An 89705-nucleotide genomic window follows, 5' to 3' on the forward strand; every position below is an offset into this window, starting at 1 on the left:
GCATCTGGCGGGAGCCACGTTCCTCGTTGCCGCCGAGTCCGGCTCGGACGAGGTTACGGCGGGGATGATCCTGTTCTTCTCCACGGTCCCGCTGGCCGTCGGTACTGCCCTGGCAGTGCTCCTGGCCAACTGGTGGACGTGGGTACTCCGGCTCGCCCAGGTCATCGGTGCGGCACTCGCGCTGGCGACGATCGCGGGCATATTCGCGGCGGAAGCCGGTACCGGCACCGCCATCTCGCTCACCGTCATGCACGTCGTCGTCGCCGTCGCCGTGGTACTCATCCTCGAGGTGGTTCGCGGGACACACCGGCACAACCGGCGTGCTGAATGACGCTTTCAGTCCATACGGGTGGTTGAATGACGCTTTCAGTCCCGCTCATGGACTGAAAGCGTCATTCAGCCTGGATTGCCACGCGGTTTGAGCCGGGTCCCGGGCAGCGGAGGCACCGGCAGCCGGGGAGTGCTGCCCGAATACCCCTCCACACGGCCGAACCGCTCGGACTCCTGCTCCCACTCCTCGGCGAAACGGACGATCTCCTCGTGACTGCGGCCGACGAAGTTCCACCACATGACGATCTCCGTACCGAACGGCTCCCCACCGAGCAGGATGGCCCTGGCCGGCTCCGTGGTCCGGTTGGTGACCGTGACCGAACGCGTGCCGGTGCCGAGACAGGCGAGGTCCCCGGCGTCGAGCTCCGTGCCCTCGACGGTGACAGCGCCCGTACAGGCGAGGACCCCGTGTTCGAAAGCGGCGTCGACATCCAGCGTCAGCTCGGCCGACGGGGCCAGCAGCAGCTCCGCACCCAGCAGCGGGGAGAAGGCACGCGCCGGTGAGGACACCCCGGCCAGCTCGCCGAGAAACACCCGCACCGTGGCCCCGTCGAGCTCGACCGGTTCGGGGACGTGATGCTGGAAGTCCCGCGGAGCATCGCGGTGCTCGTCGGGCAGGGCCACCCACAGCTGCACCCCGTGCAGGACGGGGCCGCCCCGCGTAGCCACCTCCGAGTGACAGATACCTCGGCCACCGGTCATCAGGTTCAACTCGCCGGGTCGCACCAGCGCGCGCACACCCGAGCTGTCCCGATGCTCGATCTCGCCCGCGAACAGCCAGGTGACGGTTTGCAGCCCGGTGTGCGGGTGCGGTGGCACGTCGACCCCGCCCGTCTCGGCGATCTCATCGGGTCCGAACTGGTCGGCGAAGCACCACGGGCCGACCATCGAGCGAGCACGCTGCGGCAACGTACGGCGCACGCGCATCGCACGCTGTCCGCCCAGCGGGACCGACCGCGCGCCGAGCACCTCCACCCTGGCAGGCGAGGCCACCCGCGTACGGCACGCCAGCTCCACAGGGTCGGTCTCGGTATTGCTCATCGGCTCACCATCACGCTCCGATCGTATCGGCCCCCGGCGGCGCCCGCGCGCCTGACGGAAGAATTAAACGCATGTTGACTTATTTCCTGTCGGGGGCTAACATCGCTACCCGGTCAACCGACCAGTCGACGGGAGCGAGCGCCGATGCGGACACTTCTCAGCCGGCTCGATGCGGCAGGCACTCGTTATCCCCGTCGGGTGCTCATGTCGCTCGTCGTGGCCACGCTCGGCTTCGCGGTGCTGGCATCCACCAACGAGTTCGAAGTCGACATCACCCAGCTGGGGCGCGACGACGCGGAGGCCGCACAGGCCCTGGACCGCGTCCAGGAGGACTTCGTCGACCCCTCGGCCACCGTGCAGGTGATCCTGGATGCGGGCCCCGGCGCGAACGTCCTCACCACAGCTGGGTTCGACGCCGCGGCGCACGCCGAGGACATCGCCGTCGACGCCCTCGGCCCCGACGCCCGCGACGGTGACCACGGCGGAACGCACGTGACCTCCCTCGGGACCGCGTTGCGGGAGCAGGGGGTGGATCCGGCCGCGGCCGGCGAGGACAGGCTCGGCGCCTCCGCAGCCGAGCTGATCACCTCGAACCCGCGCATGGCGGCCCTGGTCTCCGACGACGTCGATCTCGAGGACGGCAGTGCCCGCGCCATGGTGCTCGTGCTCGGACTCGACCCGGGGCTGTCCAAACCCGAACGCATCGAGGCAGGCGAGCGGGTACAGGCGGCATTCGAGGACGGCGACCCTGCCGCGCTCGGCGACATGCGCGTCACCGTCTTCAGCCTCGGGCTGTTCGACTCCGGGATGCTCGACGCTGTGCAGTCCGAGGCACCGATGCTGTTCGCGATCGCGCTGCTCGTGGTGCTGGCCGTGCTGGCGCTGATGTACCGGTCGGTGTTCGATGTGCTCGTCGGGTTCGCCGGGCTACTGTGCACTGTGGTGTGGACGTTCGGGATCGCCGCGTTGCTCGGCCCCGCACATCTTGGCTGGACCGGACCACTGACCCAGCTGGCCATCGTCGTGCCCGTACTGCTGGTCGGCCTGGGAATCGACTACTCGGTACACCTCACGGCCCGTTACCGGGAGCAGCTCGCGGCGGGTGCGAACCCCGCCGATGCGGCCGGTCGCGCCCTCCACACCGTCGGCATCGCGCTCATTCTGGCCACAGTGGCCACCGCGGCCGGCTTCGCGACCACGGCGACCGCTCCGGTACCCATGATCGCCGATTTCGGCGTCTTCGTCGCGGTCGGCGTGCTCTGCGCGTTCGCGATCATGACACTGCTCGTCCCTGCCGCGCGCGTGCTGCGAGACCGTGACGGAGCCCGGCAGCCGGGCAGGGTGCGGGAGATCGGGTTGGGGCGCCTCGTCGGTGCACCCGTCGCGCTGGCGCGGCGGGCACCGGCGCTGGGCCTCGCGGTGGCCACCCTGCTGACACTCGGATCCGTGCTGGCCGCCACGGATCTGGATACGGAGTTCGACAGGGACGACTTCGTCCCCACCGGCTCGGATATCGAAGCGACGCTGACCCACCAGAAGGAGCTCTTCGGCTCCGGTGTCACCGAGTCGACCTACGCGGTCGTCGACGGCGACTTCACCGACCCGGATCTCACGGCGGCCATCCGGCAGGCGCACGGCGCCCTCGCCGACGTGCCGGACGTGCGCACCGTTGGCGGTGCGCCGCAGGCGACATCGATCGTCTCGCTCGCGGCACGTACCGGTGCGGACGTCACCGGTGGAGGAGACCTCGCTGCGGTCTACGACCGGCTTCGCGGAACCGTCGGCGAGCAACAGGTCGGACAGTTCCTCTCCGCGGACGACCGCGCCGGACTCGTGCACATCCGCACGACCGCGGGCGACTCCGGAGCCGAACGGCTGCGCGCGGAGATCGAGAACGCGTTCACCCCGGTGGCCGACGCCGGGGCGAGCGTCGCCGTCACCAGCGAGCCCATCATCATCAACGGCATGAACGACGACCTCGGCCGGTTCCAGGCCCGGGCCATCGTGCTGACCCTGTCCGTGGTGCTGGGACTGCTGGTCGCGTACTACACGGCGGCGTACCGCAGGCCGGTACTCGGTGTCATCGCGATGACCCCCGCGGTGGCAGGCGCCTCGTGGATCCTCGGCACGATGTGGCTGCTCGGCATCAGCTTCAACGCGCTGACGGCCACGCTCACCGCGATCGCGATCGGCATCGGTGTCCCGTACGGGGTGCACGTCGTGAACCGGTTCACCGAGGACCGAGGTTCCGCGCCCGCAGGGGACGCGATCGCGAGGACACTGCGCAACACCGGCGGCGCGCTGGTGGGCTCGGCCGTGACCACCCTCGGGGCGCTTGTCGTCCTGTCGTTGTCGAACCTGCCGCCTATCCAGTCCCTCGGCGTGCTCGGTGGCGCGGCGATCGCGTTCGCGCTGCTCGCCGCCACGCTGGTCGCTCCGGGCATGCTGGTGCTGTGGGCGCGCAGCCATGACGGCAGCCGCCGCGGCTAGGATGGCTGCACCGTGACCGCACCACACCAGCGGGGACGCTCGGGCAGGCGCCCGGGCAGTCCCGACACCCGCAGCCAGATCCTCGAGGCCGCTCGCACCGAGTTCGCCGAACGCGGCTACGAGAGCGGCTCGATGCGCGGCATCGCCACCAGGGCCGGTGTCAACGCGGCCCTGCTGCACCACTACTTCGGCAACAAGGAGCAGTTGTTCGTCGCGGCGGTGGAGCTGCCGTTCGATCCGGACGACGTCGCCGCCGCGATGGCCTCCGTCCCTCAGGAGCGCCGGGGTGAGCAGTTGGTGCGCACGTTCTTCGGCATATGGGACGAGCCGAGCCGCAGGGAGCCGATGCTCGCGTTGCTGCGCTCCGCGATGGCACACGAGTCCGCAGCGGCACTGCTTCGCCAGTTCGGCACCCGCGTGATGGTGCCCCGCGTCACTCCATCAGTGCAGGGGCCGGATGCCGAGCTGCACGCCGAGGCCGCCGTCTCGCACCTGCTCGGGCTCGCACTGTTGCGTTACGTCCTCCAGGTCGAGCCGCTCGCCTCGACGCCGCTCGACGAGCTGGTGGCCCTGGCCGGACCGGTCGTGCAGCGCTACTTCGACGGCTGAGGCTCGAGCACGACCTTCGAGTAGCCTTCCTCGCGCCGGTCGAAGCGGGCATAGGCCTCCGGGGCCTCGGCGAGCGGCATCCGCTTCGAGACCACGAAGCTCGGCCGCGCACGCCCCGCGACGATCAGGTCACGTAGCTGCCGGTTGTAGGCCTTGGCGTCGGCCTGGCCACTTCCCATCCGTAGGCCCTTCTCGAAGAAGCGGCCCATCTCGATCAGCAGCCTGCCGTGCGCGGCTTCCTCGCTCGGCGCACCCGGGTCCTCGGGCAGGTACAGGCCCACAACGCCGATCGCACCCGTGGGGCGCACCGTAGCGATCAAATCGTTGAGCACGATCGCGGGTTGCTCCTGTCCACTGGAGACCGTCGCCTGGTAGCCAACCGCGTCGACGCCCTTGTCGACACCACCCTTGGTCCGCTCGACGATCTCGCCAGGAGCGTCCTGTGTGGAGAAGTCGACAGGGACGGCACCGACCTGCTCGGCCAACCGCAGCCGGTCGCCGACCTTGTCCACGGCGTAGACCTCGGAGGCACCGCGCAGGATCGCGGAGTACACGGCCATCAGGCCGACCGGCCCCGCGCCGTAGACCGCAACGGTCTCACCGGGAGAGACATCGGCCAGCTCCGTAGCGTGGTAGCCGGTCGGGAAAATGTCGGCGAGCATGGCGAAGTCGTCCTCGTGCTCGTCTCCCTGCGGCAGTGTCAGGCAGTTGAAGTCCGCGAACGGCACCCGAAGGTACTCAGCCTGCCCGCCGCGGTACGGCCCCATGCCTACGTAGCCGTACGCGCCACCCGCGCCGGGCGGGTTGACGGTAAGGCAGAATGCGGTGTCCCCCGCGAAACAGTTGCGGCAGAATCCGCAGGCCACGTTGAACGGCAGGCTCACCCGGTCACCGCGCCGCACACTCGTCACGCCGGATCCGGTGTCCTCGACGATGCCCATGTTCTCGTGACCGAACACGATCCCCGGTTCGGCGACCGTACGCCCCTCGTACATGTGCAGATCGGATCCGCAGATCGCCGTGGAGGTGATCCGGACCAGCGCATCGGTCGGCTGTTCGAGCTCCGGATCCGGCACCTGCTCCACCCGCACATCATGGGCACCCTGGTACACGACTGCCCGCATACTCGACTCCCTCGTCGGTTACAGGTCGGACACGACCCGGCTACCCGCCACAGCGGACCGGTACGCATCGTCCGGGGCCCGGCTGTGGGACACACGGTTGCGTGACATCGCCGTGCGCGAGGCGCCCCGCGACAGGCACGAGCGCTGAGCGGCGCCGCCGCACAGCGGGGACGGTCGGCGCGTCGGCCTGCCAACCACTCCGTGGCCCCGCGTAGCCCCTCGAGCGCGAGCTCGTCACCACCATCGTGCCGGTGCGCGCGCACCCCGGCCGATCGCTCCCGGAACGCCGCCGACCCCGGCCCGGGGACAGCTGGTGCGCCGTCATGCTCGCCCAGCGCCTCCTTCCCGTGCGGCGATGGCCCCGGCCACCTCCGGGTTGTTCTCGTCCGGCAGGTTCAGCGCGGGCAGTGCTGCCTCGATCTGCGCGCGGTTCGGCTCCAGCCACGGCGGCAGCTTGAGGGAACGGCCGAGTTCGAGCAGCGGCTCGTCGGCCGTGAACCCGATGTCCTCGGTCGCCAGCTCCAGGAGGGTGCCTCCCGGCTCGCGGAAGTAGATCGAGTGGAAGTACTGCCTGTCCAGGATCGAGGTCACCTGAACACCCTTCCCGACAAGCTCCGCGCGCCAGGCGCGCTGCGTCGCGTCGTCCGGGACGCGCCACGCGACGTGATGCACTGTCCCCCTGCGACCAGGCCCTGCGGCGCGTCCGGTGTGACGAGAACGTCGACGATGGTTCCCGGGCCGCCCTCTCCTGCTTCGAAGCGGAACCTGTTGCCCTCCTGGTGCGAGAACCGCAGCCCCAGACCGTCGGTGAACATCGCCGCGGTGGACTCCTCGTCGCGCACCGAGAGGGTGACCGAATGCAGCCCGCGGATCGCGCGCTCGGCGGGCACGGCCGGGGTGTCCCACGGCTCACGCGGGTCTCCCTGCGGGTGTGCCACCAGGGAGATGGCCAGCCCGTCAGGGTCCCGGAAGGTCAGTGCCTCCTCGTTGGCCTCCTCGTTGTCCGCGGTGCGCACCCTGCTGGTTTCCACACCGGCCGCCTCCAGGTGCTGCTTCCACCAGCCGATCGAGTCCTCCGGCACGGAGAACGACGTCGTGGTGGCCTGGCCTGCCCCGTGACGGCCACCGGGCACACCCTTCCAGGGGAAGAAGGTGAGCAGGCTGCCCGGTCGTCCCGCCTCGTCCCCGTAGTACAGGTGATACGTGCCGGGGTCATCGAAGTTGACCGTCGTCTTGACCATGCGCAGCCCGAGGGTCCGCAGGTAGAAGTCCACGTTGCGCTGCGGGTCGCCACCGATCGCTGTCACGTGGTGCAGCCCGCTGGTCGCGATCGCCATGATCGCACCACCTCAATCCTTCCGGCAGGCATCGGAGTACGACGTCTCTCCCTCAGTGTCGTATTCCCGCACGGAACCGGCCACACCCGCAATGGGAGACCAGGCCATTCGACTGAACGATCAACGTCATCGTGACAGATATAGATGATATGTCAACAATTTGAGCGGGCTGTCTGCCTATGGCCGGTACCCGATGGCTCCCCGTCGCCTGCTCCGGGCAGGGAGTACTCAGGATGCGCCGGCGCCACGCAGCCCCGACAATGGCTTCCGGGCCGTTCGAAGCCCGGCGTGCGCATACAGCAGCACTGCAGCCACGTGACTCGTACGAGGAGGCGCACATGCCCGAGCACACCTACCGGGTCACCGAGATCGTCGGCAGCTCCGGTGAGAGCCTCGACGAAGCGATCCGCGGCGGGGTCCGGCGCGCGGGCCAGACGCTCCGCGGGCTCGACTGGTTCGAGGTCTCCGAGATTCGAGGCCATATCGAGAACGGCGAGGTCGCGCACTACCAGGTCTGCATGAAAGTCGGCTTCCGGCTGGAAGAACCCGGCTGACCGGCGCGGAGGGGCTAGTCGACGGACTCCTTCGGTGCATATCCGCCCACCCGAGGAGTCCTTCGGCTCGCCACCTCCCGGCCGTCAACGCAACCGCAGTGGGGCGAAGAACCAGACTGCGGTGAACATCAGGGCGACCAGGGTCGCGATCACGATCATCGGGACCAGGCCGAAGATCACTTTGACCATGAGCGCGATCGTCGCGGTGACCGCGAGCGCGATACACACGAGACCGACCAGGACGAGGCGGTTACCGTACCGCAGGATCTCGTACCGGCGGCCGGAGCGGAACAGCACGCGGTGCCAGGCCGCCGGAGCGCTCAGCATCGCCGTGGCGAGCACGGCAAGCAGCACAGCCGCCAGGTGCAGCCCCTGCTCGAAGTCACTGGCCTTGCGGAACAGCGGGGTGAACACCACGGCGAGCAAGAACCCGAACAGGATCTGCACGCCGGTCTGGGCGACCCGCAGCTCGCCGAGCAGCTCGTTGACGTTACGCGCGAGGCGCTGCTTCTCGGTCTCCTCCTCGTAGCGATCCGGCACGGACCAAGGCTAAGCTCCCCGGCCACGGCCCGCTCGGTACGGGCCCCGACGGTCCGCTCACGGCACCGTGCTCAGCGGCCACACCCGGCCGGTCGAGCTGTCGATCAGGGCCGCGCGTTCGACCCGCGCGGTGAGCGGGAGAACCTCGTAGACCGCCGTTGCCACGGTGGGCAGCCAGCCGGCCTGCGCTCGTGGCGCGAGCGAGGCGTGCGGCAACCACCGGCCGCACTCGTAGTGCATGTGCACCAGTGCCCCCGTCGCGCGCGTCGCCTCGACCACCGCCTGCTGGCGCGTCACCAGGTCGGGAGGTACCGCCGGAACCAGGCAGGCCCGTCCACGGCGGAAGGTACCGAGAGCGTCGAACGTGATCTCGAAGGGGCCACCGTCGCCGAGGCCGTCCACCGCCGCGCGCACCGCGTCCAGCTCCCAGCGCAGCAACACGACGTAGGACATGTGCGGCACGTGCAGGCCGTGCGTGTGCGAGCGCAGCGTCGGTATCCCGCGCGCCTCCAACCTGTCCCACAGCCCGCGCAGGGCGCGTTCGGTGGCGTGGTCGAACAGCAGGCACACTCCAAGGGCCATGTCCCGGACCGTACTTGCCGGCACCCTGCTACGCGGGCCACCGCGACCGCCGGCGCGGAGGCCAGAGACAATAGGGGCATGGTTGCTCCATCGGCTCCCCCAGCGACCCTGCGGATCGGCCCGTACCAGGTCGATCCGCCGGTGGTGCTCGCCCCGATGGCCGGCATCACCAACGTCGCCTTCCGCAGGCTGTGCCGCGAGTACGGGGCGGGCCTGTACGTCTGCGAGATGATCACCAACCGGGCACTCGTCGAGCGGCACCCGGGCACGATGCACCTGGTCACCTTCGACCCCGCCGAGTACCCGCGCTCGATGCAGCTCTACGGGGTCGACCCGGAGACCATGTACCGCGCGGCCCGCATGGTCGTCGAGGAGGATCTCGCCGACCACATCGACATGAACTTCGGCTGCCCGGTCCCCAAGGTCACCCGCAAGGGCGGCGGCGCAGCCCTGCCGTTCAAGCGCAAGCTGTTCGGCGACATCGTCGCCGCCGCCGTGCGCGCCGCCGAGCCCGCGGGCATCCCGGTGACGGTGAAGTTCCGCATCGGCATCGACGACGGCCACCACACCCATCTGGACGCGGGCCGGATCGCCGAGGCCGAGGGGGCCGCCGCGGTGGCCCTGCACGCCCGCACCGCGGCACAGCGTTACTCGGGCCAGGCCGACTGGTCGGCGATCGCGGCGCTGAAGGAAGCGGTGACCACCGTTCCGGTACTCGGAAACGGCGACATCTTCGCCGCATCCGACGCCCCGCGCATGATGTCCGAGACCGGATGCGACGGCGTGGTCGTCGGCAGGGGATGCCTCGGGCGGCCATGGCTGTTCGGCGAGCTCGAGGCGGCGTTCGCCGGCAGGCCCGTACCGGAGGGGCCCTCCCTCGGTGAGGTCGCGCGCGTGCTCCGCAGGCACGCCGAACTGCTCGCCGAGCACGACGGTGAGGACAAGGGCATGCGTGACCTGCGCAAGCACATGGCCTGGTACTTCCGTGGTTTCCCCGTCGGGGGTGAGCTGCGCCGGTCGCTCGCCAGGGTGTCCTCGCTCGCGGAGCTGGACGACCTGCTCGGCAAGCTGGACGCCGACGTCCCGTTCCCCGCCGAGGCCGAGGGGCCGCGCGGGCGGCAGGGCACGGCATCCCGGGTGGTGCTGCCGCACGGCTGGCTGGACGACCCGGACGACCGGTGCGTGCCCACCGCTGCTGAGGTCATGCACTCGGGGGGTTGAGCCCGGCTCGCGCCGCTACCCGTGGACAGGCACAGCCGGCCCGGGCTACGGGTGCGCGTGCTGGATGGGCCCGCTCGTTCTCCTCGGCGATCACTCCCGACGTCGTAGAGTAGCGCGGCGCATCCGAATGCACGTGCGAATGATTGTGCACTTACGGTAATCATATTCACCTGACCTGCGAAAGGTTGCCCGTCTTTCGGGTGATATTGGGCCGTTGGACGTCCTCATACCTCAAGCTGCGCCTCCTCCTGGACGAGAACGTTCATGTGAGAGAGGCAGGTACGGTGCCACATCGACCGAGCGCGACCGGGACGGGTGAGGTGCAGGCAGCCACCGAAGTGAGACGCGAGTACGCCGCGCGCGGCCGTGCGACTCCCCCACAGGGGATGGACTACGCGGTCGATACCGGACTACACGGACTCGGAACGCGACCCTCGCTGCCCGCTTACCCCGTCGATCTCATCGAGCTCCACGAGTCGATCGCCAACCTGCTCGCGGCCCAGGAGAACTGGGAAGGGGCCTACGCGCACCTGCAGACCGCGTTGCGGCTGGCACGTGACCACGACTGCACCGCGCTCCGGCTTCCCGAGCAGCACCAGCGCGAGGTCGCCGAGCTGCGCAAAGCGCATGAGCAAGCGCTCGACGCGAGCATGCGGGACGAGCTGACCGCGACCTACAACCGGCGCTACCTGCACAGGCAGCTCGTCGACCTGCTCACCGATCAGGTCGACATCGAGCGTGGTGTCGCGATCGCACTGATCGACCTCGACCATTTCAAGGACGTCAACGACACCTACGGGCACGCGCTCGGGGACAGCGTGCTGCAGCGCGTGGTGTCCCTGCTGCAGGTGGATCTGCCCGACGGTGGATTCTGCGCCCGCTACGGAGGTGAGGAGTTCGTACTCGTACTACCGAACATCAGCGCGCGCCAGGCTGTGACCACTCTGGAGCGCACGCGCGCACGTGTGGCCGACCACCCGTGGTCGGCGCTCGCAGGCGGCCTGCACGTGACCATCAGCGCAGGCCTGGTGCACCACGCGACCCACAGCGGCGTGGGCGCCGTCCTCCCGGAGACCGACGATGCCGAACGCCAGCTCCGGCGCGCCGACGACCTGCTGTACGCGGCCAAACGATCCGGGCGCAACACCGTGGCCTACCGTAAGGACGGGGCGATCCGGCTCGCGGGACTCGACGACAACTGCCGCTGACGACGCTACGCGCTTCTCCGGGGCGCATGCGCATACCTGCCAACCCGATCGGACTGTGACCGTCGAACTGGCCGGCCGAACTCTGAGTAACTCGCAGTGTGCGAATACACCCGATAGTGTCGTCACCGCGGTTCAACAGCAGTACTATTTACCGCGATCCATGCGCGACGTAACGGCGACGTGCAGCGCGTCGCGGACGCATACGGCGAAAGGAGGCTGAGTGCCAGACGACCCGCGAACGTCGGGCACCGGCCCCCAACCGCCCGGCGCGCACCCCCCGAACCAGCAACCACGCCGGCCCGCCGGGCACACGCCACCCTCTGCTCCCCCGCCTCCGCGTGCGGACGGGCGTGGCCGTCGCCGCGCGCAGGACACCAGCGACGGAATCAACGCCGCCGACCTCATTCACCGGCTCACCGGCAGGCGGCCCGACTTCCCACCACCAGCTCCCCCGCAACCGCCGCAGGCCGCGCAGCCTCCACCCCCGCAGGCACGGCCACCGCAGGCACCTGCAGGTGACGCACAACGGAACCGGCACGGGCCGCAAGCGAACCCGCAGGGACCTCCAGGCGGGCGTCAACCACCCGCGGGCCCGCAACCGCCCCAGGGACGGGATCCACGGACCACGCCACAGCCGCCACCGGCAGCACGGCGCCCGCAACCACCGGCCGAACCACCCCCGCCCCGAAGATCGCCGCCTCAGCGAAACCCCGTCCCGCACCATGCCCCGCCCCCGCAGGGACCCCCGGCCCGGCAACGCACCAGACCCGCGTCCCATCCGCCCGCGCCACGCGGAACGGCACCGCAACGGCCCGCGCCGCAGGGTCACACGGGGTCGTTGCTGGGGCCGCTGAACATCTCGCACGAGGAGTCGCCCGCGCGACTGTCCGCACCCGACTCCAGCAGCGTGACACGGCACGTGCTGGCTCCGGCACTGGTGAGGTCGGTCGTCGACAGCGATTCCGGGAACGGCGACGAGCACGGGCAGGACGGCGAGATACCGCGGCACGGCGTCGCCGGGACCACCGACGTACTGCCGACCGTCGATGCCCGTGTACCGCAGGCCGGCGGGCAGGCAGCCGACCAGGGGGCCGTTGCCGCCGAGCCCGAACTCGTCGGCAACGGCGGTGACGACCCGGATCCGCACGAGGACGACGAAGCCGGCGAGGCTGCCACGGAGCCCCCGGACCGGCCGGTACGCACCCGCCTGCAGGAGAAACGCAGGCGCAGGCACCACCGGACGGTGCTCGCCACGCGGGCAGCGGTGTTCGTCCTCGCGATGATGGTCGTGCTCACCGTCGGGGGCGCATGGGGAGGGATCGCCTACTACGACGACCGCTTCGACGAGGTCTCCGCCCTCGACCCCGGCTCCCCGGCGATCCAGGACGCAGCCGCCCAGCAGGGGGACTCGAACTACCTGATCATCGGCTCGGACACCCGCGAGGGGCTCGACGCGGAGGCCGGCCACGGGACCGACGAGGACGTCGTCGGCGCACGGGCCGACACCATCATGCTCGCGCACGTGCCCGCGGGCGAGGACCGCGCGGTATTCGTCTCCTTTCCCCGTGACCTCGAGGTCGATCTGAACGGCTGCGAGCAGTGGGACGACAAGGCGCGCGAGTACTCCGCCGAGACCGTGCACGAGGCCGAGCAGGTCAAGCTCGCGGAAGCGTACTCCATGGGCGGCCCACGCTGCGTCACCGACGTCGTCCAGCGCATCTCCGGACTCCGGGTGAACCATTTCGTCGGCGTCGACTTCCTCGGGTTCACCGGCATGGTCGACGCCGTCGGTGGGGTCCCTGTAACGGTGCAGGAGCCCGTCATCGACGAGGTGCTCGGGGTCGTCATCGACGAGCCGGGCACGCACGTCCTCTCCGGAACCCAAGCACTCGACTTCGTCCGTGCCAGGCACGTACACGGCGACCCCACATCCGACTACGGGCGCATGCAGCGCCAGCAGCAGTTCGTCTCCGCGCTGCTGAACTCGGCGGTGTCCCGGGACGTCGTCCTCGACCCGCGCAGGATGAAGCGTTTCGTCACCGCGTTCACCGACGCCACGTTCGGGGACAACGTGGCGATGGGCGACATGCTCACGCTCGCCCACTCGCTGAAGTCGACCGGGGTCGATTCGATCGATTTCATCACCGTGCCCACAACGGGGTTCGCGAACGCGCGCGGCAACGAGGTCCTCCTCGAAGGCGAAGCCGGTGAGCTCTTCGGGGCGTTGATCGGCAACGAACCGCTCCCCGGTACCGAATCCTGAGCCCCGGGGTCCGGCCGCGACCGCGCCTGGTGGCCCCGCGGGTCCCGCACCGTCACGACCTCCGGGTACTCACACGGCATGCGTGAAGTCCGATGTTTGACATTGACTCACACATGTCTCACTCTCAAGACATGGCAGCAGTCGCGTTTCACGGGTTCGCGGCGCGGTCGGGCGAGTCGTGGCGGGACCCGTTCGGGATGTACGCGTACCTACGCGAGCACGACCCGGTCCATCACGTCGAGCCGGGTGACTTCTGGGTGCTGTCCCGCTACGCCGACGTGTCCGCCGCCGCCAGGGACACCGCCACGTTCTCCTCGGCGCACGGGCTGACCTTCACCTACGGCGACCAGGCAGCGGTCGGGCTGGACGCCGCCACACCCATGGTGTTCCTCGACCCGCCCGAGCACACCGCGTTCCGCAGGCTGATCAGCAAGGGGTTCACGCCGCGCCGGGTGGCGTCGATCGAGCCTGCCGTGCGTTCGTTCGTCACCGAGCGGTTGGAGCGGCTCGCGGGGCGCGACGAGGTGGACATCGTCGCCGAGCTGTTCAAGCCGATGCCCAGCTTCGTCGTGGCGCACTACCTCGGGGTCCCACCGGCCGACCGGGCGAAGTTCGACCACTGGACCGATGACATCGTGGCGGCCAACGCCCACGGCGACCCGCTCACCGCCCGCGAGTCGGTCGGGGAGCTGTTCGACTACTTCCACCACCTCGTCCGGCGCCGCCGCGCCGAACCCGCCGACGACACGATCTCCGATCTGATCCGCGTCTTCGGCGACGAAGAGGAGCACAGCCTGATCCGCATCCTCGGGTTCGCGTTCACCATGGTCGCAGGCGGGAACGACACCACGACCGGCCTGCTCGGCCCCGGCTCCGAGCTGCTGACCGAGCATCCACGACAGCGTGACGCCCTGGCCGAGGACCCTGCGCTCATCCCGGACGCCATCGACGAGCTGCTGCGGCTGACCAGCCCGGTGCAAGGCCTGGCCCGCACCACGACACGAGACGTCGAGCTGCACGGCACAACCATCCCCGCGGGCCGCAAGGTGCTGCTGCTCTATGCCTCGGCCAACCGGGACCCGCAGCAGTACGGCCCGGACGCCGAGAGCCTGGACATCACGCGCAGGCCGCGACACATCCTCTCGTTCAGCGTCGGGCCACACCACTGCATCGGCGCATCCGCCGCCCGCCTGCAGGCCCGCGTCGCGCTGGAGGAGCTACTCGCCCGGTACCCGCGCTTCGAGGTCGACGCCGCCCGCGGTGTATTCGCGGGCGGCCACTACGTGCGGCGGTACCAGAGCCTGCCGTGCTACCTCGGGAACCGGGCATGAGCACGCCGTGGCTGCGCACCGAACGCACCGAGCTGGCAGCCGAGCGGATCCTGGACGCCGCCGAGCAGGTCTTCGCCGAGCGTGGGGTGGCCGCCACCGAGATGAGCCACATCGCCACGGCCGCAGGCTGCTCCCGGGCCACGCTGTACCGCTACTTCGACGGCAGGCACGAGGTGCGCGTCGCCTTCATGCACCGGCAGACACGGCGGCTCGCGCACCGCATCGCCGAGCAGGTCAGCGCGATCACCGACCCCGCTCCGCGCCTGGCCGAGGCGATCCGCGGCGCACTGCGCGAGGTGCGCGACACGCCTGCCCTGGCAGCCTGGTTCACCCACCCGGACAGCGGCGTCACCGGCGAGCTCGCCGGGTCCTCCCCGGTGATCCAGTCCCTGTGCGCCGCCTTCTTCGGCGACCCCACCGACCCGGCCAACCAGGACCGCGCCAACTGGCTGCTGCGTATCATCATCTCCCTGCTCAGCAATCCCGGCCGGGACGAGGCCGAGGAACGCCGCATGATCGAACGATTCGCCGTCCCCGCGCTGCTCGGCGACGGACACGGCGCCCTGCGTGGTGACCGGTGACGGCAGCCGCCGGAACCGTCACCCGGCCCTCGGCCGACGCGCCCCGCCACCGCGCGGGCACGGCGCTGACCAGGGAAGGTCGCGGAAGCGCGCCACGCCCTCAACGAGAATTCCCTCTCCGTTCACCCCGCGGACCAGCGTCATGCCGGGTAGAGCCGTAAAATAGGCACCATGCGCGAGGCTTACCACGTCGAGCTGGACCGGCTCGCAGACAAACTGGCCAGCATGTCCGGGATGGTCGCCAACGCGATGGAGCTGGCGACCAAGGCACTGCTGGAGACCGACTTGCAGCTCGCTGAGCAGGTCATCAGCGACGACGAGCACGTCGACGACACTCGCGCGCAGTGTGAGGAGCAGGCGTACTCGCTGCTTGCCCTGCAGGCTCCGGTGGCGACCGAGCTGCGTAAGGTGCTCGCGGTGATCCACGCCGCCGAGAGCCTCGAACGCATGGGGGACCTGGCGCTGCACGTCGCGCGCACCGCCCGCCGGCGGCACCCCGACCCGGTGTTGCCCCCCGAGGTGACCCCGTACTTCGGGGAGATGGGCAAGGTCGCGGTGCGGCTGGCCCGCCAGACCGAGGAAGTCATCAAGACGACCGACGTGGACGCCGCCCGCGCTCTGGAGTCCGCCGACGACGAGGTCGACAACATCCACCGCCACCTGTTCACCGTCATCATGGACAAGGACTGGCCGCACGGAGTCGCCGCGGCCGTGGACACCACGTTGCTCGGGCGCTTCTACGAGCGCTACGCCGACCACGCGGTCTCGGTCGCCAACCGGATGATCTTCGTCGTCACCGGCAAGATGCCCGGCTACGGCACCGACGAGGACGTCTGACGGGGAGCCCAAGGTGACCTCGGTTCCATAGAAGGAGCCGAACGTGACATTCGGCTCCACCTCCTGGGTGGGGTCGGTCAGCCGAAGCGGCCGGAGATGTAGTCCTCTGTGGCTTGCTCGTCGGGGTTGGAGAAGATCTTCTCGGTGTCGTTGATCTCGACGAGCCTGCCGGACTCACCGACGCCGGGGACGTTGAAGAAGCCCGTCTGGTCGGACACCCGGGCGGCCTGCTGCATGTTGTGCGTGACGATCACGATCGTGTAGTCCTGCTTCAGATCACTGATCAGGTCCTCGATCGCGAGCGTGGAGATCGGGTCCAGCGCCGAGCAGGGCTCATCCATCAGCAGCACGTCCGGCTGTACCGCGATCGCGCGTGCGATGCACAGGCGCTGCTGCTGCCCGCCGGACAGTCCGCCGCCCGGCTTGTTCAACCGGTCCTTGACCTCGTTCCACAGGTTGGCGCCGCGTAGCGCGTGCTCGGCGATCTCGTCGAGTCGCTGCCTGTTCTTCTCCCCGCCGAGCTTCAAGCCCGCGAGCACGTTGTCCTTGATCGACATCGTGGGGAACGGGTTGGGGCTCTGGAAGACCATCCCGATGGTGCGGCGCACCTGGACCGGGTCCACGGAGGGTGCGTAGATGTTCTCCCCGTCCAGCAGGACCTTGCCCTCCACCCGCGCGCCGGGAATCACCTCGTGCATCCGGTTGAGGGTGCGCAACACGGTGGACTTGCCGCAGCCCGACGGCCCGATGAACGCCGTGACATGCTTCGGCGGGACCGACAACGTCACATCACTGACCGCGTGGAACTTGCCGTAGTAGATGTTGACGTCGTTGACGTCGATACGTTTCGCCACTGCTTCCTACCACCCTATTCGGTCTTCACGGCGGACAATCTCGAGATCACCGCCGCCATCAAGTTGAAGAGCATCACCAGCAGGACCAACGTCAGAGCCGCGCCCCACATCCGTGCCACGCCCGCGGGTTCCGGGTTGAGCAGCTCGTTCATCACCGTCAGCGGCAGGGACGCCATGTTGCCCTCGACGACGTTGTAGTTGATCGAACGGCTGTACCCGACAAGTACCAGTACGGGTGCCGTCTCCCCGAGCACCCGGGCCATCGCGAGCATCATTCCGGTGACCATCCCGGAGAATGCGGTGGGCAGGACGATCTTGACGATGGTTTTCCACTTCGGAACGCCGAGCGCGTAGCTGGCCTCGCGCAGCTGGTCGGGCACCAGCCGCAGCATCTCCTCGGTGGAGCGGATCACGATCGGCAACATCAGCAGCACCAGCGCGAGCGACACCGCGAACGCGCTCTTCGGCAGGCCGAACACGCTGATCCACAGCGCGAACACGAACAGCGCGGCCACGATCGACGGCACGCCGGACAGGATGTCCACCATGAACGTCACGGTTCTCGCCAGCCACCCCTGCCCGTACTCGGCGAGGTAGATCGCGGTGAACACGCCGAGCGGCACCGCGATGACCGCGCACAGCACGCCTTGCACGATGCTGCCGTACAGCGCGTGGTAGATCCCGCCCGCGAACTGGTCGGGCATCACGCCGCTGAGCGAGTGGGTGAACCACCGGCTGGAGAGCACGGCCTCGTACCCCCGCGAGATCACGGTGTACAACAGCCAGACGAGCGGGACCAGGGCGACGAGGAACGCAGCCGTCACCAGCACCGTGGCCAGGGTGTCGCGCGCCCTTCGCCCGGCGCTGAGATGCTGGAACGTCGGCGCGCCGTCCGGCCGGTCGACGAAAGTCTCGGTGGTAGTCACCCGCGTTGCACCTTCCCACCGGCGATCGTGCGGGCGATCGCGTTGACGATGAAGGTCAGGACGAACAGCACCAAGCCTGCCGCGATGTAGGCCCCTGTCGGCAACGGGTGGACGAACTCGTTCGCGGCCGAAGCGATCAGCGACGCGAAGGTGTATCCCCCGTCGAACAGGGAGAATGTCGCAGGCTCCGTCGCGATGCGCAGCACGACCAGCACGGCGACCGTCTCGCCGAGAGCGCGCCCGAGACCGAGCATGGACGCACCGATGTAGCCGCTCCGGCCGAACGGCAGCACCGTCATCCGGATCATCTCCCACTTCGTGGCGCCGAGCGCGAGCGCGCCCTCGATGTGCGTGACCGGGGTCTGCCGGAACACCTCCCGTGTCACCGACGTGATGATCGGCAGGATCATGACCGCGAGCACGATCCCCGCCGTGAAGATCGTCCCGCCGCCGGTGATCGAGACGTTCCCCTCCGCGAACAGCGGTATCCAGCCGAGGGTGTCATTGAGCCACAGCGCGACCGGCACGAGCACCGGCCCGAGCACGAACAGGCCCCACAGCCCGTAGACGATGGACGGGACAGCCGCCAGCGTGTCGATGAGGTAACCGAACAACCGCTGCAGGTTCCGCGGCGCGTACTGGGTGAGGAACAGCGCGATACCCAGCGCGAGCGGCATCGCGATCGCCAGCGCGAACGCCGAGGACAGCACCGTCACCACCAGCAGGTCGCGTACCCCGAAACGGAGGTCCTCGACATCGCTGGTCTCGAACTCGGTGCTGAGGAAGAAGTTGGCGCTGTTGGCCATCAACGACGGCCACGCCTGCACGGCGAGGAACAGCCCGATCGCCCCGATGGAGGCGACGACGGTGATCCCGGCGCCGGTCGAGGCCCACCGGAAGAGGTCATCGGCCTTACGCCTGCCGCCGGACGACATCTCGTTCAGCGGTCCGTCTCGCACGTGGGTGTCGCCGGCACCACCAGGCGTGCCGGTGCCGGACGGTCCGGAAGGTGGGGTCGTCATGCCGTCGTCACGCACCATTCGATGTCAGGACAGTGCCTCGATCGAATCGAGCAGCCGTTTCTGGAACACGTCGGGGAGGGGAGTGAAGCCCGCATCGGTGAGCCCCTGCTGGCCGTCGGTGGCGGCGACCCGCAGGAAGGTCTGGATCGCCTCGGACACGTCCGGGTCCGGGTAGGTCGAGCACACGATCTCGTAGGAGACCAGCATCAGCGGGTAGGCCCCGTTCTCCTCGGTGCCGTAGATGGAGTCGAGCTCGATCACGAGATCGTGCCCCTCGCCCGCGACCGTGGCCGCGTCGATCGCCTTGCCCGTGCTCTCGGAGTCGAGCTCGACGGGCTCGCCCCCACCCGAGTTGATGATCCTCGCGATCTGCAGCCCGCGTTGCTCGGCGAAGGACCACTCGTTGTAGGTGATCGAACCGGGGGTCCTGTCCACAGCCGAGGACGTGTTCTCGTTACCGCGCGCACCTTCCCCGACCCCGCCGAGGAACATCTTGCCGGTCCCCTGCCCCCACGCGTCCTCGGACGCCGTCCGGAGATAGTTCTGGAAGTTCTGCGTGGTACCGGACTCGTCGCTGCGGAAGATCACCGTGATCTCCTTGTCCGGCAGGTCGACGCCGTCGTTGAGCTCGGCGATGCGCGGGTCGTTCCACTCGGTGATCGTCCCGTTGAAGATCTTCGCCAGCACGGGGCCGTCCAGCGCGATTCCGTCGAATCCCTCGAGGTTGTAGGTGACCGCGATCGGCCCGAACACCAGGGGCAGGTGCCACGCCTCGTGACCGCCGCAGCGCTGCTTCGCGTCGGACACCTCGTCGAACTCCTCCTGCAGCGGGACGTCGGAGCCCGCGAAGTCGGTCAGTCCGCCGATGAACTCGTTCACCCCCGCGCCCGAACCGCTCGAGTTGTAGTTGACGGTGTACCCGGAGCAGGCGGAGTCGTAGATGTTGATGAACCTGATCATCGCGTTCGACTGCGCGGTCGACCCGCTCGCGTTGATCGTCGGCGCGCCCGAGCAGTCGACATCGGGGATGTCGATACCGGTCTGGGCGGTATTGTCGTCGCTTCCGCAGCCGGCGAGAACGAGGACCATCGTTGCCAGCGCGCAGGCCAGTTTCCCGCGCCGCACTCGGGTCACAGTCGTCCCTTCCACGCACATCTGTCGACGTCCCTGGAGACGGTAAACAGCTCGGGTAGACAGCCACCCCCCGCAAGATGAACACAAGGTGAACAGGGGCCGGGTGTGAGCGGGCTAACCCGGCACGGGAGTCCCCGGAATCACCCCCGCCACCGGGTGTTCCGTCGCCGGCAGGGGACCCTGCAGGGGACGTCGCCCGAGGTTAACCGCAGGCGACCTCCGGGTGTAGGCCGACCGCCGGGTGACAGTGAACATCCCGTGACATTCCCGTTACTCAACGTGCCAGCTCGTACTGCACATCCGTGCTCTCGGTGCCGAAGCCGAGCCGGTTGTACACGGTGATCGCCGCGGGGTTGTCCCCCTCCACGTACAGGATCACCTCGCGCAGCCCCCGCTCGGCGAGGTACCGCAGCCCAGCCAGCGTCAGCGCCGTACCGAGGCCGCGACCGTGCGCCTGAGGGTCCACGCCGACCACGTACACCTCCCCCACCTCGACATCACGCCCGTCCGGGTCCGGCGGGTGCACCTTCGTCCAGTGGAAGCCGAGCAGCCCACCTGCAGGCCCCTCCGGTTCCCCGGCGTTCGCCGAGCCCGCCGAGCGCTCGGCGAGGAAGAACCCGCCGGGGTCGAACCACTCCTGCTGCTCGGTCGCACGCAGCTCGTCGACGGTCAGCGCGCCCTGCTCCGGGTGCCAGGCGAACGCGCGCGCGTTCACATCGATCACCGCGCGCTCATCCTGCCCCGGCACGAAGGTGCGCACCCGCACATCCGCGGGCAGCCGCGGCTCGCCGAGCGCGCACGAGGTGAGGTCGGCACGCATGCGCAGGAGCTCGCGCACCCTGCGCAGCCCGGCGCGGCGGGCGATGCGGGCGGCCGCCGGGTGGTCGCCGTGCGACCAGTAGCGCAGCGTCCGGCTCGCCCGTTCCGTCACCGCCGCGGCCAGCGAGCCCCCGTGGCCTCGCCCCCGAAGTTCGGGGTGCACGAACAGTTCGGCGACCTCCCGGCCGAACGCGTCGCCCCGCTGGTCCAGCTGTGCGAACCCGACCAGCTCGGCGTCCTGGTATGCCAGGGCGTACGGCCCCGTGGACAGGTCCTCCGGAAGGCCACCGCGCGGTCCGGGATCCGGGCGCCCGTCGCTCGCGCGCACCGCCCGCAGCAGCTCGAGAACAGCGGGCTGATGTTCGGCGTTCAGCTCATCCACCCACACGACATGCGGCATCGTGCCAGCCTACTGGTCCGTCCCGAGAGCGTCCGCGCCGTCGGGACGCCGCGCCCGAGCCGGCCGCCCTACTCCGTGCGCCACCATCCGGTGCGCGTCGTCGGCACCGGGCCGGGTGCCTCCACGTGCTCGGCACCGTCCACCTGCTCGGGCGGACGGCTCGTTGCCGACTTGAGGTGGCTGTCGAACTTGTAGCCGACATTGCGCACGGTGCCGATCATCTGCTCGTGCTCGGGGCCGAGCTTGGCGCGCAGCCGCCGCACGTGCACATCGACGGTGCGGGTGCCGCCGAAGAAGTCGTACCCCCACACCTCCTGCAACAGCTGCGAACGGGTGAAGACACGCCCCGCGTGCTGCGCCAGGTACTTGAGCAGTTCGAACTCCTTGTAGGTCAGCTCGAGGGTGCGCTTGCGCAGCCGCGCCGTGTACGTGTTCTCGTCGATGACCAGGTCACCGACGCGCAGTTCCGACTCGGCCTGCGGGCCGCCGGACTGCCGGGTGCTCGCAAGCCGGAGCCTGGCATCGACCTCGGCAGGCCCCGCAGTGGGCAACACGATGTCGTCGATACGCCATTCGGCGTTCACGGCCACCAGTCCGCCCTCGTTGGTGACCACCATGACCGGGGAGACCCCGTCCTCGTTCGCGCCCTTGAGCAGCCTGCACAGGCTCTTCGCCGAGGCGAGGTCGCTACGCGCGTCGACGAGCGTGACATCCCGCCTTCCGGCGTCCAGCAGCGCCGTGACCTCGGGCGGCCGCACGCGCACGTCATGCGGCAGCAACTCGAGTGAGGGGAGGAGCGTCGTTGCTTCCTTCTCCGACGTCAACACCAACAGGTCCATACCCATGGACACACCGCCTTGTTCTCATGGCGTACTACGCACACGGCGCCACGGCCGTTGCCGCCCGAGCATAACCACTGATCTCGCTGGACACATCGGCGATGCAGCTCATGTCACACGCTCACACCGCTGTGCGATGCCTGTGCGGCGCCCCTCGGGCCATATGTCCGGGCGCCTCTCGAGGCGCATCTCCGGGCATGCCCGGACGCGGTCGATGATTGAATGGCGGATGCAACAGCCGCGCGGCACGCGCGCAGGCACCAGACGACCGACCAGCTCCGGGACGCGTGATGAAGAAGACCATCGTCGTTGTCATCGTCCTCGCCGCACTGCTCGTCGGTGCGGACCTCGCCCTCGCGGCCGTCGCCGAGAACCGGCTCGCGCAGGAGGCCAGGGAGCAGTTCGAGCTGTCCGAGGACCCGGCCGTGACGATCCACGGGTTCCCCTTCACGACCCAGGCAGTCGGTGGCACCTACCAGCGGATCTCCATCGACGCGGAGGGCGTGCCCGTCACGGACGTCCTGCGCGAGCTGGAGCTCGCCGCCGAGCTGCGGGACGTGCACGCTCCCCTGCCCGACGTGCTCAGCGGGGACACCGACGCGATCATCATCAGCGAGCTCGAAGGCACCGTGACGATCACTCAGGACGACGTCGGCCGCGCGGTCAAACTGCCCGACCTGCGCATCGACGACGCGACCGACGAGCTGACACGCGACGGGGAATCCACGGACGACACCGGCGGCGGCCCGGATGCGATCGGCTCCACAGCCGGTGTCCGGCTCGCCGCGACCACCGACATCGCGGGTGAGCGGGACGTGGAGGTCGTCGCCTACGGCGTGATCGAGCTCACGGGGGGATCCGTACGTGTCGCGCCGAGGCGGCTCGAGTTCGGCAGGGACAGCGGCACCGTGGAGGTGCCCGACGAGGTACGAAACGCCTTCCTGCCGCAGTTCGAGACCACGATCGACCCGGGAAACCTGCCGTTCGGCGTTACCCCGTCCGGGGTCGCTGTGCGGCGCGGGGCACTGGTCGTCCAGGGGGAGGCCAGCGACGTCCGGTTCGGCCAGGGAGCCTGAGGCGAGCATCCTCCCGGGCGCCGCGCCGCAGCAGCGGACTCGTGGTTCGCGGACCGGTACCGTGGGTGGCACGGGAGCGGTGCCCGAGCCGAACTTCCCGGCAACACGTCAGCACGGAGGGTCTCGCGGCGATGACCGGATTAGTGATCACGCTGGTGATCTTCGCGGTGGGTACCGCCATCGGTCTCGTGCTGCGCGCCCGCGACGGCTCGATCCGGTTGACCCGGCCGGGTTCTGTCCGGTCGTCGGCTGCCGCGGACCTACCCGCGCCTGTCATGCGAGCCATCGACCCGGAGAGCAGGATCACGCTCGTCCAGCTCTCCTCGGCCGCCTGCGCCCCGTGCCGCCAGGCACACGCGCGGCTGTCCGCTGCCGCCGAGCACTCGCCGGAGGTGCACCACGCCGCGATCGACATCACCGAGCGGCCCGACGTCGGATCCGCCCTCGGTGTGCTGCGCACCCCGACGACGGTCGCCTACGACTCCACCGGGACCGAGGTGTTACGTGTCACCGGCGTCCCGGACACCGACTCGCTGGTGCACGCTCTCCGGCCGCACCTGTCCCCTGCCACCGAGCCGTGACGGTGACCACGCATCCTGTCCAGCGTGCCCATGGGGTGTCCACGGTGTGGACACCGCTCCCGGAGTCAGGACGGAGCCGGTAGGCTCGGTGTCGTGATCATGCACCCACAGCGACGAATGCTGACACAGCGGCGCGCGATCGACTTCTGTCGCGTGCGCAGCAGCCTGTGTCTGGTGCTCGTGTAGTTCGCCGCACGAGCACGCCCGTCCGTCCACTGCCGGGAGAGGGTCATGTCACCCACCCAATACATCGACCCACGTGGTCCACGATTCGCAGCGGGGATCACCACCGTGGTCCTCGCGGTCGTCCTGATCACCGGTTGGTGGCCGCTACTGGCCGCGCAAGCCGTGGTGTTCGCCGCAGGCGCTTTCGCCGGGCTGCGCTACTCTCCCTACTCGACGCTGTACCGGGCAGTGGTCGCACCCCGCCTCGGTCCACCGGCCGACCGGGAGGACCCCGCGCCACCGCGGTTCGCACAGGGGGTCGGGTTCGCGTTCGCTGTTGTGGGCACCGTCGGCTACGCCACCGGGCTCACCGTGTTGGGCATCGTCGCCACGGGCCTGGCCCTGCTCGCCGCGTTCCTCAATGCCGCGTTCGGCTACTGCCTCGGCTGCGAGATGTACCCGCTCGTCCGCCGGTTCGTGGTGCGGTCCGGGGAGAACACGGCGTGAGCTCACCGCGCACGAGATGACAAGTAGGCACACGAGAAGGAGAAAGAGAGTACCGCTGACATGAGCCGTGAAGACGTTCTGGTCACCACCGCGTGGGCCGAGGAGAACCTCAGCACACCGGGCGTGGTCTTCGTCGAGGTCGACGAGGACACCACCGCCTACGACGGCGGGCACATCCCTGGCGCGGTGCGTATCGACTGGAAGAACGAGCTGCAGGACCCTGTCCGGCGCGACTTCGTCGACAAGGCAGGTTTCGAGAAGCTGCTGTCCGAGAAGGGCATCAGCAACGACGACCTGGTCATCCTCTACGGGGGGAACAACAACTGGTTCGCGGCCTACGCGTACTGGTACTTCAAGCTCTACGGCCACGACTCGGTCAAGCTGCTCGACGGCGGCCGCAAGAAGTGGGAGCTGGACGGCCGCGAGCTCACCACCGAGGTGCCCACGCGCGAGAAGACGAACTACGTCGCCTCCGAGCAGGACCTGTCCATCCGGGCGTTCCGGGACGAGGTCGTCGACGCGATCAACACCAAGAACCTCATCGACGTCCGTTCGCCCGACGAGTTCACCGGCAAGTTGAACGCGCCCGCGCACCTGCCGCAGGAGTCCGCGCAGCGCAGCGGGCACATCCCCTCGGCGGCGAACGTACCGTGGGCCAAGACGGCCAACGAGGACGGCACGTTCAAGACGGCCGAGGAGCTCGCCGAGCTGTACGCAGAAGCCGGCATCGACACTTCCAAGCCCACCATCGCCTACTGCCGCATCGGCGAGCGCTCCAGCCACACCTGGTTCGCGCTGCGTGAGCTGATGGGGCTGCAGGACGTGAAGAACTACGACGGATCGTGGACCGAGTACGGCTCGCTGGTCGGCGTGCCGATCGAGTTGGGAGAGAAGTAAGCATGAGCGACGGTTGCGGCGCGCCGGCCCAGACGGCCACCCCAGCGGACACCGACACCCAGGGGCAGGTCGTGCTCGCCGGCAAGGTCACGGGGAACGACGGCCCGCTCGGCGGGGCCTATGTACGGCTGCTCAACGACGACGGCGACTTCGTCGGCGAGGTGCAGGCCTCCGCGGACGGGGACTTCCGGTTCTACGCGGCGTCGGGTGAGTGGACGGTCCGCGCGCTGCACGCCAGCGGCAGCGGCGAGGCCTCGGTCCGCACCGGTGAGCCGGGCCTCTACGAGGTCCCGGTCACCGTCAACTGACACCGGCCGACAGCACCACCGTGCGGGTGGCCTCCGCAACGTCGGGGGCCACCCGCACGTCGTCGGCGGGCCGCGCCCGCTACCCTGGTCGGCGTGGAAATCTTCTTTACCGCCCTGATGCTGCTCGTAATGGTGTTGACGACGTGGTTCTCCGGCTACGTCGTCTACAGGCTGTACTCGGACAACCGCTGAGAAGATGACAGAAGGCACCACCCCGCCGACCCCTGGCAGCGGCAACGAGGCCGTCGAAGCGGCGGCAGCGCGCGCCGAGTACACCCGCGGGCGCAACATCCCCGCCTTCGACGAGTTGCCGATCCCCGGTGACACCGCGAACCTGCGGGAGGGCGCCGACCTCAACGACGCCTGCCTGGCCCTGCTCCCGCTCGTCGGCGTGTGGCGCGGCGAGGGCGAGGTGGACTACCCGACCATCGACGGTCCGGTGCGGTTCGCCCAGCAGATCACCATCGCGCACGACGGGCGGCCGTTCCTCTACCACGAGGCGCGCTCCTGGCTGCTCGACGCCGACGGCGCGGTGATCCGGCCGGCCGCCCGCGAGGTCGGCTGGTGGCGCCCGCAGGCAAACGACTCCATCGAGCTGTTGCTGGCCCACATGACCGGCGTCGTCGAGGTGTTCTACGGCGCGCCGCGCAACCAGACCTCCTGGGAGCTGGAGACCGACGCGGTGGTGCGCACGGTCAGCGCGAAGGACGTCTCGGCAGCCAAGCGGCTCTACGGCATCGTCGGCACCGGCGACCTCGCCTACGTCGAGGAACGCGCGATGTCCGGCCAGGAGATGCAGCCACACGTCTCGGCACGCCTGGAGCGCGTGGCAGGCTGAGCGCGGCGAGCCGAAGAACTCCCCGGGTACCTGTGGTGTACCGGAGGAGTTCTTCGGTTCGCCTCCTAGCCGGGGTACTCGGACTCGTAGGCGGCGGCGAGCTCGGCATGCAGCGTGCGGGAGTCCGGTAGCTGCACGCCGTCCAGCGTGTGCACCCGGGTGACCTTGCGAATGGACGACGTCAGGAAGACCCCGTCGGCACCGCGCAGGTCCTCGATACGCAACGGCTCAATCTTCGTACTCCAGCCGGCCCGCTCGGCGGCGCGGAACAGCCCGGCCTGGGTGGTCCCCGGCAGGATGCCGATGCTCGGCGGTGGCGTGTACAGCGTGCCGCCATCGGCCACGACGACGTTCGCGATCGGCCCTTCCAGCACGGTGCCGTCCCCCGCCGTGAAGATCACGTCCTCCGCCCCGCGCCGTTCGGCCTCACGCATCGCGGCCATGTTGATCCCGTAGGACAGCGACTTGGCGCCGAGCAGCAGCCACGGTGCGCGCGCGGCGAGATCGGTGTCGATCCCCCTCTCGAGGGTCACCACTGCGATGCCTTCCGCCCGCGCCCGCAGCAAGCCCTCACTCACCTCGATGCCCAGCGCGAACGCCGTCGGCCCTGCAGAGGGGTCGGAGTCGAGTCCCCTGGTGTAGACGAGCTTGAGCGCCATCTCGGATCCTTCCGGCCAGCGCTCGATCGCCGCCGCCACGGCTCGCTGCCACGCCTGCCGGTCCGGCGTGTCCATGTCGAGCATGCTCGCCGAGCGCTCCAGGCGGTCCAGGTGTTTGTCGAGCTCGCGGGCGTGCCCGCCGGAGACCAGGACCGTCTCGAAGACCCCGTCGCCGCGGAGCAGTCCGAGGTCGTCCACGCGGACCTGCGGGGCGTCCGGGTCGGCCACGGATCCGTCGAGGTGGATGAGTACGCGCATAATGGACAGCGTAGTCCCGTCGCGCTACTCACCCCGGCCGGCGGGAACAGGACCGGCCGCAGCCGCGGCAGCCGGCCCGCCTGCGGCACCCGCCCCACCAGCTAGGAGACACGGTTGACCTCCCCGATCCTCGAGACACACGACGCGATTCCCGCTCCGGAGGGCCATCCCGAGGAAGGGGTGCCCTGGCACTTCGGTGACCCGTTCACCGAGCAGCGGGTGGCGGCCCGGTCGGTCGCGGTCGTCGACCGCTCGCACCGCGCGGTCTACGCCGTCGAGGGCAGCGAGCGCCTGTCCTGGCTGCACCTGGTGATCTCCCAGCACGTGACCGAGCTGGCGGACGGCGCGGGCACCGAGGCACTGGTACTGGACAGCCAGGGACGCATCGAGGCCCACCTGGTGCTCGCCCACCACGACGGCGTCGTCTGGATGGACACCGAGCAGGGCAACGAGGCGACCAGCGCACTGCCGAAGGGCGGCCGGCAGCCGCTGTTGCAGTACCTGGACGCGATGCGTTTCTGGTCCGATGTCACCGTCCGCGACGCCACCGAGGAGCGCGCCGTGCTCAGCCTGCTCGGCCCGGAGTCGGGTTCGGTGCTGTCGGCGCTCGGCATCGAGCTCGGTGACGAGCCCTACGCGGTGGCCGGCGCGGGCGGCGTGATCGCGCGCCGGATGCCATGGCCCCACCCCGGCCGGGTGGACCTGCTCGTGCCGAGGTCCGAGCTGACGGCGTGGTGGCGGCGCTGCACGGACGCCGGGGCGCGCCCGGCAGGCTCGTGGGCCTTCGATGCCCTGCGCGTCGAGTCGGTGCGGCCACGCCACGGTGTGGACACCGACGAGCGCGCCATCCCGCACGAGGTGAACTGGATCGGTTCGGCCGCGCATGTGGCGAAGGGCTGCTACCGCGGGCAGGAAACCGTCGCCAAGGTCTTCAACGTGGGCAGGCCACCCCGCAATTTGCTGTTACTCCATCTGGACGGTTCCCCCGAGATCACACCGGAGACCGGCGACCCGATCCGATCGGGTGAACGCACCGTCGGCAGGCTCGGCACGGTCGTCCAGCACTACGAGCTCGGTCCCGTCGCGCTCGGCCTGGTGAAACGCTCCGTACGCTCCGACGCCGAACTGCTGGTCGGCAACGAGGACAACCCGGTACAGGCCTCGATCGACCCGGACTCTGTTCCCGAGGAGGGAACCGCGCCGGGTCGGGAAGCCGTGTCCAAGCTGAAGGGGTGAGCACGGCGATAACACCGCCATCCGCGTGATACCTACCGAAGTCGCTTGGCAACACGCACCCCGCGGGAGCAGGATAATCACGTGATCGAAGTTCGGCCTGGCGGCCGTCGACGCATCGACCGCGTTCTCGGCGAGGACTACACAAGCGGCATCGAGCAGATGCCGCTTGCCGAGCTGCGCGAGCGGCGCGACGAGGCGGCGCAAGAGGAGACCGACCTGTCCTTCCTGCGGCGCATGCTGCACGCACGCATCGACATCGTGCGGGCCGAGCAGACCCGGCGCGCCAGTGGCGGGCAGCACAGTGTGGTCGACCAGCTCACGGCCATCCTGGCCAAGAACGCGATCCACACCCCTGCGCGTCCCGGCCGGTACCAACCGATGGAGCCGACCAGGACCGGTGAGTGCAGGCGGCAGGTCGAGTCGCTCATCGCCGACGCCGGACTGACCGACGTCGAGTCGCTGTCGGATGACGCCCTCGCCGAAGGGCTGGATGCCTACCTGACCGAGGAGGCTTCGGTCTCCGGGCGGAGGCAGCAGGTCCAGGCCGTCGTCGACCGGCTCAACGCCGAGATCACCACCCGCTACGCCGCAGGCCATGCCTCCGTCGACGAGCTACTGGCCACCGAGCGCGGTGATCAGTTGTAGCGCTCCCGCGCGGCGAGTGCGCCCCAGTACTCCCGCAGCTCCTGGAACAGGTCGGTGAGCTGCTCGATGTCCCCCGAACGCAACGCGGCCACGATCGCGTGCACGTCGTCCGCGGAGGTGTCCGACTCCAGCGTGGCGTCGTCGATCAGCTGCACGAGCCCGCCGTAGTCCAGCTCGACGGCCGAGTTGGGGTGGAAGGCCGTCAGCCACCGCTCGGTGTCGATCAGCACCTGGGTGGGCCCCTCGTCGCCGAGGGTGCGCTCGGCCAGCTCCCTGGCCTCGGCCACCCTCCTGCGCGCGTCCGCCATGGCCGTTCGCCAGGACAGCTCCCGCTCCGGGTCGTGCATCCCCGAGCCGAGCACGAGCTTGCGCTGGGCGGGGTCGATCAGCGTGAACCAGGGCAGCGGGACGGACCAGTTCACCGAAAGCACGTGCATCGCCGAGGTCTCCCGCTCGGACAGCACCGCGTTCGCTCTGGCCCGGACCGACTCCACCGAGCCGTCTGCCCCGCTCACGATCACCGAGCGCAGCGCAGGATGCGCCTCGCCGAGGAAGCTCACAAGGGCCGCGGCCGAGCGGGCGCGCAGCTCGAGCGGGCACACCAGCGGTTCGGGTCCCACACCTGCGTCGGCTCCACCCGGGATCTCCTCCGGCTCGCGCACCAGCATGTCGGTGGCCGTGCCCGGTTCGGGGCGCCCGTCGGTGAGCTCGGCGGGCAGCAGCGTCGGCGTGGAGCCGGCCTGCGAACGCAACCACATCGCCTGCTCGTAACGCTCCGCTTCACCGGAGTCGAGTGCGGATTCGGCGATCGTCGCGGTGTCGACCTGCCCGTTGAACGCGGACAGTGGTTCGTAGACCCGCAAGTACGCGGAGTACGGACGGAGCACGTTCCAATCGTGGCACGTTCCGTGACCGGAGGGACTCCCGGGAGGGCCGTTCCCCGTCGCGTCGGCGGACCGGCACCCGGACGCGTGTCCGGCGTCACACTCCAGGGCAGATCCAGGTCATCACACCGCTGGGCAACGCCCGATTCGGATTCATGCCCCAACCGCGTCGCGTCCGTCCGCGGGGACACGGTACGGTAGGAGCCAGGAAAGAGTTGTCGAGACGAGATGCGGGGCCGCCGTTTCCCGCGGCCGCCCCGCCCCTGTGTGAGGGGGTCGAGCCATGGGGCGCGGCCGAGCTAAGGCCAAGCAGGCGAAAGTGGCCCGGGAGCTCAAGTACCGCACTCCCCCCACAGACTTAAACGCCCTTGAGCGCGAGCTGGCGGGTAAGTCGCCTGGCCAAGGCCACAACGAAGATCAGTACCACGACCCGTACGACCCTTACGACTCGTACGACCCGTACGAGGGTGAGGACGGGCACCGTAGCTGAACACATCACGAGCGCGGGAGTCGTCCCGGTAACGGGGGCGTTCTCTCGCGCTCGTGATGTGTATACGGGTCGCATCCTTTCGGGTGTTCGTTGTGCGCGAAGCAAGCAGGGCAAGCTGTGAAGGAGTGAGCTGTGACCGAGATTGAACGAGTGGGCGTCGTCGGTGCTGGGCTCATGGGCTCGGGGATCGCGGAAGTCAACGCACGGGCCGGTCGCCACGTCACGGTCCGGGAGATGGACGAGTCGGCGCTGGAAGCGGGCCGGGCACGCATCGACAAGTCGCTACAGCGTGCCGTGCGCAGCGGTAAGCTCAACGAGGACGATGCACGGCAGGCGCAGGACCGGCTGAGCTACACCACGGAGCTGCGCGCACTGGCCGATTCCGACTTCGTGGTCGAGGCCATCGTGGAGCAGGAGGCCGCCAAGGTCGACCTGTTCGGCCAACTGGACGCCGTCGTCGACAAGCCCGAGGCCATCCTTGCCTCGAACACGTCGTCCATCCCGATCATGAAACTCGGCATGGCGACGAACCGGGCCGAGCACGTGGTCGGGGTGCACTTCTTCAACCCGGTTCCGGTGCTGCCGCTGGTCGAGCTGGTGCCGTCCCTGCTCACCGACGAGAAGGTGGTCGAGCGCACCCGCAGCTACGTCGCCGACACGCTGAACAAGACCGTGATCCGCTCGAAGGACAGGGCCGGGTTCATCGTCAACGCCCTGCTCGTGCCGTACCTGCTGTCGGCGATCCGGATGTTCGAGTCCGGCTTCGCCTCCGCGGAGGACATCGACAACGGCATGGAGCTCGGCACCGCGCACCCGATGGGCCCGCTGCGGCTGGCCGACCTTGTCGGGCTGGACACGATCAAGTCGATCACCGAGTCGATGTACGACGAGTTCAAGGAGCCGTTGTACTCGGCGCCGCCGCTGCTGCTTCGCATGGTCGACGCGGGCCTGCTCGGCAAGAAGTCCGGCCGCGGCTTCTACGAGTACAGCTGACCCACCGCAGCGCCGGCGGGGAGGAGCCGAAGGTGACCTCGGTTCCATAGAAGGAGCCGAGTGTCACCTTCGGCTCCTCCCCGCTCGCTGCACGGGGTGCGGCAGGATGGGGGCATGGCTGTCCGTGTCGGGCTGATCGGAGCGGGACCGTGGGCGAGCGCGGTACACGCTCCCGGGCTGGCCCGGCATCCGGGGACCTCACTGGCCGCGGTCTGGTCGCGCAGGCCGGACGCGGCGTCCGCGCTCGCCACCGGCACCGGGGCGCGGGTCTGCGACTCCGTCGACGAGCTGCTCGCGCGGTGCGACGCCGTCGCCTTCGCCGTTCCCCCCGATGTGCAGGCGGAGCTGGCCGTCCGCGCCGCCCGCGCAGGCAGGCACCTCATCCTGGAGAAGCCGCTGGCAGCCGATGTCGATGCGGCCGGGCGGCTGGCCGACGCCGCTGCCGGGGTCACCACCGTGCTGGTGCTGACCCTGCGGTACTGGTCGCGCACCAGGAGCTGGCTGGACTCGCTCGCCGCGCACGACGGCTGGGCGGGTGCGAGCCTGCGGTGGCTGTCCGGCGCGTTGCTGAGCGGGCACAGCTCCCCGTGGCGGCACGAGGGGGGTGCGCTCGCGGATATCGGCCCGCACGCGCTCGACCTGCTGGATGCCGGTATCGGCGAGATCACCTCGGTGCTCGCCGCCCGGCACACCACACCCGACCTGTGGAACCTGCTGCTCGGCCACGCCTGCGGGGCCACAAGCACGGCGACACTGTCGCTGTCCCTGCCGATGCGGCCGACGGTGCTGGAATGCGCGGCCTACGGCAGGCACGGCTACCGCACCGTCTCGGGCAAGCCGGAGGATCCCGCGGCAGCGTACGCGGCACTGCTCGACGAGTTCGTCGAGCACGTACGCGCGGGCAAACCCGAACATCCCTGCGACGTCCGGCGCGGCCTGCACCTGCAGCGCATCCTGGCCGCGGCGGGGCAGCGCGCGCACCGGTAACCGGATCGGTGCGCGGAACCGAGCGGTCAGGAGGTCGAGGTGTGGCGATGAACGACGACGGGGCCATGAGACTGGCGATCGAGCAGGCCCGCACCGGCCTGGCGGAGGGCGGCGTACCGGTGGGCGCTGCCCTTGTCGCGGACGGTTCCGTGCTCGGCGTGGGGCGCAACCGGCGCGTGCAGTGGGGCAGCGTGATCCGGCACGGCGAGACCGACTGCCTGGAGAACGCCGGTCGCCTTGCCCCGCCCGTGTACCGGCGGTCCACCCTGTACACCACGCTGTCGCCGTGTCACCTGTGTGCCGGAGCGGTGCTGCTGTACAGGATTCCCCGGGTGGTCATCGGAGAACACCGCACGTTCGAGGCCACAGAGAACCTCCTCGCAGGCAACGGCGTGGACGTACGGGTGCTCGACGACGCCGAGTGCGCGGGCCTGATGCGGGAGTTCATCGACCGGTTCCCCGGTGTCTGGGACGAGGACATCGCGGCAGGCGATGGCTGATCACCGGGATCGTTCCCCCGCGGCACCGGCCTGCCTGATCGCGCGGAACTCCGCCGCGAGCGCGGGCAGCTGGTAGTGCGCGTTGAGACCGCTCGGGTTCGGCAGCGCCCACAGCTCCGCGCCGTCGAGGTCGTGTGGTTGCCTGCCGACCCGCGCCTGCGGCCGGGCGAAGGCCACGCGATACGCGCTGATCCCGACGACGGCGACAGCCAGCGGGCGGTACAGCCCCGCCAGCCGCGCGAGGCGCTCGGCTCCGTCGCGGAGCTCGTCGGTGCCGAGCTCGTCGGCCCGCGCGGTCGTCCGTGCGACGAGGTTGGTGATGCCGACGCCATGGCCGAGCAGCTCGTCCTGCTCACCGGGACGCAGCTGCCGTGGCGTGAAGCCTGCCCGGTGCAACGCAGGCCAGAACCGGTTGCCCGGCCTCGCGAAGTGGAACCCGGTCGCTCCCGAGTACAGGCCGGGGTTGATCCCGCAGAAGAGCACGGCGAGATCGGCCGCGATCACATCGGGAATGGTCTTGTCGCGGGCGGCTTCCAGTTCCTCACGAGTCGGCCGGGCCATGGTCACACGCTAGCCGTGGCGACGACTCCCCGTCCGCCGGGGACGCCTCCCCCGCGCCCGTACGCTCACGCGGCTGCACTGACGTTCAAGGCCAGCGCGGGCGAGGGCCCCATGTCGCCGCCGCGGCGCAGTGGCCGGCGAACTTCACGGTCTCCACGACCTTCCCGGTGCTCAGCGATGTCGGTCTCGCCTACGGGATCTACGCAGCGTGCGCAGGCCTGAGCGTCGTGTTCGTCGCGAGGGCGATATCGGAGACGAAGGGCAAGGAGTTCGAGGAGATGCCGGAGAGCAACACAGCCGAGGCCTCCCGGTAGGCGGCCACCGGCCTCGGAGGCAACCCGCCAGGCACGAAAACAGCTGGCCGCATCACCCGCAACGGCAGATAATGCGCGTGATGTTGTTCAGTGACTTCGACGCGCGCGGGTACCGGACGGTCGACGTGCGCTCCGGCTACGGCGAATGGGTCCGCACCTACGAGCGTTCCGTCGAGGACGTGATGGACATCGGGCTGCTGGACCGGCTCACCGAACCGTCCTGGGACCGGGCCCGGCGCGTGGCCGACCTCGCCTGCGGCACCGGACGCACCGGAGCGTGGCTGCGCGAACGCGGTGCCGCGGCCGTGGACGGGGTGGACCTCACCCCGGAGATGCTCGACCGCGCCCGGGTTCGCGGCGCGCACGACTACCTGGGCGAGGCCGACGTCCGCGACACCGGTCTCGCCGGAGGCGCGTACGACCTCGTCGTCGCGTCCCTTGTCGACGAGCACCTCGCGGATCTGTCCCCGCTGTACCGGGAGGCGTGGCGACTCGCCGCGTCCGGTGGCGTGTTCGTGCTCGTCGGTTACCACCCGCACTTCATCATGCATGCGGGTATGCCGACGCACTACACGCCGCCGGACGGCGAGCCGACCGCCATCAGCACAACGGTGCACCTGATCAGCGATCATGTCACCGCAGCGCTGGCCGCGGGCTGGCAGCTGGCCGAGATGCGCGAGGGCGTCATCGACGAGCAGTGGCTCGCCGTCAAGCCACAGTGGAAGCGGTTCCGGCACCACCCGATCTCGGTCGCCACGGTGTGGCGCAAGCCGTGAGGCACGAACCCCCGGCACGGTAGGCTCGGGACCCTCCGCAGAGTGGAGAGGAGCCCCGGTGTCGGACGAACGCGTCGTCCTGCTCGACGAGCAGGGCAACCGCACGGGCACCGCGGGCAAGGCCGAGGTGCACAGCACGGACACCCCGCTACACCTGGCGTTCTCCTGCTACGTCTTCGACACGCGCGGGCAGTTCCTGCTCACCAGGCGCGCCGACGACAAGCTCACCTGGCCGGGGGTGTGGACCAACAGCTGCTGTGGCCATCCGGAGCCGGGCGAGTCGCTCGGTGGCGCGGTCACCCGGCGACTGCGGCAGGAACTCGGGCTGACCGTCGAACCACCCGAGCTGATCCTGCCCGCGTTCCGCTACCGGGCTGTCATGGCCTCCGGCCTGGTCGAGAACGAGATCTGCCCCGTCTTCCGCGCGCGCACCGGCGCGGTTCCCGAGCCCGACCCGGACGAGGTCGCCGAGTTCGCGTGGGCCGACTGGACCAGCGTCGTCTCCGATGTGCTCGCTGGCAGGCAGGAGGTGTCGCCGTGGTGCCGCCTGCAGGTCGAGGAGCTCACGCGGCTCGGCCTGCACCCGCATCGGTGGCCGCTCGGAAACGAGGGTGACCTGCCGCCTGCCGCCCTGCGGTGACCGCCGGTCGGGACCGCACCGTCACGGTCGTGTTGTCAGACAGTGTTTCTCGACATACGCACCGTTAACAGTTACCCTGTGTATTGTCCAGTTACCCATGGAATAGTGCAGTGTCGCGATCGAGCTTCACCGCTCCCGTACATCTCCCGCCCTGCTGAGGGAGTGATGACATGACGCTGGTCCTCGGCGCGGTCGCCCACGATCCGAAGGTCGTCACCGTCTGGACGGCACTACGCACGTGGCTCAGGGAGCGTGGGCTGCCCGTCGACTTCGTGCTCTACTCGCACTACGAGCTCCAGGTCGAGGAGCTGGTCGCCGGCCGTGTGCACGCCGCGTGGAACTCCCCGCTCGCGTGGATCAGGACCGAGCGGCTCGCCAAGGCCGCGGGCCGCTCGGCGTGGCCACTGGTCATGCGGGACTCGGACCAGGACCTGACCTCGGTGATCCTGGTCAGGCGGGACTCCCCCTACGAGAAGACCACCGACCTGGCCGAGCACACCATCGGGCTGGGTGCCGTCGACTCGCCACAGGCAGGCCTCCTTCCTCGTGCCCTCCTGCGGGACTCCGGGCTGGTTCCCGGGGAGAACATCACGGTACGGCACTTCGACGAGGGGGCCGGCCTGCACGGAAACGACGACACGGCCGAGCGTGCGGCCGCGGCGGCGTTGCTGGCGGGCTCGGTCGACGCCGCCGCCGTGATCGACCTCAACCACCTGATCTTCACGAGGGAGAACACGCTCCCGCCGCGCAGCACACGGGTGCTGACCCGGACCGCGCCCTACGACCTCGGCAACGTCACCGTCGGCACGACGGCACCGGCCGAGCTCGTCGAACGGCTGCGCGGCCTGCTGCTGTCGATGAACTATTCGAACCCCGCGGACAGACACCTGCTCGACCTGCAGGACATGGTGATGTGGCGGCACGGCCGGACCCGCGGGTACCAGCAGCTCGCCGCGTCGGTGGATGCCGAAGGCTTCTACAGCACCGACGGGGCGATTACCGCAGAGGGGTACCGGCCGTGAACGTCACGGCCCACGCTATCCCCCGGTTGGGCGAAGCGGAGGGCTGAACGGTCGGGAATTCCAGTACTCCATGAGAAAGTATCGGTATGGTTGAGGCTTCTGCCGCACGGGAGTCGATCTACCAGCAGTTCGCTCGGGTCGGCAAGGCGCTTGCCAGCTCCAAGCGGCTCGAACTGATCGACGTCCTCGCGCAGGGCGAGCGCACAGTGGAGGCGCTCGCGCAAGCCGCGGCGCTGAAGATCACAACGGCCTCGGCTCACCTGCAGACCATGCACCAGAGCGGGCTGGTCACCAATCGCAAGGTCGGCAACCGGGTGTACTACCGGCTGGCCGGTACGGAAGTACTGGACGCCTTCGCGGCCGTGCAGCGGGTCGCGCACAGCCAGCTTGCCGCAACCGAACGGGCGACACGCGAGTTCCTCGGCGACGACGAGCAGGCACCGGTCGGGCGCGCCGAGCTCGCCGACATCCTGCGCACCGGCCCCGTCGTGGTTGTCGACGTGCGCGGCGAGGAGGAGTTCGATGCCGGACACATCGACGGGGCGCTGTGCCTGCCGTTCGACCGGCTCACCGACCACATCGGTGCCCTCCCGGACGATGTCGAGATCGTCGTGTACGGCCGAAGCGCCTACTGCGCGCGGCCGTACGCGGCGGTGCGGCTGCTGCGCAGCAAGGGCAAGGCGGCACGGCGCCTGGACGGCGGGCTCGTCGAATGGCTGCTCGAGCGCAGACCGACCATCCCCACGCGGGCGTGAGCCTGCGCTGCGGGGCCGTCCCGGCGACCGTCAGCCTGCCCCTGCGCGCCTGACTGCCGCCGCCTCGCTCGTTTCCAACCGCCCACCCTGCACCGCGAGGAACATCTCGAGGCAATGCTCGACGAGCCCCTCCTCGGTGAGGTCGAGCACGCCGTTGAGCCAGGACGTCAATGCCTGGGCCAGACCTCCGACCAGGAACTCGGTCATCAGGTCGAGCGCGGTCGACCCGCCGATACCGTAGTGCTCCCGCACCTGGCCCCCGAGCAGGCGCGCGAACATGCGGGTGGAGTCGACGCGGCGGTGCGCGAGCACCGTCGAGCTCAGCGCAGGCGAGAACAGCAACCGCCCCCGACGCGGATCCTCCGCGACCGTGCGCACGATGGTGGCCAGACCCGCCCGCACCTTCGCGCGCGTGCCGGAAGGGGCGGACTCCACAGCTTCAAGGGTGGCAGTGGCGATGCCGGAGACGACGTGGTCGAACACGGCCACGGCGAGCTCGTCCCGGTCGGCGAAGCTCTCGTAGAAGTAGCGCGCGGTGAGGCCGGAGCGCTTGCACACGCCCCTGACGGTCACGCCCTGCTCACCATCCCCTGTCCCGAGCAGCTCCAGGCCTGCTTCGATGAGTTGCGCACGACGCTCGGCCTTGCGGTCGTTACCGGCCACTCCCCCGTACACGCGCAGCGATGTGCTTCCCATGCGTTCCATCTTGACAGATCCGGCCGTAGAGGCGTCTCATATTTGATAACGACCGTATTCAGATTTCTCCGGATCCCGGGGGTCCCGATGACACATGCGAGCCAAGCTCGCTCGACGGCGATGGACGACATCATCGTCGGAGCGAGCCTGCTGGCCGGAACGGCGAACGTGATCATGCAGCTCGGCAGGCCCGGCGTCGGCTACGGCGTGGTGGAGAGCACAGTGGAGAGCGGGCAGGTGTTCCGGCACCCCGTCAAGCGCACCCGCACCACGCTGACCTACCTCGCGGTAGCCACGCTCGGTACCGACACCGAGCGGGCGCACTACCGCCGTGCCGTGAACGGATCGCACGCGGCCGTGCGCTCCGGTGAGTCCAGCCCGGTGTCCTACAACGCCTTCGACCCCGAGCTGCAGCTCTGGGTGGCTGCCTGCCTGTACAAGGGTGTGGAGGACACCTGCGCCGCGCTTCTCGACGAGCCCGACGAGCACAGCAAGGACGAGATCTACGCACGCGCGGCGGCACTCGGCACGACCCTGCAGGTACCGGCCGAGATGTGGCCCGCCGACCGCGCTGCGTTCGCCGAGTACTGGCAGTGGGGGCTCGAGCAGGTCTCCATCGACGACACCGTGCGCGACTACCTGCACGACCTGGTCATGCTGCGGTTCCTGCCCGGTGCCGTGCGGGTTCCCCTCGCGCCGTTCCACAGGTTCGTGACCACAGGGTTCCTCCCGCAACGCTTCCGCGAGGAGATGGGGCTGACCTGGACCCCGCGCCAGCAACGGCGCTTCGACCGCCTCATGTCGGTGATCGCGGCAGTGGTCAAGCGCCTCCCCCGCCCGCTGCGGCAGTTCCCGTACAACCTGTGCCTCGCCGACCTGCGCCGCCGTATCCGCACCGGCCGCCCGCTGGTCTGACGACTCCGGGCACCGGAAACACCCTTCGAGGAGAGGAGCACTCATCGTGCGACCGACTGACGAGCAGCGCGACTTCGCCGCGGCCATCGGCGAGTTCTGCAGGCGCGAGGCGGGCAGCAAGGAGCAGCGGGACGGGCTGACCGGTAACGGAGAGCACCCGCACAGCGTGGAGCTGTACCGCAAGATGGCCGACCTCGGCTGGCTGGGCGTCGCGGTGGCCGAGGAGTACGGCGGAGCGGGGCAGGGCATGGTGGACCTGCTGATCTTCCTGGAGGAGACCTCCTACTGGCGAGCGCCGATCAGCGGCTTCGCCACCACGATCATCGCCGCGTCCGCCTACGAGAAGTTCGGCTCCGAGCAGCAGAAGAAGCAGATACTTCCTGCCGTCGTCGGCGGCTCTGTACTGGGAATCTCGATGTCCGAGCCCGAGGCAGGCTCCGACGTCGCCGGGGTGACGTGCAAGGCCGAGCGGCGCGGCGACCAGTGGGTGATCAACGGGCAGAAGACCTGGTGCTCCAACGCGCACATCGCGGACAACATCCTGCTCGTCGCCCGCACCGACGCGCAGCAGGACCGGCACGCGGGCCTGACCATGTTCTCGGTACCGACCGACACCGAGGGCCTGGAGATCCGCGGCATCGAGACCATGGGCGGCAAGGAGGTCAACGACCTCTTCCTCACCGACTGCACGCTCCCGGCCGACGCCGTCGTCGGCACCGAGGGGCAGGGCTGGAAGCAGCTCATGGCCGGTTTGAACCTGGAACGCATGATCCTGGCCGGGCTGATGCTCGGCACGGCACGGCGCGCCTTCGACGACACGGTCTCCTACGTCCGCGAGCGTGAGCAGTTCGGCCAGCCCGTCGGCAGTTTCCAGGCCCTGCGGCACCGCATCGCCGACCACGCCACCGAGCTGGAGTGCACCCGGCTGCTCGTGCACGACGTGGCAGCCACGATCGACGCCAATCCCGGCACGATGCTGCCGCGCGAGGCGTCCATGGCCAAGCTCAAGGCGACCGAGTTCGCCAAGCAGATGGCTCTGGACGGCATGCAGATGATGGGTGGCTACGGCTACGCCACCGAGTACGGCATGGAGGCGCTACTACGCTCGACAGTAGTGTCCACTGTATACGGCGGGACCAGCGAGATCCAGCGGGACATCATCGGTAAGACCTTCGGCCTGTGAATCCCGGTGCGGGGCGCTACGCTGGAGCGCGGCGCCCCGCACGGGGCGGTGAGGAGGCACCCGATGCGCCGCATCGCTGTACTGGCGGCAGTGCTCGCGATGACCCTGTCCGGCTGCGGGACCGGGAGCGAGCCTTCCGGGGAACCCGGTAGCACGACCGGGGCAGGCCCGGCAACCGGCGGCACCCCTGCCGAGACGACCGCAACCACCGACGCCGATACCGGCACCCTGGTGACGACGGAGGACAGCGAGTTCGGCGAGATGCTCTTCGACGGGCGCGGACAGGCCATCTACCTGTTCGACCGGGAGACGAGCAGCGAGCCGGAATGCTACGACGCGTGCGCCGCCGCATGGCCGCCTGTACTGACCGACGGGGCTCCCCGCGCAGGCGGGGACGCGGAGGACGACCTGCTCGGCACGACCGAGCGCGCCGACGGCAGCGTCCAGGTCACCTACGCCGGCCGGCCGCTGTACTTCTACGCCGACGAGGACCCCGGCGAGGTGAAGTGCCACAACGTGGACGAGTACGGCGGCCTGTGGCTGGTGGTCACCCCCGGCGGCGAAGCCGCACCGGCCTAGTAGTCCATACGTCTGCGGTGCACCGTGGCCGTTCATCCGCCACCGGCCCGCAGCCCGGCGCCGATACGGTGTGCGCATGGTCATCCGGCGTCGCGGCACGGCGCGCGAGGTATTCACCGTGTTCCTCGGCCTGGGCCTGACATCGTTCGGTGGGCCGGTCGCCCACCTCGGGTACTTCCGGGACACATTCGTGAGCAGGCGGCAGTGGCTCAGCGAGCGCGCCTACGCCGACCTGGTCGCACTCTGCCAGTTCCTTCCGGGGCCTGCGTCGAGCCAGGTGGGTATGGCCATCGGTCTGCACCGAGCAGGCATCGGGGGACTGCTCGCGGCATGGACGGCGTTCACGCTGCCCTCGGCTGTCGCGCTGGTCGCCTTCGCCTACGGCGCGCGGGCGGTGGGCATGGACGCCGGGGCGGGGTGGATCGACGGCCTCAAGGCAGCCGCGGTCGCCGTCGTCGCGCATGCCGTCCTCGGCATGGCCCGGAACCTCACCCCCGATCGGGAACGCGCCGCCATCGCCGTGGCCGGGATGGTCGGTGCCCTGCTGGCCCCCACCGCGATCGCGCAGGCGCTGGTGATCGTGCTCGCCGGCATAGCAGGCCTGCTGTGGCTCGAAACCCCGGACCAGCGGGTGGACGCGCAGGACTCGTTCGCCGTGCGGATCGGGCGCGGGACCGCGGCGGGCTGCCTGGTCGCGTTCGGCGCACTGCTGGCGGCGCTGCCCGTCCTTGCCGCAGTGACCGGTGACGGGATCGTCCGCCTGGTCGACAGCTTCTACCGCGCGGGGTCACTGGTCTTCGGCGGTGGGCACGTCGTACTGCCGCTGCTGCAGGCCGAGACCGTGCGGACCGGGCTGGTGGACAACGAGACGTTCCTGGCCGGTTACGGCGCGGCCCAAGCGGTCCCCGGCCCGCTGTTCACATTCGCCGCATACCTGGGTGCATTCGCCGAGACCGTACCGACCGCGGCGATCGGCGCGGCGATCGCGCTGCTCGCCATCTTCCTGCCCTCTGCGCTGCTGGTCATCGGCGCGCTACCGCTCTGGGAGCAGCTCAGGCGGAACCCGCTCGCTCAGCGGGCGCTGATGGGCGTCAATGCCGGTGTCGTCGGATTGCTCGCCGCCGCGCTCTACACGCCGGTGTTCACTTCCGGCGTGACGTCGACGGTCACCATGTCCGTCGCCGCCGTCTCCTTCGTCGCACTGGCCGCGTGGCGTGTACCGGCCTGGGCCGTGGTCATCTCCGCGGGCGCGGCCGGGGCACTGCTGCTGTGAGGTACGTACGTACCCGGAATAGGTAGGCATCTCCGCAATCCACGCGATGCGCGGCCACGAATCACGGGGGAACGTGGGACACGTCATAAGGCTGTGAGGTGCGCTATGACCGACCACGAACTCCGACTCCTCCGATGCGCGGCCGACGACGAGCTGCTGTTCCACATCGGCTCCTGGGGCGGGCCCGCAGGCTACCGGTGGCAGGGCCCGGACGGGAGCGAGGCAGGCCAGGTCCCGCCCTGGGACGAGCCGGTGCTCGACCAGCTCGCCGACCGCGGCCTGATCACCATCGAGGCCCGGCGCGGCCCGTTCGACCGCCGGGTACTGCTCAGCCGTGCGGGCGCGGAAGCGATGGCCACGCTCTCCGCGGCCGCCTGAGCCGAAGGGATCGACTGCCATGGCCATCGACTCCACCCCGCAACCCTGCCCTCGCTGCGTCCGGCCCACGGTGCTGGTCAGCTACCCGTGGGGCCGCCAGTGGTTACACCTGGGCACGTGGCGGCCGCAATGCGAGGCCCCGCTGGCCGTGCGGCGCAGCGGCACGTGACGCGCTGCCCGCTCACCTGCCCAGCAGGTCGGAGACCGCGCCGCGGTGCGGGCTCGTGGTGAAGCACATGGGCTCGGCGAACTCCTCCATCGCCATCGCCTGCTCCCAGCTCATGTCCGCCGCGGCCCGCAGCATCGGCTTCATCATCGCCGGGACGTGCTCGGGCAGCGCCTCCACCCGATCGCACCATCCGTGCGCGGTGGTCAGCAGCTCATCGTGGGGGGTCGTCGAGTTGACCAGCCCGAGCTCGGCCGCCTCCGCCCCGTCCAGCTCCCGGCCGGAGGCGAACAGCTCGAACGTCCGCTGGTAGCCGAGCCTGCGGGTGAGCAACCAGCTGGTGCCCACCTCCGGCACAAGGCCGATCCGGCCGAACGCCGGGACGATACGCGCCCGTTCCGAGGCGATGACCAGGTCACAGGATAGCGCGAACGCCAGCCCGACGCCTGCCGCCGTTCCGTTCACCGCGGCGACGACCGTCTTGTCCGTACCGGCGAGCAGGCGCGCGATGCCGCCGAACTGGCCCCTGATCCACCGCCACACCGACGTCGCCCCGCCCGCGCCCTCGTCGATCATGGGATGCGCGGTATCGGCCATCAGGTTCAGGTCCCCACCGGCCGAGAACGCGGGGTCGGTACCGGTGAGCACGATGCACCGCAGCTGCTGGTCGGCCGCGAGGTCGCGAAGCGCGTCGTGCAGCTGCACCGTCAGTGGTGCGCTGAGCGCGTTGAGCCGGTCAGGGTCGTCCATCCGCACCACCGCGCGGGCTCCGTGGCGCTCGACCCGCACGTACTCCTGCGTGCTCTGCCGGGCTTGTTCGAGGGCTTCCGGGTACGACGTCGCCATCGTCACTCTCCTTCCAGGGACACAGCGGCCCAGGCCGCCTCGGCCAGGCTGCGCTCGGCTCGCTCGATCGTGCTCTTGGTACGCCCTTCCAACCAGTGCCGCGCGAACTCCTGGCTCGGCCCGATCAGCAGCGCGCTGTACAGGTCGGTCGGCAACGAGCGGACTCGGCCCGCCGCCACGTGCGGTCGCAGCCATTCCGCGATGGCCTCGAACAGCGCCCAGTTCATCTCGCGCAGTTCGCCGTCATTGGCCAGCGCGACCTCGGTCTCGCGGCGCCGCAGCAGGAAACGCGCCAGATCCGGGTGCTCGGCGATCCAGCGCAGGTGGTGACCGACCAGCGCGGTGATCCCGGCCCTGGCCTCCTGGTGCTCGCGCAACACCGCGAGGGTGCCCTCCTGGTAGTCCCGGATCCCCGCGACGTAGAGCGCCGCAGCGATCCGTTCCTTACCGCCGAAGTGGTGGTAGATCGACCCGACGCTCGCCCCGGACCGGATGCGGATGTCGTCGACCGTTGTGGCGGAGAAGCCCTTCGCGGTGAAGCATGCGAGCGCCGCGTCCAGGATCGCGCGCCTGCGCTCCGGTTCCCCATCGTCGACCGACATACCTGCACCCATCTCACGACCAGAAGAATATTCTAGTCCGGTGTCAAGCGGGAACCCGGCTTCGCCCGCCCGGGTCTGCAGGCAGGCCACGCGCCCGCAAATCGGTTCGGCAGCGGGACCTCAGACGAGGTCACGCGGCACCGAGTCGTCCCAGTTGTACGAGACGACGCGCTTCTCGCCCTCGTAGGCGTCGAGCTCGGCGCGCAGGTGGAACTCGTCGGCCGTCGAGGTCAACACCGTGCGGGTGTAGGTGGAGATCTCCCAGTCCCCCCGCTTGAACCCGATCCGCCACTCGGTCTCGCCGCTGACCGAGCCGACGTCGTTACCCACCCAGGAGTAGCGCTCGTAGGCGCGGCGGGTGACGGTGAGGTCGATGTCGTCGAAGCGCACCGCACCGAGGTCCTTGACCACCTCCAGCGCCGAGCGGTACTCCACGAGGTCCCGCGAGACCGTCCAGCGCTCGTCGCCGCCCTCGATCCGGGTCACAGGGATCGGCTCCGCGCCCTCCGGGGGCCCGAACGGTTCCTCCGGCTCCTCCGGCTCCTCGCCGGACTCCGGGGCGGGCCGGATCGGCAGGACGAGGTTGCTGGTGCCGGTGAACACCGACAGCCGCACCGGCTCAGGAGGGGGCCAGGCCAGCGGCCAGTAGGACGTCGAGATCGCCACCCGCAGCCGGTGACCGGGCGGCAAGGCCTGTGCCATCGCGTTGAGGTGCACGGTCACTCGGTAGCGCCTGCCGGGAACAAGCGGCTCCGGGGTGTCGTGGCCGGTACGGTGCGTCAGGTTGAGCAGCCCGTAGCTGATCCGGGTCGCCTGGCCGTCCGGCGCGACGTCGGACAGCCGCACCGCCACCATCGCCACCGGCCTCGTCACCGCGAAGTCCAGCTCCACGGCAGGTGAGCCGAGGATCTCGCACCGCTCGGTCATCTCCCCGGTGTCGAACACCAGCGAGCCGCCGTCCTCCTCGCGCTGGTCATAGGGCAGGTCCGGCGGCGCGTTATAGGAGCACCACTTGCCGGCATACTGGCCGACCGACAGCGGCGACTCGACCGTGAGCTCCTCGGACTCGGTTGCCTCGCCGGGGTGCCCGATGCGGTGCCGTTGCAGCGGGTAGACGACCTGCCGGATGTTCGGGGACGGCCAGCTCGGCTCGCCGACCCAGCGACCGGGCCGCTCCTCGTACGCGGTGAACGGCGGGACGGTCTCCTGCATCCAGATCCACAGCTTCTGCTCGTTCATCACGTCGTTGTCGACGTCCTTGAGCCAGCGGTCCCACCAGCGCACCACCTCCTGGAGGAAGCCGATCGCCGGGCCGGGCTCACCCATGTGCGGGTACTTGTGCCCCCACGGCCCGACCAGCCCCTTGCACGGCGCCGAGAGGTTCTCCAGCATGCGAAACACCGCGTTGGTGTACCCGTCCGCCCAGCCGCTGACCGCGAGCACTGCGCACTGCACGGCCGAGTAGTCCTCACAGATCGAGCCGTGCCGCCAGTACTCGTCCCTGCGCTGGTGCAGCAACCACTCCTCGAGCCACAACCCGCTGCGTTTCAGGCGCTGCAACCACAGGTCCCGCCAGCGCTCCCCGACCACAGCCGGGTCCGGTGGGCAGGAGTTGTAGGCGAACATCGTCGAGGCCCAGGACAGGTTGTCCGACAGCAGGCAGCCGCCCATGTAGTGCACGTCGTCGGTGTAGCGGTCGTCTGTGGAGCTGACCGTCACGATCGCGTCCAGTCCCTGCGGCCTGCGTGCGGCGACCTGCAAGGCGTTGAACCCACCCCAGGAGATGCCCATCATTCCCATCCGCCCGGTGCACCACGGCTGCTTGGCCAGCCAGCCAAGCACGTCCTCGGCGTCGGAGAGCTCCTCCTCCAGGTACTCGTCGGTGAGCACACCCTCGGACTCCCCGCTGCCCCGCAGGTCCACGCGCATGCACGCGTAGCCGTGCCCGGCGATGTAGGGGTGGTGGATCGAGTCCCTGCGGGACGTCAGATCACGCTGCCGGTAGGGGATGATCTCCACGATCCCCGGAACGGCTTCGAGATCGGAATGCACCGGCCGCCAGACACGCGCGGCCAGTCGCGTGCCGTCGGCCATCGGGATCCAGATGTGCTCCTCTTCCCGGACGGCGTAGGGCAACGTGGGCACCGTCAACATGACGCACAGCTCCTCGCGACTCCGTCTACTCGCTAGTCTACGTCGTCGATCTCGATCGGCAGCGCGGCGACGACCTGGTCGAACCGCGTGGTCAGCTCGGCCTCGTCGGAGGCACCGATGTACACATTGGCGAGCTGGTAGGAGTAGTTGTCCTGGCGGTGCAGCTCCGACAGGCGGTCACCCTCGCGCACCGCCAGCTCGATGGTCGTGCCCGGCACGATGTGCTGGATCGCCTCGATCTCCTCGTGGGTCGGGATGCGGCGCACGATCCCGTCGGAGAACCGCCGCACGAACCACTTCGCCGCGACGTCGTAGCGCCCCTCACCCCGGGGGAACCGTGGGTCGCGGTCGAGCGCCAGGCGCAGCATGGCGGCATGGTTGGCCATCCCGTCCACATCGGCGAACAGCTCCGCGTGGGACTGCGAGTGCCGGGAGTTGATCTCCAACAGCGAGATGGCGTCCGTGCCGGGGTCCCAGAAGAACTCGATGTTGAACGTCATCCGCTCCAGCCCGATCTCGGTGACCAGCCGTCGCGAGATGTCCTCCAGCCGCGCGATGACCTCCTCCGGGAGCGAGGAAGGGTACTGGTAGCGCAGGAAGCTCGGGCTGTTGTCGTAGCAGATCGAGTCGACGACCCCGTAGATGACGACCTCGCCCCGGTACCGGTAACCCTCCACGGTCACCTGCCTGCCGACGATCGCCTCCTCGACGAGACACGCCCGCGCACCGGCCGCAGCGACCTCGGCGGGCAGCTCGACATGCTCGAGCAGGGCCTCGAACGGTCTGGCGACCCAGTCCATTCTCGCGAGGATCGTCTCGATCGCCTCGCGGTAGGCATCCTGATCGGCGACACCGATGGCCAGCACCGACGCGAACGACTTCACCGGCTTGATCCACATCGGGTAGCGCAGCTCCTCCGGCGGCTCCCCGTCGTTGTCCGGGTCGATCACCGCGAACGCCGGGTACTCCTCGATCACCCGCTGCTGCACCAACCGGCTCCAGTACTTGTGCTCGCACATCAGCACCTGCTCGATACTCGCCGTCGGCAGGCCGAAACGCCTGCGCAGCAACGGCAACATCGTGCTGACCGGGAAGTCCCAGAACCCGATGATCGCGTCGATGGGGCCTGCGAAGGCATCCAGCTGCCGCTGCGCGGCGGCGAGCACCGAGTTGAAGTCGATCTCCTCGCCGTAGATCTCGTCGAAGGTCAGCAGTGGGTGGAACGTGCACTCGGCGGCATCCGGCATCGCCTCCAGTACCGCGCGGTTGTGCTCATCCATCCCCAGCACGAAAACGTTCTTCGACATCGGCGGGCTCCAGGCGCGGTCGGGGCGGGGCGCCACCCGGTGACAAAGGGCGGACCCAATCCATATGCCGGACCATTCTCGCACCGCATGCACGGCAGGACAGGACGAGACCTCCAACACCCGGGTTACAACGGCCGACACGAGGGGCCGTAGCGCCCGACACGCGGTGTGAGCCTAGCCGACCCCGAGCAGGGTGTGCGCCAACTCGGGCTGGCGCCGGAACGTGCCGGTGTCGGTGGTGTGCGCGACCTCGCCTTTCTCCATCACCGCGACCCGGTTCGCCGTGGCGAACACCAGGCGCAGGTCCTGCTCGACGAGCAGGATGCCGACGCCGGTGGCGGCCATCGAGCCGATCACCTCACCGATCTGCCGGGTCACCGCGGGCGCCAGACCCTCGGACGGCTCGTCCATGAGCACCAGCGCCGGATCCGTCAGCAACGCACGCGCGATCGCCAGCATCTGCTGCTCCCCGCCGGACAGCAGCCCCGCGGGTTGCCGGACGCGCCGGGCCAGGTTCGGGAACAGGTCGAACACACCGTCACGCGACCACCCGCCGGCCTTCGGGCGCCGCCCGGCGACCACATCCACGTGCTCACCGACGGTAAGGCCGGGCCAGATGCGCCGTCCCTGCGGGACCACCGCGATCCCGTGCCTGCTGACCTGGTCGGCACGCAGCCCCACGATCTCGCGACCGTCCAACCGCACCGAGCCCTGCCGGGCCGGGACGAGTCCCAGCATGGTCATCACCAGCGTGCTCTTGCCCGCGCCGTTACGACCGAGCAGTCCGAGTACCTCGCCGCGATCGACCTCGAGGTCCACGCCGTGCAACACCGTGCCCCTGCCATACCCGGAACACAACCCGTTGACCTGGAGAAACATCGCTGTTCCCACCTCCTTCCTAACGCGACGCCGGATCGACCGCGGGTTCGGGCCGGAGGAAGAGATCCGTGTGCTGCCCTTCCGTGCCGAGGTATGCCTCCTGCACCGCATCGCTCGCACGCACCTCATCCGGAGTCCCGGTGATCAGCTCCGCTCCCAGATGCAGCACGGTCACCGTTGTCGCCAGCCGGAACACGAGTTCGAGATCGTGCTCGACGAACAGCACGGTGACCTCGGGTGGTATCAGCTCGATCAGCGCACCCAGACGCTCGACCTCCGCGGGGGACATGCCCGCAGCAGGCTCGTCGAGCAGCAACAGCCGCGGCTCGCAGGCGAGCGTGACGGCGATGTCGAGCTGGCGCCGCTCCCCGTGCGCGAGAGAACCCGCCGGGACCTCGCTACGGTCCGCGAGGCCGACCGTGCCCAGCGCCTGCCCGGCCCGGTCCGCGACCGCGCTGTGCACCCGTCGCCGGGGCCACGGTCGGACACCGTGCCGCCGCGCCACCGCAAGGGCGACGTTCTCCCGGGCGGTCATCGACAGGAACAGCAGTGAATGCTGGAAGGTCTGGCTGAGCCCGAGCCGGCTCCGCCTGCTCACCGACAGCCGGGAAATGTCGCGGCCCTCCAGGGCGACCGCACCGGAGCTGGGTGACAGCACGCCGGAGAGCAGGTGCAGCAGCGTGCTCTTTCCCGCCCCGTTCGGGCCGATCAGCGCGTGCCGAGCGCCCGGTTCGACATCCAGGTCGACATCGTCGACCGCGTGTACCGCACCGAAGCGACGGCTGAGATTTCTGCAACTGAGCACAGCAGTCATGCGGCTCGTTCCTTCCCCCGGATCCCCGCGACACCGGCCACACCACGCGGCATGACGTAGACGACGATCACGAACACGATGCCAAGCAGCAGCGGGCCGTGACCGTCGAGCGCAGGCCCGAAGTAGTCGCGCACCAGCACCACGACCGCGGCACCGATGCACGCACCCCACAGGGTGCCCGCTCCTCCGATCACCACGGCCAGCAGCACAAGGGCGCCCGTGGTGAAGCCGAGGTCATCCGGTGTCACGATGCGTTGCTGGGCGACGAGCAGGCCACCGGCGAGGCCTGCGCCCGCGCCTGCGATCACGAATGCGGCAAGTTTGTATCCGAACACGGGGTACCCCAGCGCGCGCATTCGTGGCTCGTTGTCGTGGATCCCGCGTAACGCGGCACCGAACGAGGAACGCACGACCATCCGGATCAGCAGGTAGCCGACCCCGAACGCGCCGAGCACGTACCAGTAGAGGAAGCCGGGATTGGCGAGGTCGACCCCGCCGACGGTCGTCGCCGGAACCCCGTACATGCCGTCGGACCCTCCGGTCACCGACCGCCAGCTGTGCGCGACCTGATGCAGCACCTCGCCGATCGCCAGCGTCAGCATCAGGAAGAAGATCCCGCCGCTGCGCACCGCGAGCCACCCGGTGGCGGCAGCTACCGAAGCTCCCGCCAGGGTCGCGGCCAGCAACGCGACCGGACCGTCGATTCCGATGTGGATGGACAGCCATCCGGCGGTATAGGCTCCCACCCCGAAGTAGGCCGCGTGTCCCAGCGAGGGCAGGCCGGTCACCCCGACGAGTAGGTCGAGACTCACCGCGAGCAGCGCGAACGCCAGGACGCGGGTTGCTGTCGTGGTGGCGAACGGATCGGCCACGAGCGGGAGCCCAACCAGGCACAGCACCAGCGTCACCAGCAGCACGACCCGGACGATGTCCCGGCGCCCGCGGGGGGTCGCCGCCCCCGCGCTTTCCACCGTCGGAGCCACGGTCGCGTGCGCGTTCATACCTTCACCCCAGTCGGAGCGCCGAACAGGCCACGTGGCCGGGCAATCAGGACCAGGGCCAGCGCACCGAACAGCACGAAAGACGCGAACTCCGGGAACAGGCTGCGCCCGAAAGTCTCGACCTGGCCGATGAGGAGCGCGCCGACCAGCGCTCCCTTGATCGAGCCAAGGCCACCCACCACGACGACGACCAGGGCCAGGATCAAGATCGTCCAGTCCAGCCCCGGCCGGGCGCCGTACACCGGCGCGCCGAACACACCCGCTACGGTCGCCAGTGCGACACCCGCGCCGAACACGGCAATTCTGACCTTGCGGTTGTCCACCCCGACCGCCGAGACCATGTCCCTGTCGGCCACGGTCGCGCGAATCAACGCGCCCACGGTGGTCCGTTCGACCACGAGGTAGACCACCACGGCCAGCGCGAGGCCCACCCCGATGAGGAACAGCCGGTAGATCGGGTACGAACCGCCCGCGACGTCGACGGACCCGGCGAGCGCGGAGGGTGGGCTGACGGAGCGGACGTCGTCACCGAAGGCCATCGAGAGCAGTTCAGCGAGTATGAGCGCCACCCCGAGGGTGAGCAATGCCTGGTCGAGATGCGGCCTGCTGGCAAGTGGCTGGACCAGCAACGACAGCGCCCCTCCGGCCAGCAGCCCCACGACGGCCGCCACGCCGAGCGCAGCGAGGAACACCGTCCATGTCGGATCCGCGCCCATCACGTACCAGCCGATGTAGGCGCCTGCGAGGTAGATCGCGCCGTGCGCGAGATTGAGCACATCCATCATGCCGAACACCAGGGTCAACCCGACGGCGAGTGTGAACAGCAGGAATCCGATGGACAGCCCGTTCAGGAGACTGGTGAGGTTCGACGCCAGGATCGAAGGCACGGTTGCACCCGTCTCAGCTGCTCTGGCCGAACTCGCCGAGCGAGTCGGTCACGGCATTGACGAGCGAACCATCCACGGACTCCACGGTGCGCAGGTACATCTCCTGGTGCGGCGACTGGCCGTCGAACCGCCACTCCCCTCGGGGGCTGGCCAGCACGTCGAGTCCGGACAGCTCCTCCGAGATCGCGTCGCCGTCCAGCGCATCCGCTCCGCGCAACGCCTGATCGAGAACCGCGGCCGCGTCGTAGGTCTGCACCGCGTAGACGGTCGGAGCGGCACTGTAGGCACCTTCGTAAGCTTCGACGAACGTCGAGTTCGCCTCCGAGTCCAGCTCGGTGGAGTAGTGCAGCGCTGTTCGCACATCGACCGCGGCCTGCCCCTGAGCCGAGAGCACCTGCCCTTCGGTGAGGAACCCGGAGCCGTAGAGCGGCACCTCATCGGCCAGCCCGAACTCGTTGTACTGCTGGACGAAGGTCACTGCCTCGGAACCGGCGAAGAAGCTGTACGTCGCCTCGGCCCCCGAGTTGCGGATCCGGCTCAGTACAGGCTGGTAGTCCTGCGTCGTTCCGAACGGCGGCATCGATTGCCCGGCGACGGTCCCGCCTGCATCGGTGAACGCCGCGGTGAACCCGTCGACCGCTTCCTCGCCCGCTGCATAGTCGGGAGCGACGACATACACGCCACCGGAGAGGTCCAACGTCGCCATATGGGCACCCATAGCCCTCGCGACCTGTGCGTTGGTGAACGAGGTACGCCAGATATACGGACTGACCTGCCCAGCGGTGATGTCGCCTGCCCCTGCGTTGGCGACGAGGAGCAGTTTCTGGGCCTCGTTGACCATATCCACGATCCCGAGCGCCACAGCCGAGTTCACGATACCGACGATGACGTCACACCGCTCCTCGTTCAGCAGCCGCCGCGCGGCAGCCACACCCGTCTGCGGTCCTTCACCCTCATCGGCGACGACCGTGTCGACCTCGTACTCGCCGAACGTGCCGCCGTTCTGCTCGAGCCAGAGATCCCAACCTCGCCGCATGTCCTCGCCCAACGGCGAGTACACGCCCGACTGGGGAATCAGCAGGCCGACCTTGACCGATCCCTCACCGCCCGCACTGCCTCCCCCGAACGCCCCGCCGCAGCCGGAGACGGCCACCACCGCACCCGAGAATCCCATCAGTTTCAGCAGCTGCCGCCTGTTCATCCCGTTGCCCTGCACCGTGAGTCACCTCATGATGTTCTACATCTTCATAACGGTCGTCATGAAGTATGAGGAATGACGTGCGTCACTGTCAACTGATCGGGTGACGCTCGAGTCTCAGGCGAGGAAGGTGCCCCCGGCTGCCGTCGCGGGAGGGAAGCGCGCGTCCAGTTCGGCGACCTCATCCGCGGACAGCGGAAGGTTCGCGGCAGCCGGGTTCTCCTCGACATGCCGCGGATCGCACCTTCCCGGTATCGGCACCGCGCCCTTGCTGATCAGTCACGCCAGCGCGGGCCGGCTCGTCGTGCAGCTCGTGGCCACGGCCAGGTCCTGTAGCGGAGCGAACCGGTCGGCGTAGCTCGGCGCGACAACGGGCGCCCGCGTCGACATAGCTGCGAACCGCGAGCTCCATCCACGCGGGTCCACGCGGGCCTCCCGGATCCGGGCGGGCACGCCGAGCGCCATCGTGTACGGCTGCACCTCGAAGTCTTCCGGGACCAGCGCGGACGCTGCGATCACCGCACCCGTGCGCACCGTCGACTCGACACCGAGAACCACCGAACCGATAACCACCGCATCGGGATGCACGAACGCGGTCGGGTGCACGTAGGGCTCGTGCTCCCCGAGAGCGTATCTCGACATCAACAAATTATCTACTTGTTTATTGACTAACGCCAACTATATGTATCATTTATGTGGATCCATTCTCGCCGGTAGAGCCCGTACAGGTACGCTGCATGAGGCGACATGTGACACGAATCGACGACACGAGTGGAGTTGGTGACGCACGATGGCGGGGAGCAACTCGCGTCCGACGGTCAGCAGGCGACGCGAGCTCAGTCACACCAGCGCGCGCTCGTTGCTGATGACGATCCTCGGTGAGTACGTCCTCCCCATGGACGAGCCGGTCTGGACGGCGACGCTGGTGGATGTGCTGGCCCTGTTCGACATCGAGGAGAAGTCCGCGCGCCAGGCGCTGGCCCGCACCGCGGCCGAGGGCTGGTTGACGTCCGAACGCATCGGGCGCCGCGTGCGCTGGTCCTTGACCGCTCCGGGGCGGCGGCTCCTCACCGAAGGTGCGGAGCGGATCTACCAGTTCGGTCGCGACCCGCACGAGTGGGACGGCAACTGGCTGATCCTGCTGGTCTCGGTGCCCGAGTCGAAGCGGGATCTACGCCACCGGCTGCGCACGCAGCTGACCTGGGCGGGTTTCGGCTCCCCGGCTCCTGGCGTGTGGGTGAGCCCGCATGTCGACCGCGAGGCCGAGGCCCACACCATCGTCAACGAGCTCGACGTCGGCTCACCGATGTCGTTCATCGCCTCCTACGGCCAGATCGGGGACGAGGAGTCCATGGTTGCGCGTTCCTGGGACCTCAGCTCCGTGGAGGAACACTACGAGCAGTTCATCGACGAGTTCACCGGGACCAACCCCGCGGCGGGCGAGCCTCTGCTGCACGCGCAGACACGCCTGGTGCACGAGTGGCGCAGGTTTCCTTTCCTGGACCCGCAGCTGCCGTCGCGCCTGCTGCCGTCCAACTGGAGCGGCAAGAAGGCCGCCGACCTCTTCCATACCAAGCACGCCGAATGGCGCGACGGCGCGCAGCGTTACTGGAACGCGCTGGTCACCCGGGAACCGGCGGCCTAGCGTGTTCGTCGAGTAGCGTCATGGCCGGCTCCAGTCGTAGCAGCCCTGTCCCGACTCGGCGCCGGTCACGCCCCGTGCGACCTTGTCGACAGGCAACCGGGGCCGCTCGAACCGCGGTCCGTGGCTGCACGCGACCTCCACTCCATCGCTCCTCGTTGACACACTGACTACTCGCCTGCCGGGATGTCACACGTCCAGACTCGCGAAGACCTTACCGGCGTTGCCCGAGATCACATCCCGCCACACGGCCCGTGGTAGTCCCAGCTCCCGCAGCGCACCGATGTTGCGAGCCGCGCCAGGAACACCCGGCCAGTCGGTGCCGAAGATGAACTTGCCTGCCAGACGGGTGAAGTCGAACCGTGCGTAGTACTCCGGAAGCTTCTTCGGTGGCAGGCCGGCCAGATCCAGCCACACATTCGGTTTGGCCAGCGCCAGGTACGCTGCCGTGTCGTACCACCACCCCCGGCCTCCGTGCGCGAACACGAACGGCAACGACGGGAAGTCCTCGATGATGTCCAGGAACAGTTCAGGGTCGCCGAACTTCGCACGGGAGCCGGGAAAGCTCGAGGTTCCGGAGTGCACGATCACCGGGACCGACCGCTCGGCACAGGTCACGAATACCGCGTGGAGATCGCGCGAGCGCGGGTCGAACGCCCCGTGCACCGGGTGAAGCTTGAGCGCCACCGCACCGAGGCCCAGCTGCCGCTCCACTTCCGCGACTGCCGGGTAGTGCAGGTGCGGGTTGACGCCCGCTACCAGCCGGAAGCGCTCCGGGTTGTACTCGAGCAATGGCAGCAGGTCCTCGATCGCCTGGATCCCGGTCGCCCGCGGGCTGTACTCGCAGAACAGCAACGCCCGGTCCACACCCTCGGACTCCAGTAACGCGTCGACGCGCTCCGGAACCGGGTCGCCACTGTCGTCATAGACCGACCGCCACGGGTGCGTCCCGGAGAACCGGTCGGCCCACTCCAGCCAGTCGGGCTTGACCGTCGCCAGCCGCGGCACGTGCACGTGGGCGTCGACCACCCACTCGCCATCGAACATCGCCTCTCCCGTCTCCCTGATCCGCCGGCGGGCTCAACCACGCGGCACGTAGCCCGCCACCAGCTCGGTGTCCACCCCGATCGGGCCCACCACCATCGCGCCGCCCGGCTCACCGAGGGCCTCGGCGCTACCCCGCAGGGGGTCGGTGAAGAAGCGCTTGTTGTCGGTGACGAACTGCTCCTGGTCGGGTTCGATCTTGCGGTCCTGGGAGATCGCCTCGACCGGGCACGCCGGTTCGCACGCCCCGCAGTCGATGCACTCGGCGAGGTTGATGTAGAGCTTGCGCCCGCCCTCGTAGATACAGTCGACAGGGCACTCCTCGATACAGGACCGGTCCATCACATCGATGCACGGTTCGCCGATGACGTACGGCATGGCCACACTCCTGTGTTGGCTAGGCAGCCGCCCCGTGCGGGAGGGGCGTGTCGGTGGAATGTCCGGGAAACACCGGCCGCTCGGGGTCGATGTGGTGCGCCGCGTTGCTCACTGCGGTGGCGGCCTCCCCGAATCCGACGGCGATCAGCCGCACCTTCCCGGGATAGTCGTTGATGTCGCCCGCGGCGAAGATCCCGTCCACATTGGTTCGCATCGTCGGCGGAACCGGTATGTGCCTGCGACCGTGCACTTCGACTCCCCACTGCAACAAGGGCCCGAGGTTCGCCGTGAATCCCAATGCGGCGATGACACGCTGACACCGCAACGTGCGGGTCCGCTGTTCCGAGTCGACGATGTCGACGGCCTCGATCGAGCCGTTACCCCGGACCGACCCGACCTGGGCGCCGGTGACGATCTCCACCCCGGCCTCGCGTACCGACTCCACGGTGCCCGGATGCGCGCGGAAGGTCGCTCGACGGTGCACCAGCGTGACCGAGCTCGCCAGTGGATGCAACGCTCGGGCCCAATCGAACGCCGAGTCCCCGCCTCCCACGATGACCACGTCGGAGCCGGCATACTCGTCGAGCTCGCGGACGAAGTAGGCCAGGCCCTTGCCCTCGAACTCTGCCGCTGCAGGCAGCGGGCGCGGGGTGAAGTGCCCGATGCCGCCGGTGATGATCACCGATTTCGCGTCCACCCGCGCGCCCCTGTGGGTGGTGACAGTGAACCGTTCCGGACCGCCCTCAACAGGCGTGTAGCGCGCCAGCTCCTCGGCACGGTGACCGAGCAGGTGGATGGGGTCGTAGGGCGCGGCCTGTTCCAGCAGCCGCTCGACCAGATCCCGCCCGCGCACCGAGGGGAAGCCTGCGATGTCGAAGATCTCCTTCTCCGGGTACATCGCGTTGACCTGCCCGCCCGGTTCCGGAAGCGAGTCGACCACCACGACCGACAGGTCCCGGAATCCCGCGTAGTACGCGGCGAACAACCCTGCCGGTCCCGCGCCGACCACGAGGATGTCGGCATCGACCGCCCGGGCGTCGTCATCCGGTACGGACATTCCTCGTCTCCTTGTCGGCTTCGTCCGTTGCGGTCTCTTGCCCGTACGGATCGCCCGAACCCGTCCGGAGCACATCGGCGAAGGTCTCGCGGAGTACGTTGCGGCGGATCTTCCCCGTCGCCGTCTTGGGCAGCTCCGTCAACCCGACGACCTCGCGGGGACGTTTGAAGGCGGCCAGGTCACCCCGGCACCACTCGATGAGTGCCTCGCCGTCCACCGTCCTGTCGGGCATCGGCACCACGCACGCGATGGGCTTGTCGAGCCCGTCCGGGTCAGGCACGGCCACCACGGCCACCTCGGCGACGTCGGGGTGCGCCAGCAGCTGGTTCTCCACCTCACCCGGGCTCACCCAGATGCCACCCGCCTTGAGCATGTCTCCCGCCCGCCCGAGGCAGCTGTAGGTGCCGTCCGCGTTGCGGAGGTAGGTATCGCCTGTCCGCATCCAGTCGCCGAGGAATACCTGGCGCGAGATGTCGGCTCGACACCAGTAACCGGTGGCCGCGCTGCCGCCCCGGACGTAGAGCTCACCGGGGGTGTCCTCGGCGTCGATCACCTCGCCGCTCTCGTCGCGCAGCTGGACCTCGTAGCCGGGTACCACGGTGCCGGAGGAACCGGGATGCACCCGGCCCGGCCGGTTGGATATGAAGATGTGCAGCATCTCCGTGGAACCGATGCCGTCGAGAATCTCCACACCGAAGCGGTCGGCCATGCTGTGGAACATCCGGGCAGGTAACGCCTCGCCTGCCGACACCGCCTGGCGAACCGACGCGAAGGCGTCGTCGGGCACCTCGCTGGCCAGCAGCGGCCCCCAGAAGCTGGGGGTCCCGAACAGTAGGGTCGCCCGGTCCCGGCGCGCACGGTCGGCGAGCAACTCGGGAGCCGGCCGCGCGGGTTCGAGCAACGCGGTCGCCCCGACCGAGAGGGGGAAGAACATCGTGTTGCCGATACCGTAGGCGAAGAAGAGCTTGGCCACCGACAGGCAACGATCCTCAGTGGTGATGCCAAGCACCTGCTGCCCGTAGTTCTCGGCGACCAGCTTGATGTCGACATGACGATGCATCGCGGCTTTCGGCGTACCGGTGGTACCCGAGGTGTACAGCCACAGGGCGGGCGAGTCCTCCCAGGTCCGGAATCGGCGGCCGGCGGTCCCGGAACTGTCGGCTGCCAGCATCTCGGCCCAGGTGTGCCCCCGCACCCCGGCCGGTAGCGGCTCGGGACGCGCCCGCACCATCACGACATCGCCGACCTCGGGGGCCTCCGCGACGGCGTCCCGAACCTGGCAGGCGAACTCGGCCGAGCCGAGCACGACCCGAGCACGCGAGTCGACGACCAGCTTGCCCAGCTCGGCCCCGGTGAGCATGGTCGATGCCGGGACGGCGACGGCGCCCACCGACATCGTGGCCAGGATCGCGGTGAACAGTTCGACCTCGTCGGGCATGCACATCAGCACGCGTTCCTCGGGCCGCACGCCCAGCTCGTGCAAGCCGCTCGCGACCCTGTCGACCTCGACCGCCAGCTCGGAGTAGGTCAGTGTCCGGCTCGGGGCGATCACCGCGGCGCGGCTGCCGTTACCGCGCTCGACCTGCCGGCCTACCAGGTAGTCCGTAGCGTTGAACTCAGCGTACGCGGCGGTGGCAGACGTAGTGGTCATGGCCGCACCTCACGGAAGGTAGACGTACTCGTAGTCGAACGGCTTACCGTTGATGCCGTGGCGGGGTGGAGCCACCCAGCTGGCGATCTTCCCGCGCTCGTAGACCGGCTGCATCAGGGAACGAACGAAGGCGAGGTCCTCGCTGCTCGGTAGCCATTTCTTGCGGTTGGCCTCCCAGGTTCCCTCGTCGACGATGGTGCCTTCCGGCGTGATGTGGTAGCCGGCGTTGATGCCGACATCGCGGTTGAACCCGGGATGCGGGAGCGCGAACCGGAAGTCTATGTCGTGGTCGGCCAGGATCTTGTTCCACCGCTTCAGACCGTTCTGACAGTCCGAGATGTACTCCTCACGAAGGTCGAGGTTCAGCGCGAGGAGGGACTGGACCTCCTCCTGGCTCCACGTGCCATCCGGCTGAGGGACATCGAGCAGCATGCTGTCCTCGGTGAGCTGGTGGTCATCCTTCCGGCGTTCCTCCTGCCAGCGGCCCTTGAGGCCTGCTGTGTAGTAGTTGGCTGCGTTCGTGGAGGTCTCGCCACCGAAAAGGTCCAGCGACACGCTGTAGTGGAAGTTGATGTAGCGCTGGATGATCTCCAGCGGTATACCGCCGAAACCGGCGATGTCGGTGGTGTCGTGCTCGCGGATCAACTCCGCCGAGCGCTGCACCACCCGGTCGACACCGGTGGTGCCGACGAACATGTGGTGTGCCTCTTCCTTGAGCATGAACTCACAGGTCCGCGACAACGGGTCGAACGCCGACTCCTTGAGCGTGCCCAGCTGGTACTTGCCGTCGCGATCGGTGAAGTAGGTGAACATGTAGAAGGCGAGCCAGTCGGCGGTCTCCTCGTTGAACGCGCCGAGGATCCGGGGCTGGTCGGGGCTGCCCGAGTTGCGGTAGAGCAGCGCTTCGGCCTCCTCACGACCTTCCTTGCCGAAATACGCGTGCAGCAGGTACACCATGGCCCACAGGTGCCGCCCCTCCTCGACGTTGACCTGGAACAGGTTGCGCAGGTCGTACAGGCTCGGCGCGGTCAACCCGAGCAGTTTCTGCTGCTCGACCGAGGCGGGTTCGGTGTCACCCTGAATCACGATCAGCCGTTGCAGATCCGCGCGGTACTCACCGGGAACCTGCTGCCACACCGGCTCGCCAGCGTGCTGGCCGAAGGCGATCCGCCGATCCGCGTCGTGCTCGGTCAGGAAGATGCCCCAGCGGTACTCGTGCGGGATCACGTGATCGAAATGCGCCCAGCCGTCCCTGCCGACCGATACCGCCGTGCGCAGGTAGACACCCTGGGTTTCCAGCGCCGGGCCCATCTCGGCCCACCAGTCCATGAACCGCGGCTGCCAGCCTTCCAGCGCTCGCTGCAGCCGCCGATCCGACGACAGGTCGACATTATTGGGAATCTTGCTGTCGTAGTCGACTTTCGTACCCATCGTGTCTCACACCCGCTTCCTGTCGAAGGCTGCTCGCTTACCGGTGCCGTAGCGCCGCAATGCCCCTTCCTCACCCGAGGCGTTCGGACGGTTGAAGATCCAGTTCTGCCACGCGGTCAGCCGGCCGAAGATCTTGGTTTCCATGGTTTCCGGCCCGACGAACCGGTGGTTGGCTTCCATCCCGGTGAGCGCGTCCGGGCTCAAGGCAGCGCGCCCTTCGACCACGATGCGGACCTCGTCCTCCCAGTCGATGTCGTCGGGAGCGTCGGTCACCAGTTCGAGCTCGGCGGCCTCGCTCGCCGAGATGGCACGACCGGCCTCGCGACGCAGCCAGTCCACGTGATCGTCCTCGCGGTAGAAGCGCGACTCGAGGCGGGAGATCCCGTTCGACATGGGGAGAACCCCGAAGTTGGCCTCGGTGAGCATCACCGCGGCCCGCTCGTCGCTGTCCTCGTCCGCGATCGGTGGACCGTCCAGCATGTACTGGAGGTCGCTGGCAAGCATCAGCTCGAAGAGCACACCGGTGAAACAACTTCCCGGCTCGATGAGGGATATCAGGCTCCTGCTGGTGACATCCAGGCGTTTGAGCGTGCGCTTGTAGTAGAGCACGATTTCGTTGCACAGCCAGTCCTCGACCGCACCGTCGAGCACGACCTTCTCGTGCGCCGCGACAGCCTCGGCGTCGCCCTGCGTGCGGATCAGCCACGTGCCCAGTTCCAGCTCGTTGGTGCGCAGACGCAGGATCAGATCGTCCAGCTCCCTGGTCACCGCCAGCAACCAGTTCCGTGCGCCCTGCTCGTGAACCTCGCTCACCCTCTGCGGCGCGGGCTCGCCAGGGCCCCGGACGGTGATATCCACAGTGCCTGCCGCGCGGTCGAACCGCGCGTCGACGTAGCGGTAGGTGATCCCCTCGGCGGTCGCCTCCCGCTCGAGCGGTGTCAGCTCGATGCCTCGCGCATCGGCCGGGCGCGAGCTGTTCTCGGCTACCTCGAGAGCCCGCTGCCGCAACCGCTCGGTGAAGTCGCGGCGGGGCGCGAGCTCATCCACCAGGTTCCACTCCACAGCGGTCTTGCCCTTGATCCCGTCACTACGCGTGGCGAACACATCGGCGCGGTCCTTGCGCACCCGGCGCTTGTCCACCACCCGGGTCAGCCCTCCGGTACCCGGAAGCACTCCGAGCAGCGGCACCTCCGGCAACCCGACGGTCGACGAGTTGTCGTCGATCAACATGATCTCCTCGCACGCGAGCGCCAGTTCGTAGCCACCTCCCGCGCAGACGCCGTTGACGCCTGCCAGGTACGTCTGGCCCGAGTTCTCGGTCGCGTCCTCCATGCTGTTACGGGTCTCGTTGGTGAACTTGCAGAAGTTCACCTTCCACGCGTGCGGCGAGCCGGCAAGCATGCGGATGTTCGCCCCCGCGCAGAAGACGTTCTCCTTCGCGCTGGTGACCACCACGGAACGCACGCCGGGGTACTCGAACCGCAACCGCTGGATCGCGTCGTAGAGCTCGATGTCGACTCCCAGGTCGTAGGAGTTGAGCTTCAGCTCGTAGCCGGGGACCAACCCACCGTTCTCGTCGACGTCCATCTCCAGCCAGGCCACGGTCCCGTCGACGCGCAGGCGCCAGTGCCGGTACGCGTCGGGGTGACGATCGAACGTCACCTCCGGCATGGCCTGCTGCCCGCCCGCCGGGGCGCCGTCCTCGCCGGCCGCTACCTCGACGGACCCGGCTGGTTCGGCCGGCTTCATGGCGACCGTCATGTCCAGCTCCTTCTCGCTGCGGTGACGAATGATGGACTTATTATCTACACTGTTCACAACGAGCGTCAAGGTTATGTAGAAGAAATGTGCATACGTCCGCCGGGAGCGCGGACGGAACCACGCACCGGCTGGAAGCCCCCAGCACGCCCGCGAGCTCGGCCTGCACCGTGGCCGCGCTGCACAAGCGCACGCCGAACCCGATGAACACGACACCGGTGACGCCGTCGAGCCGGCGACGGACCGCAGGGCGGGACAGCTGTGCCGCGACCCGCGACGTGACCATGACCAGCGCGAACAGGAAGACCGCCGTCATCACCAGCGAGGGTCTAGGCGATGCCCGACATCGGGATGTCGAACCGCTGCGGCTCACCGGCGGCCCGGTGTCGGTGTCCTGGCCCTTCAGGTACCTGGCGAACCAGTCGAGGATGGCCGCGTCGAGGAAGGCGCGGTCGTCCGCGTCGGCATAGCTGTCCGGGCAGGAGACGTGCCCGCTGCAGAAGGCGACCAGTCGCGCCGGTGCCCGGTCGCGCACGTGGTCGAAGTTGCCGACCGCCTCGGTGAGGTCGAACAGCGTGTCCACGCTGCCCTGCATGACAAGCGACGGCACCGCAACCGGATTCGCCTCGCCGTAGCGGGCGTTACTGCTGCGCCCGAAGAAGTCCACGGACTCGCCGGACAGCTGGTTGGTGGCCGCGCCCTCCACCTGCGCCTGGTGGATCCGCAGGTGCAGCCCACCGGCCTGGGGGCCTGCCGGGTTGCGGGGGTCGAGCCCTTCACCACGAGCCGCCGGCACCCCGACCACGTAGAGCAACTCCGCCCAGCCGAAGTTGAGCCCCCGGTCATCCCGATCACCGGGTCGGCGCACGTCCCGTCCGCGGCGCGACCGCTCTCGCAGGCGAGGCGTGCGGCGACGCCGGGCTCGGTGGCCAGCCAGTCGATCAACGCGCTGGCGTCCCGGCCTTCCTTGCCTGGCTTGAGCACATGACGCCGACCAGCAGTGCTGTGCGTGGGCGCAACGCAAGCCTCCCGTGCTCCTCGCTACCGGGCCTTGCCCGTGCCTAACGACCCGGCGTCTTCCGGGGCACGGGTCCGTTCCGGATTCCCGGTACCGGTGGTGCGATTGCGCGGCGCCGAACACGCTGGTACTCACCGATGCAGAGCCATCACACGTCACACGCACGCCACCGTCATCGATTCCCGGGAGCCGCCGTGACCACCGCAGCGAACCATTACCGAGACGCAGGCTTCGAGTTCCACAACGCCTACGAGGCACGCGAACGGGGCCACCAGGAGCAGGCCGCGTTCCGCATGCGCATGTCCGAGTGGCACCAGCGGCAGGCCAGGCTACGGATCGACGCCCTGCGGCTGCTTGCCGAGAGCGATACCTCGTATGCCGGCATCCTCCGCACCGAGCAGGACGCGCTTGCCCGGTTGCTGGCGGATGAGCATTCCGGCCTGCCCGACTGAGCCGCGGCCACGCGGACGACAGGTGCCGGTTGGGTAAGGTGTCACGCGTGAGCACGACGACCGTGGGATTCATCGGGCTCGGCATCATGGGCGGGCCCATGGCCGCGAACCTGCTCGCGGCGGGCTTCGACGTGATCGGGTACAACCGGAGCCTGCCCGCGCGGCAGCGGCTCGCCGACCGGGGCGGCCACGCGGCAGCCTCGGTCGCGGAAGTGGCAGGTGTCGCCGACGTCGTCGTCACGATGCTGCCCGATGCCGAGGCTGTCGAGGCTGTCACGCTCGGCGCCGACGGCATCCTCGCCAACGCGCGTCCCGGCACACTGCACATCGACTGCAGCACCATCGCGCCGGAGGCGGCGCGAACCATCTTCGGCCGGGCAGCCGACCGGGAGGTCGGTGCACTCGATGCCCCGGTCAGCGGCGGGGACCAGGGCGCTGCCGAGGCGAGCTTGTCGATCATGGTGGGTGGCAGGGAGACCGACTTCCGCGCGGCAAGGCCGGTGCTCGACGCGATGGGGCGCACGGTCGTGCACGTCGGTCCGGCAGGCACCGGGCAGACGGTCAAGGCCGCCAACCAGCTCGTCGTGGCCGGGATGATCCAGGCAGTGGCGGAGGGGATCGTCTTCCTCGACGCGCACGGGGTAGACACCGAAGCCGCGGTCCGGGTGCTCTCCGGAGGGCTGGCGGGTAACGCCGTGCTGGACCGCAAGGCCGGCGGGATGCTCCGACGCGACTTCACCCCCGGCGGACGCCTCGAGTTGCACCACAAGGATCTCGGTATCGCCCAGGACGCGGCCCGCGAGGTCGGCGCGGCCATCCCGGCGGGAGCGACCGTGGCACAGCTGATGGGGGCCATGGTCGCGCGAGGTGATGGGGCGCTGGATCACTCGGCGCTACTCACCCTCGTCGAGGAGCTCTCCGGTCGCGGCGAGCAGTGACCCTCGCGCGCGCTGCGCGCCGCGCAGGCATCCTCCTCGCGCTCAGCGTGCTGGTCGGCGCCCTCGCCGGCATGGCTGCCACCGCTTTTCTGTCGCTGACCACCATCTTCACCAAGGCACTGACCGGGCAGGGCGACTACGGAACCTCCGGGCAGGCGTCCCACCCGCTCCTGCCGGGGCTCGGCCCCTGGTTCCTCCTGGCGGTGCCCGTGCTGGCCGGTCTCCTCTACGGCCCGCTGATCCCCCTGCTCGCCCCGAACTCGGCAGGCCGGGGCGTCTCCGGGCAGGGGATCTCCGAGGTCATGCACGTCGTGGATACGCGGGCATCCGCCATGTCGACGCGGGAAACCGCCGTGAAGGTGTTCGCCTCCACGCTGTGCATCGCCGGTGGCGGCTCGGTCGGCTCGGTGGGCCCTGTCGCACACCTCGGCAGCGCGCTCGGCGCGGCCCTGTGCAGGGTCACCCGGCAGCCGTGGTCCACCCTGCGGCCGCTGCTCGCCGGGGGTGCCGCGGGCGGCCTCGCCGGTGTGCTCGGCGCGCCGATCGCCGCGCCGGTCTTCGCTCTCGAGCTGGTCCTGCGCCGGTTCAGCGTGGTCGCCCTGGCTGTCTCGGCGCTGGCGGGCGTCACCTCGAACGCGGTCGCGCGCGCCGTCGGCGGGGAAATCTCCGTGTTCAGCCCACCCGAGCTGACCCCGCACGGCTCGGCGGACTACCTGCTGTTCGTGCTCGCCGGGATCGTCGTCGGGGCGGCGGGAATGCTGTTCGTCCGGGTGCTGTACCTGGTCGAGGACGCGTGTGACTGGGTGTGGCGGTGGCCGCAGTGGCTGCGTCCCGCCGCGGGCGGCCTGCTGCTCGGCACGCTGCTGCTCGCGGTTCCGGAGCTGTACGGGGTCGGCGACCTCGTCACGGGCACCGTGCTCGACGGCCACTACGCGCTCGGCTTCCTTGTCGTCCTGCTGCTCGGCAAGATCCTGGCGACCAGTCTCAGTTTCGGCATCGGCGGGTACGGCGGGGTATTCGGCCCGATGCTGTTCATCGGCGCGGCAGCCGGAGTCGCGGTAACCGAGGCCACGGCCATGACACTGCCCCATTTCACCGCCTCAACGTGGCTGTACGGCCTGATCGGGATGGCGGCCGCGCTCGCGGCCGCGGCTCGCGCCCCGGCGACGGCTGTCGTCCTGGCCGCCGAGCTGGCAGGCGACCCGGCGGTTCTGCTACCGGCCGGTACAGCGGTCCTCGCGGCCACCCTGACCGGCCGCGCCCTCAGCAGGGAAACGATCTTCACCCTCGACCTGCGCCGCCAGGGACTGAGACCGGACGGGACTCGACCGACCGGGTGAAAGCGGCGGAATCACCGCACGTCGCGTCATGCTCACGCGCGCGGCACGTCCCATCGACGTGTCACCGGCGAGGAGCATCGCCGCAACATCGAGGAGTGGTGACCGTGACCGCCACCGAGCCAACAGGAGACCTACCCACCCACCGCGACAGGGCCATCCTTGCAGCGGTCCGCGCCGGTCGCGTGGAGCTGACCTGCAGCTCCGAACCCGACCTGTTCATCGACGGGCTGTACTGCTCCGACCAGCGAAGCGCACACCGCCTCGTGCACGCCGGCCTGATCACCAGCGAGACGTCCGGCGATCCGGGATCGCGTGTCGCCGCGGTCCTGACCGCGCGCGGCTCCGCGGTGCTCGCCGAACGGCAGGACCCGGGCTCGACAGGCGACGGCGACGCGGCATGACACGCCCACACCCACGACGCCGCCGCCGTGTGCGCCGCCTCAGCGGTGCGGCGTGCCGTGGCCGGCGAGCACAGCGCGGTAGCCCTCCCGGTAGGTCGGGTACTCGAACGTGAACCCGCTTGCCACGAGCCGGTCGTTACGGAAGCGCTTGCCGCGTGACGAGCCTGCTCGCTGCAGCTCCGGTAGTGGCACGTCCAGCTGCCCGGCAAGGAAACGCACGATCTCGCCCCGCTCGACCGGCGCGTGATCGGTCCCGAGACAGACGGCTGCCGGCCGTTCCGCCCGGGTGGTCAGGTGCACGATCGCGGCAGCGGCGTCGTCCCGGTGTATCCGGTTGGTGTAGCTCGCCGCGTTGGACACGGGCACACCCTCCCGCACCCGGTCGAGCAAGGCGCCGCGCCCGGGCCCGTACAGGCCTGCCAGCCGCAGCACGATGGAGCCGGGAACCCGATCGTGCAGCATCCGTTCGGCCTCGACGAGCACGGACCCGGTCGCCGAGGCCGGTTCCGCCCGCGTGTCCTCGTCGACCCAGCTCCCGTCGTCGACACCGTAGACCGAGGTCGAGGACACCAGCAGCACGCGACTCGGCCGCGCGCCCGCACGGTCCACTCCGGCCAGCGTGTTCGCGAGACCATCCACATAGGTCGACCGGTACCCGTCCTCCGTACGCCGGTCGGCGGTCACGACGATCACCACGATGTCGGTGTCCCCGGGAACCTCGGGAACCTCGCAGGTGAGGTCCACCGACCGGCCTTCGACGGCCGTCGGGAGGCGCGCGGGCGAGCGGCGCAGCGCGACCACCCGGCGACCGGTCGCCGCGAACCGCAAAGCGGCTTCCGTCCCGAGGTCGCCACACCCGGCAAGCAGCACGCTCATGGTCGGTGTTCCTTTCGCCTCACGTGACGGCGCGTTCCAGGGCCCAGCGAGACGACGCCGCCCACCGCCGGCACACATCCTGCCGCCCGCAACACCGTATGCCAGCGGCGCCATCCGGCCGTACGCGCCTTCCGGTCGAGCTGCCTGTGATCGGCGACATCGCCGAGGGCTGGGCCAGGAGCTGACAGGGCGCGCTCCCCTGCCGATCGCTCAACCTGCTGGAACGTGCGTGACCTCCTACGATAAGGGTGGAGCGCGGACATCGCGCCCGTGCTCCACCGAGGCTCCGTTCCACCGGCAGGGACGGACGAACCGCTCAGGAGGGATATCGATTGCGCCTGAGATCCACCCTCGCGGCGTCGGCGACGATCGCGTTGTTGCTCGGCGCCTGCGCACAGAGTGAACGTGAGCAGGCCGTACCCGCATCACCACCCGACGAGGCAACGCAGTCCAGCGAGGCAGCGTCGTCCGGCGAGGAGGGCACCACCCCGTTCACCTTCGGTTCCGGGACCGATCAGCAGGCAGCCGCCGGTGCCGGGCCCATGATCGTGGTCACCGATGTCCGGATGGGCAGCCACGACGGCTTCGACCGTCTCGTGTTCGACATCGGCGGGGACGGCGAGGCCGGCTGGGACGTGGCCTACACCGACGACCCCCGCACCCAGGGGAAGGGCGAGAAGGTCGAGGTCGACGGCGATGCCGTGCTCGCGATCTCGATCCGCAACGTCGCCATGCCCACCGATGAGGAGGCGGTGCCTGCGGGGGTCGAACCATGGGACGGCCCGGAACGCCTCGACGGACCCGAGGGCGGCCACATCGTCGAGGTCGTCGAGGACACAGTGTTCGAGGGCAGGCACCTGTTCCACGTCGGGCTGGACAGCGAGGTGCCGTTCACGGTCCAGCGCCTGGAGGACCCCCAACGAGTGGTGATCGACTTCCTCCTCGAGGAGGCGTGAGCACGAGGCGCGGGTCCGTCACGCCTCATCGGCTGCCGAACCACCGACGACATCGGACTCCGGTTCGCGCGGGGCTGCACTCGGGACGAACTCGAAGTGCACGGTCCTACCGGTCTTGCGGCGCAGCACGCGGCGTGCCGTCCGCCCGGTAGGTCGTCACGTTGACGGTCTTCTGCCGGAGGAATCGCTCCAACGTGGGCTCGGTGGACACCGACACGGCACCGAGGACGGAACCGAGCTGTCGCACTCGCAGCACCAGCGCGACGGCGACCGCCACCGAGACCGCTGCCAGTGCCCACGCCTGCCAGGCGAAGCCGCCATGGGACAGATCGATGACGTGGTTGACGACATGCAGGGTGTTCGCGACGAACAACGCGGCAAGCGCCGTCGCGAGCGCATCCGCCCAGATCAGCGCAAGCAGCACCATCACCCCGATACCGATCTGGAACGCACCGAGGTCATGGAGGAAGTGCTCGTGGTGGCCGAAGTTCGCGAACGCGGCGAAGGACCGCGTGCCCGCCAACGACCAGACCCCGGCCGCCAGCATCGCCAGCCCCGCCAGCGCGCTCACGAGGGTGACAACGCGCCTCGACCTCGCATCCGCCTCAGCCATGTCGATCCGCCTCCGGCTGTCTCGTGGAACCCTGTGTATCCAGAAGACGAGCCGGGGACCGTGGGTGTGACAGCGCCCGCGTCACGAGCGCGAGCGAGCGGGTCCCGGCCGTCAGCCGCCTGTCGTGATCAGCTCGTCGAGCAGGTCGGTGACGTGGCGGTCGATGCGGTCCCGGATGCCTCGCACCACGTCGACGGGTTGGCCTGCCGGGTCGTCGAGCTGCCAGTCGAGGTAGCGCTTGCCGGGGTAGACGGGGCAGGAGTCACCGCATCCCATGGTGATCACGACGTCGGCGGCCTCCACGGACTCCGGCGTGAGCCGCTTCGGAGATGCCTGGGTGAGGTCGATACCCAGCTCGGCCATGGCGTCGACGACGGCCGGGTTGATGTCGCTCGCCGGGGCGGTTCCTGCCGAGCGGACCGTCACCCGCCCCCGGGCGCGGTGCTCGAGCAGCGCCGCGGCCATCTGGGAACGGCCCGCGTTGTGCACGCAGACGAACAGGACCTCGGGTGTTGCGGTCAACGCTCCTCCTCGACTCGCACGGACGTCCCGGACATGTGCTGTGCCTGCGGGAAGTACCTGCGCGCCCACAGCGAGACGTAGACGAGGCCGACAAGCACAGGTACCTCGACCAGCGGGCCGACCACCCCCGCGAGGGCCTGGCCCGATGTGATGCCGAACGTCGCGATGGACACCGCGATGGCCAGCTCGAAGTTGTTGCCCGCCGCGGTGAACGCCAGCGCCACCGCACGCTCGTAGCGCAGCCGCAGCAACCGGCCGAGCACCAGCGAGCCTGCCCACATCAGGGCGAAGTAGCCCAGCAGCGGCGCGGCGATGCGCGCCACGTCCAGCGGGGCGCCGGTGATCGCCTCGCCCTGCATGGCGAACAGCAGCACGATCGTGAACAGCAGGCCGTACAGGCCCAGCGGCCCGATCCGGGGCAGGAACCGCTCCTCGTACCAGGCGCGCCCCCTGGCGCGCTCACCGAACCGGCGCGTCAGGTATCCGGCCACCAGCGGGATCCCCAGGAAGACAAGCACCGACCTGGCGATGTCACCGGTGGAGGCATCGATCCCGGTCTGCGGCAGCCCGAGCCACCCGGGCAGCACGGAGAGGTAGAACCATCCCAGCGCGGCGAAGGCCACGACCTGGAACAGCGAGTTCAGCGCCACCAGCACGGCTGCCGCCTCCCGGTCCCCGCGCGCGAGGTCGTTCCACACGATGACCATCGCGATGCACCGCGCAAGGCCGACGATGATCAGTCCCGTGCGGAACTCCGGCAGGTCCGCAAGGAAGATCCAGGCGAGCGCGAACATCACCGCGGGCCCCACCAGCCAGTTCAACACCAGCGAGGACACCAGCAGCCGCCTGTCGCCGGTGACCGTGTCCAGCCGGTCGTAGCGCACCTTCGCCAGCACCGGGTACATCATCACCAGCAGCCCCAGCGCGATCGGCAGGGAGATCCCGTCGACCTGGACAGCGTCCAGCGCGGGCGCTAGACCCGGAACCCACCGGCCCGCGAGCAGCCCGGCCAGCATGGCCGCGCCGATCCACAGCGGCAGATACCGATCCAGCGTGGACAGTTCGGACGCGACGGCGTGCCCGGCACGGTCCTCGGTGGTTACGCCGGTCACGCGGGCACCGCCCCGGCGGGCATCAGGACGTCGGCGATGGTGCGCAGCGTCTCCGGGCACACCCGGTAGTAGAGCCACGTGCCGCGCCGCTCCCGCTCGATCAGCCCGGCCTCGCGCAACACCTTGAGGTGGTGCGAGATCGTCGCGTCGGAGACGTCGAACGCCCCGGTCAGCTCACACACGCAGGCCTCGCCGTCTGCGCGGGAGGCGATCAGCGACAGCAGCCGTAACCGGGCGGGTTCGGCAACGGCCTTGAGCGTTCCCGCGAGCTGCCGCGCATGCTCCTCGCTCAGCGGCTCGCGCACCAGCGGCGAGTAACAGGACTCGCCCACACTTCCATTATTAGACATACATCAAAATTGACATACATCTAAGTATCGCGTCAAGCCTGCTGGCCTGTGGCGCTGGTCCCCGCCTCATCGCCGTTGAGGACGGCAGGCGCGTGCCCGTGCGCGAGCACCGCCCGCAGCCGCGTCCCTATCGGGTAGCACGCCGTGTGCGGCTGCAGTGAGCGCAACCTGCGCCCGGAGGCGAGCGTGACCGTGTGCAGCACGAAACCGCCCTGGAACTCGGTGTCGACGACTCGGGCCGTGCCGTCGTCGGAGGGAGTAAGGGTGACCTCGTGTGGGCGCACCATCACCTCCAGTTCGCCGGTGGCATCGAGCCCGGCAGGCGCGCTCACCGGCCCGAGTTCGGTGACCAGCCCGCCGGAAACCAGCTCCGCGGGCAGGAAGTCCGCCTCGCCCATGAACGTCGCGACGAACCGGTTGGCCGGGGCGTGGAAGACCGACGCGGGGTCGCCGAGCTGCTCGACGCACCCCGCCCGCATGACGGCCACCCGGTCCCCGATCGCGAGAGCCTCGGTCTGGTCGTGGGTGACGAAGACCGCCGTCGTCCCCGTCTTCCGCAGGATCGCGACGGTGTCGGCGCGAACCTGCGCGCGCAGGTGCCTGTCGAGGTTGGAGAACGGCTCGTCGAGCAGCACCAGGTCCGGTTCGGATGCCAGGGCCCTTGCGAGGGCGACCCGCTGCTGCTCACCACCGGAGAGCTCGTGCGGGTACCGCTCACCCATCCCCTGCATGGCGATCATCTCCAGACCCGCATCGACCCGGTCGCGGCGGCGCTTGCCGGACCAGCCGTTCAGCCCGAAGGCGATGTTGCCCGCGACGGTCAGGTGCGGGAACAGCGCGTGGTCCTGGAAGACCATGCCGACATTGCGCCGCTCGGGCGGGCACCACACGCCGTCGCCGGCGATCCGCTCGCCTGCGAGGTGAATCGCGCCCCCGTCGGGCTGCTCCAGCCCGGCGACCAGGCGTAACAGCGTGGACTTGCCACAGCCCGACGGCCCGACCAGCGCGAGCACCTCGCCGTCGCCGACCTCGAGGCTCAGCTCGTCGACCGCAGGTACCCTGCCGAACTTCTTGCGTACCTTCTCGATCACGAGCGTCGGGTCGTGGTTCGGGTTCACCGCGCTCCCTCCAAGCTTTGCGGACGTCGGCCAACGAGTAGCAGGACCGGGATGACGGCGACGGCGACGATCGTCAGCGCGGGCAGCGCGGCGCTTTCCCAGCGACTCTCCGAAGCCAGCTCGTAGGTCCACACCGAGAGGGTGTCGAAGCCGAACGGGCGCAGCAGCAGCACGATGGGCAGCTCCTTGAGCGCGTCGATGGCGACAAGCACCATGGCGGTGGCCATGCCGGTGCGGACCAGCGGGAGGTGTACCCGGCGCATGACCCGCATCGGTGCGGCGCCGAGGCACAGGGCCGATGCCGTCATGGCCGGGTTCACCTTGGCGAAGCTGGCGTCGACGGTGTGGTAGCCGAGGGCCAGGAACCGCACGATGTAGGCGTAGATGATGCCCACCACCGAGCCGGTGGCGAGAAGGCCGGTGCCGCCCGGCACGCCGAGCGCCTCGAGGCCGGTGTCCAGGTAGGCGAAGGTGAGCAGCACACCGATGGCCACGACCACCCCGGGGATCGCGTACCCGACGGTGGTCAGCTGCGCGGCCGCCGCCGTCAGCCGCCCGCCTGCCGTGCGGGTCCCGTGCGTGACGACCAGCGCGATGGCGACGCAGCTGACCGCGACGACCGCCGCGACGGTGATGCTGTTGAGCAGGTACCCGGCGTAGCGCGGGTCGAGCAGACCGGCGGCGCCGGACAGCACGTCCGCCCCGAACCACCACAGCAGCTGCGCGACGGGCAGCCCGAACGCCGCCGCGAGCACCGCCGCGCAGGTACCGGTCGCGGCCGCGGCACGCACCCCGCTCAACGGGACCGGGCGCAGGCCGTGCCCGGTGCCACCCTTCTGGTGGTAACGCGCCCTGCCGCGCAGCATCCGCTCCCCCGCGATCACGAGCAGCGCGAACACGAGCACGAGGCTGGCCAGCTCGGTCGCGGCCTCCCTGTCGAACTGTCCCTTCCACACCTGGTAGATGCCCACGGACACGGTCTGGACGTTGAAGTAGGACACGGTCGCGAAGTCCGTCAGCGTCTCCATCAGCACCAGCGCGAGCCCGGCGGCCAGCGAGGGGCGTGCCAATGGGAGGGCGACCCGCACGCCTGCGCGGACGCGGCCCGCCCCCAGGGTCCGGGCCGCCTCGAACGTCGCCGGCGCCTGCTCGCGTATCGCCGAGCGTCCGAGCAGGTACACGTAGGGATACAGGCTCAACGAGAGTACGACAGCGGCTCCGGGGATCGAACGCACGTCGGGGAACCACACCTCGGGTCCCATCAGCGCGCGCAGGCCCGACTGGACCGGCCCCGGTGCGTCCAGCAGGGCAAGGAAGACGAACCCCAGCACGTAGGCGGGCATGGCCAGCGGCAGCACCAGCAGCCACCCGAAGGCGGCGCTGCCGGGGAACCGGTAGACACTCACCAGCCAGGCCAGCCCGGCCCCGAGTACCAGCGTGCCCGCGGCAACGGCAACCATCAGCGCCAGCGTGGAGCCGAGCATCCCCGGTAGCGGCCCGGCCCACAGCTGCGCCCACACCTCGAGGGTCGGGGTGAGAGCGCTCACGGCGACCAGGGCGACCGGAATGATCGCGAGCACGGCGACCGAGACCACCGCAACGAACCACCCGTGCCTGCTGCCGCGTCGCAGCCGCACCGGTGCGATGGCGGGTGCCCGGACACTCACTCGTAACCGACCTCGTTCATCAGCCGCACGGCGCGGGAGTTGAGGCTGCCGTACGCCTCCGCCTCGATCGGCTCGTAGTCGAACTCGCCGAACTCCGCGATGATCGGCTCGGGATCGACCTCGGGGTTCACCGGGTACTCGTGGTTGCCGTCCACGAAGCTGTTCTGGCCGGTGGTGGCCAGCCACTCGATGAGCTCGCGGCCCAGCTCGGGATGGTCGGCCTCGGCGAGCACGCCCGCGCCGGAGATGTTCACGTGCGTGCCACGGCCGTCCTGGTTCGCCCAGAACGGCCGGACGGACAGGTCCCCGTCGTCGGCGAGCAGCCGGGCGAGGTAGTAGTGGTTGGTGATGGCGACGTCACAGGTCCCCGCGTCCACGTTCTCCAGGATCCGCACGTCGTTGTTGATGATCTCGACGTCGTTGTCGACCCAGCCGCCGACGATCTCGCGGGCGCGCCGCTCGCCGTGGTTGTCGATCAGGCTCGCCACCAGCGACTGGGTGTAGGAGTTCGTGGAGTTGCGCATGCACAGCCGCCCCTTCCACGCGGACTCGGCCAGCTGCGCGTAGGTGTCCTCGGCGGAGAACTCGCCGGGGTCGACCTCGTCCGGGTTGTACATCACCGTGCGCGCCCGCATGGACAGCCCGTACCAGTGCCCTTCCGGGTCGCGCAGGCCCTCCGGCACCCCCTCCTCGAGCCGCGCCGAGTCCAGCGGGGTGAGCAGCCCGTCCTGCTCAGCCTTCCAGAGGTTGCCAGCGTCCACGGTCATGTAGACGTCGGCCTGGGTGTCCTCGCCCTCGGCCGCGATCCGCTCGCGCAGCTCGGCATCGCTTCCGGAGAGGAACTCGACCGAGATGCCGGTCTCCTCGGAGAAGTCCTCGAATGCCTGCTCGAGGTCGTAGTGCCTGCCCGTGTAGACGCGTACGGTGTCCGACTCGCCTGCGGTGACGGCACCGCAACCGGACAGCGGCACCACGAACGCGGCGATCGAGACGAGAACGGTCAGGCGGTTCGCCGCCCTCCCCCTGTGCGATCTACCGACACCTGACAAGCCGAACACGTCACATTCCTCCGTACTTCGGGATCGAGACCCCGTTCCCGGCTCGCACCGATGACGGCGCTTGTCGGCCTGGAGGGCAGGGTTGGCTTACCTAACCAATCCAGGACAACGATGCTAGGGCGCCGGTGGGTTGTCAAGCTCTTCCGCTGTGGATAACTTAGGCTAAGTTAACACCCGGATGATCGCGTGATTCGCCGATGTGACCGGCGTCTCGACCGGGTTTCAGGACGTGCGCACACAGAGAAGGAAGCCGATGAACACCGGAACAGCCTCGTACCGCCGACTCGTACCGTGCCTCGCCGCGTTCGGCGTCCTCCTCGCCGGGTGCGCCGACGACGGCGCTGAGGTCCGCGAGCTCGAAGGGAGTGACGGCTCGGAGTCGGGCAGCCACTCGGGGTCGGGCAGCCACTCGGGATCCGGCAGTGGCTCCGGGTCCGGCAGCGGGTCGGCCTCCGCCAGCGGGTCCGAGCCGGGAGGCGTGCCCGAGGGCGTTGCCAGGCAGTACGCCCACCTGGCCGAGGAGATCGCCGATGAGGGCGGCCAGACCGAGTCCGGCCCGTGGCGTATCGGCTACATCGTCGAGCCCGCCGAGGGCTGGCACGCCTCCGAGGGCGACGACGTGCGGTACCGCGAGCCCGCGGGTGACGAGACCCATCACATCGAGGTCGTCCCGTTCGAGGCCGATTCCGGCCGGGTGGTCCCGGAGGTGCCCATCCATGTGGAGATCCTCGACGGGGACGGCCGGGTGGTCGACGCGAACGACCTGGAGTTCTTCTACGGCGAGGCCTTCCACTACGGGAACAACTTCGCGGTGCCCGAACAAGGCGAGTACACGCTGCGCGTCACGCTCGAGCCGCCACGGTTCCTCCGCCACGGCGAGCAGGACGGGGACCCGGCGCTGACCGAGGGCGCGGAGGTCGAGTTCACCGAGGTGCAGCTCGAGTCATCCGGTTGAGGCGCCCGGCTTGAGGCGCCCGGCCATGAACGTGGATCTCGCCGTCCTCGGGGCAGGACCTGCCGGCCTGGCGGCCGCGTGGCGGGCAGCCAGTCAGGGCCACTCCGTGGCCGTCCTGGAACGTGCGGACGCCGTGGGAGGCATGGCCGCCAGCTTCACCGTGGACGGCGTGCGCGTCGACCACGGCAGCCACCGGCTCCACCCGAGCATCGACAGGCGGATCCTGGGTGATCTGCACGAACTGCTCGGTGACGACCTGCAGCGACGCCAGCGCAACGGCCGGTTGCGGGTCGCCGGCCGCTGGGTGGGCTTCCCGCTGCGACCGGCCGAGCTGGCACGGTCACTGCCGCCGGGCATGATCGCGAAGGTGGCGCGCGACGCGGCTGGTGCGCCGCTGCGACGGGACGGCAACCCGAGCCACTATGCCGCCGCGCTGCGGGCGGGACTCGGCCCGACACTCTACGAGGCCCTGTACGGCCCGTACGCCGTCAAACTGTGGGGCCTGCCCGGCGAGCAGATCGACCCAGAACAGGCGCGGCGCCGGGTGACGGCCGACACTCCCGTCAAGATCGCCAAGCGCATGCTGCGCGTGCGGCGCGGTACCGGGCAGGGGCGGGTGTTCTACTACCCGCGCCGGGGCTTCGGGCAGATCGTCGAGGCGCTCGCCGACGCGGCCGTGGCAGCCGGGGCGAGCCTGCGGTGCGACACCGAGGTGACCGGCATCGACACCGGCGACGACCGGGTCGAGCTGACCACGGCGGGCGGGGAACGCGTGAGCGCCGGGCAGCTGTTCAGCACGATCCCGCTGCCGATCCTCGGCCGGATCACCACTCCGGCGCCGGACGAGGCGGCGCTGGAGTCGACCGCACGCCTGGAGTTCCGCTCCATGGTGCTGGTCTACCTCACCCACGGCGGTGCCCGGCCGTGGACCCGGTTCGACGCGCACTACCTGCCGCAGCCGGGGACGCCAATCACCCGCATCTCCGAGCCCGCCAACTACCGGGACAGCTCGCGGGACCCGCACGACAGGACGGTGCTGTGCGCCGAGATCCCCTGCGACGCAGGGGACTCGTTGTGGAGCTCCTCCGACGAGGAGCTGGCGGAGCTGGTGAGTGAGGCGGTCACCGGCTGCGATCTCCCTCCACTGCGGACCGCGGGGGTGCACGTGCGGCGGCTCCGCCATGTCTACCCGATCTACCGCACGGGATACCGGGACCACCTGGCCGGTGTGGACGCGTGGGCGGACACCCTGCCACGGGTGACGACCTTCGGCAGGCTCGGGCTGTTCGCACACGACAACACCCACCACGCGCTGGCCATGGCTTACGACGCGGTGGCGGCACTGCGCGGGCACGCGGCGCGCGGCGACTCGTTCGACACGGAGTCGTGGCACGCCGCCCGCAGGCGGTTCGCGAACCACGTGGTCGAGGATTAGCGCGCGGCCGAGCCCTGCGCACGCAGCAGCCCGCCGCGCGGCCGGTCGGCATTGAGCTCCCGGTGCACGGCGGGGACGACCCGGCGCAGGTAGCGACCGAGCTTGACGAACGAGGTCCCTGTGTCGCGGAAGGTGTACCGGATCGGCACCTCGGCGTAGGCGAAGCCCTTGGCGAGCAGGTCGAGGGTGAGGACCTGCGCGTAGTTGTAGTCGTGCACGATCTCGGCGGCCGCCGCTGCCTCCGGGGAGAACGCCCGGTAGCCGCTCTGCCCGTCCGTGAGGTCCCGCCTGCGGGTCAGCCACCGCACCCACACGGTGAGAACGCGGTTGCCGGCCCTGCGGTGCGGCAGCATGCGCCGGATCTCGCCCGCGAACCGCGAGCCGACGACGTAGTCGGCCGTACCGGCGAGTACCGGGCCAGCGACGCTGTCGATGTCCTCGGGAAAGTACTCCCCGTCCGCGTCCAGGTAGACCACGGCAGCCGGGCGGTGCGCCACGGCATCGGCCAGCCCGGTCCGTACCGCGGCACCGAGCCCGCGGTTGACCCCGTGCGCGACGACGGTGGCGCCCGCCTCCGCCGCCCGGGCCGCCGAGTCGTCCGCCGAGCCGTCGTCGACGGCGACGACGGCCAGGGGCCTGCCCGCGACCCGCTCCGGCAGCCGGGCCAGCACACGGCCGATGCTGGCCGCCTCGTTGTGCACCGGGAGGAACGCCACCACGGGCGCGTCGTCGGCGACCGGCTCCCTGGCAGGCCGGGCAGGCAGGCGACGCGGCAACCGCAGCCATCCCCAGTACGACGGCGCGGGAGCGAACAGCGCCACCGCCCCCACTGCCAGCGCGTAGACCGTCTTGACCACGTGTGTCACCAGCGCGGTCCCGAACGCCGCGCCTGCCGGTACACCGATGGCGCCGAGCACGGCGGTGGCCGCGGCTTCGTAGGAGCCGAACCCTCCCGGCGTGACCGCGACGGTCTGGACCACGATCGTCACCGAGGTCACCGCCAGCGCCTCGGACGCCGAGAGGGGGAACCCGGCGATCCTGGCGACCTCCCAGATCACGACCGACTCCAGCCCCCAGGCCGCCACGACGGCCAGCACGACCCACGGCGAGGGCAACCGCAACGCCGCCCCGCGCCGGACCAACCGCCACGACCACGCCACGCCACCACCGGCGACGCACAACCCCGCGGCGGCGAGCAGCCAACCCCAGCCCCCGATGAGTCGCGGGACCAGCGCGGGCGCCGCCAGCAGGGCCAGCACGACGACAGCGGCCAGGTCCCCGGCGCGCAGCGTCACGGCCGAGGCCAGCACGGGCCCGCGGGACAGCTCGGTGCGGCGCAGCACGCTCGTCACCCGCAGCACCTCACCGAGCCGCAGCGGCAGGACGTGGTTGCCGAGCAGGCTGACGTGCAACGCAGCCCAGGACTGCCCGAACCGCAAGCCCGGCAGTACCGCGCACCACGCCCACGAGCGCAGGGCGAAGGCGAGCGCGTAGCACCCGATCGCCAGGGCCGGGCCTGCCGGGTCGGCCAGCATCGCGCGCACCAACTCGGCCACCTCCCCGACCGGGTCGGCGTCGCCGAGGCCGCGCACCAGATAGCCGACGGCTAGCGCGAGCACCAGGAGGCCGACCGCCAAGCGTGCCCATCGCACGAGTGATCGCCCTCACTTCCCCGCGGCTCGACCGGAATGTAGCGTAAGGCTAACCTTAGTAGCCCGTTGCCGACGAGAGGAGAGCAGGCGTGCGCGTGGTCGTCACCGGTGCAGCCGGGTTCCTCGGGCGGGCACTGGTCCGCCGTCTCGCCGGCCACGGCACCGTCGTCGGGATCGACCGCGCGGCGCAGGCACCCCAGCCAGGCCTGGTACCGGTCACGGCCGACCTGCTGGACGGCGACCCCCTTGTCCACGAGGCGCTCGCCGATGCGGACGTGGTGTTCCACCTCGCGGGCAGCACGGATGTGCGCGATCAGCGGCCCGGTGTGGCCGAACGCCGCTATCGCGACAACGTGCTCGCGACCGAGGCGGTCCTGCACGCGGTGCCGATGCACACCCGCCTGCTGGTCACCTCGTCGTCCTCGGTCTACGGCGGCAGCCGACCGGGGCGGCCGAGCAGTGAGGGCGACACGCCCCGCCCGCGCGGCAGCTACGCCGGCAGCAAGCTCGCCGTCGAGCGGCGCTGCGCCCTGCGGCATGCCGCGGGAGGGGACGTCCTGGTTGTGCGCCCGTTCACGGTGGCAGGCGAGGGGCAACGTCCCGGCATGGGCCTGGCACGGTGGATCGAGTCGGCCCGCGCAGGGCGGCCGCTGCGGCTGCTCGGCTCCCCCGAGCGGACCCGGGACCTCACCGATGTCATGCAGGTGGTCCGCGCGCTGGCCGAGCTCGGGCGGGTGGAGTCGACCGGCACGGTGAACCTGGGTACCGGTGCCTGCCACTCGCTGGCCGAGATGGCGAGGACCGTGGGCCGGGTGCTCGGCGTCGACGTCGTCACCGATGTGGTGCCCGCCCCTCAGGTCGACGTCGCGCACACGCTGGCCGACACGCGCCGCCTGCGCGAGCTACTCGGCTGGGTGCCGCGCACCGACCTCGCGGAGCTCATCGCACGGCAGGCCGCGGCGAGCACCGATCCCGTTCTCGCCCCGGCCGGGTAGCCGTGCGGCCGTCCCGGCTGCGCGCGGCGATCGTTGCGGTCGCCGTCCTCGCCGTGCTGTCCGCGGCGCTCGGCATCGGTGTGCGCGCGACGTTCGGCGCGCACGTCGCTGTGGACGAGACGCAGTACCTGCTCACCGCCCTGTCCCTCGCCGAGGACGGCGACCTGGACATCTCCGATGAGCTCGCCGGGCATCGGTGGCGCCCGTTCGCCGACGTCGAGCCGCCCGAGCAGTCCGCGCAGATGCCGGACGGCAGGCGCATCAGCCCGCACGACCCGCTGCTGCCACTGCTGCTCGCCCCAGCCATGGGGCTGGGCGGCTGGGTCGCCGCGAAGACGACGCTCGCGCTGCTGTCCGGTCTCCTTGCCGGCCTCACGCTGTGGCTGGCCGTGCGCCGGTTCGCCGTGCCGCTCCGGCTCGCCGCTGTCGGCGCGGGGCTGGCCGCCGCATCGGCTCCCCTCGCGGTTTACGGCCAGCAGCTCTACCCGGAGCTGCCCGCCGCGCTCGTCGTGTTGCTCGGGGTGACCGCGCTGACCGGTATGCCCACGAGGGCGAACGCGCTGCTGCTCGCCGCGGCCGTCACCGCGGCCCCGTGGCTGTCGGTGAAGTACGTACCGGTCGCGGCCGTCCTCGCGGTCCTGGGCCTGGTGCGCTGGTGGCGTGCGCGACGCGGGCGGGACGTCGCGGTGGCCGCCGGGGTGCTGGCGTTGATGGGCGCCTGCTACGCGGCCGTCCACCTGCGGGTGTGGGGCGGGCTGACGGTCTATGCCAGCGGGGACCACTTCCAGGAGTCCGGCGAGCTCTCCGTCGTGGGCACCGATCCCGACTACCTCGGCCGGTCGCTACGGCTGGTCGGCCTGCTCGCCGACCGCGAGTTCGGGCTGGTGGCCTGGCAACCGGCCTGGCTGCTGGTGGTGCCCGCACTCGGGTTCGTCCTCGCGGCCCGGCCGCGCGGCACGGCGCTGTTGGTGCTGCCGCTGGCGACCGGGTGGCTCGTCGCCACCTACGTCGCGCTGACCATGCACGGGTTCTGGTGGCCGGGCAGGCAGGTGGTAGTCGTGCTCCCGCTCGCGCTGCTGGTCATCCTCGTGTGGCTGGCCCACACGGGGCGGGTGGCGCGCGTTGCCGCGACCGTGCTGGGTGCGGCAGGCGCGTTCACCTATGCGGGGCTGCTCGTGGACGGTTACGCCCGCGCCATCACCTGGGTGAGCGGCTTCGCATCGGTGGACGCGCCGGTCTACCGGCTGCTGCGCCCCGTCCTGCCGGACTACCGTGACGAGTTCCTCACCGCCCACCTCGCCTGGGTCGGAGCCGTCCTCCTACTCGGCGCCGCCGGAGCGCTCCTCGCCGGGCGGTCACGCCCAGATGGCGGCGGCGAGCAGGATGCCGCCCGCGGCCGCGGCCATACCGGCGAGGACGTTGGTGGCGACGTTGACGAGTGACAGCGCGCGAGCACCCTCGGTCGCCAGCCGGAAGGTTTCGTAGCCGAACGTGGAGTACGTGGTCAGTGCCCCGCACAGGCCGACACCGACCCCCAGCCGGACCGCCTCGGCATCCACCCCGTACAGCGCGCCGCCCGCGACGAAGCCCAGGACCACCGAGCCCAGCACGTTGACGGTCAGCGTGCCCCACGGGAACGGCGAGCCGCGCCATCGCTGCGCCCTCCGGTCGATCAGGTAACGCAGGTTGGCCCCCACCGCGCCGCCGAGCAGCATCAGCACCACGGTCATGTGGCCCTCCTCCGGGACATTCGCCGTGCAGCCCTGAGTATCCAGCGCGTCACGAGCACACCCGCCACGACCGCCGCCAGTGCGGCCAGCACGGTGCTCGCCAGGTACGCGAGCGCCGTACCGGCGCGCTCGGCCATGACCAGCTCGGCGGTGTCGACCGTGTAGGTGGAGAACGTGGTGAAACCGCCGAGCAACCCCACGCCCAGGAAGGGGCGCACCAGCCGGTGGGAGGCCACCGTCTCGGCGACGACCACCATGAGCACCCCGATCAGGAAACACCCGAGCACGTTGACCAGCAGCGTGGAGAACGGGAATCCACCCGCCGGGTGCGGCATCCCCACGGCGATCCCGTACCGCGCGCCGGTTCCTGCCGCACCACCGAGCCCGACCGCGGCCAGCACGTCCCAGCGCTTCCCGGCAGCCCAACGCCGCCACCACGGTGGCCTGTCCGGCTCACACGCGGACGGTCCGAGACCGCCCGCGACCCCGGCCGCGGCGTCGGGCACTCCCATCACCGTCCTCACTCGCGCGGTACGTCCACGGTCGCGTTCCTGCCCGGTACCCGCGCGGCTCGTCCCGGCGTAACGGCGCGTACCCGGCATACGACTTCAGGATATGAGGTACTTACCGAAAATTCCCGCCACACTCGCACCGGAACGCCGGGCGAGGTCACTGCGCGTTCCCGCTCTGCTGCTCGGCGTTGTCCTGACGGCGGCAAGCGTCGCGTCCGCGCCCGCGATCCACGCCGACCCGCCGGAGCAGCGCAACTTCGCCGCGCACGCCACGGGGGACGAGGAGGTCCCGCCGGTGGACACGGCCGCGCAGGGCCAGGTCAAGCTCCAGTTCAGCAGGGATGGCACACAGCTGCGCTACCGGCTGAACGTGGCCAACATCGAGGACGTCACGATGGCGCACCTGCACCAGGCACCGGCCGGCGCCAACGGTCCGGTCGTGGTGTGGCTCTACCCCGACTCGCCCCCGCCCGAGCCGATCCCGGGTCGCACCGACGGCGTGCTCGCCACGGGCACGGTCACCGAGGACGACCTCGTCGGCCCGATGGAGGGCCGGTCGATGTCCGACCTCGCCGCAGAGCTGGCGGACGGGAACATCTACGTCAACGTGCACACCGAGCAGCACCCGGCGGGAGAGATCCGCGGCCAGCTGCGCTGAAGGTGGTGACGAGCGGCTCCGCTACGCGCGGCTGAACGCGCGCAGCTTGCGCTCGTCGATGCTGATCCCCAGGCCCGGCGCCTGCGGTACGCGCAGGTGCCCGTCCCGGTACTCGATGTCCTCGACGGCGATGTCGTCGGCGAGCAGCAGGGGACCGAACAGCTCACACCCCGCGGTCACCTCCGGGATGGCGCCGTAGAGCTGCGCGCCGGCAGCGGTACCGATGGTGCTCTCGATCGTCGTCCCGCCGTGGCAGGCGATACCGGCCGCGCCCGCGATACCGGCGATCCTGCGGACCATGGTCAGGCCACCGGACTTGGCGATCTTGATCGCGAAGATGTCCGCAGCGGCCGTACGGGCCAGGGTCAGGGCATCGTGCGGGCTCCACAGGCTCTCGTCCGCCATGACGGGGATGCGCAGCAGTGCGGCCAGCCGCACCATGGCGTCGGTGTTCCAGCCGGGCACGGGCTGTTCCACCAGGTCGATGCCGCCCGACTCCAGCTCCGGCAGCCAGCGTGTCGCGGTCAGCTCGTCCCACGCGCAGTTGAGATCCACCCGCAGGCTCGTGCCGGGCGCGACGCCGCGCGCGATGTCGAGCACACGCGCCACGTCGCTCACCGGGTCCTGCGCACCCATCTTGAGCTTGAAGCTGGAGTGCAGACCGGACTCCAGCTTCGCCTCGACCTCCTCGATGGCGACCTTCGCCTCGTCGGCGCCGAGAGCCCACGTCACCGGAATCCACTCGCGGTAGAGCCCACCGAGCAACTCGTAGACCGGCACGCCGAGCGCCTTGCCCCAAGCGTCGAACAGCGCCATCTCCACCGCCGCCTTGGCGAACGGGTTGCCCGCCACCACGGTGTCCATCGCGGCCCGGAGCTGCTCGACCCTGGTCGCCTCGCGCTCCACGAGGAGCGGCGCGAGGTAGGTGTCGATCACTACCTTGATGCCCTCGACGGACTCGCCACCCCACCACGGCCCGCCGGGAACGACCCCTTCACCGATCCCGTCGACGCCTTCGGCCGTGCGCAGGCGCACGAGCACGTAACTCTGGTGGTCGATGGTGATCGCCGAGAACCGGTGGCGCCTGCGAAGCGGCAGATCGACGATGGTGGTCTCCACCGACTCGATGGTCAAGCGCGTCATCGTGACACGTCCTCCTCACACGCGTCGTCGACCGCGAACGCGGCCGAGCCCGGCCGTACGCCTCAGCGAACCCGCGTTCCGGAGAGGTGCGTGGCAAAGAAGTCCAGGGTCCTTGCCCAGGAGTCCGTTGCCGCCGCGCTGCCGGAACCCTCTTCCACGAGCCCGCTCAGGAATCCGTGTCCGGCTCCCTGGTAGATCTCGCCTGTGTAGTCGGCGCCGTGCGCGGCCATGGCGTCGGAGAACTCGCGGACCTCGGTCAGGTCGATGTAGTCCTCGTCGCCCCAGAACGACAGGATGGGACCACGGATCGAGCCGGCGATATCGATCGGCCTCGGCGCGGCGTTCGGTCCAGCCCTGGTGCGCGGGAAGGCGTAGTAGCACACCGTCACCAGGTTCTCCAGCCGCGCGCACAGGTCGAGGGCGAACGTGCCGCCGAGGCAGAAACCCAGCAACCCGACCGTCGACATTCCCTGATGGGAGTTCTCCCGCAGCCACCCGACAGCTGCCTCCACATCGGCCAGCGTGCGGTGTTCGTCGAGACGGCCCCACCGGGCGAATGCGGCGTCCCTGGTGACCTCCTCCAGCGGGCCGAGCCGGAAGAAGCAGTCCGGGAGCAGTGCCACATAGCCCTGCGCGGCCAAGCGTTCGGCAAGATGCTCGTAGAACGGGGTCCTGCCGTAGATGTCCGAGAGCAGCAGCACCCCGGGGCCACTGCTGCCTTCCGGAACGCAGCACAACCCGGGGAGCCGCTCGCCGGAGGGCAGCGGCACACCCACCTCGTGCCGCTCGACCCCCGACAGCGACTCGTTCACGGCCTCGGGATGACACATATGCCCTCCAGCGATCGCGTACGGACCACCCGGCCCACCTACCCGTCCTGCGGCTTCAGACGGAACTCGTGCGAGGTGGTGAAGAACGGTTTCTTCAGTCCCCGTTCCTCCATCTCCTCAGGGCTGTCGTGCTTACGCAGGCTCAGGACCAGCTCCGGCTTGACCGCGCTCGCGACATCGGAGTCGAGGTAGCGGTCACCCTCGAAGTACAGCTGCGTGATCAGCGGCGTGTACCCGTCTGCGGAGACGATGAAGTGCAGGTGGCCCGGCCGGAAGTCGTGCCAGCCCGCCGCGTTGAGCAGCTCCTCCATCGGCCCGCCGCGCGGAAGGTGATACGACGGCGGCACGATGGTGCGCACCTCGAACTCGCCGTTGTCGTCGGCGGTCATCCGGCCGCGCAGGTTGTACGGCGGGGGTCCTTCCTGCACGTTGGAGTAGTACGTGTCGGCGTCCGCCTGCCACATGTCCAGCACCGCGCCGGGGATCGGCCGGCCGCCGGTGGAACGCACCGTCCCGGACAGGATGAGGACGTCCCCCTTCTCGTCGTCGCGCTGCGGCAGTACGTACGGGCGTTCCAGCCAGGGAGCGTCCGGCACGTAGTACGGCCCCTCGATCGTGCCGCCCTCGCCCTGGTTGAGCCGCTCCACGGTGTGCTCGAAGAAGACGTCGAGAAACAGCGGCCACTCCCCGGCCTCACCGAGCCGGATGAGGTAGTTCATCGCCGCGTGGTACTCGTCGTAGGTCACCTCGTGCTCGTCGATCGCGTCGTTGATGCGCTTGATGAGGTCACCAACGACCGTAGCGACGCGCTCAGTCGACATGCTCAGCTCCTTTCCGGCCGAGTGCCGGACAGTTCCGGACGCTCGTACCGTTGGTCCCGGTCCGGCGTGCGGATGCCGCTCACCGGGACCCGTCGGGATTGATGAGGTCGGGCACGGTCCAGCCGTCCAGGTCGTACTCGGCCATGCACTGCTCGGCGAAGCCCTTCATGCCGTCGGCCATGCCGGACTCCTGCGCTGCGAAGAGCAGCTCGGCACGCACACCTTCGTGGTTGCCCGAGTAGTTACGCTCGTAGAGCTCGTGCCTGCCGCCGAACTCGCTGCCGATCGAGTCCCAGATCAGTTTCATCAGCTTGATCCGCTCCACGGCGTCCATGTCGTCGGTGCCGCGCACGTACCGGTCGAGGTACGGGCGGATCTCCGGCGACTTGAGGTCGTCGGCGTGCGAAGGCAGGTAGATCAGGCCACTGCCGAGGTCCTGCAGGATGATCTCGCGGATCCGTGGGTAGCCGACGGTCATGAACCACCGGTAGGACAGCCCGTAGTCCAGATGCGGTAGCACAGCGCCGCCGACCCATTCGTCCGGCCGCGCGCACATGGCATCGGAGATGGCCCAGAACATGTTGCGCCACCCGATGACCTCGCCGACGCGGGTCTGGATGCCGCGGAAGTCCTTCGTCCCCGTCGCCTCGACGCCCTTCATCAGCAGGCCTGCGATGAAGTCGAGCTTGACCGCCAGGCGGGTCACGCCGTGGAAGGTGAACCGGTGCAGGAACCCGGAGCCCGGGAAGAACGTGCTGGCCTTCTCCGGGTCGCCGTAGATGAACACGTTCTCCCACGGGATCTTGACCTTGTCCAGCACGAAGATCGTGTCGTTCTCATCCAGCCGGGAGGACAGCGGGTAGTCGAACGGGCTGCCCATCACGTCGGCAGTCTGCGCGTACGAGGCGCGGCAGATGAGTTTCATGCCTGGCGAGTTCATCGGGACCGTGCAGACCAGGGCGAACTCCCGTGTCTTGATCGGGAGCCCGTAGTGGGCGATGAAGTTGTAGTGCGTGATCGCCGAGCCGGTCGCTACCACCTTCGCGCCGGACACGATCAGACCGTCGTCGCGCTCCTCCTCGACGTGCACGAACACGTCCCTGACCTCGTCCGGCTGCCGGTTGCGGTCCACCGGCGGGTTGATGATGGCGTGGTTCCAGTACAGCAGGCGCTCCTGCGACTCGGTGTACCAGCGCCGGGCGTTCTCCGCGTACGGCTCGTAGAAGTCGGCGTTGGCGCCGAGCGTGCCGAGGAAGGACGCCTTGTAGTCGGGGCTACGGCCCATCCACCCGTAGGTCAACCGCGCCCACTCGGCGATCGCGTCGCGGTCCGCGTAGAGGTCCTCGCTGGACCGTGGTGTGCGGAAGAACGGGTGGGTGACGCCGCCACTTCCGGTGTCGGTCGGCGCCGTCAACACCGACTGCTTCTCCGGGTCGTGCAGGGCGTCGTACAGCCGCGCCGTCATCCGCGCGGCGTTGCGGAAGGCCGGATGCGTCGTCACGTCATCGACCTTCTCGCCGTAGATGAATACCTCGCGGCCGTCGCGCAGGCTCTCGAGATACTCATCGCCTGTCATCGGACGCGCTGCTCGGTGCGCGGTACTGGGCGGAGGTGTTTCTTGCTGAGCGGTCACGTCTAGCTCCTTCGTTGGGCGTTGTCGGTTGTGGTCAACTCGACGGGAACCACGACAGTCCCGGGTAGTCCCCGGACTCCAGCCACGGGACCTCACTGAATGCCGTGCCGAGGCGGCGGAACTTGCCGCAGTAGAAGACAAGGGGCTCGCCCCCGTTGAACTCGAAGGTGGCGACCTCGCCCAGGTAGAGCACGTGGTCTCCGCCGTCGTAGCTTCGCCACGGCATGCAGGCGATGGTGGCGAGTGAGCCGGCGAGCTGTGGGGCCAGCTCCTCCTCCGGGCGTTCCCACCTCGGCTCCTCGGCCATGGGCTTGCCCGCGAAGTGCAGCGCCGCGTCATCCTGCGTATCGCGCAGCACGTTGACTGTGAACGGCCGGTCGTCGAGGTACTTGCAGATCCTGGTGTTCCGGTCGACGGACACCAGCACGAGCGGCGGCTCCAGGGATACCGCGGTAAACGCGTTGACCGTGGCACCGTGCGGCGCCCCCTCCGCGTCGCACGTCACGACCGTGATGCCCGTGGCGAAATGACCAAGGCACGTTCGAAGGGATCGTGGATCGATCCGCACAGCACCTCTCCACCAATCTGTACGTAATGCGTATGGATTGGTCGCTATCCGGTCACCAGCTAGTGTGGTGCAGAGCACAATTGTGTGTCAAGAACGGCGTGAACCGCCCCCGTATGACCTGGTGAGCGTGAACGTCAAGGAGGTAACCGATGCTCTTTCACGTGCGTATGCGAGTGCACCTCCCACACGATCTGGACCCGGCTGTCGCGGAAGATCTGAAGAGCCGCGAGAAGGCCCGGGCTCACGAGCTGCAGCGCGCAGGAACGTGGCGCCACCTCTGGCGGGTCGCCGGCTGTTACGCCAACATCAGCATCTTCGACGTCGACTCGCACGAGCAGCTGCACGACATCCTGTCCGGCCTGCCGCTGTTCCCCTACCTCGACATCGACGTGACGCCCCTGGCGCGACACCCCTCCGCGCTGCCCGACACGTGAGCACCGGGTGACGTACCTGTTGCGCCGCACCGCCAGCCGGAGGACGCTAAGTACCAAGGGGGCGAGGACCGCTCCAGCGCCACGCACGGTGCTGGTGCCGTGCGCGCGGGAGCCTGCGATGTGGGAGGAGTGAGCATGGCGATCACGACGGGAACGATGACCGACGAGCAACGCAAGTCCGTCGCGCTGGAGTACCTCAAGGCGTTCGACAACGGCGGGGTGACCAGCACGGGGGGAAGCATTCTCGACTTGTTCGCCGAGGACGCCCAGGTGTTCTTCCCGAAATGGGGCTTGGCCAACGGGCGGAAAGAGATCGGGAAACTCTTCGGCGATATCGGTGGAACGCTGAACAGCATCAAACACGACTACGCGACGTTCAACTGGATCTTCTCCGGCGGCGACACGATCGTCGCCGAAGGCACGAGCCACGGCGAGCACCAGGACGGCGCGTGGCGCGCCGGTGTCCCGGAGTGGGCGGCGGGACGCTGGTGCGACGTCTTCGAGATCCGCGACTGGACGATCCAGCGCTGCTTCATCTACCTCGACCCCGACTACGCTGGCAAGGACACGCAGCGCTACCCGTGGCTGAACGAGGCAGGCGCGGGGACGTAAGCGACTCGGCGGGTATCCGCCGAGTATCTCATCGCTCCCGCCGACGAGAACGGTCCAACGTGCTCGTAACGGCTGCCACCGGCGCATGGCCCCAGCGCTGTTGCACGAGCGGGATCGCCCTCGCGAAGTCAGCTGTCACCACGGGCCGCCTCTGCGGCCGTCCTGCGCGCAGGAACGACCCGTGCTAGAGTCCCGCCATCTCAGGACGGACCGACTACGCGATCACGCCGCACAGGGAGTCCTTCGATGGGTGACAACCGCAGGAGACGTTCGTGGCGACAGCTCGCATGCTTCGCACTGGCGATCGTGTTTTCGGCTGGTCTGAGCACCGCTCCAGCAATCGCGGAGTCGGATTCCGGTGAGCGCGAGTGCCAGGATGTCACGGTGCCGGTCGCTCTGAGCGCCGGTACGCCGAAGAACCAGCACATTTTCGGCCGGTTGTGCGTGCCGGCCGGGCAGTCCCCAGACACCATCCAGGTACTGGTGCACGGCATCACCTACACCCACGAGTACTGGCACTTCCCCGACCCGTCAGAAGGCACCGCACGTTACGACTATTCCATGGCGGCCAATGACGCCGGGTACGCCACTCTCGCTATCGACCGCATCGGTTCCGGAAGGTCCTCCCATCCGTTGTCGACGCTGATCGACATCGACACCAATGCCTATACGGTCCACTAGGTCGTCCAAGCTATCGACCGTGGCGATATTAGCGCTCCGGATGGAGACTCGTTCGAGAATATCGTCTATGTTGGACATTCATACGGCACCTTCACCGGCTGGTACATGGCCACAGACTACGGCCAGGGACTCGACGCGGCGGTATTCACAGCAGCCTTCGAGAAGCTCACCGTATCCGCGCCTCTGCTGGTGCTACCCGCGTCCTACCCGGCTGCCGCGGATCCGAACTTCCTCGGCAGTACTGTGGATCCAGGCTACATGACGACGCTGCCCGACACCCGTCGCAACGTCTTCTACGAACCGATGACCGTCGACCCGGCGGTCGTCCGGTACGACGAGGCGAACAAATCCACGTATGCAGCCACCGAACTGGCGAACTACCCGTTGATCCTCAATCGACCGCTCGACGTGCGGGTACCCGTATTCCTGGTGGCAGGTAGCGAGGACAGCTTGTTCTGCAAGGAGAACTTCTCGGCAGCACCAGCAGCTACAGGTGGGAGTGGCGATATCGGTGAAGCACTGGAGGATGTGGCCACCCCGTTGAAAGGGTCGCTACCGCAGACCAACGAACTTACTGGCAGCACGCTGGGTGGCACCGACTGCGACTCCACGGAAGCCCTCGTCTCCGACGAGGCAGCGCACTTCGGGCCGAACACCCCTTCTGTCGACGGCTTCGTGTTGCCGGAGGCTGGACACAGTCTCAATCAGGCACCCGATTCACAGCGGTACTTCGATGCCGTGAACGGCTGGATCGATGAGACTGTTGGCGGTGCCGCTCACTGACCCGTTTCCACCCTGACTGAGCGATGGACCGACGTGTCGCCGCAGGAGGCACACGTATTCGGTTCCGTGCCGATGCGCTTGCTACCGATGCCGGGTCGGTGCACGACATGTACGCAATCCGTAGCCTGCACCGACACCGTCCGAGTATCGACTACTCGGACGTATCTTCACCCATCGAGCGTAGCGCGTGCGGGTGCGCGAGTCATCGGTCCTGCCCGTTGTTGGGGTATGTGGGGTCGCATCCAGGGTGGTGGGGTGCAGTAGGGTTTGCCGCCGCTTCCCATGTGGATGTTCCACTCGGAGTGGTGGATCAGCCGGTGGTGTTCACCGCACAGGAGGGCGAGGTTGTGCAGGTCGGTGGGGCCGCCTTCGCTCCAGTGCTGAACGTGATGCGCGTGGCACCAGCCCTCGGGCCGATCACACCCCGGGAAGACGCACCCGCCGTCGCGCAACGCGAGGGCGCGGCGCTGGGCTGTGGAGACCAGCCGCTGCTCGCGCCCCAGATCCAGCACCTCGCCTTTCGACCCGAGCACGGCGGGGATCACCCCCGCGTCACAGGCCAGGCGACGCGCCTGTTCGGCGGTGACCGGCACATCCTGATTCAACAGCCCGGTCGCGCCCGGCAGCCCGTCGGCGCACAGCTCGCGCAGGCCGATGGTGACCACCATGCGGGGCTTCTCACCGCCCTCGCTGGGCAGGCTGCCTGCCCGCAGGGAGTGGTCGGCCAGCTCGGCCAGCGCGTCGCCGTACCGCTGCGCCGGATCGCGCTCATCAACCCCGTGCTCGCCGGAGGGGCGGGGCTTGGCCAGCGGGCTCAACACCGCCTCCAACGCCTGACCCGCCTCCGCATCCAGCACCCCGACCAGGCC

97 protein-coding genes and 3 pseudogenes (1 of these 100 running past the window's edge) are annotated in these 89705 nt (G+C 69.4%); 48 read left to right on the plus strand and 52 right to left on the minus strand.

Features of this window, described 5'->3' with window-relative positions; translation table 11 throughout:
• Positions 1-331, plus strand: the 3' portion of a protein-coding gene (locus CHB84_RS06000) for a DUF6069 family protein (protein WP_141134587.1). The gene continues 137 nt to the left of window position 1, outside the view; 331 of the gene's 468 nt are visible here — the last part of the coding sequence; its start codon lies off the left edge, out of view; the stop codon is at positions 329-331.
• A gap of 65 nt (positions 332-396) precedes the next feature.
• Here CHB84_RS06000 and CHB84_RS06005 read toward each other — a convergent pair whose 3' ends face one another.
• Complete coding sequence (locus CHB84_RS06005) at positions 397-1371, minus strand: pirin family protein (protein ID WP_089300490.1); 975 nt, start codon at positions 1369-1371, stop codon at positions 397-399.
• A 204-nt stretch (positions 1372-1575) separates the two neighbouring features.
• On the opposite strand from CHB84_RS06005, the gene CHB84_RS06010 reads away from it, so the two are divergent.
• Together CHB84_RS06010 and CHB84_RS06015 are read left to right on the plus strand one after the other, a co-directional pair.
• Positions 1576-3861 (plus strand): efflux RND transporter permease subunit, encoded by a 2286-nt coding sequence (locus CHB84_RS06010; protein ID WP_245818590.1) that lies wholly within the window; start codon positions 1576-1578, stop codon positions 3859-3861.
• Positions 3862-3873: 12 nt separating this feature from the next.
• A complete protein-coding gene (locus tag CHB84_RS06015) occupies positions 3874-4470 on the plus strand; it encodes a TetR/AcrR family transcriptional regulator (RefSeq protein WP_089300492.1) in 597 nt (198 codons plus the stop codon).
• Here CHB84_RS06015 and CHB84_RS06020 read toward each other — a convergent pair.
• The 3 genes and pseudogenes from CHB84_RS06020 to CHB84_RS23435 form a co-directional block, all read right to left on the minus strand.
• Positions 4455-5594 (minus strand): glutathione-independent formaldehyde dehydrogenase, encoded by a 1140-nt coding sequence (locus CHB84_RS06020; protein ID WP_089300493.1) that lies wholly within the window; start codon positions 5592-5594, stop codon positions 4455-4457. The two genes, CHB84_RS06015 and CHB84_RS06020, sit on opposite strands and share 16 nt — an antisense overlap.
• A 321-nt stretch (positions 5595-5915) precedes the next feature.
• Complete coding sequence (locus CHB84_RS23430) at positions 5916-6500, minus strand: VOC family protein (RefSeq protein ID WP_245818591.1); 585 nt, start codon at positions 6498-6500, stop codon at positions 5916-5918.
• A gap of 95 nt (positions 6501-6595) precedes the next feature.
• Positions 6596-6931, minus strand: a pseudogene (locus CHB84_RS23435) (VOC family protein); the annotation flags it as partial.
• A 338-nt stretch (positions 6932-7269) separates the two neighbouring features.
• Here CHB84_RS23435 and CHB84_RS06030 point away from each other — a divergent pair.
• Positions 7270-7485 (plus strand): dodecin, encoded by a 216-nt coding sequence (locus CHB84_RS06030; protein WP_089300599.1) that lies wholly within the window; start codon positions 7270-7272, stop codon positions 7483-7485.
• Between the two features lie 84 nt (positions 7486-7569).
• Here the strand turns inward: CHB84_RS06030 and CHB84_RS06035 are convergent, their stop codons facing one another.
• Positions 7570-8025, minus strand: coding sequence for a DUF6328 family protein (locus tag CHB84_RS06035; RefSeq protein ID WP_089300494.1), 456 nt, complete (start codon positions 8023-8025; stop codon positions 7570-7572).
• 57 nt (positions 8026-8082) lie between these two features.
• Positions 8083-8607 carry a 2'-5' RNA ligase family protein gene (locus CHB84_RS06040; RefSeq protein WP_089300495.1) on the minus strand — a complete coding sequence of 175 codons (525 nt, stop codon included), beginning with the start codon at positions 8605-8607 and terminating at the stop codon, positions 8083-8085.
• Between the two features lie 78 nt (positions 8608-8685).
• Here CHB84_RS06040 and dusB point away from each other — a divergent pair, with 78 nt between their 5' ends.
• The 6 genes from dusB (at position 8686) to phoU (ending at position 16048) form a co-directional block, all read left to right on the plus strand.
• Entirely contained in the window at positions 8686-9828 is a 1143-nt protein-coding gene (gene dusB, locus CHB84_RS06045) for a tRNA dihydrouridine synthase DusB (protein ID WP_089300496.1), read from the plus strand.
• Between the two features lie 284 nt (positions 9829-10112).
• Positions 10113-11036 (plus strand): GGDEF domain-containing protein, encoded by a 924-nt coding sequence (locus CHB84_RS06050; RefSeq protein WP_245818584.1) that lies wholly within the window; start codon positions 10113-10115, stop codon positions 11034-11036.
• Between the two features lie 838 nt (positions 11037-11874).
• Positions 11875-13299 (plus strand): LCP family protein, encoded by a 1425-nt coding sequence (locus CHB84_RS06055; protein WP_089300498.1) that lies wholly within the window; start codon positions 11875-11877, stop codon positions 13297-13299.
• Positions 13300-13430: 131 nt separating this feature from the next.
• Positions 13431-14630: a cytochrome P450 gene (locus CHB84_RS06060; protein WP_176439801.1), complete on the plus strand. Its 1200-nt coding sequence runs from the start codon at positions 13431-13433 to the stop codon at positions 14628-14630.
• The gene (locus CHB84_RS06065) at positions 14627-15211 is read left to right on the plus strand and encodes a TetR/AcrR family transcriptional regulator (protein ID WP_089300500.1); all 585 of its coding nucleotides are present in this window, start codon (positions 14627-14629) and stop codon (positions 15209-15211) included. The genes CHB84_RS06060 and CHB84_RS06065 overlap by 4 nt, the downstream gene beginning before the upstream one ends.
• Before the next feature lie 171 nt (positions 15212-15382).
• Positions 15383-16048: a phosphate signaling complex protein PhoU gene (phoU, locus tag CHB84_RS06070; RefSeq protein ID WP_089300501.1), complete on the plus strand. Its 666-nt coding sequence runs from the start codon at positions 15383-15385 to the stop codon at positions 16046-16048.
• 77 nt (positions 16049-16125) lie between these two features.
• Here phoU and pstB read toward each other — a convergent pair whose 3' ends face one another.
• The 6 genes from pstB to CHB84_RS06100 form a co-directional block, all read right to left on the minus strand.
• Complete coding sequence (pstB, locus tag CHB84_RS06075; RefSeq protein WP_089300502.1) at positions 16126-16902, minus strand: phosphate ABC transporter ATP-binding protein PstB; 777 nt, start codon at positions 16900-16902, stop codon at positions 16126-16128.
• Positions 16903-16916: 14 nt separating this feature from the next.
• On the minus strand, positions 16917-17828 hold the full coding sequence (gene pstA / locus CHB84_RS06080) for a phosphate ABC transporter permease PstA (RefSeq protein ID WP_089300503.1): 912 nt from the start codon (positions 17826-17828) through the stop codon (positions 16917-16919).
• Positions 17825-18763: a phosphate ABC transporter permease subunit PstC gene (pstC, locus tag CHB84_RS06085; RefSeq protein ID WP_217898480.1), complete on the minus strand. Its 939-nt coding sequence runs from the start codon at positions 18761-18763 to the stop codon at positions 17825-17827. Before pstC ends, pstA begins: the two co-directional genes overlap by 4 nt.
• 111 nt (positions 18764-18874) lie before the next feature.
• A complete protein-coding gene (gene pstS / locus CHB84_RS06090; protein WP_245818585.1) occupies positions 18875-19975 on the minus strand; it encodes a phosphate ABC transporter substrate-binding protein PstS in 1101 nt (366 codons plus the stop codon).
• Positions 19976-20258: 283 nt separating this feature from the next.
• Positions 20259-21203: a mycothiol synthase gene (mshD, locus tag CHB84_RS06095; protein WP_089300505.1), complete on the minus strand. Its 945-nt coding sequence runs from the start codon at positions 21201-21203 to the stop codon at positions 20259-20261.
• 68 nt (positions 21204-21271) lie between these two features.
• Positions 21272-22048 (minus strand): response regulator transcription factor, encoded by a 777-nt coding sequence (locus tag CHB84_RS06100; RefSeq protein ID WP_089300506.1) that lies wholly within the window; start codon positions 22046-22048, stop codon positions 21272-21274.
• 284 nt (positions 22049-22332) lie between these two features.
• Between CHB84_RS06100 and CHB84_RS06105 the strand changes: the two genes are divergently transcribed.
• From CHB84_RS06105 to CHB84_RS06130, 6 genes are all read left to right on the plus strand, one after another.
• Complete coding sequence (locus CHB84_RS06105) at positions 22333-23118, plus strand: LmeA family phospholipid-binding protein (RefSeq protein WP_089300507.1); 786 nt, start codon at positions 22333-22335, stop codon at positions 23116-23118.
• 131 nt (positions 23119-23249) lie between these two features.
• Positions 23250-23699, plus strand: a complete 450-nt coding sequence (locus CHB84_RS06110; RefSeq protein WP_089300508.1) for a thioredoxin family protein — start codon at positions 23250-23252, stop codon at positions 23697-23699.
• Between the two features lie 231 nt (positions 23700-23930).
• Positions 23931-24371, plus strand: coding sequence for a DUF4395 domain-containing protein (locus CHB84_RS06115; RefSeq protein WP_089300509.1), 441 nt, complete (start codon positions 23931-23933; stop codon positions 24369-24371).
• Positions 24372-24431: 60 nt separating this feature from the next.
• Positions 24432-25268 carry a sulfurtransferase gene (locus tag CHB84_RS06120; RefSeq protein WP_089300510.1) on the plus strand — a complete coding sequence of 279 codons (837 nt, stop codon included), beginning with the start codon at positions 24432-24434 and terminating at the stop codon, positions 25266-25268.
• Between the two features lie 2 nt (positions 25269-25270).
• Positions 25271-25576, plus strand: coding sequence for a DUF1416 domain-containing protein (locus CHB84_RS06125; protein ID WP_089300511.1), 306 nt, complete (start codon positions 25271-25273; stop codon positions 25574-25576).
• Between the two features lie 196 nt (positions 25577-25772).
• The gene (locus CHB84_RS06130; protein ID WP_089300512.1) at positions 25773-26414 is read left to right on the plus strand and encodes a heme-binding beta-barrel domain-containing protein; all 642 of its coding nucleotides are present in this window, start codon (positions 25773-25775) and stop codon (positions 26412-26414) included.
• A gap of 65 nt (positions 26415-26479) precedes the next feature.
• Here the strand turns inward: CHB84_RS06130 and CHB84_RS06135 are convergent, their stop codons facing one another.
• Complete coding sequence (locus tag CHB84_RS06135; protein ID WP_089300513.1) at positions 26480-27331, minus strand: aminodeoxychorismate lyase; 852 nt, start codon at positions 27329-27331, stop codon at positions 26480-26482.
• Between the two features lie 114 nt (positions 27332-27445).
• Between CHB84_RS06135 and ygfZ the strand changes: the two genes are divergently transcribed.
• Positions 27446-28567, plus strand: coding sequence for a CAF17-like 4Fe-4S cluster assembly/insertion protein YgfZ (gene ygfZ / locus CHB84_RS06140; protein ID WP_176439803.1), 1122 nt, complete (start codon positions 27446-27448; stop codon positions 28565-28567).
• Positions 28568-28648: 81 nt separating this feature from the next.
• Positions 28649-29212: an RsiG family protein gene (locus tag CHB84_RS06145; protein WP_089300514.1), complete on the plus strand. Its 564-nt coding sequence runs from the start codon at positions 28649-28651 to the stop codon at positions 29210-29212.
• Here CHB84_RS06145 and CHB84_RS06150 read toward each other — a convergent pair.
• Positions 29203-30099: a DUF8083 family protein gene (locus CHB84_RS06150; protein ID WP_089300515.1), complete on the minus strand. Its 897-nt coding sequence runs from the start codon at positions 30097-30099 to the stop codon at positions 29203-29205. The genes CHB84_RS06145 and CHB84_RS06150 overlap by 10 nt on opposite strands.
• A 280-nt stretch (positions 30100-30379) precedes the next feature.
• Here CHB84_RS06150 and CHB84_RS06155 point away from each other — a divergent pair, with 280 nt between their 5' ends.
• From CHB84_RS06155 to CHB84_RS06170, 4 genes are all read left to right on the plus strand, one after another.
• On the plus strand, positions 30380-30586 hold the full coding sequence (locus CHB84_RS06155; RefSeq protein ID WP_089300516.1) for a DUF3073 domain-containing protein: 207 nt from the start codon (positions 30380-30382) through the stop codon (positions 30584-30586).
• A 132-nt stretch (positions 30587-30718) separates the two neighbouring features.
• Positions 30719-31579 (plus strand): 3-hydroxybutyryl-CoA dehydrogenase, encoded by an 861-nt coding sequence (locus CHB84_RS06160; RefSeq protein ID WP_089300517.1) that lies wholly within the window; start codon positions 30719-30721, stop codon positions 31577-31579.
• Positions 31580-31693: 114 nt separating this feature from the next.
• Complete coding sequence (locus CHB84_RS06165) at positions 31694-32566, plus strand: Gfo/Idh/MocA family protein (protein WP_089300518.1); 873 nt, start codon at positions 31694-31696, stop codon at positions 32564-32566.
• A gap of 47 nt (positions 32567-32613) precedes the next feature.
• Positions 32614-33066 (plus strand): nucleoside deaminase, encoded by a 453-nt coding sequence (locus CHB84_RS06170; RefSeq protein ID WP_089300602.1) that lies wholly within the window; start codon positions 32614-32616, stop codon positions 33064-33066.
• Here the strand turns inward: CHB84_RS06170 and mug are convergent, their stop codons facing one another.
• Entirely contained in the window at positions 33067-33627 is a 561-nt protein-coding gene (mug, locus tag CHB84_RS06175) for a G/U mismatch-specific DNA glycosylase (protein WP_089300519.1), read from the minus strand.
• A 98-nt stretch (positions 33628-33725) separates the two neighbouring features.
• Between mug and CHB84_RS22295 the strand changes: the two are divergent.
• From CHB84_RS22295 to CHB84_RS06195, 5 genes and pseudogenes are all read left to right on the plus strand, one after another.
• Positions 33726-33941, plus strand: a pseudogene (locus CHB84_RS22295) (MFS transporter); the annotation flags it as partial.
• Positions 33942-34021: 80 nt separating this feature from the next.
• Positions 34022-34717, plus strand: a complete 696-nt coding sequence (locus CHB84_RS06180; protein ID WP_217898476.1) for a class I SAM-dependent DNA methyltransferase — start codon at positions 34022-34024, stop codon at positions 34715-34717.
• 58 nt (positions 34718-34775) lie between these two features.
• Positions 34776-35357, plus strand: a complete 582-nt coding sequence (gene idi, locus CHB84_RS06185; protein WP_089300520.1) for an isopentenyl-diphosphate Delta-isomerase — start codon at positions 34776-34778, stop codon at positions 35355-35357.
• Between the two features lie 170 nt (positions 35358-35527).
• Positions 35528-36379 (plus strand): phosphate/phosphite/phosphonate ABC transporter substrate-binding protein, encoded by an 852-nt coding sequence (locus CHB84_RS06190; protein WP_089300521.1) that lies wholly within the window; start codon positions 35528-35530, stop codon positions 36377-36379.
• An 86-nt stretch (positions 36380-36465) separates the two neighbouring features.
• On the plus strand, positions 36466-37134 hold the full coding sequence (locus CHB84_RS06195; protein WP_089300522.1) for an ArsR/SmtB family transcription factor: 669 nt from the start codon (positions 36466-36468) through the stop codon (positions 37132-37134).
• A 30-nt stretch (positions 37135-37164) separates the two neighbouring features.
• Here CHB84_RS06195 and CHB84_RS06200 read toward each other — a convergent pair whose 3' ends face one another.
• Entirely contained in the window at positions 37165-37830 is a 666-nt protein-coding gene (locus CHB84_RS06200) for a TetR/AcrR family transcriptional regulator (RefSeq protein WP_089300604.1), read from the minus strand.
• An 87-nt stretch (positions 37831-37917) separates the two neighbouring features.
• Here CHB84_RS06200 and CHB84_RS06205 point away from each other — a divergent pair, with 87 nt between their 5' ends.
• From CHB84_RS06205 to CHB84_RS22770, 6 genes are all read left to right on the plus strand, one after another.
• Positions 37918-38745 (plus strand): oxygenase MpaB family protein, encoded by an 828-nt coding sequence (locus CHB84_RS06205; RefSeq protein WP_089300523.1) that lies wholly within the window; start codon positions 37918-37920, stop codon positions 38743-38745.
• Between the two features lie 46 nt (positions 38746-38791).
• Entirely contained in the window at positions 38792-39928 is a 1137-nt protein-coding gene (locus CHB84_RS06210; protein ID WP_089300524.1) for an acyl-CoA dehydrogenase family protein, read from the plus strand.
• Positions 39929-39991: 63 nt separating this feature from the next.
• Positions 39992-40507, plus strand: coding sequence for a COG4315 family predicted lipoprotein (locus tag CHB84_RS06215; protein ID WP_089300525.1), 516 nt, complete (start codon positions 39992-39994; stop codon positions 40505-40507).
• A gap of 76 nt (positions 40508-40583) precedes the next feature.
• Positions 40584-41780: a chromate efflux transporter gene (chrA, locus tag CHB84_RS06220; RefSeq protein ID WP_089300526.1), complete on the plus strand. Its 1197-nt coding sequence runs from the start codon at positions 40584-40586 to the stop codon at positions 41778-41780.
• Between the two features lie 105 nt (positions 41781-41885).
• Positions 41886-42158 carry a hypothetical protein gene (locus CHB84_RS06225; protein WP_089300527.1) on the plus strand — a complete coding sequence of 91 codons (273 nt, stop codon included), beginning with the start codon at positions 41886-41888 and terminating at the stop codon, positions 42156-42158.
• Between the two features lie 19 nt (positions 42159-42177).
• Positions 42178-42327, plus strand: a complete 150-nt coding sequence (locus CHB84_RS22770) for a hypothetical protein (RefSeq protein ID WP_176439804.1) — start codon at positions 42178-42180, stop codon at positions 42325-42327.
• A gap of 12 nt (positions 42328-42339) precedes the next feature.
• Here CHB84_RS22770 and CHB84_RS06230 read toward each other — a convergent pair whose 3' ends face one another.
• The 12 genes and pseudogenes from CHB84_RS06230 to CHB84_RS06275 all read right to left on the minus strand — a co-directional run bounded on the left by CHB84_RS06230 (position 42340) and on the right by CHB84_RS06275 (position 52654).
• A complete protein-coding gene (locus tag CHB84_RS06230) occupies positions 42340-43170 on the minus strand; it encodes an enoyl-CoA hydratase/isomerase family protein (RefSeq protein WP_089300528.1) in 831 nt (276 codons plus the stop codon).
• Between the two features lie 2 nt (positions 43171-43172).
• Positions 43173-43772: a TetR/AcrR family transcriptional regulator gene (locus CHB84_RS06235; RefSeq protein WP_217898477.1), complete on the minus strand. Its 600-nt coding sequence runs from the start codon at positions 43770-43772 to the stop codon at positions 43173-43175.
• Positions 43773-43892: 120 nt separating this feature from the next.
• Positions 43893-45926, minus strand: coding sequence for a CocE/NonD family hydrolase (locus tag CHB84_RS06240; protein ID WP_089300530.1), 2034 nt, complete (start codon positions 45924-45926; stop codon positions 43893-43895).
• 32 nt (positions 45927-45958) lie between these two features.
• Positions 45959-47233: an ATP-grasp domain-containing protein gene (locus tag CHB84_RS06245; protein ID WP_089300531.1), complete on the minus strand. Its 1275-nt coding sequence runs from the start codon at positions 47231-47233 to the stop codon at positions 45959-45961.
• A gap of 174 nt (positions 47234-47407) precedes the next feature.
• Positions 47408-48124: an ABC transporter ATP-binding protein gene (locus CHB84_RS06250; RefSeq protein ID WP_176439805.1), complete on the minus strand. Its 717-nt coding sequence runs from the start codon at positions 48122-48124 to the stop codon at positions 47408-47410.
• 7 nt (positions 48125-48131) lie between these two features.
• Positions 48132-48401, minus strand: coding sequence for an ABC transporter ATP-binding protein C-terminal domain-containing protein (locus CHB84_RS23990; protein ID WP_425432282.1), 270 nt, complete (start codon positions 48399-48401; stop codon positions 48132-48134).
• Between the two features lie 18 nt (positions 48402-48419).
• Positions 48420-48872, minus strand: a pseudogene (locus tag CHB84_RS23995) (ATP-binding cassette domain-containing protein); the annotation flags it as partial.
• A gap of 50 nt (positions 48873-48922) precedes the next feature.
• Complete coding sequence (locus CHB84_RS06260) at positions 48923-49927, minus strand: branched-chain amino acid ABC transporter permease (protein WP_089300534.1); 1005 nt, start codon at positions 49925-49927, stop codon at positions 48923-48925.
• Positions 49924-50814, minus strand: coding sequence for a branched-chain amino acid ABC transporter permease (locus CHB84_RS06265; RefSeq protein WP_089300535.1), 891 nt, complete (start codon positions 50812-50814; stop codon positions 49924-49926). The genes CHB84_RS06260 and CHB84_RS06265 overlap by 4 nt, the downstream gene beginning before the upstream one ends.
• 13 nt (positions 50815-50827) lie before the next feature.
• Positions 50828-52030 (minus strand): ABC transporter substrate-binding protein, encoded by a 1203-nt coding sequence (locus CHB84_RS06270; RefSeq protein ID WP_089300536.1) that lies wholly within the window; start codon positions 52028-52030, stop codon positions 50828-50830.
• Between the two features lie 99 nt (positions 52031-52129).
• The gene (locus tag CHB84_RS22775) at positions 52130-52273 is read right to left on the minus strand and encodes a hypothetical protein (RefSeq protein ID WP_176439806.1); all 144 of its coding nucleotides are present in this window, start codon (positions 52271-52273) and stop codon (positions 52130-52132) included.
• Between the two features lie 18 nt (positions 52274-52291).
• Positions 52292-52654, minus strand: a complete 363-nt coding sequence (locus CHB84_RS06275) for a hypothetical protein (RefSeq protein WP_176439807.1) — start codon at positions 52652-52654, stop codon at positions 52292-52294.
• Between the two features lie 148 nt (positions 52655-52802).
• Between CHB84_RS06275 and CHB84_RS06280 the strand changes: the two genes are divergently transcribed.
• Positions 52803-53657 carry a PaaX family transcriptional regulator gene (locus tag CHB84_RS06280; protein WP_089300538.1) on the plus strand — a complete coding sequence of 285 codons (855 nt, stop codon included), beginning with the start codon at positions 52803-52805 and terminating at the stop codon, positions 53655-53657.
• A 186-nt stretch (positions 53658-53843) separates the two neighbouring features.
• Here CHB84_RS06280 and CHB84_RS06285 read toward each other — a convergent pair whose 3' ends face one another.
• The 7 genes from CHB84_RS06285 to CHB84_RS06315 all read right to left on the minus strand — a co-directional run bounded on the left by CHB84_RS06285 (position 53844) and on the right by CHB84_RS06315 (position 61841).
• Complete coding sequence (locus CHB84_RS06285; RefSeq protein ID WP_089300539.1) at positions 53844-54701, minus strand: amidohydrolase family protein; 858 nt, start codon at positions 54699-54701, stop codon at positions 53844-53846.
• A gap of 33 nt (positions 54702-54734) precedes the next feature.
• Entirely contained in the window at positions 54735-55076 is a 342-nt protein-coding gene (fdxA, locus tag CHB84_RS06290; RefSeq protein WP_089300540.1) for a ferredoxin, read from the minus strand.
• A gap of 19 nt (positions 55077-55095) precedes the next feature.
• Complete coding sequence (locus CHB84_RS06295) at positions 55096-56133, minus strand: NAD(P)/FAD-dependent oxidoreductase (RefSeq protein ID WP_089300541.1); 1038 nt, start codon at positions 56131-56133, stop codon at positions 55096-55098.
• On the minus strand, positions 56117-57784 hold the full coding sequence (locus CHB84_RS06300; RefSeq protein ID WP_089300542.1) for a benzoate-CoA ligase family protein: 1668 nt from the start codon (positions 57782-57784) through the stop codon (positions 56117-56119). Before CHB84_RS06300 ends, CHB84_RS06295 begins: the two co-directional genes overlap by 17 nt.
• 9 nt (positions 57785-57793) lie before the next feature.
• The gene (gene boxB / locus CHB84_RS06305; protein WP_089300543.1) at positions 57794-59215 is read right to left on the minus strand and encodes a benzoyl-CoA 2,3-epoxidase subunit BoxB; all 1422 of its coding nucleotides are present in this window, start codon (positions 59213-59215) and stop codon (positions 57794-57796) included.
• 6 nt (positions 59216-59221) lie between these two features.
• On the minus strand, positions 59222-60886 hold the full coding sequence (gene boxC / locus CHB84_RS06310; RefSeq protein ID WP_089300605.1) for a 2,3-epoxybenzoyl-CoA dihydrolase: 1665 nt from the start codon (positions 60884-60886) through the stop codon (positions 59222-59224).
• 130 nt (positions 60887-61016) lie between these two features.
• On the minus strand, positions 61017-61841 hold the full coding sequence (locus CHB84_RS06315; RefSeq protein WP_089300544.1) for a hypothetical protein: 825 nt from the start codon (positions 61839-61841) through the stop codon (positions 61017-61019).
• 344 nt (positions 61842-62185) lie between these two features.
• Here CHB84_RS06315 and CHB84_RS06320 point away from each other — a divergent pair, with 344 nt between their 5' ends.
• The 4 genes from CHB84_RS06320 to CHB84_RS06335 all read left to right on the plus strand — a co-directional run bounded on the left by CHB84_RS06320 (position 62186) and on the right by CHB84_RS06335 (position 65122).
• Positions 62186-62443: a hypothetical protein gene (locus CHB84_RS06320; RefSeq protein WP_089300545.1), complete on the plus strand. Its 258-nt coding sequence runs from the start codon at positions 62186-62188 to the stop codon at positions 62441-62443.
• Between the two features lie 47 nt (positions 62444-62490).
• Positions 62491-63381, plus strand: a complete 891-nt coding sequence (locus CHB84_RS06325) for an NAD(P)-dependent oxidoreductase (protein ID WP_089300546.1) — start codon at positions 62491-62493, stop codon at positions 63379-63381.
• On the plus strand, positions 63378-64721 hold the full coding sequence (locus CHB84_RS06330; RefSeq protein WP_089300547.1) for a chloride channel protein: 1344 nt from the start codon (positions 63378-63380) through the stop codon (positions 64719-64721). The genes CHB84_RS06325 and CHB84_RS06330 overlap by 4 nt, the downstream gene beginning before the upstream one ends.
• 104 nt (positions 64722-64825) lie before the next feature.
• The gene (locus CHB84_RS06335) at positions 64826-65122 is read left to right on the plus strand and encodes a hypothetical protein (protein WP_245818586.1); all 297 of its coding nucleotides are present in this window, start codon (positions 64826-64828) and stop codon (positions 65120-65122) included.
• A 39-nt stretch (positions 65123-65161) separates the two neighbouring features.
• Here the strand turns inward: CHB84_RS06335 and CHB84_RS06340 are convergent, their stop codons facing one another.
• Positions 65162-65998 carry a Rossmann-fold NAD(P)-binding domain-containing protein gene (locus CHB84_RS06340; RefSeq protein WP_089300549.1) on the minus strand — a complete coding sequence of 279 codons (837 nt, stop codon included), beginning with the start codon at positions 65996-65998 and terminating at the stop codon, positions 65162-65164.
• A gap of 332 nt (positions 65999-66330) precedes the next feature.
• On the opposite strand from CHB84_RS06340, the gene CHB84_RS06345 reads away from it, so the two are divergent.
• Positions 66331-66954: an AMIN-like domain-containing (lipo)protein gene (locus CHB84_RS06345; RefSeq protein ID WP_089300550.1), complete on the plus strand. Its 624-nt coding sequence runs from the start codon at positions 66331-66333 to the stop codon at positions 66952-66954.
• Positions 66955-67060: 106 nt separating this feature from the next.
• Here the strand turns inward: CHB84_RS06345 and CHB84_RS06350 are convergent, their stop codons facing one another.
• The 7 genes from CHB84_RS06350 to CHB84_RS06380 all read right to left on the minus strand — a co-directional run bounded on the left by CHB84_RS06350 (position 67061) and on the right by CHB84_RS06380 (position 73394).
• Entirely contained in the window at positions 67061-67567 is a 507-nt protein-coding gene (locus CHB84_RS06350; protein ID WP_176439808.1) for a pyridoxamine 5'-phosphate oxidase, read from the minus strand.
• A 111-nt stretch (positions 67568-67678) separates the two neighbouring features.
• Positions 67679-68089 (minus strand): arsenate reductase ArsC, encoded by a 411-nt coding sequence (locus CHB84_RS06355; protein ID WP_089300551.1) that lies wholly within the window; start codon positions 68087-68089, stop codon positions 67679-67681.
• Entirely contained in the window at positions 68086-69201 is a 1116-nt protein-coding gene (gene arsB, locus CHB84_RS06360) for an ACR3 family arsenite efflux transporter (protein ID WP_089300552.1), read from the minus strand. Before arsB ends, CHB84_RS06355 begins: the two co-directional genes overlap by 4 nt.
• The gene (locus CHB84_RS06365) at positions 69198-69533 is read right to left on the minus strand and encodes an ArsR/SmtB family transcription factor (protein WP_425432281.1); all 336 of its coding nucleotides are present in this window, start codon (positions 69531-69533) and stop codon (positions 69198-69200) included. Before CHB84_RS06365 ends, arsB begins: the two co-directional genes overlap by 4 nt.
• Positions 69534-69583: 50 nt before the next feature.
• Positions 69584-70669, minus strand: coding sequence for an ABC transporter ATP-binding protein (locus CHB84_RS06370; RefSeq protein WP_089300554.1), 1086 nt, complete (start codon positions 70667-70669; stop codon positions 69584-69586).
• On the minus strand, positions 70666-72336 hold the full coding sequence (locus tag CHB84_RS06375) for an ABC transporter permease (protein WP_089300555.1): 1671 nt from the start codon (positions 72334-72336) through the stop codon (positions 70666-70668). Before CHB84_RS06375 ends, CHB84_RS06370 begins: the two co-directional genes overlap by 4 nt.
• A complete protein-coding gene (locus CHB84_RS06380) occupies positions 72333-73394 on the minus strand; it encodes an extracellular solute-binding protein (protein ID WP_217898478.1) in 1062 nt (353 codons plus the stop codon). The genes CHB84_RS06375 and CHB84_RS06380 overlap by 4 nt, the downstream gene beginning before the upstream one ends.
• Positions 73395-73647: 253 nt before the next feature.
• Here CHB84_RS06380 and CHB84_RS22300 point away from each other — a divergent pair, with 253 nt between their 5' ends.
• The gene (locus tag CHB84_RS22300; protein ID WP_176439809.1) at positions 73648-74349 is read left to right on the plus strand and encodes an iron transporter; all 702 of its coding nucleotides are present in this window, start codon (positions 73648-73650) and stop codon (positions 74347-74349) included.
• A gap of 25 nt (positions 74350-74374) precedes the next feature.
• A complete protein-coding gene (locus tag CHB84_RS06390; protein WP_089300556.1) occupies positions 74375-75784 on the plus strand; it encodes a protoporphyrinogen/coproporphyrinogen oxidase in 1410 nt (469 codons plus the stop codon).
• Here the strand turns inward: CHB84_RS06390 and CHB84_RS06395 are convergent.
• Complete coding sequence (locus tag CHB84_RS06395) at positions 75781-77421, minus strand: lysylphosphatidylglycerol synthase domain-containing protein (RefSeq protein ID WP_176439810.1); 1641 nt, start codon at positions 77419-77421, stop codon at positions 75781-75783. The genes CHB84_RS06390 and CHB84_RS06395 overlap by 4 nt on opposite strands.
• 104 nt (positions 77422-77525) lie before the next feature.
• Between CHB84_RS06395 and CHB84_RS06400 the strand changes: the two genes are divergently transcribed.
• Together CHB84_RS06400 and CHB84_RS06405 are read left to right on the plus strand one after the other, a co-directional pair.
• The gene (locus CHB84_RS06400) at positions 77526-78431 is read left to right on the plus strand and encodes an NAD-dependent epimerase/dehydratase family protein (RefSeq protein ID WP_089300558.1); all 906 of its coding nucleotides are present in this window, start codon (positions 77526-77528) and stop codon (positions 78429-78431) included.
• A gap of 2 nt (positions 78432-78433) precedes the next feature.
• The gene (locus CHB84_RS06405; RefSeq protein ID WP_089300559.1) at positions 78434-79873 is read left to right on the plus strand and encodes a hypothetical protein; all 1440 of its coding nucleotides are present in this window, start codon (positions 78434-78436) and stop codon (positions 79871-79873) included.
• Here CHB84_RS06405 and crcB read toward each other — a convergent pair.
• Positions 79787-80161, minus strand: a complete 375-nt coding sequence (gene crcB, locus CHB84_RS06410) for a fluoride efflux transporter CrcB (protein WP_089300560.1) — start codon at positions 80159-80161, stop codon at positions 79787-79789. The genes CHB84_RS06405 and crcB overlap by 87 nt on opposite strands.
• Entirely contained in the window at positions 80158-80673 is a 516-nt protein-coding gene (locus tag CHB84_RS06415; protein ID WP_089300561.1) for a fluoride efflux transporter FluC, read from the minus strand. Before CHB84_RS06415 ends, crcB begins: the two co-directional genes overlap by 4 nt.
• A gap of 103 nt (positions 80674-80776) precedes the next feature.
• On the opposite strand from CHB84_RS06415, the gene CHB84_RS06420 reads away from it, so the two are divergent.
• The gene (locus tag CHB84_RS06420; protein WP_089300562.1) at positions 80777-81331 is read left to right on the plus strand and encodes a CHRD domain-containing protein; all 555 of its coding nucleotides are present in this window, start codon (positions 80777-80779) and stop codon (positions 81329-81331) included.
• Positions 81332-81352: 21 nt separating this feature from the next.
• On the opposite strand, the gene CHB84_RS06425 is transcribed toward CHB84_RS06420, so the two are convergent.
• The 5 genes from CHB84_RS06425 to CHB84_RS06445 all read right to left on the minus strand — a co-directional run bounded on the left by CHB84_RS06425 (position 81353) and on the right by CHB84_RS06445 (position 86326).
• On the minus strand, positions 81353-82474 hold the full coding sequence (locus tag CHB84_RS06425; RefSeq protein ID WP_089300563.1) for a muconate cycloisomerase family protein: 1122 nt from the start codon (positions 82472-82474) through the stop codon (positions 81353-81355).
• 62 nt (positions 82475-82536) lie between these two features.
• A complete protein-coding gene (locus tag CHB84_RS06430) occupies positions 82537-83304 on the minus strand; it encodes a dienelactone hydrolase family protein (RefSeq protein WP_089300564.1) in 768 nt (255 codons plus the stop codon).
• 38 nt (positions 83305-83342) lie between these two features.
• Entirely contained in the window at positions 83343-84125 is a 783-nt protein-coding gene (locus tag CHB84_RS06435; RefSeq protein WP_089300565.1) for a dioxygenase family protein, read from the minus strand.
• A 79-nt stretch (positions 84126-84204) separates the two neighbouring features.
• On the minus strand, positions 84205-85701 hold the full coding sequence (locus CHB84_RS06440; protein ID WP_089300566.1) for a 4-hydroxyphenylacetate 3-hydroxylase family protein: 1497 nt from the start codon (positions 85699-85701) through the stop codon (positions 84205-84207).
• A gap of 91 nt (positions 85702-85792) precedes the next feature.
• Complete coding sequence (locus CHB84_RS06445; RefSeq protein ID WP_089300567.1) at positions 85793-86326, minus strand: flavin reductase family protein; 534 nt, start codon at positions 86324-86326, stop codon at positions 85793-85795.
• 149 nt (positions 86327-86475) lie between these two features.
• Here CHB84_RS06445 and catC point away from each other — a divergent pair, with 149 nt between their 5' ends.
• The 4 genes from catC to CHB84_RS06465 all read left to right on the plus strand — a co-directional run bounded on the left by catC (position 86476) and on the right by CHB84_RS06465 (position 88836).
• Positions 86476-86760 (plus strand): muconolactone Delta-isomerase, encoded by a 285-nt coding sequence (gene catC / locus CHB84_RS06450; RefSeq protein WP_089300568.1) that lies wholly within the window; start codon positions 86476-86478, stop codon positions 86758-86760.
• 135 nt (positions 86761-86895) lie between these two features.
• On the plus strand, positions 86896-87372 hold the full coding sequence (locus CHB84_RS06455) for a nuclear transport factor 2 family protein (protein WP_089300569.1): 477 nt from the start codon (positions 86896-86898) through the stop codon (positions 87370-87372).
• A gap of 246 nt (positions 87373-87618) precedes the next feature.
• On the plus strand, positions 87619-88053 hold the full coding sequence (locus CHB84_RS06460) for an alpha/beta fold hydrolase (RefSeq protein WP_089300570.1): 435 nt from the start codon (positions 87619-87621) through the stop codon (positions 88051-88053).
• Between the two features lie 60 nt (positions 88054-88113).
• The gene (locus tag CHB84_RS06465) at positions 88114-88836 is read left to right on the plus strand and encodes an alpha/beta hydrolase family protein (RefSeq protein ID WP_342743932.1); all 723 of its coding nucleotides are present in this window, start codon (positions 88114-88116) and stop codon (positions 88834-88836) included.
• A gap of 167 nt (positions 88837-89003) precedes the next feature.
• Here the strand turns inward: CHB84_RS06465 and CHB84_RS06470 are convergent.
• The coding region (locus CHB84_RS06470; protein ID WP_141134588.1) for an HNH endonuclease signature motif containing protein at positions 89004-89705 on the minus strand (702 nt) is incomplete at its 5' end.

Origin of the sequence: Haloechinothrix alba (assembly GCF_900188115.1) — a bacterium.
In the GTDB taxonomy this organism is placed as follows: Bacteria; Actinomycetota; Actinomycetes; order Mycobacteriales; family Pseudonocardiaceae; genus Haloechinothrix; species Haloechinothrix alba.

Excerpts from the sequence above, each read along its gene's own strand:
- CHB84_RS06005 (WP_089300490.1), bottom strand. The coding sequence starts at position 1,371 with ATGAGCAATACCGAGACCGACCCTGTGGAGCTGGCGTGCCGTACGCGG.
- CHB84_RS06010 (WP_245818590.1), top strand. The coding sequence starts at position 1,576 with ATGTCGCTCGTCGTGGCCACGCTCGGCTTCGCGGTGCTGGCATCCACC.
- CHB84_RS06020 (WP_089300493.1), bottom strand. The coding sequence starts at position 5,594 with ATGCGGGCAGTCGTGTACCAGGGTGCCCATGATGTGCGGGTGGAGCAG.
- CHB84_RS06030 (WP_089300599.1), top strand. The coding sequence starts at position 7,270 with ATGCCCGAGCACACCTACCGGGTCACCGAGATCGTCGGCAGCTCCGGT.
- CHB84_RS06040 (WP_089300495.1), bottom strand. The coding sequence starts at position 8,607 with ATGGCCCTTGGAGTGTGCCTGCTGTTCGACCACGCCACCGAACGCGCC.
- dusB (WP_089300496.1), top strand. The coding sequence starts at position 8,686 with ATGGTTGCTCCATCGGCTCCCCCAGCGACCCTGCGGATCGGCCCGTAC.
- CHB84_RS06060 (WP_176439801.1), top strand. The coding sequence starts at position 13,431 with ATGGCAGCAGTCGCGTTTCACGGGTTCGCGGCGCGGTCGGGCGAGTCG.
- CHB84_RS06065 (WP_089300500.1), top strand. The coding sequence starts at position 14,627 with ATGAGCACGCCGTGGCTGCGCACCGAACGCACCGAGCTGGCAGCCGAG.
- phoU (WP_089300501.1), top strand. The coding sequence starts at position 15,383 with ATGCGCGAGGCTTACCACGTCGAGCTGGACCGGCTCGCAGACAAACTG.
- pstC (WP_217898480.1), bottom strand. The coding sequence starts at position 18,763 with ATGTCGTCCGGCGGCAGGCGTAAGGCCGATGACCTCTTCCGGTGGGCC.
- mshD (WP_089300505.1), bottom strand. The coding sequence starts at position 21,203 with ATGCCGCATGTCGTGTGGGTGGATGAGCTGAACGCCGAACATCAGCCC.
- CHB84_RS06100 (WP_089300506.1), bottom strand. The coding sequence starts at position 22,048 with ATGGGTATGGACCTGTTGGTGTTGACGTCGGAGAAGGAAGCAACGACG.
- CHB84_RS06105 (WP_089300507.1), top strand. The coding sequence starts at position 22,333 with ATGAAGAAGACCATCGTCGTTGTCATCGTCCTCGCCGCACTGCTCGTC.
- CHB84_RS06110 (WP_089300508.1), top strand. The coding sequence starts at position 23,250 with ATGACCGGATTAGTGATCACGCTGGTGATCTTCGCGGTGGGTACCGCC.
- CHB84_RS06115 (WP_089300509.1), top strand. The coding sequence starts at position 23,931 with ATGTCACCCACCCAATACATCGACCCACGTGGTCCACGATTCGCAGCG.
- CHB84_RS06120 (WP_089300510.1), top strand. The coding sequence starts at position 24,432 with ATGAGCCGTGAAGACGTTCTGGTCACCACCGCGTGGGCCGAGGAGAAC.
- CHB84_RS06125 (WP_089300511.1), top strand. The coding sequence starts at position 25,271 with ATGAGCGACGGTTGCGGCGCGCCGGCCCAGACGGCCACCCCAGCGGAC.
- CHB84_RS06130 (WP_089300512.1), top strand. The coding sequence starts at position 25,773 with ATGACAGAAGGCACCACCCCGCCGACCCCTGGCAGCGGCAACGAGGCC.
- CHB84_RS06135 (WP_089300513.1), bottom strand. The coding sequence starts at position 27,331 with ATGCGCGTACTCATCCACCTCGACGGATCCGTGGCCGACCCGGACGCC.
- CHB84_RS06155 (WP_089300516.1), top strand. The coding sequence starts at position 30,380 with ATGGGGCGCGGCCGAGCTAAGGCCAAGCAGGCGAAAGTGGCCCGGGAG.
- CHB84_RS06165 (WP_089300518.1), top strand. The coding sequence starts at position 31,694 with ATGGCTGTCCGTGTCGGGCTGATCGGAGCGGGACCGTGGGCGAGCGCG.
- CHB84_RS06170 (WP_089300602.1), top strand. The coding sequence starts at position 32,614 with ATGAACGACGACGGGGCCATGAGACTGGCGATCGAGCAGGCCCGCACC.
- mug (WP_089300519.1), bottom strand. The coding sequence starts at position 33,627 with ATGGCCCGGCCGACTCGTGAGGAACTGGAAGCCGCCCGCGACAAGACC.
- CHB84_RS06180 (WP_217898476.1), top strand. The coding sequence starts at position 34,022 with ATGTTGTTCAGTGACTTCGACGCGCGCGGGTACCGGACGGTCGACGTG.
- CHB84_RS06190 (WP_089300521.1), top strand. The coding sequence starts at position 35,528 with ATGACGCTGGTCCTCGGCGCGGTCGCCCACGATCCGAAGGTCGTCACC.
- CHB84_RS06195 (WP_089300522.1), top strand. The coding sequence starts at position 36,466 with ATGGTTGAGGCTTCTGCCGCACGGGAGTCGATCTACCAGCAGTTCGCT.
- CHB84_RS06200 (WP_089300604.1), bottom strand. The coding sequence starts at position 37,830 with ATGGGAAGCACATCGCTGCGCGTGTACGGGGGAGTGGCCGGTAACGAC.
- CHB84_RS06205 (WP_089300523.1), top strand. The coding sequence starts at position 37,918 with ATGACACATGCGAGCCAAGCTCGCTCGACGGCGATGGACGACATCATC.
- CHB84_RS06215 (WP_089300525.1), top strand. The coding sequence starts at position 39,992 with ATGCGCCGCATCGCTGTACTGGCGGCAGTGCTCGCGATGACCCTGTCC.
- chrA (WP_089300526.1), top strand. The coding sequence starts at position 40,584 with ATGGTCATCCGGCGTCGCGGCACGGCGCGCGAGGTATTCACCGTGTTC.
- CHB84_RS06225 (WP_089300527.1), top strand. The coding sequence starts at position 41,886 with ATGACCGACCACGAACTCCGACTCCTCCGATGCGCGGCCGACGACGAG.
- CHB84_RS22770 (WP_176439804.1), top strand. The coding sequence starts at position 42,178 with ATGGCCATCGACTCCACCCCGCAACCCTGCCCTCGCTGCGTCCGGCCC.
- CHB84_RS06230 (WP_089300528.1), bottom strand. The coding sequence starts at position 43,170 with ATGGCGACGTCGTACCCGGAAGCCCTCGAACAAGCCCGGCAGAGCACG.
- CHB84_RS06235 (WP_217898477.1), bottom strand. The coding sequence starts at position 43,772 with ATGTCGGTCGACGATGGGGAACCGGAGCGCAGGCGCGCGATCCTGGAC.
- CHB84_RS06240 (WP_089300530.1), bottom strand. The coding sequence starts at position 45,926 with ATGTTGACGGTGCCCACGTTGCCCTACGCCGTCCGGGAAGAGGAGCAC.
- CHB84_RS06245 (WP_089300531.1), bottom strand. The coding sequence starts at position 47,233 with ATGTCGAAGAACGTTTTCGTGCTGGGGATGGATGAGCACAACCGCGCG.
- CHB84_RS23990 (WP_425432282.1), bottom strand. The coding sequence starts at position 48,401 with ATGTCCCCCGCGGAGGTCGAGCGTCTGGGTGCGCTGATCGAGCTGATA.
- CHB84_RS06260 (WP_089300534.1), bottom strand. The coding sequence starts at position 49,927 with ATGAACGCGCACGCGACCGTGGCTCCGACGGTGGAAAGCGCGGGGGCG.
- CHB84_RS06275 (WP_176439807.1), bottom strand. The coding sequence starts at position 52,654 with ATGTCGAGATACGCTCTCGGGGAGCACGAGCCCTACGTGCACCCGACC.
- CHB84_RS06280 (WP_089300538.1), top strand. The coding sequence starts at position 52,803 with ATGGCGGGGAGCAACTCGCGTCCGACGGTCAGCAGGCGACGCGAGCTC.
- CHB84_RS06285 (WP_089300539.1), bottom strand. The coding sequence starts at position 54,701 with ATGTTCGATGGCGAGTGGGTGGTCGACGCCCACGTGCACGTGCCGCGG.
- fdxA (WP_089300540.1), bottom strand. The coding sequence starts at position 55,076 with ATGCCGTACGTCATCGGCGAACCGTGCATCGATGTGATGGACCGGTCC.
- CHB84_RS06295 (WP_089300541.1), bottom strand. The coding sequence starts at position 56,133 with ATGTCCGTACCGGATGACGACGCCCGGGCGGTCGATGCCGACATCCTC.
- CHB84_RS06300 (WP_089300542.1), bottom strand. The coding sequence starts at position 57,784 with ATGACCACTACGTCTGCCACCGCCGCGTACGCTGAGTTCAACGCTACG.
- boxB (WP_089300543.1), bottom strand. The coding sequence starts at position 59,215 with ATGGGTACGAAAGTCGACTACGACAGCAAGATTCCCAATAATGTCGAC.
- boxC (WP_089300605.1), bottom strand. The coding sequence starts at position 60,886 with ATGCCGGAGGTGACGTTCGATCGTCACCCCGACGCGTACCGGCACTGG.
- CHB84_RS06340 (WP_089300549.1), bottom strand. The coding sequence starts at position 65,998 with ATGAGCGTGCTGCTTGCCGGGTGTGGCGACCTCGGGACGGAAGCCGCT.
- CHB84_RS06350 (WP_176439808.1), bottom strand. The coding sequence starts at position 67,567 with ATGGCTGAGGCGGATGCGAGGTCGAGGCGCGTTGTCACCCTCGTGAGC.
- CHB84_RS22300 (WP_176439809.1), top strand. The coding sequence starts at position 73,648 with ATGAACACCGGAACAGCCTCGTACCGCCGACTCGTACCGTGCCTCGCC.
- CHB84_RS06390 (WP_089300556.1), top strand. The coding sequence starts at position 74,375 with ATGAACGTGGATCTCGCCGTCCTCGGGGCAGGACCTGCCGGCCTGGCG.
- crcB (WP_089300560.1), bottom strand. The coding sequence starts at position 80,161 with ATGACCGTGGTGCTGATGCTGCTCGGCGGCGCGGTGGGGGCCAACCTG.
- CHB84_RS06415 (WP_089300561.1), bottom strand. The coding sequence starts at position 80,673 with ATGGGAGTGCCCGACGCCGCGGCCGGGGTCGCGGGCGGTCTCGGACCG.
- CHB84_RS06420 (WP_089300562.1), top strand. The coding sequence starts at position 80,777 with ATGAGGTACTTACCGAAAATTCCCGCCACACTCGCACCGGAACGCCGG.
- CHB84_RS06425 (WP_089300563.1), bottom strand. The coding sequence starts at position 82,474 with ATGACGCGCTTGACCATCGAGTCGGTGGAGACCACCATCGTCGATCTG.
- CHB84_RS06430 (WP_089300564.1), bottom strand. The coding sequence starts at position 83,304 with ATGTGTCATCCCGAGGCCGTGAACGAGTCGCTGTCGGGGGTCGAGCGG.
- CHB84_RS06435 (WP_089300565.1), bottom strand. The coding sequence starts at position 84,125 with ATGTCGACTGAGCGCGTCGCTACGGTCGTTGGTGACCTCATCAAGCGC.
- CHB84_RS06440 (WP_089300566.1), bottom strand. The coding sequence starts at position 85,701 with ATGACAGGCGATGAGTATCTCGAGAGCCTGCGCGACGGCCGCGAGGTA.
- catC (WP_089300568.1), top strand. The coding sequence starts at position 86,476 with ATGCTCTTTCACGTGCGTATGCGAGTGCACCTCCCACACGATCTGGAC.
- CHB84_RS06455 (WP_089300569.1), top strand. The coding sequence starts at position 86,896 with ATGGCGATCACGACGGGAACGATGACCGACGAGCAACGCAAGTCCGTC.
- CHB84_RS06460 (WP_089300570.1), top strand. The coding sequence starts at position 87,619 with ATGGGTGACAACCGCAGGAGACGTTCGTGGCGACAGCTCGCATGCTTC.